Origin of the sequence: Micromonospora sp. 067-2 (assembly GCF_046549295.1) — a bacterium.
In the GTDB taxonomy this organism is placed as follows: Bacteria; Actinomycetota; Actinomycetes; order Mycobacteriales; family Micromonosporaceae; genus Micromonospora.
Genome location: NZ_JAJPWB010000004.1, coordinates 1 through 115,343 on the forward strand (window position 1 = coordinate 1; position 115,343 = coordinate 115,343).

Annotated in this window: 97 protein-coding genes, 1 tRNA gene and 3 pseudogenes; 39 read left to right on the forward strand and 62 right to left on the reverse strand. The window is 71.9% G+C overall.

All coding sequences use genetic code 11. The features are described from left to right. Positions 1-405: 405 nt before the first annotated feature. The 4 genes from uvrC to rsgA form a co-directional block, all read right to left on the reverse strand. Positions 406-2,394, reverse strand: coding sequence for an excinuclease ABC subunit UvrC (gene uvrC / locus ACLJN9_RS09800; protein ID WP_410810824.1), 1,989 nt, complete (start codon positions 2,392-2,394; stop codon positions 406-408). 157 nt (positions 2,395-2,551) lie between these two features. After that, on the reverse strand, positions 2,552-3,046 hold the full coding sequence (locus tag ACLJN9_RS09805) for a Rieske (2Fe-2S) protein (RefSeq protein WP_410810825.1): 495 nt from the start codon (positions 3,044-3,046) through the stop codon (positions 2,552-2,554). 165 nt (positions 3,047-3,211) lie between these two features. Further along, positions 3,212-6,160, reverse strand: coding sequence for an excinuclease ABC subunit UvrA (gene uvrA / locus ACLJN9_RS09810; RefSeq protein WP_410810826.1), 2,949 nt, complete (start codon positions 6,158-6,160; stop codon positions 3,212-3,214). A gap of 201 nt (positions 6,161-6,361) precedes the next feature. Then, on the reverse strand, positions 6,362-7,432 hold the full coding sequence (gene rsgA, locus ACLJN9_RS09815) for a ribosome small subunit-dependent GTPase A (protein ID WP_410810827.1): 1,071 nt from the start codon (positions 7,430-7,432) through the stop codon (positions 6,362-6,364). A gap of 281 nt (positions 7,433-7,713) precedes the next feature. Between rsgA and ACLJN9_RS09820 the strand changes: the two genes are divergently transcribed. After that, entirely contained in the window at positions 7,714-8,367 is a 654-nt protein-coding gene (locus tag ACLJN9_RS09820; protein ID WP_410810828.1) for an MBL fold metallo-hydrolase, read from the forward strand. A gap of 88 nt (positions 8,368-8,455) precedes the next feature. On the opposite strand, the gene ACLJN9_RS09825 is transcribed toward ACLJN9_RS09820, so the two are convergent. Further along, positions 8,456-9,076 carry a DedA family protein gene (locus ACLJN9_RS09825; protein ID WP_410810829.1) on the reverse strand — a complete coding sequence of 207 codons (621 nt, stop codon included), beginning with the start codon at positions 9,074-9,076 and terminating at the stop codon, positions 8,456-8,458. Between the two features lie 101 nt (positions 9,077-9,177). Beyond that, positions 9,178-9,864: a class I SAM-dependent methyltransferase gene (locus tag ACLJN9_RS09830; RefSeq protein ID WP_410810830.1), complete on the reverse strand. Its 687-nt coding sequence runs from the start codon at positions 9,862-9,864 to the stop codon at positions 9,178-9,180. A 192-nt stretch (positions 9,865-10,056) separates the two neighbouring features. On the opposite strand from ACLJN9_RS09830, the gene ACLJN9_RS09835 reads away from it, so the two are divergent. After that, positions 10,057-10,260 carry a cold-shock protein gene (locus ACLJN9_RS09835; RefSeq protein WP_229400095.1) on the forward strand — a complete coding sequence of 68 codons (204 nt, stop codon included), beginning with the start codon at positions 10,057-10,059 and terminating at the stop codon, positions 10,258-10,260. A gap of 48 nt (positions 10,261-10,308) precedes the next feature. On the opposite strand, the gene ACLJN9_RS09840 is transcribed toward ACLJN9_RS09835, so the two are convergent. The 5 genes from ACLJN9_RS09840 to ACLJN9_RS09860 form a co-directional block, all read right to left on the reverse strand. Continuing rightward, a complete protein-coding gene (locus ACLJN9_RS09840) occupies positions 10,309-11,589 on the reverse strand; it encodes an MFS transporter (RefSeq protein ID WP_410810831.1) in 1,281 nt (426 codons plus the stop codon). Continuing rightward, entirely contained in the window at positions 11,586-12,161 is a 576-nt protein-coding gene (locus ACLJN9_RS09845; RefSeq protein WP_410810832.1) for an ArsR/SmtB family transcription factor, read from the reverse strand. The genes ACLJN9_RS09840 and ACLJN9_RS09845 overlap by 4 nt, the downstream gene beginning before the upstream one ends. A 105-nt stretch (positions 12,162-12,266) precedes the next feature. Next, the gene (locus ACLJN9_RS09850; RefSeq protein ID WP_410810833.1) at positions 12,267-13,142 is read right to left on the reverse strand and encodes a hypothetical protein; all 876 of its coding nucleotides are present in this window, start codon (positions 13,140-13,142) and stop codon (positions 12,267-12,269) included. Positions 13,143-13,286: 144 nt separating this feature from the next. Continuing rightward, a complete protein-coding gene (locus ACLJN9_RS09855) occupies positions 13,287-14,993 on the reverse strand; it encodes a CocE/NonD family hydrolase (RefSeq protein WP_410810834.1) in 1,707 nt (568 codons plus the stop codon). 3 nt (positions 14,994-14,996) lie between these two features. Further along, positions 14,997-15,512 carry a MarR family winged helix-turn-helix transcriptional regulator gene (locus ACLJN9_RS09860; protein ID WP_410811430.1) on the reverse strand — a complete coding sequence of 172 codons (516 nt, stop codon included), beginning with the start codon at positions 15,510-15,512 and terminating at the stop codon, positions 14,997-14,999. A 124-nt stretch (positions 15,513-15,636) separates the two neighbouring features. Between ACLJN9_RS09860 and ACLJN9_RS09865 the strand changes: the two genes are divergently transcribed. Next, on the forward strand, positions 15,637-17,763 hold the full coding sequence (locus ACLJN9_RS09865) for an MMPL family transporter (RefSeq protein ID WP_410810835.1): 2,127 nt from the start codon (positions 15,637-15,639) through the stop codon (positions 17,761-17,763). 59 nt (positions 17,764-17,822) lie between these two features. Here the strand turns inward: ACLJN9_RS09865 and ACLJN9_RS09870 are convergent, their stop codons facing one another. Together ACLJN9_RS09870 and ACLJN9_RS09875 are read right to left on the reverse strand one after the other, a co-directional pair. After that, positions 17,823-18,707 (reverse strand): transglycosylase SLT domain-containing protein, encoded by an 885-nt coding sequence (locus ACLJN9_RS09870; RefSeq protein ID WP_410810836.1) that lies wholly within the window; start codon positions 18,705-18,707, stop codon positions 17,823-17,825. 33 nt (positions 18,708-18,740) lie between these two features. Further along, positions 18,741-20,174, reverse strand: a complete 1,434-nt coding sequence (locus tag ACLJN9_RS09875; RefSeq protein WP_410810837.1) for a DedA family protein — start codon at positions 20,172-20,174, stop codon at positions 18,741-18,743. Between the two features lie 133 nt (positions 20,175-20,307). On the opposite strand from ACLJN9_RS09875, the gene typA reads away from it, so the two are divergent. Next, on the forward strand, positions 20,308-22,176 hold the full coding sequence (typA, locus tag ACLJN9_RS09880; RefSeq protein ID WP_410810838.1) for a translational GTPase TypA: 1,869 nt from the start codon (positions 20,308-20,310) through the stop codon (positions 22,174-22,176). 112 nt (positions 22,177-22,288) lie between these two features. Then, the gene (locus tag ACLJN9_RS09885; RefSeq protein WP_410810839.1) at positions 22,289-23,149 is read left to right on the forward strand and encodes a serine hydrolase; all 861 of its coding nucleotides are present in this window, start codon (positions 22,289-22,291) and stop codon (positions 23,147-23,149) included. A gap of 38 nt (positions 23,150-23,187) precedes the next feature. On the opposite strand, the gene ACLJN9_RS09890 is transcribed toward ACLJN9_RS09885, so the two are convergent. Continuing rightward, a complete protein-coding gene (locus tag ACLJN9_RS09890; RefSeq protein ID WP_410810840.1) occupies positions 23,188-23,985 on the reverse strand; it encodes a tyrosine-protein phosphatase in 798 nt (265 codons plus the stop codon). Between the two features lie 44 nt (positions 23,986-24,029). Here ACLJN9_RS09890 and ACLJN9_RS09895 point away from each other — a divergent pair, with 44 nt between their 5' ends. Together ACLJN9_RS09895 and ACLJN9_RS09900 are read left to right on the forward strand one after the other, a co-directional pair. Beyond that, on the forward strand, positions 24,030-25,127 hold the full coding sequence (locus ACLJN9_RS09895) for a mandelate racemase/muconate lactonizing enzyme family protein (RefSeq protein WP_410810841.1): 1,098 nt from the start codon (positions 24,030-24,032) through the stop codon (positions 25,125-25,127). Positions 25,128-25,187: 60 nt separating this feature from the next. After that, complete coding sequence (locus ACLJN9_RS09900; protein ID WP_410810842.1) at positions 25,188-26,105, forward strand: NlpC/P60 family protein; 918 nt, start codon at positions 25,188-25,190, stop codon at positions 26,103-26,105. A gap of 37 nt (positions 26,106-26,142) precedes the next feature. Here ACLJN9_RS09900 and ACLJN9_RS09905 read toward each other — a convergent pair whose 3' ends face one another. Further along, positions 26,143-27,141, reverse strand: a complete 999-nt coding sequence (locus ACLJN9_RS09905) for a TerC family protein (protein ID WP_410811431.1) — start codon at positions 27,139-27,141, stop codon at positions 26,143-26,145. Positions 27,142-27,536: 395 nt separating this feature from the next. Between ACLJN9_RS09905 and ACLJN9_RS09910 the strand changes: the two genes are divergently transcribed. The 3 genes from ACLJN9_RS09910 to ACLJN9_RS09920 are packed head-to-tail and all read left to right on the forward strand — an operon-like array spanning position 27,537 to position 29,789. After that, positions 27,537-28,364: an SDR family NAD(P)-dependent oxidoreductase gene (locus ACLJN9_RS09910; RefSeq protein WP_410810843.1), complete on the forward strand. Its 828-nt coding sequence runs from the start codon at positions 27,537-27,539 to the stop codon at positions 28,362-28,364. Further along, entirely contained in the window at positions 28,361-29,200 is an 840-nt protein-coding gene (locus ACLJN9_RS09915) for an SDR family NAD(P)-dependent oxidoreductase (RefSeq protein ID WP_410810844.1), read from the forward strand. Before ACLJN9_RS09910 ends, ACLJN9_RS09915 begins: the two co-directional genes overlap by 4 nt. Further along, positions 29,190-29,789, forward strand: a complete 600-nt coding sequence (locus ACLJN9_RS09920) for a TetR family transcriptional regulator (protein WP_410810845.1) — start codon at positions 29,190-29,192, stop codon at positions 29,787-29,789. The genes ACLJN9_RS09915 and ACLJN9_RS09920 overlap by 11 nt, the downstream gene beginning before the upstream one ends. On the opposite strand, the pseudogene ACLJN9_RS09925 reads toward ACLJN9_RS09920, so the two are convergent. Further along, positions 29,786-30,058, reverse strand: a pseudogene (locus ACLJN9_RS09925) (transcriptional regulator); the annotation flags it as partial. The gene ACLJN9_RS09920 and the pseudogene ACLJN9_RS09925 sit on opposite strands and share 4 nt — an antisense overlap. Before the next feature lie 128 nt (positions 30,059-30,186). Between ACLJN9_RS09925 and ACLJN9_RS09930 the strand changes: the two are divergent. Next, a complete protein-coding gene (locus ACLJN9_RS09930) occupies positions 30,187-30,480 on the forward strand; it encodes an antibiotic biosynthesis monooxygenase family protein (RefSeq protein WP_410810846.1) in 294 nt (97 codons plus the stop codon). Positions 30,481-30,590: 110 nt separating this feature from the next. Here the strand turns inward: ACLJN9_RS09930 and ACLJN9_RS09935 are convergent, their stop codons facing one another. Both ACLJN9_RS09935 and uvrB read right to left on the reverse strand, forming a co-directional pair. Continuing rightward, on the reverse strand, positions 30,591-31,451 hold the full coding sequence (locus ACLJN9_RS09935) for a helix-turn-helix domain-containing protein (protein WP_410810847.1): 861 nt from the start codon (positions 31,449-31,451) through the stop codon (positions 30,591-30,593). 138 nt (positions 31,452-31,589) lie between these two features. Further along, entirely contained in the window at positions 31,590-33,698 is a 2,109-nt protein-coding gene (gene uvrB, locus ACLJN9_RS09940) for an excinuclease ABC subunit UvrB (RefSeq protein WP_410810848.1), read from the reverse strand. A 299-nt stretch (positions 33,699-33,997) separates the two neighbouring features. Here uvrB and ACLJN9_RS09945 point away from each other — a divergent pair, with 299 nt between their 5' ends. Next, the gene (locus ACLJN9_RS09945; RefSeq protein WP_410810849.1) at positions 33,998-35,647 is read left to right on the forward strand and encodes a hypothetical protein; all 1,650 of its coding nucleotides are present in this window, start codon (positions 33,998-34,000) and stop codon (positions 35,645-35,647) included. An 18-nt stretch (positions 35,648-35,665) separates the two neighbouring features. On the opposite strand, the gene coaE is transcribed toward ACLJN9_RS09945, so the two are convergent. Further along, positions 35,666-36,847, reverse strand: a complete 1,182-nt coding sequence (coaE, locus tag ACLJN9_RS09950; protein ID WP_410810850.1) for a dephospho-CoA kinase — start codon at positions 36,845-36,847, stop codon at positions 35,666-35,668. A gap of 442 nt (positions 36,848-37,289) precedes the next feature. Further along, positions 37,290-38,792, reverse strand: coding sequence for a 30S ribosomal protein S1 (gene rpsA, locus ACLJN9_RS09955; RefSeq protein ID WP_410810851.1), 1,503 nt, complete (start codon positions 38,790-38,792; stop codon positions 37,290-37,292). Positions 38,793-39,192: 400 nt separating this feature from the next. Between rpsA and ACLJN9_RS09960 the strand changes: the two genes are divergently transcribed. From ACLJN9_RS09960 to ACLJN9_RS09975, 4 genes are read left to right on the forward strand one after another with little or no spacing between them, the layout of a single operon-like run. After that, entirely contained in the window at positions 39,193-39,999 is an 807-nt protein-coding gene (locus ACLJN9_RS09960) for a class I SAM-dependent methyltransferase (protein ID WP_410810852.1), read from the forward strand. 59 nt (positions 40,000-40,058) lie between these two features. Next, a complete protein-coding gene (locus tag ACLJN9_RS09965) occupies positions 40,059-40,661 on the forward strand; it encodes a Uma2 family endonuclease (RefSeq protein ID WP_410810853.1) in 603 nt (200 codons plus the stop codon). A gap of 37 nt (positions 40,662-40,698) precedes the next feature. Continuing rightward, entirely contained in the window at positions 40,699-40,917 is a 219-nt protein-coding gene (locus ACLJN9_RS09970) for a DUF2945 domain-containing protein (protein ID WP_410810854.1), read from the forward strand. Then, positions 40,904-41,275, forward strand: coding sequence for a DUF3140 domain-containing protein (locus tag ACLJN9_RS09975; RefSeq protein WP_410810855.1), 372 nt, complete (start codon positions 40,904-40,906; stop codon positions 41,273-41,275). The genes ACLJN9_RS09970 and ACLJN9_RS09975 overlap by 14 nt, the downstream gene beginning before the upstream one ends. A gap of 52 nt (positions 41,276-41,327) precedes the next feature. On the opposite strand, the gene polA is transcribed toward ACLJN9_RS09975, so the two are convergent. From polA to ACLJN9_RS10015, 8 genes are all read right to left on the reverse strand, one after another. Further along, positions 41,328-44,027, reverse strand: a complete 2,700-nt coding sequence (gene polA, locus ACLJN9_RS09980) for a DNA polymerase I (protein WP_410810856.1) — start codon at positions 44,025-44,027, stop codon at positions 41,328-41,330. 133 nt (positions 44,028-44,160) lie between these two features. Further along, positions 44,161-44,871 (reverse strand): ABC transporter ATP-binding protein, encoded by a 711-nt coding sequence (locus ACLJN9_RS09985; protein ID WP_410810857.1) that lies wholly within the window; start codon positions 44,869-44,871, stop codon positions 44,161-44,163. Further along, the gene (locus ACLJN9_RS09990; protein ID WP_410810858.1) at positions 44,861-45,781 is read right to left on the reverse strand and encodes an ABC transporter ATP-binding protein; all 921 of its coding nucleotides are present in this window, start codon (positions 45,779-45,781) and stop codon (positions 44,861-44,863) included. The genes ACLJN9_RS09985 and ACLJN9_RS09990 overlap by 11 nt, the downstream gene beginning before the upstream one ends. Beyond that, complete coding sequence (locus ACLJN9_RS09995) at positions 45,774-46,964, reverse strand: branched-chain amino acid ABC transporter permease (RefSeq protein ID WP_410810859.1); 1,191 nt, start codon at positions 46,962-46,964, stop codon at positions 45,774-45,776. Before ACLJN9_RS09995 ends, ACLJN9_RS09990 begins: the two co-directional genes overlap by 8 nt. Continuing rightward, on the reverse strand, positions 46,961-47,911 hold the full coding sequence (locus ACLJN9_RS10000; RefSeq protein WP_410810860.1) for a branched-chain amino acid ABC transporter permease: 951 nt from the start codon (positions 47,909-47,911) through the stop codon (positions 46,961-46,963). Before ACLJN9_RS10000 ends, ACLJN9_RS09995 begins: the two co-directional genes overlap by 4 nt. Positions 47,912-48,021: 110 nt before the next feature. After that, entirely contained in the window at positions 48,022-49,188 is a 1,167-nt protein-coding gene (locus ACLJN9_RS10005; RefSeq protein ID WP_410810861.1) for a branched-chain amino acid ABC transporter substrate-binding protein, read from the reverse strand. Between the two features lie 205 nt (positions 49,189-49,393). Next, positions 49,394-50,599, reverse strand: coding sequence for a hypothetical protein (locus ACLJN9_RS10010; protein WP_410810862.1), 1,206 nt, complete (start codon positions 50,597-50,599; stop codon positions 49,394-49,396). A 39-nt stretch (positions 50,600-50,638) separates the two neighbouring features. Continuing rightward, positions 50,639-51,259 (reverse strand): ANTAR domain-containing response regulator, encoded by a 621-nt coding sequence (locus ACLJN9_RS10015; protein ID WP_089019813.1) that lies wholly within the window; start codon positions 51,257-51,259, stop codon positions 50,639-50,641. A gap of 97 nt (positions 51,260-51,356) precedes the next feature. On the opposite strand from ACLJN9_RS10015, the gene ACLJN9_RS10020 reads away from it, so the two are divergent. The 3 genes from ACLJN9_RS10020 (at position 51,357) to ACLJN9_RS10030 (ending at position 53,144) form a co-directional block, all read left to right on the forward strand. After that, positions 51,357-51,434, forward strand: a tRNA-Leu gene (locus ACLJN9_RS10020). Between the two features lie 15 nt (positions 51,435-51,449). After that, positions 51,450-52,217, forward strand: a complete 768-nt coding sequence (locus ACLJN9_RS10025; RefSeq protein ID WP_410810863.1) for a transcriptional regulator — start codon at positions 51,450-51,452, stop codon at positions 52,215-52,217. 276 nt (positions 52,218-52,493) lie between these two features. Next, positions 52,494-53,144: an NAD-dependent epimerase/dehydratase family protein gene (locus ACLJN9_RS10030; RefSeq protein WP_410810864.1), complete on the forward strand. Its 651-nt coding sequence runs from the start codon at positions 52,494-52,496 to the stop codon at positions 53,142-53,144. A 47-nt stretch (positions 53,145-53,191) separates the two neighbouring features. Here ACLJN9_RS10030 and ACLJN9_RS10035 read toward each other — a convergent pair whose 3' ends face one another. After that, positions 53,192-54,370 carry a trans-sulfuration enzyme family protein gene (locus ACLJN9_RS10035; protein WP_410810865.1) on the reverse strand — a complete coding sequence of 393 codons (1,179 nt, stop codon included), beginning with the start codon at positions 54,368-54,370 and terminating at the stop codon, positions 53,192-53,194. An 83-nt stretch (positions 54,371-54,453) separates the two neighbouring features. On the opposite strand from ACLJN9_RS10035, the gene ACLJN9_RS10040 reads away from it, so the two are divergent. Both ACLJN9_RS10040 and ACLJN9_RS10045 read left to right on the forward strand, forming a co-directional pair. Then, positions 54,454-54,933, forward strand: a complete 480-nt coding sequence (locus ACLJN9_RS10040; protein ID WP_410810866.1) for an Lrp/AsnC family transcriptional regulator — start codon at positions 54,454-54,456, stop codon at positions 54,931-54,933. 120 nt (positions 54,934-55,053) lie between these two features. Then, on the forward strand, positions 55,054-56,049 hold the full coding sequence (locus tag ACLJN9_RS10045; RefSeq protein WP_410810867.1) for an LLM class flavin-dependent oxidoreductase: 996 nt from the start codon (positions 55,054-55,056) through the stop codon (positions 56,047-56,049). 200 nt (positions 56,050-56,249) lie between these two features. Here the strand turns inward: ACLJN9_RS10045 and ACLJN9_RS10050 are convergent, their stop codons facing one another. Then, positions 56,250-58,508: a cellulose binding domain-containing protein gene (locus ACLJN9_RS10050; RefSeq protein WP_410810868.1), complete on the reverse strand. Its 2,259-nt coding sequence runs from the start codon at positions 58,506-58,508 to the stop codon at positions 56,250-56,252. Positions 58,509-58,737: 229 nt separating this feature from the next. Here ACLJN9_RS10050 and ACLJN9_RS10055 point away from each other — a divergent pair, with 229 nt between their 5' ends. Then, positions 58,738-60,195 carry a pyridoxal-dependent decarboxylase gene (locus ACLJN9_RS10055; RefSeq protein WP_410810869.1) on the forward strand — a complete coding sequence of 486 codons (1,458 nt, stop codon included), beginning with the start codon at positions 58,738-58,740 and terminating at the stop codon, positions 60,193-60,195. A 16-nt stretch (positions 60,196-60,211) separates the two neighbouring features. Here ACLJN9_RS10055 and ACLJN9_RS10060 read toward each other — a convergent pair whose 3' ends face one another. Next, the gene (locus tag ACLJN9_RS10060; RefSeq protein ID WP_410810870.1) at positions 60,212-60,676 is read right to left on the reverse strand and encodes an RrF2 family transcriptional regulator; all 465 of its coding nucleotides are present in this window, start codon (positions 60,674-60,676) and stop codon (positions 60,212-60,214) included. Between the two features lie 271 nt (positions 60,677-60,947). Here ACLJN9_RS10060 and ACLJN9_RS10065 point away from each other — a divergent pair, with 271 nt between their 5' ends. Further along, a complete protein-coding gene (locus ACLJN9_RS10065; protein ID WP_410811432.1) occupies positions 60,948-61,616 on the forward strand; it encodes a YceI family protein in 669 nt (222 codons plus the stop codon). A 48-nt stretch (positions 61,617-61,664) separates the two neighbouring features. On the opposite strand, the gene ACLJN9_RS10070 is transcribed toward ACLJN9_RS10065, so the two are convergent. The 3 genes from ACLJN9_RS10070 to ACLJN9_RS10080 all read right to left on the reverse strand — a co-directional run bounded on the left by ACLJN9_RS10070 (position 61,665) and on the right by ACLJN9_RS10080 (position 64,665). After that, entirely contained in the window at positions 61,665-62,549 is an 885-nt protein-coding gene (locus ACLJN9_RS10070) for an acyl-CoA thioesterase (RefSeq protein ID WP_410810871.1), read from the reverse strand. Next, positions 62,546-63,994, reverse strand: coding sequence for a pyruvate kinase (gene pyk, locus ACLJN9_RS10075; protein ID WP_410810872.1), 1,449 nt, complete (start codon positions 63,992-63,994; stop codon positions 62,546-62,548). The genes ACLJN9_RS10070 and pyk overlap by 4 nt, the downstream gene beginning before the upstream one ends. Positions 63,995-64,299: 305 nt before the next feature. Beyond that, a complete protein-coding gene (locus ACLJN9_RS10080) occupies positions 64,300-64,665 on the reverse strand; it encodes a YciI family protein (protein ID WP_410810873.1) in 366 nt (121 codons plus the stop codon). A 216-nt stretch (positions 64,666-64,881) separates the two neighbouring features. Between ACLJN9_RS10080 and ACLJN9_RS10085 the strand changes: the two genes are divergently transcribed. Next, positions 64,882-65,754, forward strand: coding sequence for an aldo/keto reductase (locus ACLJN9_RS10085; protein ID WP_410810874.1), 873 nt, complete (start codon positions 64,882-64,884; stop codon positions 65,752-65,754). A 53-nt stretch (positions 65,755-65,807) separates the two neighbouring features. Here the strand turns inward: ACLJN9_RS10085 and ACLJN9_RS10090 are convergent. Continuing rightward, positions 65,808-66,587: pseudogene (locus ACLJN9_RS10090) on the reverse strand (esterase/lipase family protein). Between the two features lie 234 nt (positions 66,588-66,821). Between ACLJN9_RS10090 and ACLJN9_RS10095 the strand changes: the two are divergent. Continuing rightward, complete coding sequence (locus ACLJN9_RS10095; RefSeq protein WP_410810875.1) at positions 66,822-68,183, forward strand: pentapeptide repeat-containing protein; 1,362 nt, start codon at positions 66,822-66,824, stop codon at positions 68,181-68,183. A gap of 4 nt (positions 68,184-68,187) precedes the next feature. Here the strand turns inward: ACLJN9_RS10095 and ACLJN9_RS10100 are convergent, their stop codons facing one another. Further along, on the reverse strand, positions 68,188-68,769 hold the full coding sequence (locus tag ACLJN9_RS10100; RefSeq protein WP_410810876.1) for a TetR/AcrR family transcriptional regulator: 582 nt from the start codon (positions 68,767-68,769) through the stop codon (positions 68,188-68,190). A gap of 215 nt (positions 68,770-68,984) precedes the next feature. Between ACLJN9_RS10100 and ACLJN9_RS10105 the strand changes: the two genes are divergently transcribed. Continuing rightward, a complete protein-coding gene (locus tag ACLJN9_RS10105) occupies positions 68,985-70,451 on the forward strand; it encodes an MFS transporter (protein ID WP_410810877.1) in 1,467 nt (488 codons plus the stop codon). A gap of 103 nt (positions 70,452-70,554) precedes the next feature. Beyond that, positions 70,555-71,547, forward strand: coding sequence for an SEC-C domain-containing protein (locus ACLJN9_RS10110; RefSeq protein ID WP_410810878.1), 993 nt, complete (start codon positions 70,555-70,557; stop codon positions 71,545-71,547). A 58-nt stretch (positions 71,548-71,605) separates the two neighbouring features. On the opposite strand, the gene ACLJN9_RS10115 is transcribed toward ACLJN9_RS10110, so the two are convergent. Further along, the gene (locus ACLJN9_RS10115) at positions 71,606-72,220 is read right to left on the reverse strand and encodes a TetR family transcriptional regulator (protein WP_410810879.1); all 615 of its coding nucleotides are present in this window, start codon (positions 72,218-72,220) and stop codon (positions 71,606-71,608) included. 96 nt (positions 72,221-72,316) lie between these two features. On the opposite strand from ACLJN9_RS10115, the gene ACLJN9_RS10120 reads away from it, so the two are divergent. Continuing rightward, positions 72,317-73,291, forward strand: coding sequence for an aldo/keto reductase (locus ACLJN9_RS10120; RefSeq protein ID WP_410810880.1), 975 nt, complete (start codon positions 72,317-72,319; stop codon positions 73,289-73,291). 109 nt (positions 73,292-73,400) lie between these two features. Here the strand turns inward: ACLJN9_RS10120 and ACLJN9_RS10125 are convergent, their stop codons facing one another. Beyond that, positions 73,401-73,991: a TetR/AcrR family transcriptional regulator gene (locus ACLJN9_RS10125; RefSeq protein WP_410810881.1), complete on the reverse strand. Its 591-nt coding sequence runs from the start codon at positions 73,989-73,991 to the stop codon at positions 73,401-73,403. 106 nt (positions 73,992-74,097) lie between these two features. On the opposite strand from ACLJN9_RS10125, the gene ACLJN9_RS10130 reads away from it, so the two are divergent. Together ACLJN9_RS10130 and ACLJN9_RS10135 are read left to right on the forward strand one after the other, a co-directional pair. After that, positions 74,098-75,120: an aldo/keto reductase gene (locus ACLJN9_RS10130; RefSeq protein ID WP_410810882.1), complete on the forward strand. Its 1,023-nt coding sequence runs from the start codon at positions 74,098-74,100 to the stop codon at positions 75,118-75,120. Positions 75,121-75,244: 124 nt separating this feature from the next. Then, positions 75,245-76,456 (forward strand): MFS transporter, encoded by a 1,212-nt coding sequence (locus ACLJN9_RS10135; RefSeq protein WP_410810883.1) that lies wholly within the window; start codon positions 75,245-75,247, stop codon positions 76,454-76,456. Positions 76,457-76,538: 82 nt separating this feature from the next. Here the strand turns inward: ACLJN9_RS10135 and ACLJN9_RS10140 are convergent, their stop codons facing one another. Further along, complete coding sequence (locus ACLJN9_RS10140; RefSeq protein ID WP_410810884.1) at positions 76,539-77,156, reverse strand: TetR/AcrR family transcriptional regulator; 618 nt, start codon at positions 77,154-77,156, stop codon at positions 76,539-76,541. Positions 77,157-77,284: 128 nt separating this feature from the next. Here ACLJN9_RS10140 and ACLJN9_RS10145 point away from each other — a divergent pair, with 128 nt between their 5' ends. Further along, a complete protein-coding gene (locus tag ACLJN9_RS10145; RefSeq protein WP_410810885.1) occupies positions 77,285-78,037 on the forward strand; it encodes an SDR family NAD(P)-dependent oxidoreductase in 753 nt (250 codons plus the stop codon). Between the two features lie 78 nt (positions 78,038-78,115). On the opposite strand, the gene ACLJN9_RS10150 is transcribed toward ACLJN9_RS10145, so the two are convergent. From ACLJN9_RS10150 to ACLJN9_RS10190, 9 genes are all read right to left on the reverse strand, one after another. After that, positions 78,116-78,748, reverse strand: coding sequence for a TMEM175 family protein (locus tag ACLJN9_RS10150; protein WP_410810887.1), 633 nt, complete (start codon positions 78,746-78,748; stop codon positions 78,116-78,118). Positions 78,749-79,015: 267 nt separating this feature from the next. Then, positions 79,016-79,597, reverse strand: a complete 582-nt coding sequence (locus tag ACLJN9_RS10155) for a TetR/AcrR family transcriptional regulator (protein WP_410810888.1) — start codon at positions 79,595-79,597, stop codon at positions 79,016-79,018. After that, the gene (locus ACLJN9_RS10160) at positions 79,590-80,426 is read right to left on the reverse strand and encodes an alpha/beta fold hydrolase (protein ID WP_410810889.1); all 837 of its coding nucleotides are present in this window, start codon (positions 80,424-80,426) and stop codon (positions 79,590-79,592) included. Before ACLJN9_RS10160 ends, ACLJN9_RS10155 begins: the two co-directional genes overlap by 8 nt. Before the next feature lie 356 nt (positions 80,427-80,782). Next, entirely contained in the window at positions 80,783-81,046 is a 264-nt protein-coding gene (locus ACLJN9_RS10165) for a DUF6244 family protein (protein ID WP_410810890.1), read from the reverse strand. A gap of 428 nt (positions 81,047-81,474) precedes the next feature. Next, positions 81,475-82,032, reverse strand: coding sequence for a hypothetical protein (locus tag ACLJN9_RS10170; protein WP_410810891.1), 558 nt, complete (start codon positions 82,030-82,032; stop codon positions 81,475-81,477). A 12-nt stretch (positions 82,033-82,044) separates the two neighbouring features. Further along, a complete protein-coding gene (locus ACLJN9_RS10175) occupies positions 82,045-82,935 on the reverse strand; it encodes a hypothetical protein (RefSeq protein ID WP_410810893.1) in 891 nt (296 codons plus the stop codon). 2 nt (positions 82,936-82,937) lie between these two features. Further along, a complete protein-coding gene (locus ACLJN9_RS10180) occupies positions 82,938-85,469 on the reverse strand; it encodes an FtsK/SpoIIIE domain-containing protein (protein ID WP_410810895.1) in 2,532 nt (843 codons plus the stop codon). An 84-nt stretch (positions 85,470-85,553) separates the two neighbouring features. Then, complete coding sequence (locus ACLJN9_RS10185; RefSeq protein WP_410810896.1) at positions 85,554-88,247, reverse strand: hypothetical protein; 2,694 nt, start codon at positions 88,245-88,247, stop codon at positions 85,554-85,556. A gap of 143 nt (positions 88,248-88,390) precedes the next feature. Next, a complete protein-coding gene (locus ACLJN9_RS10190; protein ID WP_410810897.1) occupies positions 88,391-89,188 on the reverse strand; it encodes an SGNH/GDSL hydrolase family protein in 798 nt (265 codons plus the stop codon). Between the two features lie 194 nt (positions 89,189-89,382). Here ACLJN9_RS10190 and ACLJN9_RS10195 point away from each other — a divergent pair, with 194 nt between their 5' ends. After that, positions 89,383-90,912 carry a M1 family metallopeptidase gene (locus ACLJN9_RS10195; RefSeq protein WP_410810898.1) on the forward strand — a complete coding sequence of 510 codons (1,530 nt, stop codon included), beginning with the start codon at positions 89,383-89,385 and terminating at the stop codon, positions 90,910-90,912. Between the two features lie 112 nt (positions 90,913-91,024). On the opposite strand, the gene ACLJN9_RS10200 is transcribed toward ACLJN9_RS10195, so the two are convergent. The 3 genes from ACLJN9_RS10200 to gltB form a co-directional block, all read right to left on the reverse strand. After that, positions 91,025-91,561: a hypothetical protein gene (locus ACLJN9_RS10200; protein ID WP_410810899.1), complete on the reverse strand. Its 537-nt coding sequence runs from the start codon at positions 91,559-91,561 to the stop codon at positions 91,025-91,027. Positions 91,562-91,695: 134 nt separating this feature from the next. Next, positions 91,696-93,240, reverse strand: coding sequence for a glutamate synthase subunit beta (locus ACLJN9_RS10205; protein ID WP_410810900.1), 1,545 nt, complete (start codon positions 93,238-93,240; stop codon positions 91,696-91,698). Then, a complete protein-coding gene (gene gltB / locus ACLJN9_RS10210) occupies positions 93,233-97,936 on the reverse strand; it encodes a glutamate synthase large subunit (RefSeq protein WP_410810901.1) in 4,704 nt (1,567 codons plus the stop codon). Before gltB ends, ACLJN9_RS10205 begins: the two co-directional genes overlap by 8 nt. A gap of 144 nt (positions 97,937-98,080) precedes the next feature. Between gltB and ACLJN9_RS10215 the strand changes: the two genes are divergently transcribed. Further along, entirely contained in the window at positions 98,081-98,926 is an 846-nt protein-coding gene (locus ACLJN9_RS10215; RefSeq protein WP_410810902.1) for a GNAT family N-acetyltransferase, read from the forward strand. A 38-nt stretch (positions 98,927-98,964) separates the two neighbouring features. On the opposite strand, the gene ACLJN9_RS10220 is transcribed toward ACLJN9_RS10215, so the two are convergent. Both ACLJN9_RS10220 and lgt read right to left on the reverse strand, forming a co-directional pair. After that, positions 98,965-100,149 (reverse strand): FAD-dependent oxidoreductase, encoded by a 1,185-nt coding sequence (locus ACLJN9_RS10220; RefSeq protein ID WP_410810903.1) that lies wholly within the window; start codon positions 100,147-100,149, stop codon positions 98,965-98,967. 15 nt (positions 100,150-100,164) lie between these two features. Further along, on the reverse strand, positions 100,165-101,349 hold the full coding sequence (gene lgt, locus ACLJN9_RS10225; protein WP_410810904.1) for a prolipoprotein diacylglyceryl transferase: 1,185 nt from the start codon (positions 101,347-101,349) through the stop codon (positions 100,165-100,167). Positions 101,350-101,450: 101 nt separating this feature from the next. Here lgt and ACLJN9_RS10230 point away from each other — a divergent pair, with 101 nt between their 5' ends. Next, complete coding sequence (locus ACLJN9_RS10230) at positions 101,451-102,050, forward strand: NUDIX hydrolase (RefSeq protein WP_410810905.1); 600 nt, start codon at positions 101,451-101,453, stop codon at positions 102,048-102,050. A 174-nt stretch (positions 102,051-102,224) separates the two neighbouring features. Here the strand turns inward: ACLJN9_RS10230 and trpA are convergent, their stop codons facing one another. Genes trpA through trpC form a run of 3 tightly spaced genes read right to left on the reverse strand, consistent with a single transcriptional unit; the run spans position 102,225 to position 105,108 of the window. Then, positions 102,225-103,028: a tryptophan synthase subunit alpha gene (gene trpA, locus ACLJN9_RS10235; RefSeq protein WP_410810906.1), complete on the reverse strand. Its 804-nt coding sequence runs from the start codon at positions 103,026-103,028 to the stop codon at positions 102,225-102,227. 1 nt (position 103,029) lies between these two features. Further along, complete coding sequence (gene trpB / locus ACLJN9_RS10240; protein ID WP_410810907.1) at positions 103,030-104,268, reverse strand: tryptophan synthase subunit beta; 1,239 nt, start codon at positions 104,266-104,268, stop codon at positions 103,030-103,032. 36 nt (positions 104,269-104,304) lie between these two features. Next, positions 104,305-105,108: an indole-3-glycerol phosphate synthase TrpC gene (gene trpC / locus ACLJN9_RS10245; protein WP_410811433.1), complete on the reverse strand. Its 804-nt coding sequence runs from the start codon at positions 105,106-105,108 to the stop codon at positions 104,305-104,307. 484 nt (positions 105,109-105,592) lie between these two features. Between trpC and ACLJN9_RS10250 the strand changes: the two genes are divergently transcribed. Beyond that, positions 105,593-105,859, forward strand: a complete 267-nt coding sequence (locus ACLJN9_RS10250) for a hypothetical protein (protein ID WP_410810909.1) — start codon at positions 105,593-105,595, stop codon at positions 105,857-105,859. A 78-nt stretch (positions 105,860-105,937) separates the two neighbouring features. On the opposite strand, the gene ACLJN9_RS10255 is transcribed toward ACLJN9_RS10250, so the two are convergent. The 4 genes and pseudogenes from ACLJN9_RS10255 to ACLJN9_RS10270 all read right to left on the reverse strand — a co-directional run. Beyond that, complete coding sequence (locus tag ACLJN9_RS10255) at positions 105,938-106,501, reverse strand: Trp biosynthesis-associated membrane protein (protein WP_410810910.1); 564 nt, start codon at positions 106,499-106,501, stop codon at positions 105,938-105,940. 235 nt (positions 106,502-106,736) lie between these two features. Continuing rightward, entirely contained in the window at positions 106,737-108,290 is a 1,554-nt protein-coding gene (locus ACLJN9_RS10260; RefSeq protein WP_410810911.1) for an anthranilate synthase component I, read from the reverse strand. 58 nt (positions 108,291-108,348) lie between these two features. After that, positions 108,349-108,774, reverse strand: a complete 426-nt coding sequence (hisI, locus tag ACLJN9_RS10265) for a phosphoribosyl-AMP cyclohydrolase (RefSeq protein WP_410811434.1) — start codon at positions 108,772-108,774, stop codon at positions 108,349-108,351. A gap of 180 nt (positions 108,775-108,954) precedes the next feature. Then, positions 108,955-109,641, reverse strand: a pseudogene (locus ACLJN9_RS10270) (phosphoribosyl-AMP cyclohydrolase); the annotation flags it as partial. A 175-nt stretch (positions 109,642-109,816) separates the two neighbouring features. Here ACLJN9_RS10270 and ACLJN9_RS10275 point away from each other — a divergent pair. The 4 genes from ACLJN9_RS10275 (at position 109,817) to ACLJN9_RS10290 (ending at position 112,534) form a co-directional block, all read left to right on the forward strand. Continuing rightward, on the forward strand, positions 109,817-110,566 hold the full coding sequence (locus ACLJN9_RS10275; RefSeq protein ID WP_410810912.1) for an ABC transporter ATP-binding protein: 750 nt from the start codon (positions 109,817-109,819) through the stop codon (positions 110,564-110,566). Further along, a complete protein-coding gene (locus ACLJN9_RS10280; protein ID WP_410810913.1) occupies positions 110,563-111,318 on the forward strand; it encodes an ABC transporter permease in 756 nt (251 codons plus the stop codon). Before ACLJN9_RS10275 ends, ACLJN9_RS10280 begins: the two co-directional genes overlap by 4 nt. 25 nt (positions 111,319-111,343) lie before the next feature. Further along, entirely contained in the window at positions 111,344-111,940 is a 597-nt protein-coding gene (locus tag ACLJN9_RS10285; RefSeq protein ID WP_410810914.1) for a TetR family transcriptional regulator, read from the forward strand. A 186-nt stretch (positions 111,941-112,126) separates the two neighbouring features. Then, positions 112,127-112,534 (forward strand): hypothetical protein, encoded by a 408-nt coding sequence (locus tag ACLJN9_RS10290; protein WP_410810915.1) that lies wholly within the window; start codon positions 112,127-112,129, stop codon positions 112,532-112,534. Between the two features lie 64 nt (positions 112,535-112,598). Here ACLJN9_RS10290 and ACLJN9_RS10295 read toward each other — a convergent pair whose 3' ends face one another. Both ACLJN9_RS10295 and ACLJN9_RS10300 read right to left on the reverse strand, forming a co-directional pair. After that, complete coding sequence (locus ACLJN9_RS10295) at positions 112,599-113,348, reverse strand: DUF2470 domain-containing protein (protein WP_410810916.1); 750 nt, start codon at positions 113,346-113,348, stop codon at positions 112,599-112,601. A 99-nt stretch (positions 113,349-113,447) separates the two neighbouring features. Further along, positions 113,448-115,220, reverse strand: coding sequence for an ABC transporter ATP-binding protein (locus tag ACLJN9_RS10300; RefSeq protein WP_410810917.1), 1,773 nt, complete (start codon positions 115,218-115,220; stop codon positions 113,448-113,450). Positions 115,221-115,343 lie beyond the last annotated feature (123 nt).

Genomic DNA, 115,343 nt, shown 5'->3' on the forward strand with positions numbered 1-115,343 from the left:
GTGCGGGAAGCTGTCGCGAGAACGCCGGCGATCCATGCGACCTGCTCAGGCGTTCCGGGGGATGTAACCCAGGCGGCCCGGCCGGTGTTCCCGGCGGCTGCCCCGCACCAGGGCTCCGAGGCCACGGCGCGCTGCCAGGTATAACGACCCCGCCCGGCCCACGATTCCACCCCCACGGTGACGCCGACCACGGGACATCCCTATCGAAACCGGACACCCATCCCCTGACCACCATCACCGAAACAGTCATACCGGACGCCACCGCCGGGGACGCCACCGGCGCGCCATCCCGAGATCGCGCTCGATCCAGGAAACAGGCCCCACCCCACGGCGACCAGACCACTACAACCTGGATCGAGCACGATCGTGGGCGGCGCGACCGACCACCGAGAGGCGAGGGCGGCGTCAGGGACCTGGCGTCGCCTCGACGCCGTTGTCGACCCTCGTGTCCTTGTCGAGCGCGGCAAGGATCGCCTCGGCGGTACGCCGGCCCACCCCGGGCACCTCGGTGATCTCCTCGACGGTGGCGGCGGAGAGCCGCTTGAGTGAGCCGAAATGTCGCAGCAGCGCCTTGCGTCGTACCTCCCCCAGGCCGGGAACGTGGTCCAGCGCCGACTCGGTCATCCGCTTCGAGCGCCGCTGCCGGTGGAAGGTGATGGCGAAGCGGTGCGCCTCGTCGCGGATCCGTTGCAGCAGGTAGAGCCCCTCTGAGGTGCGCGGCAGGATGACCGGGAACTCGTCGGCAGGAAGCCAGACCTCCTCCAGCCGCTTGGCCAGCCCGCACAGCGCCACGTCGTCGATGCCCAGATCGGCGAGGGCCTGGGCGGCCGCCGCGACCTGCGGCGCGCCGCCGTCCACGACCACCAACTGGGGCGGGTACGCGAACTTGCGCGGCCGGCCGGTGGTGGGGTCGACGAGGGTGCCGATCTGTGGCTCCTGAGCGTCGCCCGGGGCCTGGGCGTCGTCGGCCGATTCCACTCCCACCTCGCCCGTCTCGGAACGCGCGTCCAGGTAGCGGGCGAAGCGGCGGCGCAGCACCTCAGACATCGCGGAGAGGTCGTCGGTGGCGCCCCGGACGATGAACCGCCGGTACTCGCTCTTGCGGGGCAGCCCATCCTCGAACACCACCATGCTGGCCACCACGTCGGTGCCCTGGATCTGGGAGATGTCGAAGCATTCGATGCGCAGCGGCGAGGTGCGCATCGCCAGCGCCTCGCTGATCTCGTCCAGTGCCTTGCCCCGGGTGGTCAGGTCACCGGAGCGCTTGAGCTTGTGCCGGGCCAGCGCGTCCTTGGCGTTGCGTTCCACCGTCTCCATCAGCGAACGCTTGTCGCCGCGCTGCGGCACTCGCAACGACACCCGGCTGCCCCGGTGGGTGGAGAGCCAGTCGGCCAGTGCGTCGGCGTCCGTGGGCAGTTCGGGGACGAGCAGTTCCCGGGGGACGTCGGCCTCGCCGTGCTCGCCGCCGTACACCTGGGTGCAGAAATGGTGCACGAGGTCGCCGGTGCTCAACTCCTCGGTCTTCTCCACCACCCAGCCGCGCTGGCCGCGGATCCGGCCGTCGCGGACGTGGAAGACCTGCACGGCGGCCTCGAGCGGGTCGTCGGCGAACGCGACCACGTCGGCGTCGGTGCCGTCGCCGAGCACCACGGCCTGCTTCTCCATGGCTCGGCGCAACGCGGCCACGTCGTCGCGCAGCCGGGCGGCCCGCTCGAACTCCAACTGCTCGCTCGCCTCGGTCATCTCGCGTTCGATCTTGCGGACCATGGTGTCGGTGCTTCCGGCCATGAAGTCGCAGAAGCCGTCGACGATCACTCGGTGCTCGTCGGCGGAGACGGTGCCGACGCAGGGCGCCGAGCACTTACCGATGTAGCCGAGCAGGCAGGGGCGGCCGACCTGACCGGCCCGCTTGAACACCCCGGCGGAGCACGTGCGGGCGGGAAACACCCGCAGCAGCAGGTCGAGGGTCTCCCGGATGGCCCAGGCGTGGGAGTACGGCCCGAAGTAGCGCACCCCCTTGCGTTTCGCGCCGCGCATCACCTGCAACCGCGGGTACGCCTCGTCGAGGGTGACGGCCAGGTAGGGGTAGGACTTGTCGTCGCGGTAGCGGACGTTGAACCGGGGGTCGTACTGCTTGATCCAGGTGAACTCCTGCTGGAGTGCCTCGACCTCGGTGCCGACGGTGATCCAGTCCACGGACTCGGCGCTGGTGACCATCTGCCGGGTGCGCTCGTGCAGGTTCCACACGTCGCCGAAGTAGGAGTTGAGCCGGCTGCGCAGGTTTTTCGCCTTGCCGACGTAGATCACCCGACCGGTGCCGTCGCGGAATCGGTAGACCCCCGGTGACTCCGGGATGGTGCCGGGTGCGGGACGGTAGGTCGAGGGGTCAGCCACGCCGCCAAGCCTAGTCCGGCCCTCCGACAGCACCCTGGTCCGGCACCCTCAAGCAAGATCCACTCGATGTCCGGGAAGTCGGCTTGAGCCCACGTGGGTGGGACACCCCGACTTCCCGGAGCGGGAGTCGATCAAGATCCTGAGCCGTGCTGACCGGTCAGGCCAGCGAGATCTGGTCGCCGGTGACCTTGACGTTCTTCGGCGGCAGCGGCTTGGTGGCCGGGCCGGCCTTCACCGAGCCGTCCTCGATCGAGAACTTGCTGCCGTGGCAGGTGCAGTTGATGGTGCCGCCGTCGACGTTCGACACGGGGCAGTTCTGGTGCGTACAGATCGGGCTGAAGCCCTTGAACTGACCGGCGGTGGGCTGGGTGATCACCACGCCCTCGGCGGCCAGGACCTTGCCGCCGCCGACCGGAATGTCGGTGGTGGTGGCCAGCGACTGGGCGCCCTGCCGGTCGCCGCCGCCTGCGTCGCCGCTGCTGGGCACCGCCGGGCCGCCGCTGATCGGGCTGGTGGGGGCACCGCTGCCGCTGCTGTTGTCGTCGCTGCCGCAGGCAGCCAGGACGACGGCCGCGCCGACCGCCCCGACACCGGTGAGCAGGGTGCGACGGGTCTGCGTACCCGAACCGGTCAGCGCCTGATCGTCACTCATGCCTCGCCTCTCTCTGGGCTGCTGCGCCGGTTCCCGATCAGCCGGCCACACTCGTCAACACGGGCAACTGTGCCGGATGGTTCACGGCGGCATGGCCTCGACCCGGGAAATGACAGACGCCGGCGGTGCCCGATCGGGCACCGCCGGCGTCGGGTCTGGTCCGACTCAGCCCGCGGTGGCCGGGACCTTGCGCGGTGCCCGGGTGGCCTTGGCGACACCGTTGGCCTGGGCGGCACGCTTGGTGGCCGCCGCCGCGCCCTTGGCGTCGCCGTCGAGCGTGAGCACCTGCCGCAGGAACTGGCCGGTGTGGCTCTCGCGCACCTCGGCGACCTCCTCCGGGGTGCCGGTCGCGAGAACCAGGCCGCCCCGATGGCCACCCTCCGGCCCCATGTCGATCAGCCAGTCGGCCGTCTTGATCACGTCGAGGTTGTGCTCGATGGTGATCACCGTGTTGCCCTTGTCGACCAGCCCTTCCAACACCATCAGCAGCTTGCGGATGTCCTCGAAGTGCAGGCCGGTGGTCGGCTCGTCCAGCACGTAGACCGTCCGCCCGGTCGAGCGCTTCTGCAACTCGGAAGCGAGCTTGACCCGCTGCGCCTCACCGCCGGAGAGGGTCGGGGCGGGCTGCCCGAGGCGGACGTAGCCGAGGCCGACGTCGACAAGCGTCTTGAGATGCCGGTGGATGGCCGGGATGGCGGAGAAGAACTCGGCAGCCTCCTCGATCGGCATCTCCAGCACGTCCGAGACGGTCTTGCCCTTGTAGTGCACCTCCAGGGTCTCCCGGTTGTACCGGGCGCCCTTGCAGACCTCGCACGGGACGTACACGTCGGGGAGGAAATTCATCTCGATCTTGATGGTGCCGTCACCGGAGCACGCCTCACAGCGGCCGCCCTTGACGTTGAACGAGAACCGGCCCGGACCGTACCCGCGCACCTTGGCCTCGGTGGTCTCGGCGAAGAGCTTGCGGACGTGGTCCCAGACCCCGGTGTAGGTGGCCGGGTTGGAGCGCGGGGTCCGGCCGATCGGCGACTGGTCCACACCGACGACCTTGTCAACGTGCTCGAGACCGCCGACCCGGGTGTGCCGGCCCGGCACCAGCCGGGCGCCGTTGATCTGGTTGGCCAGCACCGCGTACAGGATGTCGTTGACCAGCGTCGACTTGCCCGACCCGCTGACCCCGGTGACCGCGATCAGCTGGCCCAGCGGGAAGGGGACGGTCAGGTTGCGCAGGTTGTGCTCGCGCGCACCGTGCACCACCAGCTCGCGGTCCTTGGTCCGCGGACGTCGCTTGGGTGGAGTGGGGATCGACCGGCGCCCGGACAGGTACGCCCCGGTGAGCGAGTCCGGGTTGTCGAGCAGTGCCGGAACCGAGCCGCTGTGCACGATCGTGCCGCCGTGCTCACCCGCGCCGGGCCCGATGTCGACGATCCAGTCGGCGGTACGGATCGTGTCCTCGTCGTGCTCCACGACGATCAGCGTGTTGCCCAGCCCGCGCAGCCGGATCAGGGTCTCGATCAGCCGGTGGTTGTCGCGCTGGTGCAGCCCGATCGACGGCTCGTCGAGGACGTAGAGCACACCCACCAGGCCGGAGCCGATCTGGGTGGCCAGCCGGATCCGCTGCGCCTCACCGCCGGACAGGGTGCCGGCGGGCCGGTCCAGGGAGAGGTAGTCCAGGCCGACGTCGAGCAGGAACCGCAGCCGGGCGTTGATCTCCTTGAGCACGCGCTCCGCGATCATCTTCTGCCGGTCGGTCAACTCGATGCCGGCGAGCAGCTCGGCGCACTCCCCCACGGACAGGTTGCAGACCTCGGCGATGCTCTTGCCGGCCAGGGTGACGGCGAGCACCTCGGGCTTGAGCCGGGCGCCACCGCACGCCGCGCACGGCACGTCGCGCATGTAGCCCTCGTACTTGTCGCGGGACCACTCGGACTCGGTGTCGGAGTGCCGGCGCTCGATCCACTGCACCACGCCCTCGAACCCGGTGTAGTAGGAGCGCTCGCGGCCGTACTTGTTCCGGTAGCGCACGTGCACCTGGTCGTCGGAGCCGTGCAGGATCGTCTTCTGCGCCCGCGCCGGCAGCGCCCGCCACGGCGTGTCGACGTCGAAGTGCTGGGCCTCGCCGAGCGCCTCCAGGAGGCGCAGGAAGTATTCCAGGTTGTGCCCGGTGGCCCAGGGCTGGATGGCCCCCTCGCGCAGGCTGCGCTCCGGGTCGGGCACCAGCAGCTCCGGGTCGACCTCCTTCTTGGTGCCCAGGCCGGTGCACTCCGGGCAGGCGCCGTACGGCGCGTTGAAGGAGAAGACCCGGGGCTCGAGGTCCTCGATGGCGAGCGGGTGGTCGTTGGGGCAGGCCAGGTGCTCGGAGTAGCGGCGCTCCCGGTCCGGGTCGTCCTCCGCGAGGTCGACGAAGTCGAGCAGCACCAGGCCGCTGGACAGGCCCAGGGCGGCCTCGACCGAGTCGGTCAGCCGCTGCTTGGCGCTCGGCTTGACGGTGAGCCGGTCGATCACCACCTCGATGGTGTGCTTCTCCTGCTTCTTGAGCTTGGGCGGCTCGGTCAGCGGGTGCACCACGCCGTCGACCCGGGCCCGGGCGTAGCCCTTGGCCTGCAGCTCGGAGAAGAGGTCGACGTACTCGCCCTTGCGGCCGCGGATGACCGGCGCGAGCACCATGAACTTGGTGCCCTCGGTCATGGCCAGCACCCGGTCGACGATCTGCTGCGGGCTCTGCCGGGAGATCCGCTCGCCACAGACCGGGCAGTGCGGCTCACCGATGCGGGCGTACAGCAGACGCAGGTAGTCGTAGACCTCGGTGATGGTGCCGACGGTCGAGCGCGGGTTGCGCGAGGTCGACTTCTGGTCGATCGAGACGGCCGGGCTCAGCCCCTCGATGAAGTCGACGTCGGGCTTGTCCATCTGGCCGAGGAACTGCCGGGCGTACGAGGAGAGCGACTCCACGTAGCGCCGCTGCCCCTCGGCGAAGATCGTGTCGAAGGCCAGGCTCGACTTGCCCGACCCGGACAGCCCGGTGAACACGATGAGTGCGTCCCGGGGCAGGTCGAGACTGACGTCACGCAGATTGTGCTCGCGCGCGCCACGGATGATCAGTCGGTCGGCCACGGTACGTGTACTCCCGGGTGAAGATGAAGCGGAGGGTTCGTCCCGCTCTGGGGTCTTTCAGAGCGGTCGTACGAGCGCGGAAAATGCGCCTCGGCAACTCTAGCCCCGAGGTACGACAGTTTCCCGCGCCCGCACATTCCCCCAGCTCAACCCGGGTGGTCGAGGCCGCCGCCGGGACCACGCCGACCAGTACCGGGCCGGTCAGAAGCCGCCGGGCGACGGCGGTCGGGCCGCACGTCGCCGTGCCGAGCGCCAGCCACCGCGCCGCTGCGCGGCCAGCCGCGCCTCCCGCCGTCCACCCTCCTGCGCCACCTCCCGCTGAAGCCGCCGCCAGCTCTCCCACCGACGGGCGGAGAGCTCCCCGGTGAGCAGCGCCTCCCCGACCGCGCACGCAGGCTCGCCATCGTGCCCGCAGTCGGCGTACCGGCAGCCCTCGGCGAGCCCGACGATGTCGGCGAACGCCCGGTCGAGCCCAGCGACGCCGTCCAGCAGGCCGACCGCCCGTACACCGGGCGTGTCGATCACGGCACCGCCACCCGGGATCGGCACCAGGGCCCGCCAGGTGGTGGTGTGCCGGCCCTTGCCGTCGACCCGGCGGATCCCCTGGGTCGGCATCATCACGGCGCCGGCGAGGGCGTTGACCAGGCTCGACTTGCCGGCGCCGGACGGCCCGAGCAGCCCGAGCGTGCGGCCCGGCGCCACCTCGGCGCGCAGCGGATCCAGCCCGACGCCGCGCTCGGCGCTGACCGGCAGCACCGGCACTCCGGGCGCGACCGCGGCGAGCTGCCGGGCCAGCGCGACCGGGTCGGCCGCGAGGTCGGCCTTGGTCAGCACGACCAGCGGCCGGGCCCCGGACTCGTGGGCCAGCGCGAGCAGCCGCTCGATCCGGCCGACGTCCGGCTCCGGGTGCACCGGCTCCACGACGGCGGCCGCGTCGAGGTTGGCGGCCAGCACCTGGCCGCTGGCGTCCTTTCCGGCGGTACGGCGGATCAGCGCTGCCCGCCGGGGCAGCACCACCTCCACGGTGGTGCGGCCGTCCGGCCAGCGCGCGAGCAGCACCCAGTCCCCGGCGCAGGGCAGCGCGGACAGGTCCCGGGCGGCCGCGGCGAGCACCGCCCCGCCCAGACTCGCCCGGACCGGACCGGCCGCGGCGAGAACCGTGCAGACCCCCCGGTCCACCCGGGCCACCCGGCCGGGTCGGTGCTCGCCGTAGCGCGCGGCGTACGCCGCCCACTCGGCGTCCCAGCCGAGGGCGGTCAGATCGATCGTCATGGCATCCTCATCGGTGTCGAAATGTCGTGGTGGTGGAACACGCGTGCCACGGTCGGCATGACCACCACCTCCCTCCGACGTCGCGGTGCCACGTATGCGCCGACGGTAGGGCGCGAACCGACGCGCCGAAAGCGATTTCCCCGGCGACGGCGCGACGGCGGACCGCTAGGGTCGACGGGTGACCACCGCGGCCTCCTTCGACGCCGCGGACCTGGCGGCCACGTCGCTGCTGCCGGACGGCCGGTCCCTGCCCACTCCCCCGGAATGGATCTGAACACCTCATGACATACAGCGGAGACGTCACGCACGGCGGCGCGCCGGCGGTGCGGGAGCTGGACGGGCTCACCATCAGCAAGCTGTCGGTCGGCCCGATGGACAACAACGCCTACCTGCTGCGCTGCACGACCACCGGCGAGCAGGTGCTGATCGACGCCGCCAACGAGGCACCCCGGCTGCTGGAGCTGGTCGGCGACGGCGGGCTCACCGCCGTGGTGACCACCCACCAGCACATGGACCACTGGGTGGCGTTGGAGGAGGTGGTGGCCAAGACCGGCGCCCGCACCCTGGTGCACGCCGACGACGCCGCCGGGCTGCCGATCGAGGCGGAGTCGCTGGCCGACGGTGACAGTGTGCCGGTCGGCGACTGCGCGCTGGAGGTCATCCACATCACGGGGCACACCCCGGGCTCGATCGCGCTGCTCTACCGCGACCCGACCGGGATTCCGCACCTGTTCACCGGTGACAGTCTGTTTCCCGGCGGCGTCGGCAACACCGACCAGGACCCGGAGCGCTTCGCCGCGCTCATCGACGACGTCGAGCGGAAGATCTTCGATCGGCTACCGGACGAGACCTGGTTCTATCCGGGGCACGGCAAGGACAGCACCCTCGGCGCGGAGCGCCCGGCCCTGCCGCAGTGGCGCGCCCGCGGCTGGTGACCCGCGCGGGGCCGGCCCCCCGGCCGGCCCCGCACCACCCACCCGACCGCGCCGGCGCACCCCCCACCCGACGGTCGGGCCGACCCGGTCAGTGCGTTGACGCCCCGGTGACCGCGCGCAGTCGACGCCGGGTGCCCAGCAGCACCACGGCCGCGAGCGCCAGCCCGACACCCATGGTGACCAGCAGCGGGCTCGACTCCCCCGGCAGCAGCCCGGCCAGCGACCGGGACGCGGTGCCCAGCGCGAGGTAGAGACCGGCCCAGGCCGCCGCGCCGAGCGCCGCGCAGCCCAGGAACCGCCGGTACGACATACGCAGCCCGCCCGCCGCCAGTGGCAGCAGCGCGTTGAACACCGGCAGGAACGGCGCGACCATCATCATCCGACCGCCACCGCTGCGCAGGAGTCCCTCCGCCGCCGTCCAGCGCGCCTCCCCGATCCAACCCCCGACCCGGCTGCCCCGCAGCCGCTCGGAGTACCTGCGGCCGACCAGGAAGCTCAGCGACCAGCCGGCCAGGCAGCCGATCAGCACCGCGGTGAAGGTGGCCAGCCCGGTCGCCGGGCGGCCCACCCCGACCGCGGCCAGGATCGCCACGTCGCCGGGGATCAGGACACCCAGCAGCGGTACGGCGTCGAAGAGCATGACCAACCCGAGCGCACCCATCAGCAGCAGGATGGGCAGTTCTCCGACCTCGGCCAGCCATTGCGTCATGCCCCGTACGCTATGGCCGGCCTCCCGCCCCGGACATCCGGTCGCATCCCCCAGCGGCCCCTGGTTTCCGCCTCGGGGTCGCCCCTGAGGCCGGCCCTGGCTCAGCCGGGTCGCAGCACCTGCACCCAGCGCAGCGACGAGTCGACCGACGGTTCCGTCGTGGGCACCGGATAGTCCGCCAGCACCGTCAGCCGGTCCGCCGGCAGGTGCCCCCGGTCGGGATCGCCGACCAGCACCTCGGCGCCACCGGCGGCGGCCCGTTGCAGGAACGGCAGCATCCGGTCGGCGAGCGCGCGGCTGTAGAAGGCGTCGCCGGCGAGGACCACCTCCACCTCGGCGTCACCGCCGCTGTCGAGCAGGTCACGTCCGGTGGCGTCGACGGCGACCCCGTTGGCCCGCGCGTTGATGGTGACGGCCGCCACGGCGTACGGATCGATGTCGTTGGCGACCACCTGCGCCGCGCCGGCCAGCGCCGCGGCGATGGCCACCAGGCCGGACCCGGCGGCGAGGTCGAGCACCCGGCGGCCGGCGACCAGCTCGGGATTGTCCAGCAGGTGTCGGGCCAGGGCCTGACCTCCGGCCCAGGCGGACGCCCAGTAGGGCGGCGCCAGAGCGTGTCCGGCGGCGGCCTCCATGCGCGCCCACCAGACGATAGCGTCCTCTGCCAGGTGCAACCGCACCTCGGGGACGAACGGGGTGGGCATCAGCCGGAGCCGGTCGAGGCCGCCGCCGGGCGCGTCGATCTCGCGCTCCAACTCGGACAGCGCGGTGGCTGCGGCACTCTTCATCGGCGCAAGCATGCCCCAACGGAGGGTTGCGGGGGCGGGTTTCGCGTGGCGCACGTAGAGTTCACCCGACTTCACCGAAGTGCCTACGGCACTTCGGCCGGCGGATCCGGGTTTTGCCCGTTACTGTCGGACAGGTACGGGCGATCATCGGCCACACGCCGAGGGTCAGCCGCTTTGAACAGGGAGAGATGCATGGCAACCGGCACGGTTAAGTGGTTCAACTCGGAAAAGGGCTTTGGCTTCATCGAGCAGGACGGTGGAGGGCCGGACGTGTTCGTCCACTACTCCGCCATCGCTTCGAGCGGCTACCGGGAGCTCAACGAGGGCCAGAAGGTCGAGTTCGAGGTGACCCAGGGGCAGAAGGGTCCGCAGGCGGACAACGTCCGCCCGATTTAGCTCCGTGCCGGTGGCGGCGGCCGGTTGACGGCCGCCGCCGCAGCGCACTCAAGACGCCGCCGGGGCGGCGGGCAGGTCCCGCCGCCGCCGGAGCGGCCCCATCAGCAGGATCAACGGGGTGAACGCCAACCAGGCGGTCATCACCCCGATGGCTGTTCCGACGCCATACTGCGCGCCGAGGGCACCAGCCAGCACGGCCGCCAGCGGAATGGTGCCGTAGTTGAGCAGGTGCATGCTCACCGTCACCCGGCCGAGCAGGTGGTGCGGGGTGTACGTCTGCCGGAAGCTGCCCTTGACGACATTGCCGACGGCCACACCGAAGCCGATCAGCACCCCGCCGACGGCCGGCCAGACCAGCCCGACACCGGGCGCGGCCAGCGGGATGAGCAGCGCGGGCGGGCCGGTGAGGGTCGCGGCGAGCAGCAGGGCCCGCGCGGTGCCGCAGCGTCGTGCCAGCGCGGTGGCGAGCAACGCACCGACGATCCCACCGACGCTCATCACCGCGATCAGGGCGCCGACCGGCCCCGGTTCGAGCCGTAGCTCCCGGACCAGGAAGACCACGAGGACGGCCTGGTAGCCGGTCAGCCCGATGTTGCTGGCCGCACCGAAGACCGTCAGCACCCGCAGGTACGGGTCGCGGACGACGAAACGAAGCCCCTCGGCGATGTCCCGGCGGAGCGACCTGGAACGGCCTGCCCGCCGCACCGGCAGCTCGACGGTGCGGATCCGGAGCAGGCACGCCGCCGAGACGACGAAGGTGAGCGCGTCCAGCACCAGCGCGGCGACCGCCCCGGTGACCTGGGCGATCAGGCCCGCGAGGCCCGGCCCGACGACGTAGCTCGCGGTCTGGGTGGCCTGCAACTTCGCGTTGCCCTCCGGTAGCTGCTCAGGTCGCAGCACGATCGGCAGGTACACCTGGTCGGCGGTCTCGAAGAAGACCCGCGCGGTGCCGGCGCCCAGCGCGACCAGCAGCAGCTGCCAGACGGTGAGCCGGTCCAGTGCGGCGGCCAGCGGCACGCTGAGGAAGGCCAGCGCGCAGAACAGGTCGCAGACCACCATCACCGGTCGGCGCGGCAGGCGGTCGACCCACGCGCCGGCCGGCAGGCCGATCAGCAGCCAGGGCAGCCAGGCCGCAGCGGTGAGCATCGCGACCTGGAAGGTGCCGGCGTCGAGCACGGCCACCGCGACCAGCGGCAGCGCGACGGTGGTGACGTTGCTGCCGATGCCGCTGACGGTCTGGCCGGCCCAGAGCAGCCGGAAGTCCCGGTGCCGCAGCAACCCTCCGCGCGGCGGGGCCGGGCGCGGGTCCGTGCGGGTGGCCGCGGTCACGGCCTGGCCGGAACGCCGTGGACGAACAGGAAGACCGGTTGCCGGTCGCGGCCGTCGTCGGGCACCTGACGATCGGCCCAGCGGTCCAGCAGGCCGACTATCTCGTGGCTCAGCTCGGCCAGCTCCTCGGGGGTGAGGTGCAGCCACTTGTCGGTGGAGAAGGGGCTGTCGTCCCAGACGGCCCGTGTCGACTCGTCGGTGGCGTGCCAGGCACGGGCCAGGGCAACGTGTCGATCCAGGTTGAGCGAGGTGGCGGCGTCGGCGACCGCCCGGGCCGCCGGGTCGGCGTCGAAGTCGCTGTCCGACCACCGCACCCCCCGGTCGACCAGCCGCCACCACCGCTCACGCCGGTCCCGGGCCAGGTCGGGGGCCTCGGTGACCAGCTCACCGGCGGCGAGCACCCTGAGGTGGTGGCTGACGTTCGCCGGGGCCTGGTCGGTGCGTTCGGCGAGCATGCCGACGGTCGCGGGCCCGTGCACCTTGAGCACGTCCATCAGGCGGCGGCGCAGCGGGTGGGCCATGGCGGCGAGCACTCGCGAGTCGGTGACCTGGCGTACGTCCGGATTCTTCATGCCACCGACCCTGCCATACGCAACGACCATTGCGCAACGACTATTGCGCAACAGGCCTCGCGGATCTGCTGGCCGCACCAGCCGGCCGACGAGGCCGGCTGGGGGTCAGGCGACCAGTCGACGAGCCAGCTCGTCGGCGACCTGCCTGGCCAGGGTGGGCGGGATGGCTGCGGCGATCTTCTCCGGGGTCAACCCGGCCAGCACGCCCTGGATGATCGCCGGCTCGTCGGTGAAGTCGCGACCGGAGAGCGCGGTCAACGCGGCCTGCAGGGCGCTCACCTGCGCGGCGAGCGACTTCAGCGTGGGATGCGTCGGTGCGTAGTTCGCGACGGTGGCGTCCTCGCCCAACGCCATCCGGGTGTAGATCTCGCCGATCGGGTTGCGGCCGTCCAGCACCGTCAGGTTCTGGTGGACGGTCGCCAGCCAGGCGTGTTCTTCGGGGGTCATGTCGTTCTCCTCCAGGAATCCGATGGAGCTGAGGTAGCGGCTGAACAACGGCCGCTGGTCGCGGCCCGCCTTGACGGCGTCACGGAAGAAGCTGAAGTGGGTGTGCCAGCGGTGCGAGCTGTCCCCGGTGCTCCGCCTGCCGAGCCGGTCCCACCGCTTCACTGTCGTACCGTCCGGGCTGTAGATGATCTCGCGGATGTCCCGGGTGTCGGCCGCGTTCGCGGCGCACTGGGCCACGCACCAGAGCGAGAAGCTGGGCAGGGTGTGCGTCCGGCCGGCGGAGCGCACCTCGAAGCCGCCGACGTCCAGCGCCGCCGCGTCGAGGGTCAGGCCGGCCCGGTCCCGGGGCGACTCCACCACCGAGTAGTCGTTCGTGACCACCCGGTCCGATCCGCAGTGGTAGCCGCCCCGGTGCGCCGGATCGCCGACGATGCCGACCTCCCCCGGGTCCAGGTCGTCCGGCCCGGGAGCGTTGTCGAGGTGGGTCAGCAGGAGAGTGCGGACGGCCAACAGGTTCGCTGGGGCCCGGGTCATGGGGTCCCCCCTTCCACGGGGTGGGGACCGGGCACGACGTCACACCGCGTACGCGGGTGCGGGGCTGAGAACGCGCCCGGTCTACTGGTGCACGGCGCCGGGCGTTGACTCAACGATAGCCCGCAATTTAGATGAATGCCCAGCTCAGAGGCGGTTAGTTCGAATTGGAGACTGCGCGCAGCCAGAGTGGACGATCGGCAGCACCAGCGCCGAGGCGTACGCCGGCTCGTGCAGAACCTGCCGCCATCCGGCACGCAGCGTCACCGCCGTACCGAGGGGCTCCCCGGTGCCGGGGTTACGTGCCCAGCGCGGGTGGGCACCACCGGTCACCTGCACCCGCAGACGGTGTCCGGCGCCGAACCGGTAGGCCGTCGGCCACAGCGGCACCGGGACCCGACGCACCCCGGCCGGGTCGGCCGCGAACCGGTCGGGTGTGACCCGGACCAGACCGTCACACACGTTCCACGATCGACCGTGACGGTCCACGTCGCACAGCCGGACGAACACGTCCAGGTACGGCAGCTCACTGCGAACGTGGATCTCGGCGCGTACCGGGCCGATCACCTCGACCGCCCCGGGCAGCGGAGCACTGGTGTATGTCAGCACGTCGGGGCGAGCCTCGACACTCCGGTTGTCGACCGGGCCGGCCCGCTGCGCGACGAGCAGTGGGCCACCCGACGACGGGGTGGGGTCGGCCGGGTCGTACCGGAACTCGTCCGGCGCCGAGGGGGCCGGCGGGTGCGCGGCCAGCTCGCCACCCGGATGCAGGTACCAGGCGGCGTCGACCGCCGGCGGTGGCCAGTCCGGCAGGTCCCGCCAGCCGCCGCCGGCACCGCTCACGTACAGCCGGACCGGGGCCGACGCGGACCGGCCGACGCGGGCTGCCCGCCCGCCGGCGGGGCCCGGTCCGGTCAGGTGCTCGTCGAGCCAGGCCAGCCCCTCGCGCAGGGCGGCCACGAACAGGCCGGGGCTGCCGTGCGTCCACGGGCCGATCACCAGGCGTGGCCGGGCGCCGACGGCGCGCAGTGTGGCATGGTCGTCGAGTTGGGCGGGCAGGAAGATGTCGTGCCACCCGGTGACCATGACCACCGGCGCCCGCACCCGGGCAACCCGGTCGGCGAAGACCCTGGTCCGCCAGTACGCGGCGTCCGGCGTGTGGTGGCGCAGCCACTCCTGGAAGAACGGGATGGTCACCCCGGTGGCCACCCGGTCGGCTTCGGCCAGCGGCAGGTGCTCCAGCGCGGCGGCCAGCCGGGGCTGCCCACGCTTGAGCTCCCACTGCCTGGCCAACCACGGCACGGTCTGCGCGTGCAGCAGCTCCGCCCAGGTCAGCACCGTGTCCAGGGCGAAGGACTCCCCCGCGTACGTCGAATCCCGGGTCGCCGAGGCGGTCACGACCGCGACCATCGCCCGCAGGTCCTCGTCGGCGTCGGCGGCCAGCGCCCACTGCGCGAAGCCCTGGTAGCTGACCCCGAACATGCCGAGCGCGCCGGACCACCAGGGTTGGCGACGCAGCCAGTCGAGGGTGTCCAGCCCGTCGTCACGCTCGTGCACCAGCGGGGCGAACGTCCCACCGGAGCCGCCGGTGCCCCGGCAGGACTGAATGATCGTGTGCTTTCCGCGCGCCGCGAGCAGCCGGCCGAGCAGCCGCAGCGGCCCGCCCCGACCGTACGGGGTGCGGATCAGCACGGTGGGCGCGTCGCGGACCGCCGGGGCGTAGTGGTCGGTGCGCAACACCACGCCGTCGCGGACCCGGACGGCAATGTCGCGCGTGACCCGCACCGGGCTTGGGCGGATCGCGGGCAGCCGCAGCGCGGCGCCGGCGAGCCGGGCGACGAGCCGGTGCCGCACCGGTCAGCTCGTCGAGCGGCGGGGCGACTCGGGCCGTTCGGCGCGCATCGAGTCGCGGTGGGCGCGCAACGACTCGCTCATCTCCGTCATGAACCGGCGCACCACCTCCAGCTCGTCGTCGTCGAAGTGGGCCATCACCGAGTCGGTGCGGGTGCCCAGCGGTTGGAAGAACCGCATGGCCAGGGCGGCCCCCTGGTCGGCGTAGTGCAGCAGCACCTTGCGCCGGTCGACGGTGTCCCGGTCCCGGCGGATGTGGCCGGCTCGCTCCAGCCGGTCGATGAGGGCGGTGACCGAGCCGGAGGAGAGGTTGAGCTGCTCGCCGAGGCGGCCGGGCGTGATCGGGTCGCCGAGCAGTTCGGCGTCCATCACGGCGATCAACGCCTGCAGGTCGGTCGGGTTGAGCCCGTGCAGGTTGGCGAAGGCGTGGCCGACCCGTTGGGCGTCCCCCGAGTAGCGCCGCAGGTGGTTGGTGATCTCCGCGACCAGCTGCTCGCGGCGCGTGTCGCGTCGCCGGTACATGCCGTGAGTCGCCACGTCGAGCCGCTTCTCTCCATCGTCGGTCCCCCGGCTTGCAGCATAGAACAACCGTCGATAATCTCGCTTATCAAGATACTTTACGACCGAAGGACCTTGAGGTCAGCTGATGTCCGTCTTCACCAGAGTCGCCCGCGGCCGGTTGGCCGCCTGGCTCACCGTCGCCACCGCGATCGTCGTCGGCGCTGCGGTCTTCGGGCTGCCCCGGCCGGACAACCCGGCCCCGGTCTCCGCCAGCGGCCTGTCCGCGCAGTGGCAGTCGACCCAGGTGCAGCGTCTGCAGGACCAGCTCCCGTCCAGCGAGGTGCAGCCGGCGATCGTGGTCGTCACCCGCGCCGACGGTGCTGCGCTGGACGAGGCCGACCGGGGCGCCGTCGCCGCCCGCTCCGCCGACCTGAGGCGCTTCGCGGTGGGTCAGCAGATCAGCCCCGCCCAGATCTCGCCGGACGGCACGGTGGCGCTCGTCGCCGTGCCGCTGAGCACCGCCGGCGGTCAGGACCAGGTCGTCGACACGATCACCAAGCTCCGCGACGCGCTGCGGGACCTGCCCGGCGGGCTCACCGTCGCGGTGACCGGCGCCCCCGCGTTCACCGCCGACCTCTCCTCGGTGTTCGACGGCGCCGACGTCACCCTGCTCGCGGTGACCGCCGCCGTGGTCGCCCTGCTGCTGCTGATCACCTACCGCAGCCCGTTCCTGTGGATCGTGCCGCTGGTCGTCGTCGCGGCGACCGAGCAACTCACCCTGCGCGCGGTGGACACGATCGTGCCGGCCGTCGGGATCAACCTCCAGGAGGGCGCGGTCACCGGCATCGCCAGCGTCCTGGTCTTCGGCGCCGCCACCGACTACGCCCTGCTGATCATCGCCCGCTACCGGGAGGAACTGCGCCGCGAGGAGGATCGGTTCGCGGCGATGCGCGCCGCGCTACGCCGGACGGCCGAGCCCATCCTGGCCAGCGGCGGCACCGTGGTGCTCGGCGTACTCACCCTGCTGCTCAGCGAGGAGGAGACGAACCGGGCGCTGGCCGTGGCCTGCGCCACCGGAGTGGTGTTCGCCATGCTCTCGGCCCTGTTCGTGCTGCCCGCCGTGCTGGTGCTCGCCGGCCGTGGCCTGTTCTGGCCGTTCGTGCCCCGGGTCGGTGGCCCGGTCCGCGAGGGCCGGCTCTGGGGTCGGCTGGGCGCGGCCGTGGAACGCCGCCCGGCGCCGGTGGCGGTGCTCGCCTCGCTGCTGCTCGTCGGCCTGGCCCTGGGCGGGCTCGGAATCCGCACCGGCCTGTCCGAGACCGAACAGTTCCGGGCCGAGCCCGAGGCGGTGACCGGAGCGCAGACCCTGGCCCGGGCGTTCCCCGCCGGCACCACCCAGCCGGTGGCCGTGCTCACCAGGCCGGATGCGGTACGGGCGGTCGTCGACGCCGCCACCGCCGTGCCGGGGGTCGCCTCGGCCCGTCCCGGTGACGCCGGGCCGGGCGTCGCCCAGGTCGACGTGGTGCTGGACGACGAACCCGGCACCGGCGCCTCCGACCGGACGATCGAGGCGCTGCGGAACGCGGTCGCCGCGGTTCCCGGCTCCGCACCCCCCGCGGCCGATGGCGCCGACGCTCCGTCCGGTGCGATCGTCGGCGGCACCGTGGCGGCCACCTACGACTCGGAGAAGGCCAACGAGCGGGACCTGCGGCTGATCCTGCCGATCATCCTGTTACTGGTCGGCGCGGTGCTCGTCCTGCTGCTGCGGGGCCTGCTGGCACCGGTGCTGCTGGTGCTCACCGTGATCGCGTCGTTCTTCGCCAGCCTCGGTGCGGCGTGGCTGCTCTTCGACCACGTGCTGGGCTTCCCCGCCCTGGACAGCGGCGTGCTGCTGATCGCCTTCGTGTTCCTGGTGGCACTCGGCGTGGACTACAACATCTTCCTGGTCACCAGGGCGCGGGAGGACGCCCGCGGCGCCGGCACCCGGGACGGGATGCTCTCCGCGCTGCGGGTCACCGGCGGGGTGATCACGAGTGCCGGCGTGCTGCTCGCCGCGGTCTTCGCCGTCCTCGGCGTGCTGCCGCTGATCACGCTGACCCAGATCGGCATCATCGTCTGCATCGGCGTCCTGCTGGACACCCTGCTGGTCCGTACGGTCCTGGTCCCGGCACTGGCGTTCCTGCTCGGTGACCGCTTCTGGTGGCCCGGTCGGATCACCCGTGATGCCGTGGCGGACACCGCGGTGCCGCAGGAGCAGGTGGCCGCCCGCGACTGACGCGGCACCGCGCGCGGCGGGGCTCTGGGGACATCCGCCCAGGGCCCCGTCGACGCCGGTCAGTACGACAGGCAGACGCACTCGGTCATCAGCGCCCGCACGTTGCGCACGTACGACGGGTTGGGGATGGCCAACGGCTTGCCCTCCCGCGCCACCGCGCCGTGCCCGAAGTTGTACGCGGCGATGACCGCGTTGAGCAGGCAGGAGTTCAACTCGGCGCTGCACAGGGAAGCGTCCAGCCGGTAGTCGGACTCGAAGTACATGTCGCCGATGTACTTGGTCAGCCAGGCCAGGTAGTTGGCGCCCAGATACGCGTTGTCGCGGTAGTCGTCGATCGTGTAGCTCTGGTCGAATCGCTGGTTCATCCAGGTCGCGGTGCCCGACATCACCTGCATGAGGCCCACGCCGCCGTCGCAGGCGTAGATGTTGGACTGCCAACCGCTCTCCTGCCACGCGGTGGCCTTGACCAGGTCGAGCGGGATCATGATGTCCGGCGCGGAGGTCGGCCAGTACGAGCGGGCGGCAGCGTCGGCCAGCGCCGCCTTCACCTCGGCCCGGGTCGCCTGCTTGCCCTTGTAGCTCGGCTTACAGGAACTCGGTGCCGGCTTCGGCGGGGCTGGCGGGACCTTGGTCTCCGTGGGCGGCTTGGCCACCGGGCGCGGCTTCGGCGCCGCGCCAGCCGTACGGGTCGGCTTCTTCGTCGGCTTCGGGGTTGGGGACGCGCTGTGGCTCGGCGTCGCGCGCACCGACGGCGTGGCGCTCACCGAAGGGCCCGGCTCGGCGGTGACCTCGCTGGTGGGGACGTCCGTCGGCACCTCGCTGACCGCGACCGGCGCGGCCAGGTCCGCGGGCGTGTCGCCCTCACCACCGCAGCCGACCAGTGTGTTCGCCAGCAGCAGCCCGACGAGCACCGCAGCGCCCACCCGACCGGTCCGTCGATGCATTCCGTGCCTCCCCCGTGTGACCATCGCCGCACCCTAGCAAGGTTCGGCCGGACGGCGAGGCCCCTGCGGCGGCGGTCGGGCCGGGTCCGCCGACTGCTCCCGATCCCCCGTCGCCCGATCCCCCAGTGCCCGGTCCCGGGTCGCCCAGGCGACGATGAACACCACCGTCCAGAGCACCCCGAGCAGCACGGCCGCCGCCGTTCCGCTGGCCGTGTCCAGCCCGAGGTAGAGCCGCGCGCCGCCGACCCCGAGGACGCCGGCGGCAGCGGCCGTCCAGGCGGCCACCGCCACCGGCCACCGGGTGCCCCGCGACACCAGCCAGGCCAGGGTGCACAGGCTCGCCGCGACCACCGCGTTCTGGGTCGCGAACGGCACCGACTCGCCGCCGCCGGGGCCTGCGCCCGGCGAGCCGGTCAGCTCGGCCACCACGGCCAGCACCAGCAGCGGCACGAACGCGCCCACCGTGCCGACCACGCTCAGCAGGTCGGCACGCCAGGGACGGTTCCGCCACGCCAGCAACGCCGCCACCAGTGCCACCAGAACGATCAGCACCCACCCGCGTACCACCGACACCAGGGTGGTGGTGGCATCGGCGGCGTCCGGGGTCCGCCGGCCGGCGAACCAGTCCGCGATCGCGCCGTCCAGCATGGCCAGCCCGCTGTTGCGTACGCCGACGGCGAGCAGGCCGGCGATGGCGAGCCCGGCCGCGAAGAGCAGCAGCAGTCCGGCGGCGAGGTTGAGAAGCAGTGTCCAGGCCGGCCCGATCCGCATGGCCACCAGGAAGAACAGCACTCCGTAGCGGGCGCTGAGCCAGCGCACCGGGGGCAGCGCGCCCGCCCGGAAGAGCAGCGCCCGTACCGGGTCGGGGTTTCGGCCCAGCCACCGGCCGGCGAGAACCACCCCCAGCAGACCGGCCAGCAGCACCAGTGCCGCGCCGGTGGCCCGACCGAGCAACCCGGAGAGCGTGTCGTACGACTCACCGGCGAGGTGCCCGAGCAGCACCGACCCGGCCACCCAGGTCACCACGCCGGCCAGGTTCCACGGCGCGAACCGCCGGTAGGGCATGCCGGCCGCCCCGGCCAGCCGGGGCACCAGGGTGCGGGCGAAAGCCACCCAGCGCGCGGCGAACACGCCACGCCCGCCGAGCCGGGCGAGCATGGCGTCCGCTCGACTCCACCGCGCGGGCCCGACCCGGTGACCGAGCCCGGCACGCAGCCGTGGGCCGTACCGCCGGCCGGCGCGGAACGCCAACCCGTCGCCCAGGACCGCCGCGACGATCATCGCGAGCAACGCCGGGCCCAGCCGCAAGGTACCGTTGTAGGTGAGGAAGCCGACGAGCAGCAGGGTAGCCTCACCCGGCACCAGCAGGCCGAAGATCACCGCGGTCTCGCCCGCCACGATCAGCGCGGCGACCAGGTAGATCCACAGCGTGGGCAGACCCTGCACCCAGGTCAGCAGGTCGTGCACTCAGGCCCCCGGGACACGGGAGTCAGCATGCCAGCCGGGGGAACGACCCGGACAGCAGTTTCACCAGAGATCAGGGGCACCTGGGGGTGACCCCGACGCAGCCTGCGCGAGCGCAGGCGGAAGGATAGAGGGTATGCAGCTTCGCACCGACCTCCGCAACGTCGCCATCATCGCTCACGTCGACCACGGCAAGACCACCCTGGTCGACGCCATGCTGCGGCAGGCTGGCGCGTACGGCGCCCGGGGTGAGACGACCGAGCGGGTGATGGACTCGGGGGACCTGGAACGGGAGAAGGGCATCACCATCCTGGCCAAGAACACCGGCGTGCGGTACCTGCCGGCGGATGGCTCCGACCCGGTCACCATCAACATCATCGACACCCCCGGCCACGCCGACTTCGGTGGCGAGGTGGAGCGCGGCCTGACCATGGTCGACGGAGTGGTGCTCCTGGTCGACGCGAGTGAGGGCCCGCTGCCGCAGACCCGCTTCGTGCTGCGCAAGGCGCTGCGGGCGCGACTCCCGATCATCCTGGTGATCAACAAGGTGGACCGGCCCGACGCCCGGATCAAGGAGGTCGTGGACGACACCTACGAGCTCTTCCTCGACCTGGACGCCGACGAGGAGCAGATCGACTTCCCGATCGTCTACGCCTGCGCCCGCGACGGCATCGCCTCGCTGACCCAGCCCGCCGACGGCTCGGTGCCGGAGGACAGCACCTCGCTGGAGCCGCTGTTCCGCACCCTGCTGGACACCATCCCGCCGCCCGCGTACGACGACGGCGCGCCGCTGCAGGCGCACGTCACCAACCTCGACGCCTCGCCGTTCCTCGGCCGGCTGGCGCTGTGCCGGGTCCGCCAGGGCACGATCAACAAGGGCCAGACCGTGGCCTGGTGCCGCACCGACGGCAGCACCCAGCGGGTCCGCATCTCCGAGATGCTGATGACCGAGGGCCTGGAGCGCAAGCCGGCCGACTCGGCCGGTCCGGGCGACATCATCGCGGTCGCCGGCATCTCCGAGATCATGATCGGTGAGACGCTGGCCGACGCGGAGAACCCGGTCCCGCTGCCGCTGATCACGGTCGACGAGCCGGCCATCTCGATGACCATCGGCACCAACACCTCGCCGCTGGTCGGCCGGGTCAAGGGGTCCAAGGTCACCGCGCGCATGGTCAAGGACCGGCTGGACAAGGAGCTGATCGGCAACGTCTCGCTGCGGGTGCTGCCCACCGAGCGGCCGGACGCCTGGGAGGTGCAGGGCCGCGGTGAGCTGGCGCTGGCCATCCTGGTCGAGCAGATGCGCCGGGAGAGCTACGAGCTGACCGTCGGCAAGCCTCAGGTGGTCACCCGGGAGATCGACGGCAAGGTCTGCGAGCCGGTCGAGCGGCTGACCATCGACGCGCCGGAGGAGTACCTGGGCGCGATCACCCAGTTGCTGGCCACCCGCAAGGGCCGGATGGAGCAGCTGGTCAACCACGGCACCGGCTGGATCCGGATGGAGTGGCTGGTTCCGGCCCGGGGTCTGATCGGCTTCCGTACCGAGTTCCTCACCGACACCCGGGGCACCGGCATCCTGCACCACGTCTTCGAGTCCTACGAGCCGTGGTTCGGCGAGCTGCGTACCCGCAACAACGGCTCGCTGGTGGCCGACCGCACCGGTGCGGTCACCGCCTTCGCGATGATCAACCTGCAGGAGCGCGGGCAGCTCTTCGTCGATCCGACCACCGAGGTGTACGAGGGCATGATCGTCGGGGAGAACTCCCGCTCCGACGACATGGACGTCAACATCACCAAGGAGAAGAAGCTCACCAACATGCGGGCGTCCAGCTCGGACGAGACCGAGAAGCTGATCCCGCCGCGCAAGCTGTCACTGGAGCAGGCCCTCGAGTTCTGCCGCGAGGACGAGTGCGTCGAGGTCACCCCGACCTCGGTGCGCATCCGCAAGGTGGTGCTCGACCAGCAGCAGCGCGGTCGGGCCGCCGCCCGCCGCAAGCACGCCGGCTGACCCACCAGCACCCGGCACCGGGCGCGTCGACCGCTTGCGGTCGGCGCGCCCGTCCGCTTTCGGTAGGGGTACACCGCGGTCGGTGCGCCGATGATCCGTTACCGTTCCCGACATGACCTGGGATGATCTCGACGTCCACCTGGACACGGTGCCCGGAACCGTCTCGGCGTACGTGGGTCGGCTCGACGCGTCGCCGACCTGGACCCGACACTCCGACGCCACGCACTACGCGGCCAGCACCATGAAGGCCGCGGTGCTCGCCGCGCTGCACCGCGCCGCCGAGGCCGGCACGCTGGACCTGGACACCCCGGTCCCCGTGGTCAACGAGTTCGACTCGGCGCAGCCCGGCGCCCCCCGATTCTCCTGCGCCCAGCACTACGACAACGACGACGCCGTCTGGGAGCGCGTCGGTGGCACGGCGCCTCTGCGCTGGCTCGCGGACCGGATGATCGTGCGGTCCAGCAACCTGGCCACCAATCTGGTCATCGGGTACGTCGGACTGCCGGCGGTGGCCGAGGTGTGGGCGCTGGCCGGGGCTCGGCACAGCGTCACCGGCCGGGGCATCGAGGACTTCGCCGCCCGCGAGGCCGGCATCACCAATCTCGTGACGGCCGCCGACCTGGCCGCTCTGCTCGGCGGGCTGGCCACCGGGGTGTCCACCCCCGGCCGGCTCGCGTCCCCGGCCGGCTGTGCGGCCATGCTGGACGTGCTGCTCGCGCAGGAGCACCGCGAGGACCTGGCCGCCGGCCTACCCGAGGGCACCCGGATCGCGCACAAGAACGGGTGGGTGCGCGGCGTCCGGCACGGCGCCGGAGTGGTGCTGCCCGACGACGCGCCGCCGTACCTGATCGCTGTCTGCACCACCACCGATCTGGCCGACGGCGGGCCGAGCGGTGACGAGGTCGAGGACGACGCCTGCCGGCTGATCGCCCACATCTCGGCGCAGGTCTGGGCCGCCCGCCACCAGCTCTGACCAGCCCTCCCGCCGGAACGCGGAGCCCGCCGCACCGCTCACTCCAGCAGCTGCGCCCGTAGGGCCGTGAGCACCCCGTCGTCCAGCCCGAGCCCGTCGCGCAGGTAGCCGTCGAACGAGCCGTGCACCCGGCGTACCTCCTGGTAGCCGGCGTCCAGGTACTCCGGGCGGGCCTGCAGCACCGGCAGCACCGCGTCGACGTCCAGGTTGGGCTGTCGCCGCCGCATCGCCTCGACGATGACCGCGCGCAGGCTGTCGGTCAGCGGGTTGTTGCGCAGGTACTCGGCGCGGATGCTGGCCTCGTCCACCCCGAGCGCGGTCAGCAGGATGACGGTGAGCCAGCCGGTGCGGTCCTTGCCGGCGGAGCAGTGGTAGAGCAGCGGGAGGTTCTCCGCCCCCGCGGCCAGCCGCACCGCCGAGGCGAAGCCGACGCGTGCCGCCCTTCCGGTCACGAACCACCGGTAGATCTCCGCCATCGCCTCCGCCGTGCCCTGCCGGGCAAGCTCCGCGTAGGCGTCCAGGTCATGGCCGAGCAGGACCGCCGAGACGTAGGTGAAGACCGGGTGCTCCGCGTCGTGCACGGGCAGGTGCACGACCCTGGGCTCGCCGACCAGCCGGTCCGCCGGGGCCACCGTGATCTCCGCGCCGTCGCGTAGGTCGACCACGCAGGCCGGCGCGAGCTTCGCGAGCACCGGCAGGTCCTCGTCGGTGAGGCGACCCAACGCCGGGGTACGGATCAGCGCTCCGGCGCGTACCCGTCGACCGTCGGCGCCGGTCAGGCCGCCCAGGTCACGCGCGTTCGGCGCACCCACCATCGCCCAGTCCCGCCCGATCATCCGCTCTCCCCTCCCACCGCGTGCCTGCGTATAGGGTGCCCCACATGACGATCTCGGCGGTACGCACCCACCGGGTTTCCGCCCCCTTACACACCCCGTTCGTCACCGCGCTGCGCCGGACCACCACAGTGGACACCCTGGTCGTCGAACTGATCGACTCCGACGGTCGGTCCGGCTTCGGCGAGGCGCCGCAGGTCTGGCAGGTCACCGGCGCATCGGTGGGCGGTGCTCAGGCCTGCGTACGGGAACTGCTCGGACCTCTGCTCACCGGGCGTGACCCCGACGACCTGGTGACCCGCTGCGCCGAGGTGCAGCGGGCGGTGGTCGGCAACGAGGCGGCGAAGGCGGCGGTGGACGTCGCCCTGCACGATCTGGCCGCCCGTCGGCTGGGCGTACCCCTGGTGCGGCTGTTGGGCGGCACCACGCTGCGGGTGCCCACGGACGTCACGCTGGCCGCCGGTGACGCGGTGGACCTGGCGGCGGCCGCGCGGCAGCGGCGGGCCGACGGTTTCGACGTGCTCAAGCTGAAGGTCGGCACCGACGCGGCCGGCGACCTGGACCGGGTGCGGGCGGTGCGGGCGGCGGTCGGCGCCGGGGTCCGCATCCGGCTCGACGCCAACCAGGGCTGGACGCCCCGGGAGGCGGTCCGGGTGATCCGCGGCATCGAGGACGCGGGGCTCGACGTCGAGCTGGTCGAGCAGCCGGTGGCCCGCTGGGACCTGGACGGGATGGCCTGGGTCAGCGACCGCGTGTCCGTGCCGATCCTGGCCGACGAGGCGGTCTTCGGAGTCCGCGACCTGGTGGAGGTGATCCGCCGCCGGGCCGCGGACCTGGTGAACGTCAAGCTCGCCAAGTGCGGCGGGCTGCACCCGGCGCGCACCCTGCTGGAACTGGCCGCCGCGCATGGCCTCGGCACGGTTGTCGGGTCGATGATGGAGAGCCAGGTCGGCATCGGGGCGGCCGCCAGCCTGGTCGCCGCGTACGGCACCACGGCCGTTGCCGATCTGGACGCCGCGTGGTGGCTGGCCTGGTCGCCGGTGCAGGGTGGGATCCGCTACGAGGGGGCGACGGTGGTGCTGCCGGACGCCCCCGGCCTGGGCATCTCCGGTCTGGCTGAAGTAAAATTTCAGGCTCGCAGTTGATGACTGTTGGTTTCTTTCATATGGTTTCTCGGGGACGGCCGACACGAGCTGGGGGTTGACGTGGAGCTGCGACCGGGCCGCGAGGCCGTCGTCCGAGTCGCCGTGGCGACACTCTGGTCGTCCCCCGAGGCTGTCCGGGCCGTCGACCGGCCGGCGCTCAGCGCGTGCACCGACATTCCGGCCTGGGTCTCCGGTCTGGACACCGACCAGCAGGTCGGCGACTGCGTGCTGAGCCAACTGCTGCTGGGTGAGCGGGTGTTTCTCAGCGAACTGCGCCCGGACGGGTGGGCGCGGGTGGTGGCCGTCGAGCAGCCGGCCGCGAAGCTGGACCCGCGCGGCTACCCGGGCTGGCTACCCGCCGACCAACTGGCCCCGGTGGACCCGACCGTCGCCGGAAACCCGCTCGTGGTGGACGCCACGGTCGTCGACCTGCGCGCCACGCCGGACGGGCCGGTGGTGCTGCCCGGCGTGGTCGTCGGCACCCGTCTCGTTCCGGCCGGCCCGACACGCGAGGGCTGGCAGCCGGTGCACGTCCCCGGTCACGCCGCGCCCCTCTGGCTGCCCGACGGCCAACTGGCACCGGCACCGTCCGAGCAGCCCACCGCCGTCGCCGCGCTGGCGGTGGCGCAGCGGCTCCTGCACGTCTCCTACGTCTGGGGCGGGCTCTCCGCCCACGGCATCGACTGCTCCGGGCTGGTGCACCTGGCCTGGCGGCGGTTCGGCGTGCTGCTGCCCCGCGACGCCGACGATCAGGCGGTGGCGACCACTCCCCTGCCGTTCGGCGCGGAACGACCCGGCGACCTCTACTTCTTCGCCCGCCCCGGTCGGAAGATCCACCACATCGGGATCGTCACCGCCGCCCCGGGCGACCACGGGACCCGGCGGATGCTGCACGCCTGCTACCGACGACGGCGGGTGGTGGAGGAGCCGCTGCCGGCCGAGCGCACGGCCACCCTGGTCGGTGTGCACCGGGTCTGACCGGCCGGGCGCGTTCCCGCACCCGGCCGGTGGAGGCTCAGCGCCGTGTCCCGGCCAACTCGCGGCGTCGGTCCCGAGCGGACTTCATGAGGCTGGCGATCGTGGCGACCAGCAGGGTGCCGAGGATGACCAGTAGGGACAGCCAGATCGGGATGTGCGGCGCCCAGCCCACGTGCTCCCCGCCGTTGATGAACGGCAGGTTGTTGTCGGCCAGCGCCTCCAGCATCAGCTTGACCCCGATGAAGCCGAGCACGACGGCCAGCCCGTAGCTCAGGTAGATCAGCCGATCCAGCAGGCCCCCGAGCAGGAAGTAGAGCTGGCGCAGGCCCATCAGCGCGAAGACGTTCGCGGTGAAGACCAGGTACGGCTCCTGGGTGATGCCGAAGATCGCGGGAATCGAGTCCAGGGCGAAGATCAGGTCGGTGGTGCCGATCGCGATCATGACGATCAGCATCGGGGTGAAGAGCCGCTTGCCGGCCGAGTGCGTGGTCAGCCTCGCGCCGTCGTAGTCCTTCGAGATCGGCAACGCCTTGCGGCTCCACCGGATCAGCAGGTTCTCGGAGAACTCGTCCTCGTTCGGCTCACCCTGCCGGGCCAGGTTGACCGCCGTGTAGATCAGGAACGCGCCGAAGATGTAGAAGACCCAGGAGAACTGCGAGATCAGGGCGGCGCCGGCGGCGATGAACCCACCGCGCATCACCAACGCCAGCACGATCCCGACCAGCAGCACCTTCTGCTGGTACTGCCGGGGCACCCCGAAGCGGGCCATGATGATCACGAAGACGAAGAGGTTGTCCACCGAGAGGCTGTACTCGGTGAGCCAGCCGGTGTAGAACTGCCCGGCCGAGCTGGCCCCGGCGGTCAGCCAGACACCGACGCCGAAGAGCAGGGCCAGACCGACATAGAAGGCGACCCAGAGGCTCGATTCGCGCACACTGGGCTCGTGCGGACGCCGACCAATGATCAACAGGTCGACGAGCAGCACCGCAGTCAGTGCGACGAGAGTCCCCGCCCACACCAATCCGGACACGTCCAACGTCCATTCCTCCGGCAGACACGCGGCGTCGGCCACACCGTACGCCCTGGCGGGGTCCGGCGTGCCGCTGACGCTCACTCTGGTGGCTGTCGGAGGTCTCTTCCGCCGCCGCCCGCGAACGGAACGGCGACCGACGGCGCCGGGTCGGGACGCCGGTAACCGGCGGCCGACCGTGCTGACGACTCCGTCGCGAGGGAATACTCCCCTCCTCGGTAATCATTGTTGCCCACCACGCGCCGTGATCACACCCCGGGTGTCCGGTGGTGCTGGCCACCCGCCCGGCGGGAATAGCCGTCCGGCACTCCCTGCCGCAGTGCCGGTCGGTCCGCCGGCAATGCGGAGGATCTGTCGAGCTACGATGTAAGTATCTTGTTACTTATTAGGAGAGGTCGACCATGCAACGGGTGTTCTTGATAACCGGCAGTTCCCGCGGGCTGGGGCGAGAGTTGGCACGTGCCGCGCTCGCCGCCGGAAACCTGGTGGTCGCCACGGCCCGCGACTCAACCGCCGTGCAGGACCTTGCCGACGCTCATCCGGACACCGCCCGGGCGATCACCCTGGACGTCACCGACCCGCAGGCCGCCGAGGCGGCGGTGCAGGTCGCGGTCCGCGACTTCGGCCGGCTGGACGTCCTGATCAACAACGCCGGATATGCGAACGTGGCCAGCATCGAGGACACCAGCCTCGCCGACTTCCGGGCGCAGGTCGAGACCAACCTCTGGGGAGCGGTCAACGTCACCAAGGCGGCCCTGCCGGTGCTCCGCCAGCAGCGCGGTGGTCACGTCGTCCAACTCTCGTCGGTCAGCGGTCGACTGGCACCGGCAGCCGGGCTGGGCGCGTACGTCACGGCGAAGTTCGCCCTGGAAGGTTTCTCCGAGGCGCTCGCCGTCGAGGTCGCGCCCTTCGGTGTGCGCGTGAGCATTGTCGAGCCGGGCGCGATGGCGACGACCCTCGCAACCTCGATGACGTTGCCCGAGCCCGAAGCCCACTACGCCGAGGCGCTGGCTCCGATGCTCAACCTCTACGGCGGCCCGCAGGCCGGCCAGTACGGCACCGATCCCGCTCGGGCCGCCGCGCTGATCCCGGGTCTGCTCGATCTACCCGAGCCGCCACTGTGGTTCCCACTCTCCGCCGACGCCCTCCACTACATTCGGGCCGGCGAGCAGCGCAAGCTCGCCGAGTTGGACCGCTGGGCCGACCTGAGCCGGTCGGTGAACGCATGAGCGCGGTCGAGGCCGGCATCATTCCGATCTCCGACTTCGCCGGTCGGACGGCGGTGGTCACCGGAGCGGGATCGGGTATCGGCCGGGCACTCGTACGCGCCTTGAGCCGGGCGGGCGCGAACGTCGTCCTGGCCGACCGGCACGGCGAGGCGATCACGGCGGTGGCCGAGGAGATCCGCGCCTCCGGCGGACGGGCGTTGCCCGTGCCCACCGACGTGGCGGATCCAGCGGCGGTGGACGCCCTCGCCGAGGCTGCCTACGCGGAGTTCGGTGCCGTGCACGTCCTGTGCAACAACGCCGGCACCTCGACGGTCGGTTACAGCTGGCAGACACCCCTGTCGGACTGGGACCTCGCTCTCGGCGTCAACCTGATGGGCGTGGTGCACGGCATCCGCTCATTCGTTCCGCGCATGATCGACGGTGGAGACCCCGGCCACGTGGTCAACACCGCTTCGATGGCAGGTCTGATGCCGGTGCCGATGAAGGCTCCGTACACCGCCTCCAAGCACGCGGTGGTCGGCCTCTCCCAGGTGCTGCTCGCGGAGTTGCGGGCCAGCGGCACTCCCATCGGCGTGTCGGTGGTCTGCCCCGGGGCCGTCGCGACCTCGATCCTCGAGGAGGAGCGCGCCCGATACGCCGGAGCACCAATCGCGTCGGCCGCCCAGGATGTGCTCGACCAGCTGAAGGACACAGTCGACAACGGGATAGCCCCCGACACCGCCGCGGACATCATTCTCGGCGCGATCCGCGCTGGCCGCTTCTGGTCGTTTCCCAACGCACACGACTACTTCGGCCTGCTGGACCAGCAGCACGACGCGATGCTCCATGGCAGCTGAGACGGGTCCCGCGCGTCCGGCGCGCGACGCGGCGAGGACCCGGCGACGGATCCTCGCCGCGGCCACCGACGAGTTCGCCGCGTTCGGTCTCGCCGGTGGGCGTACCGCGCGCATCGCCGAAGCCGCGGCGGCGAACCAGCGCATGCTCTACGCGTACTTCGGCAACAAGGACGGCCTGTTCGACGCGGTCATCGAGCACCACGTGCTGCAGGCGCAGGACAGCGTCGGCTTCGACGCCACCGACCTGCCCGGCTACGCCGTGGAGGTCTTCGACTTCTACCGCGGGCACCCGCACCTGGTCCGGCTGGCCCTGTGGCAGACCCTCGAACGACCCGACCTGATGCGGACGCTACCGCTGGTCGTGCGGGCGATGCGGGACAAGGCCGAGGCCGTCGCCGAGGCCCAGACGGCCGGTCTCGTCAGCACTGTCCTTCCCGCCGACCGCCTCCTGGACACCGTGCTGACGCTGGCGCACGGCAGCATCACCGCCGCCGGAAACGCCGCCGACTGGACCGACACGCAACGCGAGGACCTGCACGCCGCCGTGCTCCGCCTGGTCACTCCCCCGGCCCGACTGACGGGAGGCTAGCGCGCGTCGGGCGCGGCGATCGGGTCGGTGAGCGACCAGCCGGCCGCGAGCAGCGCGTCGCAGGCCGCCACCGCCCGGCCCAGCCGCTCGGCGTGCGGTCCGGTCAGCTCCACCATCGGAACACCGCATCCGGCCAACTCGGTGCGGAACCGCTCGGTCATCCAACTCCGCAGGTGCTCACCGCCGCGCAGCCCGTCGTCGGCGAAGGGCACGTTCCGGTGGTCGGTCAGCAGGTACAACGCCGGCCGGCGGGCTGCGGCCCGGACCTGCGGCGACGCGGTGCCGAGGTAGCGCTCCTCCCAGACGGCGGTGGCCCGCGCGTCCGTGTCGGGTTACCTCGGGCGCCGGAACAGACCCTGGGCCGCAGCAGGCTTCTCCACCGTGGGAGGCTTCCGGCATGGTGCTCGAGGTCGCGTTGATCGACGTTCTGCCCGGACACGAGGACGAGTTCGCCGCCGCGTACTCCCAGGGCCACCCGGTGCTCGCCGGGACACCCGGCTGCCGGTCGGTGCGGATGACCCGGGGCATCGAGTCGCCGAGCCGGTTCGTCCTGCTGGTCGAATGGGACTCGGTCGAGGCGCACAACGAGAACTTCCGGGCTACCGAACGGTTCGAGCAGTGGCGCGCGCTGATCGGGCCGCACTTCGCCGGGCCGCCGCTGGTCGAGCACTTCGTCGACGTACCGGCCTGAGGGCAGCTGTCGTACCCCACGGTTAGCGTGCCCACCGCACGCGCCGGCCGCCGGTCCCGACGGGCTCGGGGGCGCCGGGCCTGGTGGCCGCGCGGCGCGCAGCCCCAGCCTCACTCCCCGACGCGGCGGGCCAGCGCGGTCACCGTCTCCTCCGGTGACAACGCCGCGGCCAGCAGCGCCTCGGTCATCCGCTCGTACCGGTCGACGTCGAGCGCCGTGGCCAACCGCACGTCGGTGGTCAACGCCTCCAGCATCACCGTCCGCGGGTCCGCCGGGTCGGGAAAGGCATAGCAGGAGTACGGGGTGAGCGGGTGCAGCCCGCCATCGGCCGCTCCGCCGCGGGGCAACAGTCGGACCGTCACGTGGGCCAGGCCGGTCAGGGCGACCAGGTGGCGCAGCTGTTCACGCCAGACCGGGATCGGCAGGTCGCCCGGGTCGCAGGCCGTCTCGGCGAGCACCGCCGTGTAGCGCGGCGGGTCGCTCCGGCGCAGCACCTCCTGTCGCAGCGTCCGGGCACGCACCTCGGCCTCGACATCGATCTCCGGTGTGAACAGGCCGCCGGCGGCGACCCGGACCCGGGCGTACGCCGGCGTCTGGAGCAGCCCCGGCACGACCGCCGGCTGGTACTCGACGATGTGAGCGGCACCCGTCTCCAGCTCGGCGTACGTGCGCTGCCGCTCGCTCATCTCGCCCAGGGTCCTCCACCAACCACGACTGGTGGCCGCGTCCCGGGCGATCACGATCAGCGCGTCGCGGGCCGGCGACGGCACCTGGTAGACGTCGAGGAGATCCAGCACGTCGGCGAGGTCCGGTCGACTCTGGCCCAGCTCGATGCGGGACAGTTTCGACGTCGAGGCCCAGCCCAACCGTTCGCAGACCTGCTCCAGGGTCAGCGCCTCGCGCCGACGGAGCTGACGCAGCTCGGCACCGAGCCGCACACGTCGAATGACAGGACTCGTTGGCAACGGCATCCCCGCCTCCCCATCGAGGGAGAGTACGCAGAATCGGTCACCCAGTGCAATAGCGCGCTCGCGCACCGCAACCGGTCGGCAGCCTTCGCGCGTGCTGACCGGCCGCGCCCAACGGTCGCGGCCGGTCGGAAGCTGTCGCTACTTCACGCCGGCGGCGTCCATGCCGCGCAGTTCCTTCTTCAGGTCGGAGACCTCGTCGCGGATCCGGGCCGCCAACTCGAACTGCAACTCGCGGGCGGCGCCCAACATCTGGTCGTTGAGCTCCTGGATGAGCTGGGCCAGGTCGGCGCGGGCCATCCCCTCCCGGGAGGGGGTGGTGGCAGACCCCCGACTGCGGCTGCGGGTCTCCTTGACCGGCGCCTTACCGCGGGAGAGCTGGCGCACCGCACCGCCGACCCGGGAGTTCTCGGTGTCCTCCGCCTCGCGGTAGATGTCGTCCAGGATGTCGTGGATCTTCTTGCGAAGCGGCTCCGGGCTGATCCCGTGCGCCTCGTTGTGCGCGATCTGCTTGGCACGACGCCGATCAGTCTCGTCGATGGCGTTCGCCATCGACGGAGTGATCTTGTCGGCGTACATGTGCACCTGACCGGAGACGTTACGGGCGGCCCGCCCGATGGTCTGGATCAGCGACCGGCCGCTGCGCAGGAAGCCCTCCTTGTCAGCGTCGAGGATCGCCACCAACGACACCTCGGGCAGGTCCAGACCTTCGCGGAGCAGGTTGATGCCGACCAGCACGTCGTAGTCGCCCTTGCGCAGCTCGCTCAGCAGCTCGACCCGGCGCAGCGTGTCGACCTCCGAGTGGAGGTAGCGCACCCGGATGCCGTTCTCGAGGAGATAGTCGGACAGGTCCTCGGCCATCTTCTTGGTCAGCGTGGTGACCAGCACCCGCTCGTCCCGGTCGGTGCGCAGCTTGATCTCGTGCATCAGGTCGTCGATCTGGCCCTTGGTCGGCTTGATCACGACCTCCGGGTCGACCAGACCGGTGGGCCGGATGACCTGCTCGACGAACTCGCCCTGGGCCTGCTCCATCTCCCACGTGCCGGGGGTCGCGGACAGGTAGACCATCTGGCCGACCCGCTCGAGGAACTCGTCGAAGCGCAGCGGTCGGTTGTCGGCCGCGCTGGGCAGCCGGAAGCCGTGGTCGATGAGCATCCGCTTGCGGGACGCGTCGCCCTCGTACATGCCGCCGATCTGCGGGATCGTCACGTGCGACTCGTCGACGACGGTGAGGAAGTCGTCCGGGAAGTAGTCGAGCAGGGCGTGCGGCGGGCTGCCGGGCTGCCGCCCGTCCATGTGCATCGAGTAGTTCTCGATGCCGGAGCAGAAGCCCACCTGCCGCATCATCTCGATGTCGTAGGTGGTGCGCATCCGCAGTCGCTGCGCCTCCAGCAGCTTGCCCTGCCGCTCCAGCTCGGCGAGCCGCTCGGCCAGCTCGGCCTCGATGTCACGGATCGCCCGCTCCATCCGCTCCGGGCCGGCCGCGTAGTGGGTGGCCGGGAAGATCACCAGCTGGTCGACCTCGCGGACCACGTCACCGGTCAACGGGTTGAGGTAGTAGAGCTTCTCCACCTCGTCGCCGAACAGCTCGATGCGGACCGCCAACTCCTCGTACGCCGGGATGATCTCGAGCGTGTCGCCGCGGACCCGGAAGGTGCCCCGCTGGAAGGCCATGTCGTTGCGGGTGTAGCGGATGTCGACCAGACGGCGCAGCAGCTGGTCGCGGTCGAGCTCCTGGCCGACCTGCACCCGGACCGCCCGGTCGAGGTATTCCTCCGGGGTGCCCAGGCCGTAGATCGCCGACACCGTGGCCACCACGATCACGTCGCGCCGGGTCAGCAGGGACATCGTCGCCGAGTGCCGCAGCCGCTCGACCTCCTCGTTGATCGAGGAGTCCTTCTCGATGTAGGTGTCGGTCTGCGGGATGTACGCCTCGGGCTGGTAGTAGTCGTAGTACGAGACGAAGTATTCGACCGCGTTGTCCGGCAGCAGCTCGCTGAACTCCTTGGCCAGCTGCGCGCAGAGCGTCTTGTTCGGTGCGAGCACCAGGGTCGGGCGCTGCAGCCGCTCGACCAGCCACGCGGTGGTGGCGCTCTTGCCGGTGCCGGTCGCTCCGAGCAGCACGGTGTTGCGGTCGCCGCGCCGAACCCGACGCTCGAGGTCGTCGATGGCGGCCGGCTGGTCGCCGGCCGGCTGGAAGTCACTGACGACCTGGAAGCGGCCGTCGAGCCGTGGGATGTCGAGCGCCATGACGTCAACGGTACGCCGGAGGTCCGACAGGAACGGCCGTCACGACGGGTACGTGATCAGCTTCAATATTCCCATTGTGTGGCGCATGTCACCGCGGCTAGGCTCTCGTCGTAGGCCGCTCGCGGCGGCCGACCGGGCCGGTGGCCAGGCCGTCATTTCGGCCGGCCGCCCCCGGCACAGCGGTCGCAGCACCCGGCGCGTCCGGCGTGCGCACCCGTGTGGTCGCGCTCGAGGCGCAGACCGGCCGCCGCGAGCGCCCCTGCTCGTCACCCCGGTGCCACCCCACCCGTTTCACATCCGTGGACACCTCTGCGAACCCGGCGCCCGACACCGACACCGGGAGCACGTCCCCGCCCGACGGCACCGACACGAGCCGGCCGGGCACCTGGTCAGCTGACCGGTCCACCACCGGCCGCCACCGCACCGGCCCGGCCGCCACCGCCGACGTCACCGACACCAGCCGCCCCGGCAGCAGCGTCGACCCGGCCGTCGACAACGCCGGACCGGCCCCGGCCAGCCGCCGACGGCGGACGGTCCTGATGCTGCTCGGGCTGACCGCGGCGACGTCCGCGACGGGACTGGTGATCGGGCTGCTGAGTTGGGCCCCCGACCCGCCCGAGCCGGCCCGGCCGCTGACCACGGCCGAGGGCGAGCGCTTGGCCGCGATGCGGGTCACCAACCTGCGGGACCTGCGCGCCGGGGTCCGTGTCACGCTCGGTGCCGAAGCCACCCGGACCGAACTCGTCGGCTGGGTGGACTGGTCGCGGACGCTGCTCTACCTCGATGTGGGTGGTCCGGGCGCGGGCACCGAGCGTGGGCTGCTGCAGAGCGCCGGCCACGTGCTGGTGATCCGGCCGGACCCGACGGCGGTGCCCACTCCCGCCGCGCCACCGCTGGTGCCTCCGACGGACCGGTGGCGGCTGCACCGACTGGCGCCGGGCGCGAGCCTGGCACCCGTGCTCGACCTGCTGCGCGGCCTCGCCGCCGACCGTCCGGACCCAGCCCCGGCGCTGCGGGACAGCGGTGCCCGCTGGATCGCCCGGGACACCGTGGCGGCCGGGCCGGTGGACATCTTCGAGGCGCCGCTACCCGCCGGGACATCCCCCGCAGGCAGCACGCCGGGCAGCACGGGAAACAGCCACCCGGACCGGCCGCCCCGCTACTGGCTCGACCAGGAGTCGCGGCTGCACAAGCTGGTGGTCGGGCTGCCCGGTGTCGGCCCGGTCACGGTGACACTCAACCGGGCCGACCGGCCGACGCTGCGCCCGGTGGACGCGCTCGGCGGCCGTCCCGGCCAGCCCCGCGCACTCACCGACGCCGAGCAGAACCGGCTGGACCGGCTGCCGACCCGTCTGCGCGCCCAGGGCGGTGCCGCGCTGACGCTGACGACGCCGACGGGCACCGACACCAACCTGCGCGGCACCGGCTGGTTGAGCTGGGCCGCCCGCACCGCGTACCTGTCCGTCGCCGACCTGGGCGTACCGGATCGCCGGACCCTGCTCTGGCGGGACAGCACCGGCCTGGCCCGGGCGGACGTGCCGGCAACCGCCGGTGGCGGCACCGCGGAGGCGCCCGGAGGGCCGCCGCTGCCACCGCCGGTGGGAGGGTGGCGGTTCACCCGGTCCGGAACGGACGACCTGAGCCTGCTGGTCGGCGCCGCGGTCGCCGCCACCGGTCCGTCCACCCAGCGCGGTGCGGCCGTACGGGTACGGGAGGACGTCATCGGTGGGCGGACAGTGGACGTGATCGAGTTGCGCACCGCCGACGCGCGGCTGCGCCACTGGATCGACCGGGGCGGGTCGCTGCGGCGGCTGGAGCTGTACACGAGTTCCGGCGCGTGGGCGCAGCTGGACCTCGATCCCGCCGCGGTGCCCCGGCTCGCCCCGGCGCCCCGCGCGCCGACAGCCGCCCGACCGGTCGGCGGGACCCGGCGTCCCGGCACACCCTGACTCGCCGGGCCGGGCTCCTCAGGGCCGCCAGCCGGTCTGCGCGGCCCACCGCTCGGCCCGCAGGTACTCCTCGTCGAACCATGGATCACGGGTCGTACCTGGTCCCTCGACGTCCGGCGCCGCGTCGACCAGCTCCCGCTTGAGCAGCAGATAGGCGGCGCGCCGGTCCGGGTCGGCGCGGAGGTGGTCGCGCAGCAGCAGCGCGTACCGCCAGCCCGGCGAGTCGGCCGCTCGCACGTGTAGGCGTACCGGGCGGGCCGGGTCGGCGCTGCCGTGCAGCCGCTTTCCCCACCGGCCGCTGCCGGCCGGGCGTGGATCGTCCCACCAGTGCCCCGGCACCCTCGGGAACCCGGCATTCGCCAGCCGATCCGCCAGGGTCCCGTCGGCGTCGCCGAGGCCGGGAACGGCCACCTGCACGTCGATGACGTCCTCGGCGGCGAGACCGGGCACCGCAGTCGAGCCGATGTGGTCGAGCCGCAGGTCGGCCGGGGCGAGCGCGTGCCGGATCCGGGCGGCCAGCCGGGCGTACTGCTCGGGCCAGCTCGGGTCGGTCTCGGCCAGGTCGACCCGGGCCGGCGGAGCCACCCGCCGCTCCCGCAGGTTGCTCTCGTAGGGCACCAGTCGCTCGCGCCAGAGCCTGTCGACGGCGGCGTGCAGCTCCGCGAGGCTCGCGTCGTTGGTCAACACCACGTCCGCCGCCGCGCGACGACGCGCGTCGTCGGCCTGCGCGGCGATCCGCCGCTCGGCCTCCGCGCGATCCATCCCACGATCGCGCGCCAGCCGGTCCAGTCGGGTCGTCACGGCCGTGCGCACCACGACCACCAGGTGGTACGTGGGCGCCAGACCCACCTCGACCAGCAGCGGTACGTCATTGACGACGATCGCGTCCGGTGCCGCCGCAGCCATCAGTTCGGCGGTACGGGCACGGACCCGGGGATGGGTGATCGCCTCGAGCCGCCGGCGGGCGGTCTCGTCGGCGAACACCACCGCGCCCAGTGCGGCGCGGTCCAGCGCGCCGTCGGCGTCCAGCACCCGCCCGGAGAAGGTGGCGACGATCTCGGCCAGGCCATCGGTGCCCGGTGCGACGACCTCCCGGGCAACCTGGTCGGCGTCGACCAGCACCGCACCCCGTTCGACCAGCCGCGCGGCCACCGCGCTCTTGCCCGACCCGATACCGCCGGTCAATCCCACCCTCAGCACCGGACCAGTCAACCGGATCACGAGCGTCGCCGCCAAACCGCCCCAAGCTCGCCCCCACGCCGCCCCGCCCCGCGCCACCCCCGCGCCACCCCGCGCCACCCGGCCACGCGGGCCCGCCCCGCGCCCTCCCGCGCCGCCCCGCGCCCTCCCGCGCCGCCCCCGCGCCCTCCCGCGCCCTCCCGCGCCGCGCCGGCCCGGCCCGGCCCAGCCCCGGCCCGGCCCCGGCCCGGCCGCATGATCACGCTCGATCCTGGTTGTAGTGCCGTCTCGGTAACCGCAACCCCACTACTTCCTGGATCGAGCGCGATCTTGAACGCGGCGCAGCCTTCCGCGCGGGCGCAACCGTCCGCGACGACTCACCGGCCAACTGCGGGTACGGCGAGGGCCCCGCCCCCGGCGATCGGAGAGATCGCGGGGACGGGGCCCTTCGTCGTTCAGCGGGTCACTTACCGCCGGCGAGCTTCTCCCGCAGTGCGGCGAGCGCCTCGTCGGTGGCCAGGGTGCCGGCCGGCTCCTCGGCCTGCCGGCTCGGAGCCGGGCTGCTGGACGAGGAGGTGGTGCCACCAGCGGCGGCCGGGACGACCGGAGTCGGGTTGGCAGCGGCCTCGGCGTCGGCGGCCCGAGAGGTCTGCACCTGCTTGGTGTGGGCCTCCCAGCGGACACGAGCCTCGGCGTACTGGTTCTCCCAGGTCTCGCGCTGCTTGTCGTACCCCTCGAGCCACTCGCCCGTCTCCGGGTCGAAGCCCTCGGGGTAGATGTAGTTGCCCTCGGTGTCGTACGTCGCTGCCATGCCGTAGAGGGTGGGGTCGAAGTGCTCCTCGCCCTCGACGAAGCCCTCGTTGGCCTGCTTGAGCGACAGCGAGATCCGGCGGCGCTCAAGGTCGATGTCGATGACCTTGACCATGACCTCGGAGCCGACCTGGACGACCTGCTCCGGGATCTCCACGTGGCGCTCGGCCAGCTCGGAGATGTGGACCAGGCCCTCGATGCCGTCGTCCACGCGGACGAACGCACCGAACGGAACCAGCTTGGTGACCTTACCCGGCACGATCTGCTGGATCGCGTGGGTGCGGGCGAACTGCCGCCACGGGTCCTCCTGCGTCGCCTTCAGCGACAGCGAGACGCGCTCGCGGTCCAGGTCGACGTCCAGGACCTCGACCTCGACCTCCTGGCCCACCTCAACGACCTCGGACGGGTGGTCGATGTGCTTCCAGGACAGCTCGGAGACGTGCACCAGACCGTCGACGCCGCCGAGGTCGACGAACGCGCCGAAGTTGACGATCGAGGACACGACGCCCTTGCGGACCTGGCCCTTCTGCAGCTTGTTGAGGAACTCGGTGCGCACCTCGGACTGCGTCTGCTCCAGCCAGGCCCGGCGGGACAGGACCACGTTGTTGCGGTTCTTGTCCAGCTCGATGATCTTGGCTTCGAGCTCCCGCCCGACGTACGGCTGCAGGTCGCGCACACGCCGCATCTCGACCAGGGACGCCGGCAGGAAGCCGCGAAGCCCGATGTCGAGGATGAGACCACCCTTGACCACCTCGATGACCGAGCCGCGGACGACGCCGTCCTCGTCCTTGATCTTCTCGATCGTGCCCCAGGCCCGCTCGTACTGTGCCCGCTTCTTGGAGAGGATCAGACGACCCTCCTTGTCCTCCTTCTGGAGGACCAGGGCCTCGATGTGGTCACCGACCGTCACAACCTCGGCGGGGTCCACGTCGTGCTTGATCGACAACTCACGAGAGGGGATGACACCCTCGGTCTTGTAGCCGATGTCGAGCAGGACCTCGTCCCGATCGACCTTGACGACGGTGCCTTCGACAATGTCGCCGTCGTTGAAGTACTTGATGGTCTCGTCGATCGCGGCGAGGAAAGCCTCCTCGGAACCGAGATCGTCGTGGGTGACCCGGGTGGCGCTCGAGGGGGCCTCGATGCTGCTCGTCATGTGGGCGGTTGCTCCGGTCGGATGGGTTGTCACAGCAGGCTGGTGTCGCAGTGACCTGTTCGCGCCAGCGGATCCGTCGTCGGGCACACCGAACGATCACAGTGAGATCATGATGTAGCTCCGTCGACCGCGCACCTGCTCCCTGCCGAGACACACGATCCGCGAGCGCATCGTCTAGCCTACCGTGCGCATTACCACAGCGTGCAAGGCCTCCCGGCTTCTCACCGTGCGATGACCTGCGAAAGTCGAACAATCGCGTGGAAAACCGCCCCGGCTGTCTCGTGTGTCACATCAGCCCCACCGGCACCACGGCCCCCTGTCCCGGCGGCAGGGACGACGGGGCCGGCGGGTCGGCCCGGCCCACCGCCCACCCGAGCCCGGCGGGGCCTAGCGTGAGCGCGTGGATGACGACAGCCGGGTGACCCGGCGCCGGGTGGGTGACGCCGAAGCCCGGCGGGCCAACCGCGGCTGGTGGGACACCGACGCCGACGACTACCAGGCCGAGCACGGCGCGTTCCTCGGCGACGTCGACTTCCTCTGGTGCCCCGAGGGGCTGCGCGAGGCCGACGCCAGGCTGCTCGGTGACCTGTCGGAACGGCGGGTGCTGGAGGTGGGCTGTGGCGCCGCTGCCGCCGCCCGCTGGCTGTCCACACAGGGTGCCCGGCCGGTCGCCTTCGACCTGTCCGCCGGCATGTTGCGGCACGCGGCGCAAGCCGCGACACGCACCGGGGTACGCGTACCGCTGGTGCAGGCCGACGCGCTGGCTCTGCCGTTCGCCGACCGGTCGTTCGACCTCGCCTGCACCGCGTTCGGCGCGATCCCGTTCGTGGACGACTCGGCGACCCTGTTCGCCGAGGTGCACCGGGTGCTGCGCCCCGGCGGCCGGTGGGTGTTCTCGGTGACCCACCCGATGCGGTGGATCTTCCTCGACGATCCGGGCGAGGGCGGACTGACCGCGGTGCACTCGTACTTCGACCGCTCCCCCTACGTCGAGCAGGACTCCTCCGGCGTGGCCACCTACGTCGAACAGCACCGCACCCTCGGCGACCGGATCCGCGAGCTGGTCGGAGCCGGGTTCCGGCTGCTGGACCTGGTGGAGCCGGAGTGGCCGGCCGGGCACGAGGGGATCTGGGGGCAGTGGAGCCCTCTACGCGGGCGGCTCTTCCCCGGCACCGCCATCTTCGTCACCGAGAAGCCCTTCGGTTGACGGGCTCGTCGCACTCGCGGTGCGGCCTGCATCGCATCGATCGGCGGCAGGCTCGCCTGATGAGCGCCGAGCCCGTCCCGACATCGCCTGGCCCCTGGTGTCCGGATCCGACGCGGCAGCAGCGTGCCGACTACACGCTCGAGGACCTGCTCGGCCTGCCGGACGACGCCCCCCGCGTCGAACTCGTCGACGGCGTAATCCAGGTGACACCCTCCCCCACCCTGGGCCACCAGGACATCTCACTCCTGCTCTCCCGTTGGCTGCTACAGCACGCCCCCTCCGATCTGCGGGTCGCCCAGGCAGTTGGAGTCGGGCTCAGCTTCACTACCAGCCGCCAACCGGACGTACTGCTGCGCCGATCCGGACTGGCCGCGAATCGGTCGCTTCTGCGGCCCGAGGACGTAATTCTGGCAGTGGAGATCGTCTCGCCGGGAACCCGCCGCACCGATCGAATCGCCAAGCCGGGCGAGTACGCCGCGGCGGCCATCCCGTTCTACTGGCGGATCGAGCAGAATCCGGTGCACCTGTACGCGTACCGCATCGGTGACCGGGTCGGTCCCGGCGGTGAGCGGCAATATGAGCTGATCACCGAGAGCGCCGACGTGATCGAGCTGACCGAGCCCTTCGAGCTGAAGCTGCCGATCGCCGAGATCACTCCGTAGCCCGTTTCGCCCCGGCGGTGCCGGGTAGCCGAACACCATGGCCGAGCAGAGGTTCCACAAGGGCGACCACGTCTCCTGGTCGAGCCACGGCAGCCGGGCGTACGGCGTGGTACAGGGCGAAATCACCGAGCGGACGCGGATTCGCGGGCGGGCGGTGAACGCCTCCGCCGACGACCCTCAGTACCGGGTCCGCAGTGACGGAACGGACCGTGAGGTGGCCCATCGACCGGAGGCGTTGCGTCATGAGCAAGAATGACGACGGCAGGGACACCTACCGGGAGTTCACCGACGCGGTCAACATGAAGCCTCGCGAGCTGTCCACCTGGTTGGAGAGCGACGAGTCGAAGCGGGTCGGCTGGCACAAGGGCGGCCAGTCCGGCGGCGGCGAGTCGGTCGGCCACGAGATGGGTCGACGGATCATCGACCTGCTCCGCCGCAAACGGGCCGACCTGTCCGATGGCGACTACAAGCACATGCGCAAGGTGATCGGCTACGTGCACCGGCACATGGCTCAGCGTCCCACCGGCGACGTCCGCGACACCAAGTGGCGCTGGTCCCTCATGAACTGGGGCCACGACCCCCTCAAGGCCGCCCCGCGCAGGGATCGAGCCTGACCGTCCGGAGCGGGGGTGGGCTCCCACCCGGAACCCCACCGCAACGAGAGGATCAGTGGTCGGCGCTGTTCCAGTCCCGGCCCTCGCCGACCGACACCTCGAGCGGCACCGACAGCGGGTACGCCTCGCCCATCTCCCGCCGTACCAGCGCCTCCAGCGCCTCCCGCTCACCCGGGGCGACCTCGAAGACCAGTTCGTCGTGCACCTGCAGCAGCATCCGGGAGCCCAGCTGAGCCTCGCGCAGCGCGGTGTCGACGTGCAGCATCGCCACCTTGATGATGTCGGCGGCAGAACCCTGGATCGGGGCGTTGAGCGCCATCCGCTCGGCGATGTCCCGGCGCTGCCGGTTGTCGCTGACCAGGTCGGGCAGGTAGCGGCGGCGACCCAGGATGGTCGAGGTGTAGCCGTCCTGGCGGGCCCGGGCGACAACCTGGTGCAGGTAGTCGCGCACCCCGCCGAAGCCGGCGAAGTAGTTCTCCATCAGCCCGCGTGCCTCTTCGGTGCCGATGCCGAGCTGCTGGGACAGCCCGAACGCGCTCAGCCCGTACGCCAGGCCGTAGTTCATTGCCTTGATCTTGCGGCGCTGGTCGGCGGTGACCGCGTCGAGCGCCACCTCGAAGACCGACGAGGCGGTGGCGGCGTGGAAGTCGGCGCCGGAGTTGAAGGCATCGATGAGCGCGTCGTCGGAGGAGAGGTGCGCCATGATGCGCATCTCGATCTGGCTGTAGTCGGCGGTGAGCAGGCACTCGTAACCCTCACCGACCACGAAGGCACGGCGGATGCGCCGCCCCTCCTCGGTGCGGATCGGGATGTTCTGCAGGTTGGGCTCGGTGGAGGAGAGCCGCCCGGTGGCCGCGACCGTCTGGTTGAACGTGGTGTGGATGCGACCGTCGTCGGAGACGGACTTGAGCAGCCCGTCGACGGTCGACTTGAGCTTGGCCACGTCCCGGTGACGCAGCAGGTGGGCCAGCACCGGGTGCGGGGTCTGCGCGTAGAGCCACTGCAGGGCGTCGGCGTCGGTGGTGTAGCCGGTCTTGATCTTCTTGGTCTTCGGCAGGCCCAACTCGGTGAAGAGGATCTCCTGCAGCTGCTTGGGTGACCCGAGGTTGAACTCCCGGCCCACCGCCTCGTACGCGCCCTGGGCGGCGGCCTTCACCTCGGCGGCGAAGTGCGCCTCCAGCTCGGACAGATAGTGCGTGTCGGCGGCGATGCCGATGCGCTCCACGCCCGCCAGCACCCGCATCAGCGGCAACTCCACCCCGGCCATCAGCCGGGCGGACTGCTCGCCGTCGCGGGACAACTCGGCGTCGATGGCGTCGGCCAGGTCGAGGGTGGCCCGGGCCTGGAGCATGAGGTTCTGCTCGGCCACGCCCTCGTCGCCCAGCCCGTCGAGGGTGAGCTGGCCGCTCTCCGGAACGTCGACCCGCAGCTCCCGGTGCAGGTAGCGCAACGCCAGGTCGGTCAGGTCGTAGGAGCGCTGGTCCGGGCGGGCCAGGTAGGCGGCGATCTGGGTGTCGCGGACGATGCCGGCCAACTCCCAACCGTGCGCGGAGCAGGCCAGCACGGCCGGCTTGCTGTCGTGCAGCACCTTGGGCCGCTGCGCGTCGGCCAGCCAGCCGGCCAGCGCGCCCTCGTCGGTCGGGTCGAGTCGCGCCGGATCCACCCAGGCCGCCGCGCCGCCGGAGGTGGCCAGTGCCAGGCCGGTGATCGATGCGGTGTGCCGGCGGTTGGGGCCGGTGTCGAGCTTCGCCGCCATGCCGACCGGGGTGCCGGTCGCGGTGTGCGCGGTCAGCCAGGCGGCGAGGGCACCTGGCTCGGTGAGCATCTCGCCGGTGAGGTCGAAGCCCGACTCGGCCTCCGGCTCGACGGCTTCCAGGTACTGGTAGAGCCGGTCCCGCAGGATGCGGAACTCGAGGGTGTCGAAGACCTGGTGCACCGCCTCCCGGTCCCAACCGGCCCACCGCGCGTCCTCGGGTCGCAGCGGCAGCTCAAGGTCGGAGACCAGGCAGTTGATCTCGTAGTTGCGGATGACGTCGGCGAGCCGTTCGCGCAGGCTGTCGCCGGCCTTGCCCTTGATCTCGTCGGCGCGGGCGACCACGCCCTCGACACCGCCGTACGTGGTGATCCACTTGGCGGCGGTCTTCGGGCCGACACCGGGGACGCCGGGCAGGTTGTCGCTGGTCTCGCCGACCAACGCGGCCAGGTCCCGGTAGCGCTCCGGACCGACGCCGTACTTCGCCTCGATCGCCGCCGGGTCCATCCGGGCCAGGTCGGAGACCCCCTTGCGCGGGTACAGCACGGTGACCTGGTCGCCGACCAACTGGAAAGCGTCCCGGTCACCGGTGCTGATCAGCACCGTCATGCCCTGGTCGCGGGCCTGGCAGGCCAGGGTGGCGATCACGTCGTCGGCCTCGTAGCCCGCCATCTCCACCACCGGGATCTGCAGCGCGGCCAGAACCTCCTTGACCAGGCTGACCTGGCCCTTGAAGTCGGTCGGGGTCTCGCTGCGGCCGGCCTTGTACTCGGCGTACCGGTCGGTGCGGAAGGAGTGCCGGGAGACGTCGAAGGCGACGACGATGTGGGTGGGCTGCTCGTCGCGCAGCACGTTGATCAGCATCGAGGTGAAGCCGTAGACCGCGTTGGTGGGCTGACCCGTCGTGGTGGAGAAGTTTTCCACCGGCAGGGCGAAGAACGCCCGATATGCCAGGGAGTGTCCGTCGACGAGGAGCAGGCGCGGAGTCGTAGCTGTCACGGCAGCGACTCTAGTCCGTCGCACCGACATCCCTGGGTGGCGGCACGGTGCGACCACGCCGGAACGGACAACCGGCCCGGTACGCCGGCGGCCGACCACCCCGCGAGGGATGGCCGGCCGCCGGACGGGTGGCTCAGGCCACGCCGAGGTACGCCTCCTTGACCGCCGGGTCGTGCAGGAGTTCCTGGCCGGTGCCCTCCTTGACGATCCGGCCGGTCTCCAGCACGTACCCACGGTGCGCCCGGGAGAGCGCCTGCTGGGCGTTCTGCTCGACCAGCAGGATGGTGGTGCCCTGCTCGTTGATCCGGGTGATGATCTCGAAGATCTGCTGGATCAGCTTGGGGGCCAACCCCATCGACGGCTCGTCCAGCAGGAGCAGCTTCGGACGGGTCATCAGCGCCCGGCCGACCGCGAGCATCTGCTGCTCGCCACCGGAGAGCGTGCCGCCTGCCTGCTTGCGGCGCTCGGCGAGCCGCGGGAACAGGTCGAAGACCATGGCGAGGTCATTGGTGATGTCGGCCCTGTCCCGGCGGGTGTAGGCCCCCATCTCCAGGTTCTCCAGCACGGTCATGCCGGGGAAGACGCCGCGACCCTCGGGCGACTGCCCGATGCCCCGGATCACCCGCAGGTCGGCGCGGAGCCGACTGATGTCGGTGCCCGCGAACCGGATGCTGCCGGCGGAGATGGCGTGCAGCCCCGAGATCGCCTTCATGGTGGTGGTCTTACCGGCGCCGTTCGCGCCAATCAGCGCCACGATCTCGCCCTCGTCCACGTGCAGGCTGATGCCGTGCAGCGCCTCGATGCGGCCGTAGAGCAGCTTCAGACTGTCGATCTCAAGCAGCATCCTCGACACCTCCCAGGTAGGCGGCGATCACCTTCGGGTCGTTGCGCACGTCGGCGGGTGACCCTTCGGCGATCTTCTGCCCGAACTCCAGCACCACCAACCGGTCCACCACGCCCATGACCAGCCGCATGTCGTGCTCGATCAGCAGGACGGTGACCCCCGAGTCGCGGATCTTGCGGATCAGCTGCAGCAGGGCGACCTTCTCGGCCGGGTTGAAGCCGGCGGCCGGCTCGTCGAGGCAGAGCAGGGTGGGATCGGTGGCCAGGGCCCGCGCGATCTCCAGTCGACGCTGGTCACCGTAGGACAGGTTGCGGGCGAGGTCGCCCGCCCGGCCCTGGATGCCGACGAAGTCCAGCAGTTCCTGCGCCTTCTCCCGGCCCTGCCGCTCCTCGCGCCAGTGCCGCGGCAGCCGGAGCAACGCGCTCGGGACGCTGGTCCTGTGGTTGGCGTCCGCGCCGACCTGGACGTTCTCCAGCGCCGTCATCTCCGGGAACAGCCGGATGTTCTGGAAGGTACGCGCGATGCCCAGCTTGGTGATCTGGAACCGCTTACGGCCGCTGACCGTCTGGCCCTGGAACCGGATCTGGCCGGTGGTCGGGGCGTACACGCCCGTCATCGCGTTGAAGCAGGTGGTTTTGCCCGCGCCGTTCGGGCCGATCAGCCCGAGGATCTCACCCTGGTAGAGGGTGAAGTTGACGTCGTTGAGGGCCACCACGCCGCCGAAGCGCAGCGTGACGTGGTCGACCTCCAGCAACGGCGTACGGCCGTCGGTCGGGGGGGTCGGTTCGCCGACCTGATCGTCCGGCGTCGAGGAGGTCTCCGGCGGGCTACCCACCGTCGTCCGCGCGTCGATCGCCATGTCGCGCTCGCTCGTGACGTCGCGCGCACTGCCCATCCGTGGCTCACTCAACGACAGCCACCTCCTTCTGCCGGTCCTTGAGCTCGGCGGCACGCCGCCGGTTCGGCCAGAGACCCTGCGGGCGGAAGATCATCACGATGATCAGCAAGACCCCGAAGATGAAGTACCGCAGCGACGTCGGGCTGACGTCGTATTCGGTGCCGCCAACCACCACCTGCTCCGGCAGGCCGAACACGTCACCCACCGACCGCAGCCACTCCGGAACGTAGATGACCAGGAAGCCACCGAGGAGTGCGCCACCGATGCTGCCCGCACCACCGAGCAGGACCGCCGCCAGCACCAGGATCGAATTCTCCAACGAGAACGTCGAGGAGTTGACGAAGTTCGCCTGACCGGCCCAGAGCGAGCCGGACAGACCGCCGACCGCGGCACCGATCGCGAACGCCCACAGCTTGAAGCGGAAGGTCGGCACGCCCATCAGCTCCGCGGCGTCCTCGTCCTCGCGGATCGCCACCCACGCCCGCCCGACCCGGCTGTTGGCCAGGTTACGGATCAGGAAGACGGCAATGATGATCACGGTGAGCAGCAGCCAGTAGTAGGGCTTGAACTCGAACTGGAAGATGGCCGACCCGTCCGGGTACTTGCCCGGCGGGTGCCCCACCTGCGGGATACCGCGGTCGCCGTTGAGGATCCAGTCCTGGTTCTTGGCGATGATCCGGATCATCTCGGCGAAGCCGAGCGTCACGATCGCCAGGTAGTCGCCGCGCAGTCGCAGCGTCGGCGCACCCAGCAGCACCCCGGAGAGCAGGGCCAGGGAGATGGCGATGGGCACCGTGACCAACCAGGGCCACGGGCTCTCGAGCCAGTTGTACTCGGTGATGAGCTTGCTCTCCGGCGACGTCAGCAACGCCACAGTGTACGCGCCGACCGCGAAGAAGCCGAAGAAGCCGAGGTCCAGCAGACCCGCGTAGCCGACCACCACGTTGAGGCCGAGGGCCAGCAGCGCGATCCAGGCGCAGTAGAACAGCACTGCGGCCATGTCGTTTCGCGTCGTGTAGAGCGGAATCCACACACCGGGGATGTTGAGGTACTCGTAGAACCACTTGTTCGGCAGCACGTAGAGGAAGGCAATGAAGGCCAACAGACCGGTGATACGGGCGGACTTCGGCAGCCCGTCGATCCTCCGTCCGACGGCGCCCGAGGCGGAATGCCAGCGTTCTCGCAGAGCGGTCATGCTCGCGCCCTCCCCAACGACTCACCCAGCAGACCGGTCGGCCGGAACATCAGCAGGACGATCAGCACGACGAAGGCGATGAGATCGCGCCACTGTGAGCCGAAGAGCGCCGATCCGTAGTTCTCCACCAGGCCGAGCAACAGACCACCGATGGCGGCGCCCCGCAGGTTGCCGATGCCGCCCAGGACCGCGGCGGAGAACGCCTTGAGCCCGAGCAGGAAGCCGATGTTGTACCGAGTGTTCCCGCTCTTCATGTCGCTGAAGACCGCGGCGACGCCGGCCATCAGGCCGCCCAGCACGAACACGAGCGCGATCACACGGCTCTTGTTGACGCCCATCAGCGCGGCGGTGTTCGCGTCCTGCGCGACCGCGCGGATGCCCTTGCCGAACCGGGTCTTGTTCACGAACCAGTCGAGCCCGATCATCATCAGCACGGCCACGGTCAGCGTCAGCAGCTGCACCGGGGTGATGGTCCAGCCGCCGATGCTGATCACCGTCTTGGTGGGCAGCAGGGCGGGCGAGCCGATCTGGCGACGCTGGGTCAGCGCCCCCATGAGCTCCATCAGGGCGTACGAGGCACCGATAGCGGTGATCAGGAAGGCCAGCGGCGGCGCGTTGCGCCGACGCAGCGGACGGTAGGCGGTAACCTCGATCAGCAGCGCGACACTGCCGCTGAGCAGCGCGGCTGCAACGATCGCAAGAGCAATGAGGAGTAGCGCCTTCGGCACCGAGGGGGCGCCGCTGTTGCTGTCGAGCCCGAACACCGCCCAGGTCCAGATGGCACCGAACGTGCCGATCATGAAGACCTCGGAGTGCGCAAAGTTGATCAGGCGGAGTACGCCGTAAACGAGGGTGTAGCCGAGGGCGATGAGCGCGTAGATCGCACCCTGCACCAACCCGGTTGTGGTCAGTTCCGGGAAGCCCCGGACGAGTTCTGCAAAGTCCACCGATGCTCCGAAGGGTGTTGCGTCGAGCCGGTGCGGCCAGGGTTGAACCCCGACCGCACCGGAACAACTCTTTTCGTCACGCCCTCAAACCTGTGTGACCCCCGACGGGATCAGGCCTTCGGGATCTCCAGCTCGGGAGCCCACGCACCGGCGGTCGCCTTGAAGGCCCACACCTTGACCTGCGTCGGGTCCAGCTCGCCGTTGGCCTCCCACTTGTAGGTCACGCCCGAGGCGGAACCGGCCTTGTTGTAGGAGGAGAGGAACGCCAGGACGTCGGCGCGGCTGGTCTTGCCGGCCTTGATCGCCTCGAGGTAGATGTTCGCGAGGTCGAACGACACGTCCGCGTACACGCCCGGGTCGACGCTGTACTTGGCCTTGAAGTCGGTCACGAAGGTGCCCTTGGCCGCGGTGGCCGGGCCACACGGGCAGGTGGAGATGGTGCCCTCGACGTCCTTCTGGCCGGTCACCGACAGCATGTTGGCGTCGTTGATGCCGTCGCCACCGATGAAGGTGCCCGTCCAGCCAGCGGCGCGCAGCTGCTTGAGGAACGGCGCCGCCTCCTCGGTGTAGCCACCGTAGAACAGGACGGGAGCGCCGCTGGTCTTCACCTTGGAGATCTGCGCGCCGAACTCCTGCGCGTTGTCGACCACCTTGTCGGTGCCGACGACGACCGAGCCGAGGCCCTTCTTGACCTCGTCGGCCAGGCCCGCGCCGTACGCCGACTGGTCGTCGATGACGAACGCCTTCGGCGCCTTGATCACGTTCTTGATGTAGCTGGCGACGGCCGGCCCCTGGGAGAAGTCGTTACCCACGCCGCGGTGGAAGACCTTCCAGTTCTTGGTCGAGAGGCTCGGCCGGGTGGCCGAGGGGGAGATGGTGGCGAGGCCCGCGGTGTCGAAGATCGGGAGCCCGACCTCGCTCTCACCGGAGAACGCCGGGCCGATCAGACCGATGATCTTCGCGTCGGCGGCGGCGCTGGTCGCCAGACCACCGGCAAGGTCGGCCTTACCCTGCGAGTCGAACGCCTGCACGCTGACCTTGCAGTCCGCGTTCGCCGCGTTGTACTTCTCCACGGCGAGATCCGCGCCCTGCTTCATCGGGGTCACCAGACCGGCGTCAGCGCCGGAGAGCGCCCCGAAGAAACCGATCTTCAGGTCGCACGCCTTGCTGGCGGAACCGCCCGACGTGCCCTCATCCTGCTTACATGCGCTGGCGCCGCCGGCAATGAGCGTCGCGATGGCGACGCTGCCGAGGACGCGCACGAAGTTTTGCCTCAAGGCTGGAACCCTCCTCCGTCCAGAAGTCCGGTGCCGCCTGGCGAAGAGCCGAGGCGGCAACGGACCGGACCGTTCACCCGGTCTGGGGCGGGACGTTATCCCAAAGGCACTACTCACCGTAAGGTGTCGTAGGCGGCATTGACTCAACCGTTACCCGCGACGGCGCAACTCGCGTTTCAACGTCACATCTCACCCAGCCGGCGTCTCATCTGGTGGTCGGCAGGGGTGCGGACCACAGCGCGGCGGCCGCTCCCCCGTCGACGGCGACCACCATCCGAGCATCGAGCACGGCAATCGTCGCCGACGTGTCCCCACCAGCGGGAGTGTCCACCGGCAGGGCCACCGACGCCCAGCTGCCGCCGCCGTCGACCGACTGCCACAGCTGGTGGTCACGGGCCCCCACCGTCATCGCCAGCAGGTCGCCACCAGCACCGGCCACCGCCTCCACCCCGGCCACCGCCCCGGTGCCCGTCGCGCCGAACCCTCCGACCGCCCGCCACCCACCCGCGGTCGCCGTGCTGGCGGACCCGGCCCGGGTCTCGAGCGCCCACGCCTGGAAGGCGCTGCCCCGTACCCCCAGGGCGTACACGACCGACCCGACCCGCAGCAGACGCTGCACGATCTCGTCCTGATCCGTCGCGGGCAGCGCCACGCGCGTCCACACCAGGGCGTCCTCGGAGAACCAGACGAACGGGTCGCGGTCGGCTCGACCCGCCGGCCGTCCCGCGCCGCCCACCAACCAGCCGTCGGACGCCGCCAGCGCGTCGGTGGCGAGCGTCGTGAGATCAGGTTCGCTGGCGAGCGCGGGTGCCTTGTCGACGAGCTGGAAGTCGGCGGCGTCCGGCGAGTTCCAGACCGAGGCCCCACCGGTTCGGGCGCCCGCGATCAACCAGCCGTCGCCGCCGCCCGCGATGCGGCTCACGCTGACCGCGTCCGGCCCGCCGTACAGCTCGAACTCCGCCCGCACCTCGGTCAGGCCGCCGTCGGCATCCTGCCGCCAGGTGCGTACCCGGGGGTTGCCGTGCGCGCCGCCGGCCCTGGCCCCGATGACGGCGATCCGCCCCTCGTGGCAGCCCACGGCGTAGAGGATCGCCCGCTCGCCGTAGTAACTGATCGGATGCAGCGGCAGCGGGACCCAGCCGAGGCCGTCGACGCTGCGCCACGCGGCCGGTCGGGTCGCCCCGTCGGGCCCGCCGACAGCGCCGACCACATACCACCGCCCCGCGCAGGCGGCCGCGTCGCGCACCATGAGCCGACCCGGGGCGCCCGGCGGCGCCGGCAGGTCGACTGCCTGCCACTGCGGCCGGACCGGCTCGGGAGGACCCTCATCCCGGGCGGAACGGCAGCCGGCGAGCAGCGCGACGACAACCCCGAACACCGCGATCCACCGCCGGACGGACACACGGGTCATGCTATCGATCCGGCGTCGACAGTGGAGCCCGCGGAGTCGTCAGACGGTCGGCTGCGCCACCTCGCCGCCGGCGGTCTCGGCGAGGATCCGCTCGGCGACCTCCTTCATGGTCATCCGGTGGTCCATCGCCGTGCGCTGGATCCACTTGAACGCCTGCGGCTCGGTCATCCCGTACGTCGTCATCAGCGCGCCCTTTGCGCGCTCCACCGTCTTGCGGATCTCCAGGCGGTCGGTCAGGCCGGCGACCTCCGCCTCCAGGGCCGCGACCTCCGAGTAGCGCGACAGCGCGATCTCCACCGCCGGGACCAGGTCGCTCTTCTGGAAGGGCTTCACCAGGTACGCCATCGCGCCCGCCGCCCTGGCCCGCTCCACCAGGTCACGCTGGCTGAACGCGGTCAGGATGATCACCGGGGCGATTCGAGCGCCGGCGATCCGCTCCGCGGCGGCCAGCCCATCCATGATCGGCATCTTGATGTCGAGGATGACGAGATCGGGCTTCAACTCCTCGGCGAGGCGAACGGCGGTCTCGCCGTCACCGGCCTCCCCCACCACCTCGTAACCCTCTTCGACCAGCATCTCGGCGAGGTCCAGCCGGATCAGCGCCTCGTCCTCGGCGATCAACACGCGCCTGCGCTCAGCATCCGTCGGCGTCTCGGCCACCAGCCCTACCCCCACCAGTCATAACCTGACACCCGCCCAGCCGGGTGTCACCACCGTCAGCGTAGTGGGTATCCTGTCAGGGCCGAATCAGGGAAGCGCCCTCGTAGCCCAACTGGCAGCAGGCAATGGTCTCAAACTCCATACAGTGTGGGTTCGAATCCCACCGAGGGCACCACAACTTGTCGTACGGATGTTCGAGAATGTTCTCGTGCATCCACCCGAGATCCGCGTCCGTGCACGGCGACTCTTCCAGGCCGGCGACACGGTTGCCGACACCGCTCGTGCGGTCGGCCTGCCTTATCGGACTGTTTGGCACTGGTGTAACGACCGGCCGGAGGTTAAGCAGCAGGGCACGCAACTACGGTGCTTCCGCTGCCGCGAGGGTGTCGACAGTCCGACAGACCCCGGCGCTTACGCCTACCTGCTCGGGCTCTACCTCGGCGACGGCCACTTGGTGACAACGGCGCGCGTGCCGGTGTTGCGAATCTACTGCTCCGAGGCATGGCCAGGGCTGATCGAAGCGTGCGACGACGCCATGCGGGCCGTGCTCGCCACGAAGGTGCAACGGGTGCAGAAGCAGGGCTGCGTCGGCGTGCAGAGTTACGGCAAGCACTGGCCATGCCTGCTCCCTCAGCATGGACCCGGCAGGAAGCACGAACGCCCGATCGTCCTCGCCGACTGGCAGCGGGACATTGTCCAACACCACCCGGGCTCCTTCCTGCGCGGCCTGTTCCACTCCGACGGTTGTCGGTTCGCCAACCGCGTGACAGTGCGGGGCAAGGAGTACGTCTACCCCCGCTACATGTTCTCGAACAGGTCCGGCGACATCATGGAGCTATGCCAGTGGGCGCTCGATCTACTGGGGATCCCATGGCGGATGAACCTGCCGTGGTCGCTGTCGGTGGCGCGGCGGAACGCCGTCATCGCACTGGATCGGCACGTCGGTCCGAAGTCCTGACCGTCGTCGAGCGGCCACCACTGTGGAGGTGAACCATCCCCGGGTCCGCATCCACCGACTCAAGCTGTCGCCGTCGAAAGCTTGCCAGGGCCGCGCAGACCATGATCAATCGCGACCGGAGGCGGGATCCGCTGAGGGCTGGGGTTGATCGACACCGGACCGGTGATGTGGAGGTGTGTGGGTCGGTGGGTCACCCGGTATCGCCGATACTGTGTCGATCAAGCCGGAGCGGCAGCGCTGAGGGACACCAGGGCGACTGGACAGGGGTGGGAACAGATGCGGGTGGTCATCTTCGGCGCGACCGGCATGGTCGGTCAGGGCGTGCTGCGGGAGTGCCTGCTCGCCGACGACGTGCGGGAGGTGCTGACGATCGGCCGGAAGCCGACCGGGCAGCGGCATCCGAAGCTGCGTGAGCTGACGGTCGCCGATGTCGGCGACCTGGACGCGGTCCGCGCCGACCTGACCGGTGTCGACGCCTGCTTCTACTGCCTGGGCGTCTCCTCGGTGGGCCTCGACGAGGCCGCCTACACCAGGATCAGCTACGACTACCCGCTGGCGGCGGCGCGGCTGCTGGCCGAGGTGAGCCCGAGCGTGACGTTCGTCTACGTCTCCGGCGTCGGCACCGACTCCACCGAACGGGGCCGGGTGATGTGGGCGCGCGTCAAGGGTCGTACCGAGAACGCGGTCCTCGACCTTCTGCCCAACGGCTACGCGGCCCGGCCGGGATTCATCCAGCCGATGCACGGCATCACGTCGCGGACGCGCTGGTACCGGGTGCTCTACGCGGTGACCGGCCCGCTGTTCCCGCTGGTGAGCCGGCTCTTCCCGAACCAGGTGACCCGCACCGACCGACTTGGCGCGGCGATGCTGCGGGTCGCCCGGGAGGGTTCGCCGCGTCGGGTGTTGGCGGGCCGCGACCTGACCTGAGCCGCTGGCCCGAGCCCGCCGGCCGCGACCTGACCTGCTCAGGCCGGTCAGTCGAGCGCGGCGAGCGCGTGGGCGAGGTCGGCGCGCAGGTCCTCGGCATCCTCCAGCCCGACCGAGAGGCGCAGCAGGCCGCCGTCGGGCTTCGCGTCGCCCTCGACCGGGCGGTGGGTGAGCGAGGCGGGGTGTTGGATCAGGGTGTCCACGCCGCCGAGGGACACCGCGTGGGTGATCAGCCGGCAGGCGCCGGCGACGGCCGCCGCGGCGGGTGCGCCGCCGCGTACCTCGAAGGCGAGCAGGCTTCCGGGGCCGGCCATCTGCCGGCCGACCAGCGCCGCCGGGTCGTGCACCGATGGGTGGTGCACCCGGTGTACGGCGGGGTGGCTGGCGAGCCAGCCGGCGAGCTTCTCGGCGTTGGCCTGCTGGGCGCGGACCCGCAACGGCAGGGTCTGCAGCCCGCGGTGCAGGAGGTAGCCGCCGAGCGGGTGCAGGATCGCGCCGGTGACCGCGCGGACCTGGCGCAGTCGGGCGCCCCAGTCGGCGTCGCAGGCGACGACGCCGGCGAGCACGTCGCCGTGCCCGCCGATGCTCTTGGTGGCGCTGTGCAGCACGAGGGTGGCGCCGTGCCGCGCCGGTTGTTGCAGCACGGGGGTCGCGACGGTGTTGTCGACCAGCAGCGGTACGTCGCCCGCCGCGGTGGCGAGGGCGGCGATGTCCACCAGGTCGAGGGTCGGGTTGGCAGGCGTCTCGACGATCACCAGCGCGGTGTCCGGGCGGACGGCGGCGGCGACCTCGTCGGGGCGGGCCCAGCTGACGGTGGTGCCGAGCAGGCCGGTGGCCAGCACGTGGTCGGTGCCCCCGTAGAGGGGCCGGACGGCGACGACGTGTCGGCGACCGTCACGCCCGGCGGCGAGCAGCGCCGCGGTGAGGGCGGCCATGCCGCTGGCGAAGGCGACGGCCTGCGCGGTGCCCTCCAGCTCGGCGAGCGCGGTCTCGAAGCGGGCCACGGTGGGGTTCCACAGCCGCTGGTAGACCGAGCTGCCGCCGGCCGGGCGCAGGCCGCCGGTGGCGAGCTGCTCGTAGGCGCTTCCACCGTCGTCGACCGAGGGCAGCGGGTTGGTGGTGGAGAGATCGATCGGCGGTACGTGCACGCCGAGCGTCCGCAGGTCGTCGCGGCCGGCGTGCACGGCCCGGGTGTCCACCGTCGTCATGCGGTCAGCGTCGAACATCTGCCGGCAGTGAAGCAATGGAATGGAAGATAATTCTGTCTAATGCGCTGGCTCCAATGTTGGATTCGGGCGAGGATAGCGGAATGCCCCCTGAGCCGAACGATGTGCGGCCGCACCCAGCCCTGGACGAGGTGGATCGCGCGATCCTCACCGAGTTGGCCGCGGACGGCCGACTGCCGAACAACGCCCTCGCCGAACGGGTGGGAGTGGCGCCGTCGACCTGCCTGACCCGTACGCGAGCACTGCGCGAACGCGGGGCGATCCGCGGTTTCCACGCCGAGGTGGATCCGGCCGCGCTCGGCCTGCCGTTGCAGGCGCTGGTGTCGGTACGCCTGACCGCGCACGAACGGGCCGCCGTCGACGCGTTTCGCGCCCGGTCGGTACGGCTGCCCGGGGTGGTGTCGGTGTTCCACGTCGCCGGCGCGGAGGACTACGTGCTGCACGTGCGGGCGGCCTCCGGCGACGCGCTGCGCGACTTCGTACTGGACCATCTCGCCGTCGATCCGGTGGTCCAACACACCCAGACCAGCCTGATCTTCGAGCAGGCCCGCGGGATGGGCTGAACAGGCCCGCGGGATGGGTTGAGCAGCGGCCCGGCGGCCGGTGACATGGCCGACGAATGCCGGTCGCAAGGAACAAAACGGCCCGGCGACGGGTTGGCTCAGCGTGTGATCACCGTACCGATGTCTGTTCTTGATCTTGCCCCGGTCGCCAAGGGCACCACCGCCGGAGCGGCCCTGGAGGCCACCACCGAGCTGGCCCGCCGCACCGAGGAGTTGGGCTATCACCGGTTCTGGGTGGCCGAGCACCACAACATGCCGGCGATCGCCAGCTCAGCGCCCGCGGTGCTGCTCGCCCACCTGGCCGCCAACACCTCGACGATCCGACTGGGCTCGGGCGGGGTGATGCTGCCCAACCACGCGCCACTGGTGGTGGCCGAGCAGTTCGGCACCCTGGAGGCGCTGCACCCCGGCCGGATCGACCTCGGCATCGGCCGGGCGCCGGGCACCGACCAGGTGACCGCGCTGGCCCTGCGCCGCACCATGGAGGGCCTCTCGGCCGAGGGCTTCCCGCAGGAACTGGCCGACCTGATGAACTACTTCAGCGGCGAGCGGCCCGGGCAGATCATCGCCACCCCGGGGCGTGGCGAGCAGCCCGCCGTCTGGCTGCTCGGCTCCAGTGGCTTCAGCGCCCAACTCGCCGGCCTGCTCGGCCTGCCGTTCTCGTTCGCGCACCACTTCAGCTCGGCCAACACGCTGCCGGCGCTCGCGCTCTACCGGCAGCACTTCCGGCCGTCGCAGTGGCTGGACAAGCCGTACGCCATGGTGGCGGTCAACGCCGTCTGTGCCGAGACCGACGAGCGCGCCGAGTGGCTGGCCGGGCCGAGCGCCCTGTCGTTCCTGAAGCTGCGCTCCGGTCGGCCGGAACCGCTGTCCACGCCCGAGGAGGCGGCGGCGTACCCGTACACCGAGATCGAGCGGGAGTTCGTGCTGCAGCGCCGCGACGGTCAGGCGCTGGGTTCGCCGGAGACGGTCCGCCGACAGTTGAGCGACCTGCAGGAACGCACCGGCGCGGACGAGCTGATGCTGACCGCGCTCGTCTACGACGTGCGGGACCGGGTGCGCTCGTACGAGCTGATCGCCGAGCAGGTGGCGGGCGGCCTGCGCCGGGACGCCTGAAACACGATCTTCATGTCAGCGTCACCGCCGCGACCCGGACGGTGCCTAACGTATGTACCGGTGGTGGTACGGCATTCCCGGTCGGGACGGGTCGGGGATGCCGCGGTGTGGCGCACCGGGCCGGAGTTGAGCGGATTCCGCGGCTACGGCCCGGTGCCTGCCACCGTGGGCGACCCCTCTCGGGGCCGCCCAGGCTCAGGTCAACGCAGGTAGATGTTCGGGGTGGGCGGGGTGGCCATCCCGTTGCCGATGAAGAACCCCGGGTGCGGCGGCTGGTTGTAGGCGGTGTTCTGCCAGGCGATCGCGGTCCGATACTGCGGATCGTGCATCAGCGTGTAGATCCGGGTGCTGCTCGGCGTGGGCGTGCTGTAGATGCGCAGTGCCCGGCTGTCGCTGGTTCGCCAGATCACCTCCTCGCGCCAGTCGCCGAGGATGTCACCGGACAGCGCCGGCGTGGACTTGGTGCCGTTGTTCGACGCCACCCCGCTGCCGGTGAGCAGGCGGGTGTCGCCGCTCGTGCCGTACTTGTCGACGTGGGTGCCGTCGAGCAGCTCGCGCACCGGGTCGCCGTCCCACCAGGCGAGGAAGTTGGCCGACGACGGCTTGCGGCCGAGGCTCTGCCCCCTGGTGTTCTGCAGGCTGGAGACCGCCGCGGACCACGACTCCGCGCCGGGGCTACCCGCCCAGATGTCCGCGGAGACACCCCGGCCGTTGTCACCGGCGGCAGGTGTGGACCAGAGGATCTGACCGGTACGGGCGTCGGCGAACCAGGAGCTGGGCTTGCTGCCGTCCTCGTCGACCTTGAACACCTCGAGGCCGGCGCGGCTCGGGTCGAGGTCGCCGACGTGCAGGGCGTCGCCGTGCCCGTTGCCCGTCGAGTAGAGCAACCGGCCGTTGTCGTCGATGGTCGCGGCGCCGTAGACGATCTCCTGACGGCCGTCCCTGTCGACGTCTGCCACCGATAGCTGGTGGTTGCCCTGCCCGGCGGCCGCGCCGTTGCCCGAGGCGTTGGAGTCGAACGTCCAGCGCTTGCGCAACGTGCCGTCGCGGAAGTCCCAGGCGGCGATCACCGCGCGGGTGTAGTAGCCCCGAGCCATGATCAGCGACGGTCGCTGACCGTCCAGGTAGGCGGTACCGGCCAGGAACCGGTCCACCCGGTTGCCGTACGAGTCACCCCAGGAGGAGACCGTGCCGCGTGGCGGGTCGTAGGTGACGGTGGAGAGCACCGCGCCGGTGCGCCCGTCGAACATGGTCAGGAACTCCGGACCGGTGAGCACGTAGCCGCTGGAGTTGCGGTAGTCGGCCGACGAGGAACCGATCACCTGGCCGGTGCCCGAGCGGGTGCCGTCGGCGGTCTTCATGGCCACCTCGGCGCGGCCGTCGCCGTCGTAGTCGTACACCTGGAACTGGGTGTAGTGGGCGCCGGCGCGGATGTTGCGGCCCAGGTCGATGCGCCACAACCGGGTGCCGGTGAGGGTGTACGCGTCGACGTAGACGTTGCCGGTGTAGCCGGCCTGGGAGTTGTCCTTGCTGTTGGACGGGTCCCACTTGAGCACGATCTCGTAGTCGCCGTCGCCGTCCAGGTCGCCGACGGAGGCGTCGCTGGCGCTGTAGCTGTAGCTCTCCCCGCTCGGGGTGGTGCCGCCGGCCGGAATCTGCAACGGCACGTCGAGGTAACCGGCGCCGAACTGGAGCGCCGGCGCCGACGCGGCCTGCTCGGCCCCGCCCACGACCGCGCGAACGGTGTACGCCGAACCCGCCGCCGCGCCGCTGTCCAGGTAGTTGGTCGCCCCGGTGATCGGGCTGGAGTTGACCCGGGTGGAGCCCCGGTAGAGGTTGAACGACACGCCGGAGGTCTCGGTGCCCAGCAGGCGCCAGGAGACCAGGTTGCCGCTACCGGAGCGGACGCTGATCAGCCCCCGGTCCAGGTCCTCCATTTGCAGCGTGCCGCCCGCCGGCGGTGGTGGCGCCGTGGTGGGGGGCGGCGTGGTGGGCGGTGGGGTGCTCGGTGGCGGTGTGGTGGTGGGCGGGGTGGTCGGCGCGGCGCCGGTGCAGGTGGTGCCGTTGAGCGCGAAGCTGGTCGGCGCCGGGTTGCTGCCGTTCCACGAGGCGTTGAAGCCGAACGCGGCGCTGCCGTTGGTGGGGATCGCGGCGTTGTAGTCGACGTTGCGTGCGCTGACCTGGTTGCCGGACTGGGTGACCGTGGCGTTCCACGCCTGGGTGACCTGCTGACCGGCGGCGTACGACCAGGTCAGGGTCCATCCGTTGACCGGGTCGCCGAGGTTGGTGACGGTGACGTTGGTGCCGAAGCCGCCCTGCCACTGGTTGGTGACCTGGTAGTCGACGCGGCAGCCGGCGGCGGCGGCGGCCGAGGCGACGACGGTACCGAAGGTGCCCAGTGCGAGGGCGGCCGCCGCGGTACCGGCGAGCAGGATTGTCCGATGTCTGGACGGGTGCATGTAACTGCCTCCGGGGATCGGGGTGATCGCAGCGGTCCACCGGTCCTGCCCGGGAAGCACGGTGGACGGTCCGCCGTCGGGGCGACGGCCTGCGGTCAAATCGGGTGAAACGATTCACGAATCCGGCTCGAAGGCATCGTATGGCAAGCGCTTTCCAAAACGCAACATCGATGACCGACACTGGAAACAATTGCCTCGGCGGCCGCTCAGTCCCTTGCACCCACGCGTGATGCCTGATCAACTCGTGCGGGTGAGCGCCCCGCACATGACCCCCGACGAGTTCCGCCAGGCCGGTCACGCCCTGGTGGACTGGATCGCCGACTACTGGGCGACGCTGGAACAGCGGCCCGTCACCTCGGCCGACCCGCCGGGCACCGTGGCAGCCGCCCTGCCGGCTACGCCGCCCGCCGTCGGCGAGCCGGTCGACGCGATCCTCGGCGACCTGGACACGATCGTGGTACCCGGGCTGACCCACTGGCAGCACCCCGGCTTCTTCGGCTACTTCCCGGCCAACACCTCCGGCCCGAGCGTGCTCGGTGACCTGGTCAGCTCCGGCCTCGGTGTACAGGGCATGCTCTGGGCCACCAGCCCGGCCTGCACGGAGCTGGAGACGGTCATGATGGACTGGCTGGCTCAGCTGCTGGATTTGCCGCAGCGGTTCCGCTCGACCGGAACCGGCGGTGGGGTCATCCAGGACTCGGCCTCCTCGGCGACGCTGGTGGCCACCCTGGCCGCGCTGCACCGGGCCAGCGACGGCCGGTGGCGTGACGCCGGCATCGATCGGCGCTACCGCGCCTACACCTCCACCCACGGGCACTCCTCCATCGAGAAGGCCGCACGGATCGCCGGGTTGGGCACCGACGGGGTCCGCGCCATCGAGGTCTTCCCGGACACCCAGGCACTCCGGCCGGCCGCACTGCGCGCGGCTATCGAAGCCGACCTGGCCGCGGGCAACGTGCCCGCCATCGTGGTGGCCACCATCGGCACGACCTCCACCACCGCCGTCGACCCGCTGCCGGCGATCGGCGCGATCTGCGCCGAGTACGGGGTCTGGCTGCACGTGGACGCCGCGTACGCGGGGGCCGCCGCCGTCTGCCCCGAGCTGCGCTGGTCGCACGAGGGTCTGGAGTACGCCGACTCGTACTGCTTCGACCCGCACAAGTGGCTGCTCACCGGCTTCGACTGCGACGCGTTCTGGGTGGCCGACCGCGGTGAGCTGGTCGAGGCGCTCACCGTTCTGCCGGAGTTCCTCCGCAACGCCGCGAGCGACTCCGGCACGGTGATCGACTACCGGGACTGGCAGGTCCCGCTGGGCCGCCGTTTCCGGGCGCTGAAGCTGTGGTTCGTGCTGCGCTGGTACGGCGCCGAGGGGCTGCGGGCACACATCCGTACCGGGGTGGCGCTGGCCGACCGGTTCGCCGACCGGATCCAGGCCGACGACCGGTTCGAGCTGACGGCGGCGCACCCGTTCTCGCTGGTCTGCTTCCGGCTGCGCGCCGACGACGACGCCAACGCCGAGCTGCTGGCCCGGGTGAACCGCACCGGGCGGGTGCACCTCACGCACACGCGGGTGGCCGGCCGGTACACACTGCGGCTGGCGGTCGGCTCGCCGCAGACCACCGAGCGGCACGTCGACGAGGCCTGGGCACTACTGGGCGACACGGCCGCCGCCCTGCTCACGCCCTGACGCCAACCCCGCGTGGTCAGATCCAGGCGCGCGGGTCGGCGACCAGCTCGGTGATCCGTTGCGGCAGCGTGCCCGCGGCCACCTCGGCGACGCTGACCGACTCCAGGATCTCCCGTTCGTTGGCCCGCAGCGCGATCCAGACCTCCTGGAGCGCGCGGGCCGGGCCGTGGTAGCCGAGCTGCTCCGGACGCTGCCCGCGTACGTTGGCGAGCGGTCCGTCGATCACCCGGATCACGTCGGCCAGCGAGATCTCCTCGGCCGGGCGGGCGAGCCAGTAGCCGCCCTCCGGGCCGCGCTGGGCGTGCACGATGCCGCCCCGGCGCAGCTGCAACAGGATGCTCTCCAGGAACTTCGGCGGAATCTCCTGCGCGCGGGCGATCTGGTCTGCCGTGACCGGCCGACCCCGTCCGGGGCCACTGGCGGTTGCGGCAAGCTCGGCGGCCGCGCGGAGGGCGTAGTCGACCCGGGCGGAGAGGCGCATGCCGGCAAGGTTAGCCCGCTGCTCGGCCAGCCGGACGGCCGCCCCTCGGCCGATCGGCCACGCATCGACGAGAACCCGGTTTTGTCCCAACCAATGCCGAGGGCGCCGAGGAATGCAGATGTGGCGTCACGAACCACAGTTAGGTGGCGGCCGAACACCGGCTCCGGAGCGTCCTTATGCTGGGCGGCAAGTACGACTGTCTGACCGTTTACGCGAGCTCCGACAGAATATTGATAAACACCCGTGCGCAGCTCGGGGGGAAGGCAACACGATGACCGATATCGCGACACGCACCTGGGATGGAATGACCATCCCGGCAGCCGGCACCTATCGTCTCGATCAGGCGCACAAGCGGATCGGTTTCCTGTCCCGGCACATGATGGTGAGCCCGGTCCGTGGTGAGTTTGCCGAGGCGTCTGCGGAGATCTCGATGGCGGAGGATCCCCTGCTCTCGTCGGTGACCGCGACCATCGAGGCAGCGAGCATCAGCACGGGCAGCGCCGACCGGGACACCCACCTGACGAGTGCCGACTTCCTCGACGTGCAGCGCTATCCCACCCTCGAATATCGAAGCACGGGCATCAGGTGGACGGGCAACGAAGACCCGATCTTCACGTGGGCCCGGCTGCGGAACCATCGACTCGGGGCGCGAGGCAGAAGTCACAATGTCCCGCCCCAGCCCGAGCCCACTCCCGGACGATTCGTGCTCACGGGTGAATTGACGGTGAAGGGGATCACCCGGGCCGTCGACCTTCAGGTGACCTTCGGTGGTGCCCGTCGTGATCCGTACGGGCAGGACATCTTCGGATTCAGCGCGACGGCGGAGATCAACCGCGAGGACTACGGTCTGATCTGGAACGTCGTGCTCGACAGTGGCGGAGTTCTGGTCGGCAGGACGGTGCAGATCGACATCGCCGGCGAGGCCATCCGTCAGCCATGACGGATGGCCACCCGACCGGTCAGCCGTGCCGGGCCGGGGCCGGCAGCCTCACTCGCCGACGCGGCGGAGCAGGCCCTCCTGGACGGCGCTGGCGATCTGCCGGCCGTCGGTGGTGAACATCCGGCCGGTGGCCAGCCCCCGCGCTCCGGACGCCGACGGGCTCCAGCAGTCGTAGAGGAACCACTCGTCGGCGCGGAACGGCCGGTGGAACCAGAGGGCGTGGTCGAGGCTCGCGCCGACCACGCCGCCGGGGCCCCACACCTCACCGTGCACGGAGAGCACCGAGTCCAGCAGGGTGAGGTCCGAGGCGTAGGTGAGCGCGCACGCGTGCAGCAGCGGGTCGTCCGGCAACTTGCCGTCGATGCGCATCCAGACCCGCTGCTGCGGGTCGGCGGGCCGGTCCCCGGGACGGACCCAACCGGGCTCGCCGACGTAGCGGACGTCTATCGGACGCGGGATCTGACCCCAGATGCCCAGCCGCTCCGGATAGCGGGAGAGCCGGTCGCTCATCGTCGGCACGTCCTGCGGCGCGGGCACGTCCGGCGGAGCCGGCGCCTGGTGGTCCAACCCCTCCTCGGCGCGCTGGAAGGACGCCGACATGAAGAAGATCGGCTTGCCGTGCTGGAGCGCGACCGCGCGGCGGACCGAGAAGGACCGGCCGTCGCGGATGTTCTCCACCTGGTACTCGATCGGCTCGGCCGGGTCGCCGGGACGCACGAAGTAGCCGTGCAGGGAGTGCACGAACCGCTCCGGATCGACCGTACGGCCGGCGGCGACCAGGGCCTGGCCGGCGACCTGGCCGCCGTACACCCGCTGCGGGCCGACCCGGGGGCTCATCCCCCGGAAGGTCATCTCCCCGGTCGGGTCGAGGTCCAGCACCTCCAGCAGCTGATCCACCGCCGCCTGGCCGACCGCGACCCGGCCGTCGCTCACTGCAGCGCTCGCGCCGACGCCGCGTCGACCAGCGAACCGAGCTGGTGTACGCGCAGCGTGTTGGTCGAGCCGGGGGTGCCGGGCGGGCTGCCCGCCACGATCACCACGTAGTCACCGGGGTTGGCCCGGTTGAGGCCGAGCAGCGCCTGGTCGACCTGGCGGAACATGTCGTCGGTGTGCTGCACGAACGGCATGAGGAAGGTCTCCACGCCCCAGGTCAGGGCGAGCTGGTCGCGCACCTCGGGCACCGGGGTGAAGGCCAGCAGCGGCAGGTCGCAGTGCAGCCGGGACAGCCGCCGGACGGTGTCACCGGTCTGCGAGAAGGCGACCAGCGCCTTGGCGTTGATGGCCCGGGCGATCGACGAGGCGGCCACGGTGAGCGCGCCACCGTGGGTGCGCGGGTCGTGCTGCAACCGCGGCACGCCGATCGAGCCGGACTCGGTGGTCGTCACGATCTTGGCCATGGTGCTGACGGTGAGCACCGGGTACTTGCCGACGCTGGTCTCGCCGGAGAGCATCACCGCGTCCGCGCCGTCGAGCACCGCGTTGGCCACGTCGGAGGCCTCCGCCCGGGTGGGGCGGGAATTCTCGATCATGGAGTCGAGCATCTGGGTGGCCACGATGACGGGCTTCGCGTTCTCCCGGCAGAGCTGCACGGCCCGCTTCTGCACGAGCGGAACCTCGTCCAGCGGCATCTCGACACCGAGGTCGCCACGGGCGACCATGACGCCGTCGAAGGCCAGCACGATGGCCTCGAGGTGCTCCACCGCCTCCGGCTTCTCGACCTTGGCCAACACCGGCCGGAACACGCCCTCCTCGGCCATGATGCCGTGCACGAGCTTGATGTCCTCGGCCGAGCGGACGAAGGAGAGGGCGACCAGGTCGACACCGAGGCTCAGGGAGAAGCGCAGGTCCTCGGCGTCCTTGTCCGACATGGCGGGCACGCTGACCGCCACGTTGGGCAGCGAGACGCCCTTGTTGTTGGAGACCGGCCCGCCCTCGGTGACCAGGCAGCGGATGTCGTTGCCGGTGACGTCGGAGACCTCGACGGCGACCCGGCCGTCGTCGATCAGCAGCCGGTCACCGGGCTTCACCTCGTGCGGCAGCTTCCGGTAGGTGCAGGAGACCCGCTCCTTGGTGCCGACGATGTCGTCGCCGGTGATCACGACCGAGTCGCCGGTGCGCCACTCGTGCGGGCCGTCGGCGAACCGGCCGAGCCGGATCTTGGGGCCCTGCAGGTCGGCGAGGACGGCCACCGGCTTGCCGGACGCCTCGGATGCCTCCCGGACCAGTCGGTAGACCGCCTCGTGGTCGGCGTGGCTGCCGTGGCTGAAGTTGAGCCTGGCCACGTTCATACCGGCCTCGACGAGGCCCCGGATGCGCTCCGGGGACGAGGTGGCGGGACCAAGGGTGCAGACGATCTTAACGCGGCGTGTCACGCCCATCAGGCTAGTCTCTCCTTCAGGTCGGACTCGGGGCCGACCCCTTGCAGGCAGCGGAACATCTGTCCAACGACGCGCGGTGCGCATCGGGCCGGCGGGTGCGAACCGCACCGGGAAACTTGTGGCGACGGGCATCGGCGACCGCGCGCCGGGAATCGTACGCCTTCTCCGGCGCCCACCCTCGGGGTGCTCCCGCCGGCCGCTGGATCGCAATGTCCCACCGTCGGCAGAGTTGGTGGGCGCGACCGTAGCACCGGCGGGTTGCCGACCGCCGTCACCATCGCGACAGGCGCCGCTGGCTCGATCGGTCAGCTCTGGGTCTTGACCAGCGGAAACTCCAATGACCCAGCCGGGCAGAGGAACGTCAGCACGTCCAGCCGGTAGAGCCCGGCCTGTACCGCCGGGTCGGCCTCCAGCACGCTGCGCACATCCTCGACGCTGCCGGTGCGGGCCAACCCGAAGCCGATCGGCGGCTCCGGGTTGCTGGTCGTCCCGTCGATGGAGCCGGCGACCAGGATGATTCCGCGTCGCTGCAACGCCTGCATGTGGTCGGTGTGCTCGGCCTGCAAGCGCTGCACGGTCTCGGGAGGCAGGACCCGTCCGGCCGCGCCGGGATAGATCACGACGCACTCGTACGTGTCGAGCGCGAAGTCGACAGGCGGCACTCCCGCCATGGGTGCTCCCTCCGCCGTCGGCCGGGGAGAAGGCGCCGGCCGGGCTACCCGAGCCGGCGTCACCGGCACGGGCCCAGCGTCGCACGCCGGCGGCGGTCGCACCGGTCGCTCCGGACAATCCCGCACGGGCAGCGGTATGGACGATCGGTTTCCGGGGGATGATCACGTGGTGGTGGATGTTTCCACCGCCGCGACGACACGATTGGGGATCCGCGTATGGCGACCGACATCGGCAAGCAGCCCGCGAAGGCTTCGGGGACGTACCGGATCGGGGGTGACGTCACCGTCAACCGGCTCGGTTACGGGGCGATGCAGATCACCGGGCCGGGCGTCTGGGGCGACCCGAAGGACCCGGCCGAGGCGCTCCGGGTGCTGCGCCGGGCGGTGGAGCTGGGCGTGACGTTCATCGACACCGCCGACTCGTACGGGCCGTTCGTCTCCGAGCTGCTGATCCGCGAGGCTCTGCACCCGTACGCCGACGACCTGGTCATCGCGACCAAGGGCGGTTTCACCCGGGGCGGCCCGGGTGTCTGGCGTGCGGTGGGCCGCCCGGAGTATCTGCGCCAGCAGTGTGAGCTGAGCCTGCGGCACCTCGGCCTGGACTCCATCCCGCTCTACCAGCTGCACCGGATCGACTCGCAGGTGCCGCTCGCCGACCAGCTGGGCGAGCTGGCGCTGTTGCGGCAGGAGGGCAAGATCCGGCACATCGGCCTGTCCGAGGTGAGCGTCGCGCAGATCGAGGAGTCCCGCTCGATCACCTCGATCGCCTCGGTGCAGAACCTGTACAACCTCGCGAACCGCGGTGCCGAGGACGTACTCGAGTACTGCGAGAGCAACGACCTCGCGTTCATCCCGTGGTACCCGATCGCCACCGGTGAGCTGGCCCGCCCGGGCGGGCCGCTGGACGCGATCTCCAACGCGCACGGTGCGACGCCCGCGCAACTCGCGCTGGCCTGGCTGCTGCGCCGGTCGCCGGTGATGCTGCCGATCCCCGGTACGTCCTCGGTGGCGCACCTGGAGGAGAACGTGGCCGCGGGCGACGTGCGGCTCACCGACGACGAGTTCGAGGCGTTGTCCGAGGCGAGCTGACCCGACCGGGTGGGCGCGGGTGGTCCCGGCCGGGACCACCCGCGCGGACCGGGTCAGAGCGCGAGGCAGTTGGGTCGCACCGGGCCGTCGACCAGGGCCTCGCGCACGATGGTGTACGCCGTGCCGTCGAGCACCAGGCCGAGGTGCCCGACCACCCGCAGCGGGCAGTACGCCTGGATCAGCACGTTGGTCGCACCGTCGTTGACGGCGGCGTTTCCGGTCGGCCGGACCAGCTCGTCCTGGATCGTGCGGATGGTGGTGTAGCGCACCGCGCCCGGGGTGTCGTCGCCGGCGTTGAGGTCGGCGAGGAAGGCCGAACCAATGGTCATCTGCTGGCAGGCCACGATGCCGGCGCAGCTGCCGAGGCCGAGGAACGCCACGATGTTCGCGACGTAGGTGCCGTACTGCGGCGAGCCCAGGCTCACGTACCGACCGATGGTGGCGGTGCCGCCGAGCCGTTTCAGGTAGTAGCGGGCGACCAGGCCGCCCTCGGAGTGGGCGACGACGTCCACGGTGGCCGCTCCGGTGCTGGCGCGCACCTGCCCGACGTAGGTGGCGAACGCGCGGGCAGAGGCGGGGATGTCCCCGAGGCCCAGCTGAGGCAGTTCTTAGACGAAGGTCCGGTAGCCGTCGGCACGAAGCCGGGCGGCGATCGGTTCGTACGCGACGGCGACTCCGCTGAGCCCGCCGACCACGATGACCGGATTCGCCGCCGCGGCGGCGGCAACGGGAGTGGCCACGGGAGTGGTGGGAGCGGCGGTCGCCGTGGCGGTGGACGCGAGCAGGGCGGCGGTGGCCAGGGACAGGACGAGGGCGGTCTTTCGGAGCAGCATGGCTGCACCTCCGGGGGGAGGCACCCGGCGAGCCGGGCAGGTGGGTGAGGTGTCCGGTCGACCGTGCGACGATGATGCCCGCAACAATTTAGAAACGTCAATGACTTGTTACGTGCCGGTAACCCGTTGTTCCGCCGGGGGCGCAAACCGGCATTCCGTCGCACTCCACATCGGATGTTCTGGCGGCCGTCCGCACTCCCCCGGCCTCCCGCCGGCGGATGGCATGCTGTGGCCGTGGCCGCCGACGAACCTCCCGAGCGCCAACTGCGGGTGATGCCCTGGTGGCTGGTCCTGTTCGGCCTGCTGCTCGCCGCAGCCCTGGGTTGGCTGGTGCTGGACCTGCTGCTCACCGAGGCCGACCGGGCCACCCAGCCGGACACCCGCGCCACGCTGCGCATCGACGCGATCCGCACCGGCCTGACCGTGGTCGCCGGCACCGGCGGCGGTCTGGCGTTGCTGCTGGCCGCCCGTCGACAGTGGATCGCCGAACGCGCGCAGCGGCACCAGGAGGGCGTGGCCGCCCGGGACCAGGCGCACCGGGACCGGGTGCAGGGGCACACCGAGTCGGTTGCCGAGGCCGCGCAGCGGCACCAGGATCGGCAGTCCGTGGCGGCCGAACACGACGCGGCCGAGCGCCGGCTGACCGAGCTCTACACCCGCGCGGTCGAACTGCTCGGCAACGACAGCGCGGCGGTACGCCTCGGCGGGCTGCACGCGCTGGAACGACTCGGGCAGGACAATCCGGCGCAGCGGTCGACGATCGCGGCGGTGCTCTGCGCGTACCTGCGGATGGCGGCGCCGGACGACGAGCCGCGCGAGACGGAGGTCCGCCGCACCGCGCAGCGGGTGCTCACCCGGCACCTGCGCGCGGACGACGACTCGACCTACTGGCCGAAGGTCGTGCTGGACCTGACCGGCGCACGGCTGGTCGACTTCGATGCCGCCGGGTGCACGCTCGTCGACGCGGACTTCACCGGGTCGGTGTTCACCGGCGTGACCAGCTTCGCCGACGTGACCGCGCGGGGACGCCTCGCCCTCGGATCGGCGGTCTTCGACGACGTGACCTTCGACGATCTCTCCGCCGACGCGGAGGTCGTGCTGGACGGCGCCCGCCTCGGCGGCCTGGCGAGCTTCGAGGGCGTCGACTTCGGCGGTGGCCTGTCGTGCCGACGGTCCAGCCTCGCCGGCCCCACATCATTCCGCCGGGCAACCTTCGATCGGTCGACCAGCTTCGACGCGACCCGGTTCGAGGACTCCACCGTGTTCGAGGGGACCGTCTTCCACAGCGGCCTGTCGATGGAGCACACCGAGTTCGGCGGCCCGGCCAGCTTCCGCGCTGCCCGGTTCGCGGACATGGCCCTGTTCCGCTGGACGATGTTCGGCGCGGAGGCGCTGTTCGAGCGGGCCGAGTTCACCGACGCCGCGAACTTCGGCCGGGCCCGGTTCCACACCCTGGCCAGCTTCGACGACGCTCAGTTCAGCCGGCAGCCGCAGGTCGACCAGGCCAGGGCGGCGGTCGGGTCCAACCACGTCTGGCCGGCGGGGACGGTGGTCGAACGGCTCGACGACGAGTGGCTGCTGCTCGTCGACCGTTGAGCGTTCAGCGCGTGGTAGCCGCGGGCCGCAGGCCGTCGAGGGCGACGCCGAGCACCCGGTCACGCTGGTCGGTCGACGGAAACTGGGCCATGGTGAGGCCGCTGATCAGGCGCACCACGTCGTCGAAGCTGATGTCGGCACGGACCACCCCGGCCGCCTGGGCGCGGTGCATCATCGGCTCGCCGGCGACGTAGATCTCCGTCCGGCAACTCCGGAAGATCTCCGAGTCGCGCAGCAACTCCTCGGCGAGCGCCCGCTTGGTGGCCACGTACGCGACGAACCGGTGCAGCCACGCGACGAGGGAATCCCACGGGGGCAGCTCGGCCAGGTCGGCGGCCGACCCGCTCAGTGCCCGGACCTCTTCGACGTAGACGGCCTCGAACAGCTCGCGACGGTTGGCGAAGTTGCGGTAGAGGGTGCCGATGCCGACGCCGGCGCGGCGGGCCACGTCCTCCAGCGAAGCGGACGCGCCGTTGTCGGCGAATGCCTCGCGGGCGGCGACCACCAGCGCGTCGTAGTTGCGGCGCGCGTCGGCTCGCTTGGGTCGGCGGGTGAAGACCTCGGGCACCTGCCCCGTGCTGGTCATGACGTGCGTCACCTCATCCTGGTTGCATCCGGAGGCAAGCCTCCGCTAGCTTAGTGGAGGCACCCCTCCGGAATGACCGGAGCCTTGCCTCCGGTTAGCTTACCTCGGGACCGCTCGATCCGCCCGGCCGCCCATCGCCCGGACCCGACAGCCTGCCCGCCGCACACGACGGGCGACAAACCTCCTTCCGTACGCAATCCAGGGAGTCTCCTCTCGTGGCAGTGACCTCCCGACGCGGCTCGCGTCGGCTCACCTTCTCCGTGCTGGCCGCCGGCGCCGGGTTCTTCGCGATGCTGCAGTCGCTGATCACCCCCGTGCTGCCGACGATCCAGCACGACCTGCACACCTCCCAGAACACCGTCACCTGGGTGCTGACCGCCTACCTGCTGTCGGCGTCGATCTTCACGCCGATCCTCGGCCGGGTCGGCGACATGGTCGGCAAGGAACGGATGCTCGTCGTCTCGCTCGCCGCGCTCGCCCTCGGCTGCCTGCTGGCCGCCATCGCGCCGAACATCGGCGTGCTGATCATCGCCCGGGTCGTCCAGGGCGTCGGCGGCGCGGTGTTCCCGCTGTCGTTCGGCGTCATCCGCGACGAGTTCCCCGCCGCGCGGGTCGGCTCCGCCGTCGCCGCCATCTCGGCGATCGTCGCCGTCGGCGGCGGGCTGGGCGTCGTGCTCGCCGGCCCGATCGTGGCCGCGCTGGACTACCGCTGGCTGTTCTGGATCCCCATGGTCGTGGTCGGGCTGACCGCCGTCGCCGCGTACCTGTTCGTGCCGGAGTCGCCGGTGCGTACCCCCGGGCGGATCGACTGGCGTGCCACCCTGCTGCTCTCCGGCTGGCTCGTTGCGCTGCTGCTGCCGATCAGCAAGGGCGCGGCCTGGGGTTGGACGTCCGGCCGGGTGCTCGGTCTGCTCGCGCTCGCCGTGGTGCTGCTCGTCGGCTGGCTGGTCGCCGAGGTGCGCTCGCCCAACCCGCTCATCGACATGCGGATGATGCGCCTGCCCGGCGTCTGGACCACCAACCTCGTCGCCCTGCTCTACGGCGCGTCGATGTTCTCCGTGTACGCGTTCCTCCCGCAGTTCGTGCAGACCCCGACCGCCGCCGGCTACGGCTTCGGCGCCAGCATCAGCCAGGCCGGCCTGCTCATGCTGCCGATGCTCGTCGCGATGTTCGTCGCCGGCCTGATCGCCGGCCGACTCCAGTCCGTCTTCAGCGCCAAGGCGCAACTCGCCACCGGCGCCACCTTCAACGTGGCCGCCTCCGCGATGCTGGCCGCCGCGCACGACACCCGCTGGGAGATCGGCGTCGCCGGCGGCCTGGTCGGTCTCGGGATCGGGCTGGCCTTCGCCTCGATGGCCAACCTGATCGTGGGCAGCGTGCCCGCCAGCCAGACCGGCGTGGCGACCGGCATGAACGCCAACATCCGCACCATCGGCGGCGCGATCGGCGCCGCCGTGGTCAGCGGCGTGATCACCGCCCATCCGCAGGCAAACGGACTGCCCCGGGAGGCCGGCTTCACGATGGGGTTTCTGGTCCTCACCGCGATCGCCCTGGCGGCCGCGCTCGCGGCCCTGGCCGTCCCGTCCGCCCGGCGGGCGGCGTCCGGTCGCCGGCCGTCCACCGCGACGATCCTCGAATCCGAGCTAGCCGGCGAGTTCGCCACCATCCCGGCGACCCGCTGACGTGGAGCCCGGGGTGGTCACGCCGCCCCGGGCTCCGCCGTCCGCGCCAGATCCGGGAGTACGCTGGCCGCTCCCGCCCACCGCCTGTCACCGGGATGCGCCCATGCCGACGCCCGAACCACTGACCGCCGACCGGATCGACGAGATCGGCACCATGGGACTCACGAGCCCGGACCCGGCCGCGCTGGTCGCCGAACTGGTCGGCGCCGTCGACGAGGGCAGGGTCGCCGACCCCGACGACACCGGGTACGCGCTGCTGGTCGCCGCGGACATCCTCGATCGGGCGGGAGATCTGGCCGACGCGCTCGCGCTGGCCACCCGCGCCGTCGCCGAGCAGCCCGACGAGAACGCCTACGCCCGATCGGTACGCGGCGGGCTGCTGCTGCGGCTCGGCCGCGAGGACGAGGGCCTGGCCGAGCTGACCGAGCTGCGCCCGCTGCTGCAGACCCACCCCGACGCCACCTACCTGATCGACGAGCTTGTCGAATCCGGCCGCCCCGAGACGGCACTCGAGTGGCTCACCGGAGCGCTCGACGCGATCCTGCAACGGAGCCGGAGCCACCAGCACGAGTCCGAGGACGCGCAGGACGAGGCCGCCGCGATGATCTACGGTCTGGCCCAGCGGCGGCACAACCTCCGCGAGGAGATGGGCCTGCCGCACGACGACCACGACAACCTGGCCGACCGGCTGCGCGCTGCCAGCGACCACGCCCTCGGCGCGCTCGACGACGGCCCGGCGACGCTGCTGTTCTGGCCGCGGGTGGAGTTCGACGCCCTGCTGGCCCGCTGGCCGGCGCTGGCCGACAGCTACCCGACCGATTGGGACGAGCATCGCGCCCAGATCGAGGGCGCGCTGGCCAACGCCAGCGGGCTGGGCGCCGCCGGCCTGGGCGTGGTCGCCGGCACCGTCGCGGGGCTGGCCTCCTTCGCCGAGCAGGCGGGCAGCGACCCCACCGACGAGGAAACCCTCGACGAGTACGCGGACAGCCTCGACGAGGCCGGTCCGGTGGCCTGGCCGCCGGGCCGCAACGACGCCTGCTGGTGCGGCTCGGGTGCCAAGTACAAGAAGTGCTGCCTGCCACGTACGCGCGGCTGACGTGTGCGCGGTGCTGCCTGCTGCGCTTGCGCGGCTGACGTGTGCGCGCTCGCGCTGACTACCGCTCGACCGGCTGCCCGGTCACCGCGTCCACCGCCGCGTCGAGAAGGGCGCCGATGTCGTCGGCGCCACCGCTGTCGATCCACTGGTTGAGCGCCACGTCCAGGCAGATGAGCGCGGCGGAGACGATCGCGCGGGCGCGCAGATCAGCGCGGGGGGTGTCGTCGGCCAGGCGCGCGACGATCTCGGGCACCAGCAGTTCGGTCCAGAGCAGCTGCTTCTCCAGATGCCGTGCCCGCAGGGAGGCGGTGGTGAGCAGGACGGCCGACGCGCGCAGCGCGAACACCGGATCCGCCCGGATCTCGTCGACCAGTGTGCCGAGAGCGTGCCGGATCGCCACCCAGGGCGGCTCGATCGACGGTCGCGCCTGCAACGCCGCGCGCAGCGCCGCGCCATGCTCGGCCTGGTCGCCGACGACTACGTCCTCCTTGGTCGGGAAGTACCGGAAGAAGCTCCGGCTGGAGATCCCGGCTGCGGCCGCTATCTGGTCGACGGTCGTCTCGTCGAACCCGCGTTCGCTGAAGAGCCGCATCGCCTGAGCAGCGATCTGGGCCTGGACGGCCCGGCGGGTGACCGCCCGCAGGTTGCTGCCGACCGCGCCGGAAGGACTCATGCGCCGATCATACGACGCCACGAGTGGCAGTGACTGCCACAAGCGGCGTAGGCTGACAACTACCATCGGAAGTTTTCACGCAAGGAGTGAGCAGCCATGCAACAGCGACGACTCGGCCGGCAGGGACTGTCCGTCTCCGCGCTCGGCTACGGCGCGATGGGCATCTCCCTCGCCTACGGGCCGGGTGACGCCCAGGAGGGCATCGCCACCATCCGCAAGGCGTACGACCTCGGGGTGACCTTCTTCGACACCGCCGAGCTCTACGGCCAGGGGGAGAACGAACGGATCGTCGGTGAGGCGGTTGCCGGCTTCCGCGACGAGATCGTGATCGCCACCAAGTTCGGGTTCGACTTCAGCGGCACCCGACCCAGCGGCGTCGACAGCCGCCCGGAGCACATCCGCGAGGTCGTGGAGAACAGCCTGCGATACCTCAGGACCGACCACATCGACGTGCTCTACCAGCACCGCGTCGACCCGGACGTCCCGATCGAGGACGTCGCCGGCACCGTCAAGGAGTTCATCGACGCGGGCAAGGTCCGCTACTTCGGGTTGAGCGAGGCCGGCGAGAAGACCATCCGGCGGGCCCACGCCGTGCAGCCGGTCTCCGTGCTGCAGACCGAATACTCGCTGTTCGAGCGAGAGGTCGAGGTGCTCTTCCCGCTGCTGCGCGAGCTCGGCATCGGATTCGTGCCGTACTCGCCGCTGGGCCGTGGCTTCCTCACCGGCCAGGCGAAGCCCGGTGCGCAGTACGACCCGACGGACATGCGGCAGTCCGACCCGCGCTACCAGCCCGGCAACTTCGAGAAGAACCAGGAGGCGACCCGGCAGCTCGGCGACCTCGCGGCCGGCAAGGGCGCCACGGTCGCCCAACTGGCGCTGGCCTGGCTACTCGCCCAGGGCGAGGACATCGTGCCGATCCCGGGCACCCGCAGCGCGACCCGACTGGCGGAGAACGTCGGTGGCGCCGACCTCGTCCTCACCGAGGCCGACCTCAACCGGATCAGGGGGATCCTGCCGACCGGTGGCTTCGGTGCCCGGTACATCGAGGAGTACATGCCGACCTGGGTCTGAGCCCGACAGCGAGGTGGCGGATGATCCGCTCGCACCGCAACGACGCCCGGGGTGGTCCGCCGCCCCGGGCGTCCGCGTGCCGGCGGCCCCACCAGCCCCTGCCTCGAACTCAGTCGCGTTCGACCAGCCCCGCGATGAGCAGCCCGACGAGGCGACGCGCGTCGTAGAGGGGATCGTTGTCGGCACCGATGCAGAGATTGCCGACGCCACGCATCAGTTCGTAGGCGGTCAAGCCCTCGCGGACCTGCCCGGCCTCGGCTGCGGCATCGAGCAGGTGGGCACACACCGGCACCAGTCGGTCGAGGAAGTAGGCGTGCAACGTGCCGAAGCCGGCATCGTCGGACCGCAGCACGCCGGCGAGCCCGCGCTTGGTGACCAGGAAGTCGACGAACAGGTCGATCCACCGGCCCAGCGCGGCGTGCGGGCTCGCGCTGCTCGCCAGCAGGGCCGGACCGGCAGCGGCGCAGGCGTCGACCTGGTGTCGGTAGACGGCAATGATCAGATCCGCTCGCGTCGGAAAGTGTCGGTAGATCGTGCCCGTCCCGACGCCGGCTCTGGCCGCGATGTCGCGTACCGGCGCTTCGACGCCCGATGCCACGAAGGCCGCGGCGGCCGCGTCGAGCAACGTCTTCTCGTTGCGGACGGCGTCTGCCCGCCGGCGCTGCGGTGCGCGCCCACCGTCCCCCTCACCATCGGTCACGGCCTGTTCCCTCCGTCACTGGACTAGGCAAACGGAACGTCGTTCCGTATGGTTAACGGAGCAACGTTCCGTTTATTGATGATGCCACAGCCTGGAGGAACACCCCATGCAGTACCGCAGCCTGGGCCGCACCGGCGTGCAGGTCAGCTCCCTCGTGCTCGGCGCGATGAACTTCGGCACGATCGGGCGCACCACCCAGGACGAGGCCACCGCCATCGTCGACGCCGCCCTCGACGCCGGAATCAACCTCATCGACACCGCCGACATCTACAGCGGCGGCGAGTCCGAGCAGATGGTCGGCAGGGCCATCGCCGGCCGGCGCGACGACATCGTGCTGGCCACCAAGGCCAACAACCCGATGGGCGACACGCCCAACCACCGGGGCAGCTCCCGCCGGTGGCTGGTCACCGAGTTGGACAACAGCCTGCGCCGCCTCGGTGTCGACCACGTCGACCTCTACCAGATCCACCGGTGGGACCCGAACACCAGCGACGAGGAGACCCTGTCGGCTCTGACCGACCTGCAGCGCGCCGGAAAGATCCGCTACTTCGGCTCCTCGACGTTCCCGGCCTACCGGATCGTGCAGGCCCAGTGGGCCGCTCGGGACGGCCATCTGGGCCGCTACGTCACCGAACAGCCCAGCTATTCCATCCTGCAGCGCGGCATCGAGACCCACGTCCTGCCCGTGACCGAGCAGTACGGCCTCGGCGTGTTGGCGTGGAGCCCACTGGCCTCGGGCTGGCTGTCGGGCGCGATCCGGCAGGGCCGGGAGATCGCCACCAACCGATCGGCGTTCATGCCGCAGCGCTTCGACACCACCATCCCCGCCAACCAGGCCCGGCTGGACGCGGTCGAGCAGCTGGCCACGGTGGCCGACGAGGCCGGCCTGACGATGATCCAGCTCGCGCTGGGCTTCGTCACCGCGCACCCGGCGGTCACGAGCGCGATCATCGGACCCCGCACACCGGAGCACCTGCGCTCGCAGCTCGCCGCCGCGGACACCGTTCTCACGGCCGACGTACTCGACGCGATCGACGCGATCGTCGCGCCCGGCGTCGACCTCGCCGCCCACGAGAAGTTCGACACGCCGCCCGCCCTGCTCGACCCGTTCCTGCGGCGCCGTCGCTGAACGGCCCTGGCCGCGCTGGCCGCGCTGGGTCGCTGGCCGGTGATAGCGTCCGGCGCAGAATCGGGAACGGCACGCGTCCGGTGGCTGGGTAGGCGCGTCTCTTCGCTGTGCGTGGAGATGCGTCATGTCGTACCGGGAATTGTTCCGAGGGTCGAGCGGCGCCCTGCTCATGCTGGGTTTCCTGGCCCGCCTGCCCTACGCGATGGCCCCGCTGGCCACGCTGATGCTCGTCCACTCCGCGACCGGGAGCTACGGCTTCGCCGGCGCCGCCGCAGCCGCGCAGAGCCTCGCCGTCGGGGTCGGGGGCCCGGTCGTGGGCCGGCTCGCCGAGCGGTTCGGGCTCCGCCGGCTCGGCGCGTACGCCGCCGGGGTGAACGTGGCGGCGATCGCCGCGCTCATCGCCGCCACCCAGGCCCGGCGCGAGGTCATGGTCGTCGCGGCGGTCCTCGTCGGGCTGACCCAACCCCAGGTCGGGCCGCTGCTGCGCGTGCACTGGTCCAACCTGGCGGCGACCCGCCCGGCCGGGTCGGGCCTGCTGAGCACCGCGCTGTCCTACGAGGCGACCGTGGACGAGGCCAGCTTCGTGGTCGGCCCGGCCGTCGTCGGTCTGCTGGCGGCCGTTCCGGCACCGGTGCCGGCGTCCGCGCCGCTGGTGGCCGGCGCGCTCCTGCTCACCGTGGCGGCCGTGCCGCTCGCCACGCGCTACGCCGAGCCGCCGGCCCGCCGTCCAGACCAACCGAGCGCGACGGTACGGCTGCCGATCCGGCCGCTGTCCACGATGGTCCTGGCCATGGCCCTGCTGGGAGCGATCTTCGGCGTGGTGCAGACGGGCGTCACGGTGTACGCCACCGACGCGGGCAGGCCGGTGGCGGCGGGGCTGCTCTACGCCGGGCTGGGCCTGGGCAGCGCGCTCGCCGGCTTCGCGTACGCCTGGCTGCCCCGCGGATTCACCCTCCCGGCCCGGTACCGTCTCTTCACGGTCGGCGTGGTTCTGGGCATGAGTATGCTGGCCGTCGGCGACATCCTGGTGCCGCTGCCCGTGGCTGTGGTGCTGGCCGGCGCGACCATCGCCCCTCACATGATCAACGTGTACACGCTCACGGAACGGCTGGCGCCCGGGCGCGTCGCCGCCGCGATGACGGTCGTCTGCGCTGGCGGTCCGGTCGGGACGGCCGCCGGTCAGACCGCCGCCGGGTTGTTGGCCGACGGCCACGGGTACCGGGCGGCGATCGTTCTCGGGCCGCTGCTCGCCGCCGCGGCGCTGCTGCTGGCGTGGTTGCCTCCGACCGCGCACACAGCAGCTGGATTCGATGGGGTCAGGCGGGACATCGGATGACGGGCAGGTAGGCGCCGTAGGCCTTGCCCTCGGCGGTCGGCACAGAGGCGTCATGTTCCTGTTCCACGACACGCGGACGTTGCTAGCCCCTGCGGCGAGTGCGGTACGCCTCGGTGAGCGGTAGCCCTTCGAACGCCTGTTCGGCGGCGGCGTCGAGCGTGTCCTGGCCGATGCCGCCCTTGGCCATGACGTCCATTCCCCGGTTCAGAGACAGGATCATGCAGGCGATGGCGCAGCCGTTGGCATCAGCGTCCAGGTCGCCGTGTCGCTGAGCGGCGGCGACACACTCGGTCAGAATCCGCTGCTGCTCGGAGAAGACGCCGAGGATCACCTCGTGGGCCGCGGCGTCGTGGTCAGCCACCTCGAGCGCGAACTTCCCGGCCATGCAACCGAAGCGCTCGTCGTCGCGGAGCACGAACCCGGCACCTGACAACATCCAGGTGTGGAGCCGATCGATCGCCGTGTCGTCCGGGCCGTCGAGCTCCCCCTGCGTCTGGATGAGGGCCTGCCGGACGTACTCGCGAAGGGCCTTCATGAACACGGCGTGCTTGTCGCCGAACGAGGCGTAGAGGCTTCCCCTGCCGAGGCCGGTGGCTGCTGAGATGTCGTCGAGGCTCGCGCCGGTGTAACCGCTCGCCCGAAACACACGGACGGCGGCGTCGAGGACGGTCTGCTCGTCGAAGCTGCGCGGTCGGGCCATGGCGCAAGGGTAGCGCGTTTTTGTCCGTGTAGTACAGAACACAGTTTTCATTCTTGGCGATCCAGTACAGAACCGAGCTAGGTTTTTGTCGAGGCAGTACAGAACTCGCCACGACAGAGGAGTACCCCATGAGCAGGACGCTCGACGGCAAGATCGCACTCGTTACCGGCGGCAGCACCGGCATCGGCCTGGCCTCCGCCAAGCGGCTCGTGAACGAGGGCGCGTACGTCTTCGTCACCGGCCGCCGCGCCGAGGAGTTGGACAAGGCCGCAGCCGAGATCGGGCACAACGTCCGGGCGGTCACTGGCGACATCGCAAACCTGGACGATCTGGATCGGCTCTACGCCACCATCCGGGACGAGCAGGGTCGGCTCGACATCGTCGTCGCCAACGCCGGCACGGTCGAGGTCCGGCCGACGGCACAGGCCGACCCCGAGCACTTCGACAAGATCTTCAACACCAACGCCCGGGGTACGTACTTCACCGTGCAGAAGGCCCTGCCGCTGCTCGATCGGGGCGGCAGCATCGTCCTGGTCTCGTCCGGCATGAACGTCAAGGGCTTCCCCGCCTACGGTGTGTACGCCGCCACCAAGGCCGCGATCCGATCCCTCGGCCGCACCTTCGCCGCTGAACTCAAGGACCAGGGCATCCGGGTGAACGTGCTGAGCCCAGGCGTCATCGAAACGCCGATCATGGGCAGCCAGTTCGCCACCCCGACGGAACTGGAGGCCGGCCTTGCGATGTTCACGTCGATCATCCCGCTCGGCCGCCTCGGCCGGCCCGAGGAGATGGCCGACGCCGTCTACTACCTGGCCTCCGACCAGAGCAGCTACGTCACCGGTTTCGACCTGGTCGCCGACGGCGGCGTCGTCGAACTCTGACCTCGGAGCACGCGGGGGGTGGCGCTCTTCGCCACTCCTCGCGTCGTGTGCCACGTGGATACCGTCGTGGCCCGTTCGCTAGCGATTCTCGCCGTCGAGAGGGATTGGTTCGAGCGCGGGTAGCGGCAGCCAGAAGACCGGGATCATCAGAGCGAAGATGACAAGCCCGAGCGCGGGAAAGAACGCGCCGACAGCCACGCCGAGGAGCGTCAGCAGCGGTCCGGACAGAAACCGCCTGCTCACGAGCCGTCCTGCTGAGGGGCTCACCCGCTCGTCCAGCAGCCTCGGCGCACGCAACGCGTACCGCCAGATCGCGTTGAAGAAGATCGTGCCCACTCCGAAGGTGCCACCGAAGAACAACACGGCAAGCGACTCACCTGCCCCTTGGCGGAAGGCAGCGGCGAGGACGGACGCCGCGAACGGCACGAACGCCACATCCATCAGCAGCCCGGTGTTGAGGAGTAGCAACCCTCGGTCCGCCGCGACGATCTGGTCGAACATGACGTGGTGGTTGGCCCAGATCGATGCGATCAGGAGGAAGCTCAGCACGTACGCCAGGAACGAGGGCCACAGCTCGACGAGATCGCGCCCCAGGTGGGCGGTGTCGTCGGGCGGATGGATCTCCAGCACCAGGAGCGTGATGGAGATGGCGAAGACCGCGTCGCTGAAGAAGATCGTCCGGGCGGGATCCCTGCGAGCGCTCCCCTGCAACGCTGCCTCGTCCGCCGGCCCGGTGCGTCGCCGGAAGCGCCACCTCCCTGTCACAGGTGCAGCAGGCCGACCGACACGGCGCGGCGTCGCCGGTCACCGACAGCCACGCAGGAGCGCATTCTCGCGACGGGACAAAACACCATGAGCAGAGCCTAAACGCCCTGATCCGGGCTGTTGCTGACACACTCCCGCGTTCAGCTATCCGTGGGCTCGCCGCACGCGACGACGGAGCATCCTCGATGGTGCGAGCCCGCGAGACGCCACGTGTCAGCGGGAGAGGGCGCCGGTGGTGGCCTGTAGGCCGTGATCGATGAAGTCGATCATCCAGGTGAAGCTGTCGTCGATGTCCGTGTCGATCTGGAACCCGCCGGCCGCTTCGAGGGTCGAGAACCCGTGCAGGATGCTGCGGAGCATCCGCAGGGCGTGGATCTCCTGTCCGGCATCCAGCCGGTATCCGCGCAGCATGGCCGCCCAGGACACGAGCACCCGCTCTGCGGCCGGGGTGAGCGGGTCGTCGGGCCCGGTCGGGTGGGCGGCGTTGCCTGCCGCGTACCGGCCGGGGTGTTCCCGCACGTACACCCGCATCGCCTGCGCACCGGCGGCGAGGGCGTCGCTGCCCGCCCGGCCCTGGGTCGCGTCGCGGATGGCATCACCGAGCTCGGTCATGGCCAGGACGGCAATCCGGTGGGCGAGGTCGGCCTGGCTCGCGACGTGCCTGTAGAGCGACGGTGTCCGGACTCCGAGCCGTTCGGCGAGCAGACCCATACTGAGGTGATCGAAGCCGATCTCGTCGACCAGATCGGCGCCGGCCTCGGTGACCGAAGCCGGGGTGAGCCGTGACCTAGGCATTGCTCTGCGTCTTGGCCAGGAAGGGCAGCGTCAGCGCGAGGACCTGATCGGGCGTCTGGACGTGCGGGTAGTGACCGGCACCCTCGATGACGACCAGCTCGCCGAGACCCTGCGGCAGCTCGGCGATGATCCTCTCGCCCTCGGCGCGCGGGTCGGCCCAGTCGGGGTCGAGGCTGCCTTCGATGATCAGGACCGGGCAGGTGACGTTGGGCAGTTGTGCGCCGGCGTCGCCAGGGTTGGCCTTGCACATCGCCTGCAGGGCCTGCATCCGGCCGGGCTCGCTCAGCTTGGCCTCGATGCGCCCGAGCTCCGCGTCCCAGTCGGCGGGCTTGGTGGGGATCGCCACGTCGAGGTACTTCTTCCAACTCGCCAGGCTTCCCCGGAACATGACCTGCCCCAGCTGGGTGTATCCGGTCCGGAAGCGCTTCACCCGCAGCAGGCCGCCGATGTCGATCGACTGTTTACGGGTGAACGGCGCCAACTCCACGACCCCGGTGATCAGATCAGGCGCGGTCGCGGCCGTGATGGTCGCTGCGCCTCCGCTGATCGACTGTCCGATGATCACGGCCGGGCCGCCGAGGTGGCGCACGACCGCGACCAGGTCGCCCGCGATGTCGGTACGGCTGTAGCCGTCCCAGCCGAGGCTGGAGTCTCCGCAGCCCCGGATGTCGACGTTGGCGACCCGGTATCCGGCGGCGGCCAGGGCCGGGACCAGGAAGCGGTAGGAGTGTCGGCTGTCGCCGATGCCGTGCGCGAGGACGACGAGCGGGCCCTGCCCGGTCACGTCGTAGGCGAGAGTGTTGCCGGCGATCGTCAGGTACTCGGTCATGACATCCTCCATCAGCTTGCTAACCGCGTTAGGTTCTCGCTAACGACATTAGCCTAGCGGTCACTGATCTACCAACGGAGGCTCTTCCGGTCACGGCTCGGCACGGATCGTCGCCGCGATCATGCAGCCGCACCGACACGTTGACGGCCACGCCGGGCCTGTGGGCCGGAACGCCTCGGCGGCACCGACACGCCTGCGCCGAGTGGACGGCGGAGCCTCAGGGGTGTTCTCGGCTTCGAGCCGCGCGTCGCCCAACCCCGATTCGGGTAGCGCCGGCTCCCGCCCCGGAAACACGGGTCGCAAGGTGACGTCGACTACCACGGGTGGTTACTGGATCTTGCTACCACCGCCCGTGGTCAGTTACCCAACGCGCGGACCTTGGCGATCGTCTCCTGGACCTGCTGCTTGGCGGGCTCGCCGCCCTGGGCGGCCTGCGCGAGCGCCTGCCGGTAGGCATCGATCATCCCGATCAGTGGGCCGGCGGCCACGCCCTGCAGGGCACCCGCGACCATCGACCTCGCCTCGGCGGCATCCTGCGCTGCCGCTGCCGTCTTGGCCCGTGCCTCGTCCAGCTTCTGTGAAGCCGCCGCCAGCCTTGCGATCATCTCCGCCGCGCTCACACGCCCTCCCCCAGGCAGCCCGATGCGTCACGGCCACGCCCACCGCACCGGCAGTGACCACGAGGGAGCCTACGAGATCGACACGGTGCGCAGCCACCCCGTCACGACAACGATTATCGGCTGCTACCACTCGGCCGCGCCCAGCGCGTGGACGCCTTCAACAGCGCGGGGCGAGCAGCAACTACCCGCGGAGCGAATGCGGGACCCGCTCGTAGAAAGGTCGTGGGTATAGGAAGCAAGATCACCACCGAACACCACACCGCCCGAGAGTCCGTGTTCAGTACGTAGCTGCAAGATGGACGGTAGCTCCGGCCGGAAAGCTCAATTCCACGGCGGATCTCAGCACGAGAGCGTGAGCGGCCGCAGATCTTGGACACTTACCGTTCCGCGATAACGGGAAGTGTCCAAGATCTAGCGGTCGGACCGCCTCACACGTTGATACCAACGGTCGGCGGCGAAAACGCGCAGCCCGTGGACGCCCTGCACCCACCCCTGGGCTCGCAGCACCAGAATGGCTTGCGGGACTGACGACGCGCACACCGGAGCACTCTTCGCGCCCGACTCAGGATGAGCAGGGAGCGACGATGGTGACCGATCCTTACGCGGCGCTGCGCGCCCTGCTGGCCGGGCGGCTGCGCGGCCACGAACGGCGGCTGCGGCGGTTCGCCGAGCCGGACTGGCGGCGGTACGCGGACCTGCTCGCCGGGGCTCTGCTGGTGGCGGTGCGGCGGCGGTTCGTCGCCGGGCAGGAGCGCGCGCCGGTGATCCGGTTCGTGGCGTCCGCCCGGGAACGCTACGACGCCACCGGGCTCGACGTCGACCCGGCGCTGGCCGAGGCGCTGGTCTGGGCGGCGCTCGGCGAACGACCAGCGGCGCCCGACGACGCGGCGGCGATCGTCGCGCGGACGGTCCTGCTGCTCGGCCTGCTGGAGGACGAGGGCCTCACCGAGGCGGACCGCGACGAGATCCTCGCGGCCGCCGCCCACGCCGCCGGCGACTCAGCGCAGGCTGCGAAACAGCAGCAGGTAGCCGCAGTAGCCGGCCGGGACCAGCAGGAAGCAGATCAGGAAACCCAGCGGCAGGTAGCGCGGCGGGGTGCCGGCGACCATGGCGGGCCTCCCCCACCGGCCGAGCACCAGGTACCCACCGAAGAACGCCAGCGCGGGCAGCCCCGCGCAGATCCACGCACCGAGGGTGAAGCCGTCGACCAGACCGACCCCGGAGGCGAGGACCAGGGTCAGCATGAGCACCCCGGCCGCGACCGCACAGCCGGCGTAGACGGCCACCGCCCGCGCCAACGGTGACCACGTCGGCAGCAGCGCCGGCCGCTGGGCCAGCAGCTCCGCCTGCTGCCCGTGCCGGTCGGCCTCGTCGGCCAGCCGCCGGGCCAGCTCCAACTCCACCGCCGGGTCCGCCGCAGCCGCGCGCTGCGCCGGCACCCCGGCGCCCGTCGGGCTCACCGCCGTCGGCAGCGCCAGCCGCGCCGCCCCCGCCGGCAGTTGGGGGTACGCCCCGACACCCGCCCGCCCCGACACGCCGGCTGCGCCGCCGGACACGCCGTCCCCCGATCCGGGCCCGGCAGCGGGGTGCCCCGACCCGGCCGAGCCCCCCGCCTGCCCCGACCAGGCCGAGCCCTCAGCCGGCCCCGACCCGGTGGCGGCGCCCGGCTGCCCGGGGCCGGTGGCAGGGGCGGTAGGGGGTTGGTCGATGCCGATGGCGCGGCCGAGTTGGTCGAGGCGGTGCCCCTGCGCGGTCAGTCGCTGGTGCAGGTAGTCGACGGCGGCGTGCAGGTCACGGCGGCGTTCGGACTCGGCCGCGGCGTCGCGTTCACCTGCTCGGCGCTGCTCGGCGAGTTGTCGGGCCAGCGCCGCGTACTCCTCGAAGGACACCGTCAGTGCTCCCCGTCCGGCTCGTGCTCATCGCGGGCGAACGGCACGATCAGCCGGATGCGCTGGTCGTGCCGGTCGATCAGCAGCGCCCGGTCGGCGCGCGGCGTGTAGGCCAGGTCGTGCATGCCGAGGTGCAGGGCCAGCTCGGTGCCGGGCACGTTGAGCGCGACGAGGCAGGCGATGTCGTCGCGGTTCTGCGTGCCGCCGAGGTCGTCGGCGAGCCGGCGCAGGCCGCGCCACCAGCCGAGCAGGTGCACCCCCTGGGCGGGGCCCTGGCGCAGCAGGGTGCGCAGGTCGTCGAGGCCGGAGCGGAAGGTGACCGGGTCGGCCGCTCCGAGCACCGGCGCGGCGGCGTCCATCCCGAACACCACCAGGTACTCGCGCCCGGCGGGCTCGGCGGCCAGCGTGGCGATGCGGTCGCGCAGCCCTGCGGCGTCGACGCGCTGCACCGGGTGGCCGGCGGCGCGCAGCGCGGTTTCGGTCTCGTCGGCGACCGGGTCGGCGGCGGTGACCAAGCAGGCCAGCAGGAACCGGGCGTCCCCGGCGACGTGCTGGCGGGCCAGGCTCAGCGCCGCGGCGCGCAGCACGTCCGCGCCGCCCGGTGTCGTGCCCACCACGGCGAGGTGCCGACCGGGGGTGGTGTCCATGAGGAACAGCGCGGTGGTGCCGTGCACGTCGACCGTCCGGCCGACCAGGGCCATCGGCCGTCGACCACCCGGGCGCAGCCCGGCGAAGGTGGGGTCGTCCTCGACCCGCGCCGCCGCGTACCCCTTGAAGACCGCCGGTGCGCGCGAACCCGGCGGGCGTGCCTGCCACAGCTCGTGGCGCAGCGCGGCGAGGTCGGCGGAGGCGGCGTGCGCGTCGGGGAAACGCACGACGGTGTCGGCGCCGACCGCGCCGGCGGCGGTGTTGACCACGGCGGAGCCGATCGGCAGGGCCGCTGCGGCGTCGTTGAGGGCGTCGAGCACCCCGCCGCCGCCGGGCAGCGCCACCCGCAGGGCGAACTGCCCGAAGATCGCCTCGGCCCGGCCGTAGAGGGCCTCGATGCCCGTCATGCTCTGGCTTGCCAACACCAGGTGTACGCCGTAGGAGCGGCCCTTGCGGGCCAGCTCCTCGAGCAGGTCGACGGCCTCGCGGGCCAGCGCGTCGTTGCCGGCGAGCAGGACGTGGAACTCGTCGATGACCGCCACGATGCGGGGCAACGGGTTGTCCCGGGGCAGGTCGGCGAGCTTCGTGACGCCGTGCCGCTTGAGGGCGGTGGCCCGGCGTTGCGCCTCCCGGCGCAGCTCGCGGAGAACGGCGAGGCCGTACTCGCGGTCGGACTCGATGCCGACGGCACGGGCGTGCGGCAGCCAGGACGGATCCCGACCGGTGGGCACGAACTCGGTGAAGCTCACGCCCTCCTTGAAGTCGAGCAGGTAGAGCTGCAGGTCGGCCGGGGAGTAGCGGGCGGCCAACCCGTAGAGGACGTCGAGGAGGAAGACCGTCTTGCCGGCGCCGGTGCGCCCGCCGACCAGCCAGTGCGGGGTGGCGTCATCGAAGGCGACGGCCAGCGGGGCGCGGCCGGCGCGCCCGATCACCGTCCGCAGACCGTTGCCGGCGGACTCGGCCCAACGACGCTCGGGCAGCAACTCGGCGAAGTGCACCGCGTCGGTGCGGCGGGCGGCGTCACCCAGGTGCTCGGCGAGGGCGCGCACCGAGGCCGGCGGCGGGTCGCCGTCGAGCAGCACCGGCGCGGCGAGACCGCTGCCGTCGGCGCTGAACGGAACGCCGGGCGGGTCGCCGACGTGCGCGTACCCCTCGTCCAGCCGGATCGCGGTGGTGCCACCCAGCGGCGGGGAGGTCTCCCCGGGCAGCCGGGACGGGTGGCCGGCGAGCAGCACGCAGACGGCGGCGGCCGGGCCGGCGTGGGTGAGCGCGGCGAGCCGGGCCAGCTCGCGCGGCGGCGGGGCGGCGGTGGCGACCACCACCAGCAGCTGTCGTGTGCCGGGCTCGGCGTGTTGCGCGGCGCGGGCGTGCCGCTCGGCGGCGTCCAGCAGCGCGACCACCTCGGCCTCGCCGGTCGCCGGCGCGTCGAGCACCCCGGCGTCGAGCAGCGGGCGCAGCGGGCCGAAGGTCGCCCCCAGCGCGGCGGTGTCGATGCCGGTGACCCGGACCTGCCCGGCCGGGGCGGTGGCGACCAGGCGCAGCACCAGCGCCCGCAGCAGACCGGCGACCCGAGGATCCCGGGCGTCGGTGTCCAGCGCCAGATGGTGACCACCGCCGAGCGGCACCAGCACCGGAAAGCCGCCGTCGGCAGTGGATGCCTCACCGACCCGGACCGGGGCCGGCGCGTCGGTCAACGGTGTGGCACCGGGGGTGGGGGTGGCCAGGGCGCCGCCGACGCGTGCCAGCCGGGCCACCAGCTCGTCGGCGCCGACCGGCGTGACGGGGACCGGTGCCGTGCCGAGCGCACCCCGGGCGGTGTCGAGGTGTGCCCGGGCCGCCCGGTGGGAGCTGACCGCCTGCCCGTACGCCGACGCGAGCCTGCCCACCCTCTGCCCCCAACGCCAACGGCCGCCTGGTCCCAGGAACCCTAACGGACACCGGTGACAACCGGACAGTCCTGCGTGGACGTGTCACACCCGACCACACGCCGCCGGGCCGGGCCGGTCGGCCACCCCGCAGCGGAACACCTCCACCGGCGCCGTCGCCACGTCGGGCACCTGCTCCACCCGCATCAGGGCCAGCCGCTTGTCGACCGGCTCCCCCGAGTCGGGAGTGAACTGGATCAGCCCGGCCACCCCCGGGTAGCCGTTGCCGGCGTTCTGCCGGAGCACCTCGGCGTGCACGCCGACCGGGTTGACCGAGGTCGGCTCCCAGCGCTGGCGCGGGTCGGCGTGGTGCAGCCGGGCGGCGAGGCTCTCCACCGCGCGGACCATCATCATGGACGCGTCGTAGGCGAGGCTGACCCGTTCACCGACCGGCTGACCGGTCTCCGGACGGCAGCGCGGCGGGTCGAGCAGGTCGTCGGCCTGGATCCAGGCCAGGAAACTCGCCCGGGCGTCGTCGCGCCGGCCCTGGGCCGCGCGCAGCGCCTCGCAGGTGGCCAGGGCGGCCTTGGAGACGTACGTGACCGGCAGGTTGCCGGGCGCGGCGGCCCGCAGCCCGGGGTTGGCCATGTAGCGGTTCGCCGAGTCGTCGGCGACCAGGTGTCGGGGCGGGTCGTCGCCGCACTCCCGCAACGCCCGCAGGAACCCGTCGAACTCCGACCACCGGCCGGCGTAGAAGAGCAGGCCGGAGTATCCGCACTCGGTGGTCAGCCGCTGCCCGGTACGCCACTCGTCGAGGCGCTTGACCCGGGCACCGAACCGCTGCCGGAGCCCGTCGACGAGGGTGCCCACGTACAGGTCCTCGGTGAGCGAGCTGCCCTCCAGCGTCGTGTAGTAGATGTGCGCCTCATCGACCTTCAACACCTGCTGGGCGTACGCGTCGACCATCTTCACCTGGTCCGCGTTGGGCGCGGAGATCTGCAGGTAGAGCCGGGAGTTGGCGTCCATCCGGTCGGCCGACAGGGTGGGGGCCAGCACCGGAAGCCCGACCTGGTTCAGCTCGCGCAGTGCGCGGGCGGTGCTGGTGCGGCTCTCCACCAGCCCGACCACCCCGAGGATCGTGGGATCGTCGCGGGCCAGCTCGGCCAGCATCGCCACGGCCCGATCGGCGTAGCGCATCTGCCGGCCGCCGTTGGCCACCACGATCCGCAGCAGCGCCGCGCCGTCGGCGCCCGCCGACTCCTTGAGCAGCGCGTGCTGGGCAGTGGCCATGCCCTCCAGTTCCTCCCGCTCGGAGACGTACGACTCCTCGTCGGCGCGGGTCCGGTTGCCGGTCAGGGTGCCCAGGTAGACCAGGGTGAGGAAGGGCCGACGCCGGTCGCTGCGCTGCCAGACCTCCTCGGCGGCGCGGTTCTGGGCGAAGATGCGCCGCTGGATGGTCCGCAGCCGCTCCTGGCCGGGGTCGTTGTTGAACACCTGTGCCGCGCTGTCGCTGTAGCCGATGCACTCGCCGCCGACCTTCACGACGGAAATCTCGCCGCCGGTGAGCGGGGGGTGGCAACCCGGCCCCCACCGGCTGCCCACCCACGCGCCACCCGCGGCCAGCAGCACCAGGCACAGCGCCGCCGGCAGGAAGCGCCGCGACCACCAGGGCGGGTCGGGCGCGGAGAACGGTCGCACGCCGCCCCTCGACGGCGGACCCGTGTCGGTGTCGTCGGGGCGCAGCGCCACGAGCCACGCGCCGGTGCGGCGCAGCCGCCGCATCTCCGGCAGCGCCTCGGCCCACTCGCCGTACGCCTCCTCCGCGTCGGTCAACGGGTGCGGCTCGGGCAGTTCCGGCGGGGGTCGCCCGCCGGCCACGACGATCAGCAGCGGGTCGTTGCGGCCGGTCTCGGTGCGGACGTCGCCGACCAGGCGGACCAGTTCCCCGCCGACGTTGCCCGGGGCCACGTGGTCGAGCAGCAGCGCCGGGTACGCGGTGCGCCGCCAGTCCGACGGGCGCCACGGCCGACGCCGGTACGCCTGCCGCAGGTCCTCCAGAAACGCGTGCAGCAGCAGTTTGTTGACCTGGTCGGGCTGCTCGCCGTCGCGCCAGCCGGCGGTGAGCCGCTCGGCGAAGCCGAGGAAGGTGACCGACTGCCGGGGCGCCAGATACTGCTGGCGCATGAACCAGTTGTAGTGCCGTCCGAGCACCGGCACCCGGCCGGAGACGGCGGCCCGGAAGACCACCCCCGGCACGGCGCGGCGGACCAGCCAGAGCAGCACCTGCGAGACGATGCTGACCGCGTCGCCACCGGCGGGCACCGGCTCGGCCGTACGCGGGCCCCGGCGGTCGCGCAGCCGGCGTACCAGGGCGGCTCGGCTGTCGTCGGCCTCCGTGCCGAGACTGAGGCTCTGGTGCATCAGCCAGTCGGCGAGGGGGTAGTGCCGGAAGCGCAGCCGGGCGGCGCCGAACGCCTCCAGGGAGAGCTGACGGTGCAGCTCACGCAGCAGCGCCGGCACGTCCCCGGCACCCGGCGGCGCGTCGGCGTCCAGCACGCCGTGCGGCACCCGCCGTCGGGGGCCCTGGCCGAGGAATCGGCGCAGCGGCACCATGAGATCCGGGGTGTCGGAGCGGACCAGCCAGATCAGCGGCAGTCGGCGGTCACCGCGGCGGGGTCGCCGCAGCAGCCGCGCGAGCAACGCGAAGAACTCCAGCCCACCGGCCGGCAGCAGGTCCCGACCGCCGGTCGACTGTCTCTGGCCGATCAACTCCCGCTTGTGGACCTCCGACCGTCGCACGCGTCACCTCCGATTCCACTCAGTGTGACGCACCGCGCACAACGACGGAGGCCGGCCGGCGGCCGGGCGCCCACAGGGGACGCTCGACCGCCGGCCGGTTCGGGTAGGACGGCGCGGACCGCCTCAGCTCGTCCCAGCTGACCTCAGCCGGTGACCGCGTTCAGCGCCGGCAGGTAGCCGTAGCGGTAGCCGTCGGCGTCCGGGTGGTACGCCTCGACGATGCCGCTGACGTCGTTGATCCAGGGGTCGCCGGCGCAGACGCCGTGCCCGGCGAAGTAGGGCCGGGTGTCGGCGAAGGTCGCGCCGGCCGCGTTGGCCCGGCCGGCGGTGACCGAGGCGAGCACGTCGGCGGCCTCGTTGAGGATGGTGCGCTTGTAGGTGCTCATCGCCAACCAGCCGCAGGAGGTCGTCTCGAACAGTCGCGGGTAACCGAGGACGATGAGCCGGGCGTTCGGTGCCCGGTCGCGGATGGCGGCGTAGGTGGCGTCGAGCCGGCCGGGCAGTGTCGTGGTGGCGAAGGTCTTGGCGGTGTTGACGGCGTTGGTGCAGGACGAGGTGCTGCCGAACCGGCAGCTGGTGATCACGTCGGCGAAGCCGGCGTCGTTGCCGCCGATGGTGATGGTCACCAGGGTGGTGCTGGCGCTGAGGGCACTGACCTGGCTGTTGAGCACGTCGGCGGTGACCGCGCCACCGCAGGCCGGGAACCGGAAGCTGGTCACGCCGTGGGCGGCCGCCCAGAGCGGGGCGTACGACTTCTGGCTGCGCAGGCAGGTGGACCAGTCGTACGGGCCGGCGCCGACACCGGAGGAGTACGAGTCGCCGAGCGCGACGTAGTTGACGGCGGCGGCCTGGGCGGTGCCGGGGACGAGCACGGCCCCGAGGGCGGCGGAGCAGAGGGCGACCAGCGCGGCAAGGGCGCGGGCCAGCGGGCGGTGGGGCATGACGGACCTCCACAGGACAGGGGTGGTGGGATCCTGTGACCGCGCGCGTGGCCAGGGGTTGTTACTAGTCGGTAATAGTATCGAAACAGATAGATCAAAGGAATAGCTCGACCTGGACGCGCGGCGGGTCGGCGACGTTCACAGTTGTCGATTAGGTTTGCGGTGCGAACACCCCGATGGAGGGAGTCCACCTCGTGCGACGAGTCCTCACGGCGGCCACCGCCGCCCTGACCCTCACCACCGCCGGCACCATGCTCGCCGGCACCCCTGGCCAGGCCGCCCCGACGGGCTGGGGCCGGCCCACCGTCACGGTCGCCCCGCAACCCGGCGCGCCCGGCCTGGGCGACAGCTACTTCCCCGACTACGGCAACGGCGGCTACGACGTCTCGCACTACGACGTCCGGCTCCGCTACGACCCGGCCACCGACCGACTCACCGGCACCACCACCATCCTCGCCACCGCCACACAGGACCTCTCCCGGTTCAACCTCGACTTCCTGCTCGACGTCGAGTCCGTACGGGTCAACGGCTGGGTGGCGAGCACCAGCACCGAGGGCACACACGAACTGGTGGTCACCCCGGCCCGTACGGTGACCCGGGGCCAGCAGCTCACCATCGTGGTGCGCTACGACGGCATCCCGTCGGAGACCCTGGTCGGTGGCTACACCGGCTGGACGCGCACCGACGACGGGGCCCTCGCGGTCAACGAGCCCGAGGCGGCGTGGTGGTGGTTCCCGAGCAACGACCACCCACTGGACAAGGCCACCTTCGACATCTCCGTGTCGGTGCCCACCGGTGTCGAGGTGATCAGCAACGGTGTGCAGCCCCGGCCGCCGCTGGCCGAGGCCGGCAACCGCACCCGGTGGATCTGGCGGACCACCTCACCCACCGCCACCTACCTGGCCTTTGTGGCCATCGGCCAGTACGACATCGTCACCGACACCACGCCGGGCGGCCAGCCGGTGATCAACGCGTACAGCACCTCGCTGGGCGCGCTCGGGCCGGCCGCGCGGGCCAGCATCGAGCGGACCGCCGAGATCGTCGACTGGGAGAGCGGGATCTTCGGCCCGTACCCGTTCGAGGCGCGGGGCGGCGTGGCCGGGCCGGTCGACGGCATCGGCTTCGCGCTGGAGACGCAGACCCGACCGGTGTACGGCCCGGGCTTCTGGCGGCGCGGCGCCAACACGTACGTGGTGGTGCACGAGAACGGCCACCAGTGGTTCGGCGACTCGGTCTCGGTGGCCGACTGGCGCAACATCTGGCTCAACGAGGGTTTCGCCTCGTACGCCGAGTGGCTCTGGTCGGAGGAGCAGGGCGAGGGCACCGCCCAGGAGGTGTTCGACTTCACCTACGCCAGCTACCCGGCGGACTCGGGTTTCTGGCAGGTGCTGCCCGGTGACCCGGGCGCCAGCCGGGTCTTCGACGACGCCGTCTACGACCGGGGCGCCATGACGCTGCACCAGCTGCGGCTGGCGGTCGGCGACGACGCGTTCTTCGAGATCCTGCCGGCCTGGACCGCCGAGCACCGCTATGGCAACGGCACCATCGAGCAGTTCCAGGCCCTCGCGGAGCGGATCTCCGGACTGGACCTGGACGAGCTGTTCACCACCTGGCTCTTCACCGCCGGCCGGCCCGACGTGGCCTCGGCCGCGCGCAAGGCCGCACCGCCGACCGAGCCGAAGTCCTGGGCCAAGATCCGTGAGGCCCACGAACTGTTGCACTGAGCACCGACACGAGCCGGGAGGCCCGCTGCCCATGGGTGGCGGGCCTCCCGTCGTCGGCGCTGCCGCCCGCGCTGACGCTTCCGCCCGGACGGGCCGACTCAGCTCGCGCGATTCAGCTCGCCTGCGCGGGGAGGCGAGACGCCTGGCCCGCGCCGGTCGCCTCGGCCGCGTTCGTCTCGACGGCACGGATGTGCCGGTAGGCGAACCAGAGCGGCGGGAACGCCCCCACGGCGAAGGAGATGTCGATCAGCGTCCAGAACCACGGGATCTCCCGGATCGGGCCGCAGATCAGCGCCAGCGGGATGATGCCCGCGCAGGCGATCATGCCGACCTGCACCACCCAGACGTTGCGCACCGGGTCACGAACGGGCCCCCAGAAGGCCACCGCGAGCACCAGGTGGGCGAACGCCAACCAGTCGGTGCCGTAGAGCAGGAACGGGTAGTCCGCGCCGGCGGTGACCAGACCGGTGTGGACCCGCTCGATCCAGTCGACCAGTGCCGGCAGTTGGCCGGCGAGCGGATCCAGCGCCCGCAGCAGCCAGCGCACCTCGATCTCGAGCGGGAACGCGGTGGCTCCGCTCAGGAACAGCCCAACCAGTACGACCCACAGCCACCGGCGGGCCCGCCGCAGGCGCTCTTCGACGTCCATGACCGCAGCGTAACGATGATCTTCGCATCGTTCTGTCCGGTGGGACGACCACGCCGGGTGACCGCTGTCTCAGTTGGACGCCGAGCGGCCGGCGGGCCACCCGAGGCGGCCCGCCGTGAACCGTGTCCGTCCGATCAGCGAGCGGCGAGAGGTTGCCGAGCCGGGTCCACCGGCGCGGGCAGCGCGCCCACCCCGCCCAGATAGCCGTGGATGGCCGCAGCCGCCGCACGCCCCTCGGCGATGGCCCAGACGATCAGGGACGCGCCCCGGTGCATGTCACCGGCGACGAACACTCCGTCGGCGTCGGCCTGCCAGTCGTCGCGGGCGTCGACGGCGCCCCGAGGATTCCGGGTCACGCCGAACTGCGCCAGCAGCGGCTGCTCCTCGGTGCCCTCGAAACCGATCGCCAGCAGCACCAGGTCCGCCGGGATCTCCCGCTCCGAACCGGGCAGCACGGTGACCGTCCGCCGGCCGTCGCGCTTCTCCACCGTCACCTCGGCGATCCGCACCGCTCGTACCTGCCCGGTGCCGTCGTCGACGAACTCCTGCACCGCCACGGCGAAGACCCGCTCGCCGCCCTCCTCGTGCGCCGGGTAACTGCGCAGCACCCACGGCCAGGTCGGCCACGGGTCCCGGGCCTCGTCGCGCTCCTGCGGCGGCTGCGGGTACAGGTCGAGCTGGTGGACGCCGGCCGCGCCCTGCCGGTGCGCCACGCCGAGGCAGTCGGCCGCGGTGTCACCACCTCCGATGATCACGACGTGCTTACCGGCCGCGTCGATCGGTGTGCCGTCCGGCAGCACGGCACGAGCCGCCCGGCCCTCGCCGGTCGTCGTGACGCCGGGCTGGTCGGCGGCCGCGGCGGCGACCGCGCGGTTCGCCGCGACCAGATGCGACATCGCCTGGTGTACGCCCCGCAGCGCCCGACCCGGAGTCTCCGGGCTGTCCCGGCCCTGCAACGCGCCGCAGGCCAGCAACACCGCGTCATGCTCGGCGCGCACCTGCTCGGCGGTGACGTCCACCCCGACGTTCACCCCGGTGCGGAAGCGCACCCCCTCGGCGGTCAACTGCGCCAGCCGGGCGTCGATGTGGCGCTTCTCCAACTTGAAGTCGGGGATTCCGTACCGGAGCAGGCCGCCGATCGCGTCGTCACGCTCGTACACCGTCACCGCGTGACCGGCGCGGACCAACTGCTGGGCGGCGGCCAGGCCGGCCGGCCCGGAACCGATCACGGCGACCGACCGGCCGGACGGCGCCGGCACCGGACGGGGAGCGAAGCCCCGTGCCGCCGCCGCGTCGGCGATCTCCACCTCGATCTGCTTGATCGTCACAGGCTGGCCGCCGGCGATGCCCAGCACGCAGGCCGCCTCGCAGGGCGCCGGGCAGAGCCGGCCGGTGAACTCCGGGAAGTTGTTGGTGGCGTGCAACGACTCCACCGCGGCGTCCCAGTTGCCGGTACGGACCAGGTCGTTCCAGTCCGGGATGCGGTTGCCCAGCGGGCAGCCGGCCGTGTCGCTGTGGCAGAACGGGATGCCGCAGTCCATACAGCGGGTGGCCTGCTCGCGGATGAGCTCCTCGCCGGCCGACGGGTACACCTCACGCCAGTCGCTGATCCGCACCGACACCGGACGGCGCGCCGGCAGTCGCCGGTCGTAGCGCAGGAAACCGTTCGGGTCAGGCACGAGCCACCTCCTGGGCAGCCGCCCGCGGGGCGGGCGGCAGCGGCGCGGCCGGCACGCTGAGTGCGCTCATCACCGCGTCGTCGACGTCGCGGCCGGCGGCTTCGGCGGCTCGCATGATCTCCATGACCCGGCGGTAGTCGCGGGGCACCACCGCGGTGAACTCGGCCAGCGCGTCGGGCCACCGCTTGAGCAGCTCCTCGGCGACCGCCGACCCGGTCTCGGCCACGTGCCGCTGGACCAACTCGTGCAGCAGCGTCTGCTCCTGCTCGCCCAGCGGCGCGAGGTCCACCAGCTCCGCGTTGACCCGAGCCCGGTCCACCTGGTGCACGAACGCCGTGCCGCCGGACATCCCGGCGGCGAAGTTGCGGCCGGTCGCGCCGAGCACCACCACCGTCCCACCGGTCATGTACTCGCAACCGTGGTCACCCACACCCTCGACCACGGCGACCGCGCCGGAGTTGCGCACCGCGAACCGCTCCCCCACCCGACCGCGCAGGAAGACCTCGCCGGCGGTGGCGCCGTACAGGATGGTGTTGCCGGCGATGATCTGGTCCTCGGCCCGCTGCCCCGGCTCGGCGTCGGCGTCGAGGAACGGCGCGGCGGCGTCCGGACGGACGACGATCCGCCCGCCGGACAGGCCCTTGCCCACGTAGTCGTTGGCGTCGCCGTGCAGCCGCAGGGTCACCCCGCGCGGCAGGAACGCGCCGAACGACTGCCCCGCGGTGCCGTGCAGCACGAACTCGATGGTGTCGTCGGGCAGACCGCCGCCGCCGTAGCGGCGGGTCACCTCGCCGCCGAGCATCGCGCCGACGCTGCGGTGCTCGTTGCGCACCGCCACTTCGACCCGCACCGGCGCCGCATCGGAGAGCGCCGGACGGGCCAGCGCGATCAGCTCGTTGTCCAGGGCGTGCTCCAGGCCGTGATCCTGCGCGCGCACCCCCCGCCGGGCGGCGCCGGCGGGCAGCTCCGGCAGATGGAGTACGGGGGCCAGGTCGAGCCCGGACGCCTTCCAGTGCGCCACCGCCGGGGCGACGTCGAGCAGCTCGGTCTGCCCGATCGCCTCCTCGATCGAGGAGAAGCCCAGCTCGGCCAGGTATCCCCGGACCTCCTCGGCGAGGAACAGGAAGAAGTTCTCCACGAACTCCGGGCGGCCGGTGAACCGCTCCCGCAGCACCGGGTTCTGGGTGGCGATGCCCACCGGGCAGGTGTCCAGGTGACAGACCCGCATCATCACGCAACCGGCGACGATCAGCGGCGCGGTCGCGAAGCCGAACTCCTCCGCGCCGAGCAACGCCGCGACCAGCACGTCCCGGCCGGTCTTGAGCTGGCCGTCGACCTGCACGGTGACCCGGTCGCGCAGCTTGTTGAGCAGCAGCGTCTGCTGCGCCTCGGCAAGCCCCAGCTCCCACGGGGTGCCGGCGTGCTTGAGCGAGTTCATCGGGGAGGCGCCCGTGCCGCCGTCGTGACCGGAGATCAGGATGACGTCGGCCTTGAGCTTGGCGACGCCCGCCGCCACGGTGCCCACGCCGACCTCGCTGACCAGCTTGACGTGCACCCGGGCGGCCGGGTTGACGCACTTCAGGTCGTGCACCAGCTGGGCGAGGTCCTCGATGGAGTAGATGTCGTGGTGCGGCGGCGGGGAGATCAGGCCGACGCCCGGGGTGGCGTGCCGGGTCCGGGCGATCCACGGCCAGACCTTGTTGCCGGGCAGTTGACCACCCTCGCCCGGCTTGGCACCCTGGGCCATCTTGATCTGGATGTCGTCGGCGTTGACCAGGTATTCGCTGGTGACACCGAACCGGCCGCTGGCGATCTGCTTGACCGCGGAACGGCGGGCCGGGTCGTGCAATCGCTCGACGTCCTCGCCGCCCTCGCCGGTGTTGGACTTGCCGCCGAGCCGGTTCATCGCGATGGCGAGCGTCTCGTGCGCCTCCGCGGAGATCGACCCGTACGACATGGCGCCGGTGGCGAACCGCTTGACGATCTCGGTGGCCGGCTCGACGTCCTCGATCGGCACCGCCGGACGGACCCCGGTCCGTAGGGTGAACAGCCCGCGCAGCGAGCCGGCCTGCGCGGCGAGCGCGTCGACCTTCGCCGTGTACTGCCGGAAGACGTCGTACTGCCGGCTGCGGGTGGCGTGCTGGAGTAGGAAGACCGTCTCCGGGTTGAACAGGTGCAGCTCACCCTCGCGGCGCCACTGGTACTCGCCGCCGACCTCCAGCCGGTCGGACGCGGGGGTGCCCGCCGGCGGCCACGCCAGCGCGTGCCGGGCGGCGACCTCGGTGTGCACGCCGGCCAGCCCCACCCCGCCGATCCGGCTGGGGGTGCCCCGGAAGTAGCGCTCGACCAGCCTGCTGTCCAGGCCGACCGCCTCGAAGACCTGCGCACCGCAGTACGACGAGACCGTCGAGATGCCCATCTTCGACATGATCTTCAGAACGCCCTTGCCGAGCGCCTTGGCGTAGTTCCGCACGGCGGCCGCCGGCTGCACGCCCGCCAGGGTGCCCGTGGAGATCATGTCCTCCACCGACTCGAAGGCCAGGTACGGGTTGACCGCCGCCGCGCCGTAGCCGATCAGCACCGCCGCGTGGTGCACCTCGCGGCAGTCGCCGGACTCCACGATCAGCGCTGCCCGGGTACGGGTCTGCTCGCGCACCAGGTGCTGGTGCACGGCGGCGGTGAGCAGCAGGGACGGGATCGGTGCCAGGTCGGCGGTGGAGTCCCGGTCGGAGAGCACCAGGATGCGGACGCCGTCCTCGATCGCCTCGGAGACGTGCCGACAGATCTCGGTGAGCCGCGCCTTGAGCCCGGCGGCGCCCTCCCGGATGCGGTACAGCCCGGACACCCGGACCGCCTTGAAGCCGGGCAGATCGCCGTCCTCGTCGATGGAGAGGATCTTCGCCAGCTCGTCGTTGTCGATCACCGGGTGCGGCAGCACGATCTGCCGACAGCTCGCCGCGCCCGGATCGAGCAGGTTGCCCTCCGGCCCGATGGTCGACGCCAGGCTGGTCACCAGCTCCTCACGGATCGCGTCCAGTGGAGGGTTGGTGACCTGGGCGAAGAGCTGGTGGAAGTAGTCGTAGAGCAGCCGTGGCCGGGTGGACAACGGCGAGATCGGAGTGTCCGTGCCCATCGAGCCGAGCGGCTCGGCGCCGGTACGGGCCATCGGCGCGAGCAGGATCTTCAGCTCCTCCTCGGTGTAGCCGAAGGTCTGCTGGCGACGGCGGACCGAGTCGTGGGTGTAGACGGTGTGCTCACGGGCGGGCAGGTCGTCCAGCTCGATGAGCCCAGCGTGCAGCCACTCGCCGTACGGCCGCGCGGCCGCCAACTCGGACTTGACCTCCTCGTCGTGCACGATCCGGCCGGCGACGGTGTCGACCAGGAACATCCTGCCCGGCTGGAGCCGGCCCTTGGCGACCACCCGGGCCGGGTCGAGGTCGAGCACGCCCGCCTCGGAACCGAGCACCACGAGGCCGTCGTCGGTCTGCCACCAGCGCCCCGGGCGGAGCCCGTTGCGGTCCAGTACCGCACCGACGACCTCGCCGTCGGTGAAGGCCACCGACGCCGGCCCGTCCCACGGCTCCATGAGGCTGGCGTGGAAGCGGTAGAAGGCTCGCTTGTCCGGCTGCATGCCGGGGTCGTTCTCCCACGCCTCGGGGATCATCATGAGCACCGCGTGCGGCAGGCTCCGCCCGGCCAGGTGCAGCAGCTCCAGGACCTCGTCGAAGTTCGCCGAGTCGGAGGCGCCGGGGGTGCAGACCGGAAAGACACGCCGGATGTTGCCCGGCACGTTCGGCGAGCGCAGGAGCGCCTCGCGGGCCTGCATCCAGTTGCGGTTGCCACGGATCGTGTTGATCTCGCCGTTGTGGGCGATGAACCGGTACGGATGGGCGAGGGGCCAGGACGGGAACGTGTTGGTGGAGAACCGGGAGTGCACCAGCGCGATCGCGCTGTCCACCCGCTCGTCGCGCAGGTCCGGATAGAACGCGGGCAGCTGGTCGGGGGTGAGCATCCCCTTGTAGACCATCGTGCGGCTGGACAACGACGGGAAGTATGCCGGCACACCCCGCTCGGCGGTCTCCCGCTCGGCCTGCTTGCGCAGGCAGAACGCCACCCGGTCCAGCTCGACACCGCTCAGCGCGGAACCGGCCGGGCCGTCAGGTGCGTCGGTGAGCCGGTGCGCGGCCAGGAAGAGCTGCCGCACCCGGGGCATCGCCGCCAGGGCGGTCTCGCCGAGCCCGTCCGGGTCGGTCGGCACGTCCCGCCAGCCGAGCAGGTCAGCCCCCTCGACCAGCGCGTACTTCTCCACGACCCGGCGGGCGCGGGCCTCGGCGGCGTCGTCGTCGGGCAGGAAGACCAGGCCGGTGGCGTACTCGCCGACCGGAGGCAGCGCGACGCCGGCCACCGCACGCAGGAACGCGTCCGGAACCTGGATCATGATGCCCGCGCCGTCGCCGGTGTTGGGCTCCGCGCCGCGGGCACCCCGGTGGTCCAGCCGGCAGAGCGCGCCGAGCCCGTTGGCGACCACCGAGTGCGAGCGTCGACCGTGCAGGTCCGCCACGAAGGCCACCCCGCAGGCGTCGTGCTCCTGGGCCGGGTCGTAGAGGCCCTGGGCGGGCGGGCGGGGGCCGGGCGTCGGGGACGCTGGCGGGCTGTGCGGGTACGGCTGTGCGTTGTGCGGGTACGACTGAGCCACCGGGCCTCCTGTCGTCACTCAGGTTGGTTCGTGGTGGGGACGACGTCGGCCCGTGGGTCTATTGAGTCTACGTTAGGGCGAGGGGCGCAAGGCCACTCAAGATTGATCACACCGTCCAGAGTTTGGGACGTGTAGTCTCGCGCGGTGGATGCGCTGAACAACGACACCTTTGCCCGGTTGGAACGCTTCTACGACGCGGTGCCACGCGGCGTCGCCGGTGTCGAGGAGTACGGCGGGCTGGTGCTGTTCGTCCGCGACGGCGCCGGGTGGCCGTTCTACGCCCGCCCCCGGATCGACGCCACCGAGCCGCCGTCACTGGCCGACGTGACCTCGGTCCGTGAACGGCAGCGTGAGCTGGGCCTGCCGGAGGCCTTCGAGTGGGTGCACGAGACCACCCCCGAGTTGCTGGCGGTGGCCCGCTCGGCGGGGCTGAACGTGCTGGAGGCGCCGCTGATGGTGCTCGACCCGGCCGCGCTGCCCGACCCGGCGACGCTGTCCGACGTACCGGTGCGGGTGCTGTCGGCGGACTCACCCGACTTCGGGGCCGACGTGGCCGGTCGCCGGGCCGTGGCCGCCGTGTCGTTCTCCGCCGCCGGTACCGCGCGTGGCGACGCCGGCCCGGCCGAGCGGGACGCCTCGGTCACCGAGGTGGAGCAGGCCGCGCTGGAGGAGGAGCGGGCCCGGACCGCCGACGGCTCGCGGATCTCCGCACTGGCCGGTACGCCGACCGAGGGCGCGCTGGCCAGCGGCATGGCGATGCGGGTGGGCGACGTCGCCGAGATCGCCGGGGTGGCCACCCTGCCGGCCGCTCGCCGGCGCGGACTGGGCGCCGCCCTCACCGCCACCCTGGCCCGGGAGCTACGCGCCGCCGGCACCGACCTCATCTTCCTCTCCGCGGGCAGTGAGGACATCGCCCGGGTGTACCTGCGGGCCGGCTTCCGCCGCATCGGCACCGCCTGCATCGCCGAACCCACGGCTCTCATCCCCTAAGCCGTCACCGGCCAACCGCCGGGCGGCACGCGCGCCGGTCAGGCTGGCGGGCGCCACTGGGCGGCCGAGGCGGCGGCGCTGGAGAGCAGCCGCGAGTTGATCGTGCCGAGTGCGGCGTCCCGCGCGCGCAACGCCAGCCGGCCCCGGGTCTGCAGGACCGCCGACATCCGCCGGGTCTGGCGGACCACGGTCGCCGCGCGGGGCCGGCGCACCCGGTCGTACGCCTGCACGGCGTCGGGCAGCCGGGTCTCGCGCAGCAGCGAGGCCAGCGTGGCGGCGTCCTCGAAGGCGAGGCACGCGCCCTGGCCGAGATGCGGCGGCATGGCGTGCGCCGCGTCGCCGAGCAGCACCACTCCGCCCGGCCCCACCGGAAAGCCGTACGAGCGGGGTAGTGGACGCAGCTCACGGACCTCCTGCTGAACGAGGTCGGTCGGGTCGGTGGCGTCGAGGAGCGCACCGATCGGGTCCGGCCAGCCGGCGTACCAGCGGCGCAGGAGGGCGAGCTGCACCTCCGGCGGTTCGGGGCGTGGCGCGCCAGCGGCGGTGGCCACCCAGTAGATGCCTCCCCGGGTGGAGCCGCCCGACGAACCGCGCTCGCCCAGCGAGGCGGCCACGAACCGGTAGCCCGCGCCGAGCACCTCCCCGGCGGCCGGCTGGTCGGGTAACTGGGGCGCGCGGTACCAGGGAATGACCGCCCGCCACGCGGCGCAACCGGAGCTGACCACACCCGATTCGGGGGCGAGCTGGCGGCGGATGCCGCTGTCCGTGCCGTCGGCGGCCACCACCAGGTCGGCCTCGATGGTGTGCTGTCCGTCGCTGACCGCCGGGCGCTGGCCCGGATCGACCCGGACGTGCCGCACGGTCACCCCGGTGCGCAACTCGACCCGGTCGCCGAGCCCGGCGATCAGCGCGTCGTGCAGGTCCTCACGGTGCACCACCACCGGCATCCGGTCGGCCGGGGCGGGCCGGGGCTGCACCAGCCACTGGCCGTCCGGGCGGCGCACCCCGCCATCGGGCAGCGGAGTGGCGATCGCGGCCAGACCGGGCCCGAGGCCGAGGGCCTGCAACGCGCGGACGCCGTTGGGCCACAGCACCACGGCGGTCGGCTCGGGGCGGACCCGCTCGGCGCGTTCCAGCAGGGTGACCTGCCAACCGGAGCGGGCCAGCGCGCCGGTCACCGCGAGGCCACCGACTCCGGCGCCGACCACCACCGCGCTTCGCATCGGTGCCGCCCCCGCTCAGCTGTCCCGGTCGGCGGGGCGGACGCCGGCAGCGTCCGCCCGGTCCTCGCGAGGCTCCGGCGTGACGTCCCCATCCCGGTTGTCCGCCGACGGGCTGTCGGCCGGCGCCTGCCCGCCGAGCGGCTCGTCGTCCTCCGGCCGGGCGTCGTCGTCGACCGGCTCGGGCGGCAGCACGCCGCTGTCCCGCCAGGCCTGGTACTGCTCCTCGCTGACCGCGCGGTAGCCCTCCGGTGCGGCGGTCTTCGCGCCCGCCTCCCGCTCGGAGAGGTCGACCTGGGACAGGTCGGACGAGGTGGGCGGGACCGGCGTCGCTGCCGCGCCGAGCGGGATCAGGTACTCCCGGGGGCCGCGGACCCGCACGAAGTAGATCAACGCGCCGAGGAAGACGAGGGCCGCGGTCCAGACGTTGAGGCGTACGCCGAAGATGTGGTTCGCCTCGTCGGTGCGCAACAGCTCGATCCAGAACCGGCCGACGGTGTAGCCCATCACGTAGAGGGCGAACGCCCGGCCCCGACCCAGCTTCAGCCGCCGGTCGAGGACGAGGACCAGCGCGACCACACCGAGGTTCCACAGCGCCTCGTAGAGGAAGGTCGGTTGGTAGAGACCCGGTTCGAGGATCGGTTGGCCGGCGTCGTCGCGCAGCGCATGGCCCGGATTGTCCGGATCCATCCGGTGGATCTGCAGACCCCACGGCAGCGTGGTCCGGCCACCGTACAGCTCGTTGTTGAACCAGTTGCCGAACCGGCCGACCGCCTGGGCCAACGCCAGCCCGGGGGCCACCGCGTCGGCCACCACGCCGAACGGGATGCCCAGCTGTCGGGCCGCGATCAGGGCGCCGACCGCACCACCGGCGACGGCGCCCCAGATGCCGAGGCCGCCCTCCCAGATGGCGAACGCCTTGAGCGGGTCGCCACCGGCGCCGAAATACTTCTCCGGCGAGGTGACCACGTGGTAGATCCGGGCGCCGACGATGCCGGCGGGCACCGCCCAGACGGCGATGTCGAGCACCGCGCCGGGCGCGACGCCGCGCTGGCGCAGCCGGCGCTCGGTCACCCAGCAGGCCAGCACGATGCCGAGGATGATGCACAGCGCGTACGCCCGGATCGGCACCGGCCCGAGCTGCCAGACCGCGGTGCTGGGACTGGGCAGGGCCGCCTGGGGGGACAGCGAGGCGAAGGTCACGGGTGCACACGCTACCGCTGTACACCCCCGTAGCGGCACCCCGGGCCAGTCCCCGCACATGCCGGTGACTTCTGGTTTGCGCCGCCGTACGCTCTTTGTCCATGAGCGCGCTCACCTGGGCGGTCGCCGCGGTCGTCACCGACGACACCGGCCGGGTGCTGCTCTGCCGGCAGGGCCGGGGCGAGCGCCGGTACGCGCTACCCGGCGGCAGGCTGCGCCCAGCCGAGAGCCCGGTCCGTGCGGCCCTGCGGGACATCCGCGCCGAGACCGGCTGGGAGATCGAACTGGTCGACCTGGTCGGCGTCTACCACCTGACCAGCCCCATGGCGAGCGCGCTGGCCGGGCGTGCCGGGCCACTGCCGGACGTCCTGGTGCACGTGTTCCGGGCCCGCGCGGCCGGGCTCCGGCCGAGTGCGGAGCCGCCGCCGGGTTGCCGGCTGTCCTGGCACGACCCCGCCGCGCTGCCCGCGGCGGTAACTCCGCTCACCCGGGCCGCCGTCACCGACGCCGTGGCCGGCCGCTCGGGGGTGCTGCGCGACGCCCCGTCGACACCCGGGCCGCCCGACGAGGCCGGGCGACCGGGGGTGCTGCGCGACGCCCCGTCGACGCCCGGGCCGCCCGACGAGGCCGGGCGACCGGGGGTGGGCCAACCGCCGGAGCAACGCGGCGAAGCGGCGGCGGGCTCGCCGTACCGCCCCTGATCCCGCGACCACCTCCCGCCCGCCGGGCGCCGCCGCCCGCCGGACCACGCCGCAGTCCGGGCCGCCGGTCGGCTCGCGCCCGTGTGAGCGTGATGCCTCTGAGTCATCTTGATGACTCAGAGGCATCACGCTGAAGAGTGCTACTGCCCACGTTCGCGTCAGAGCGCGCAGCGGTCAGCGCGTGGGGTTCCGGACGCCCTCGGCGAGTTCGGCGCTGAGGGCGCGCAGGGCGGCCAGCCCTTCGGCCTCGGTGGGGGCGTCGAGCAGGCAGCGCACGAGAGCACTGCCGACGATCACGCCGTCGGCGTACCCGGCGACGGTGGCGGCCTGCGCACCGGTGCCCACACCCAGACCGACACCGACCGGCAGGTCGGTGACCGACCGGACCCGGGAGACCAGCGTCGGCGCGGCGTCGGAGGTGCGCGCCCGAGCCCCGGTCACGCCCATCACGGCGGTGGCGTAGACGAAGCCCCGGCAGTGCCCGACGGTCATCGCCAACCGGGCGTCGGTCGACGACGGCGAGACCAGGAAGGTGCGGTCCAGCCCGTGTGCGTCCGAGGCGGCCAGCCACTCGTCCGCCTCGTCGGGGATGAGGTCCGGAGTGATCAGGCCGGTCCCGCCGGCGGCGGCGAGGTCACGGGCGAAGACGTCCACGCCGTACCGCTCGATCGGGCTCCAGTAGGTCATGGTGACGACCGGCACGCCGGTCGCCGCGACCGCCTCGATGATCCGCAACGCGTCCGCGGTGCGCACGCCGCCGGCCAACGCGATGTCGCTCGCCCTCTGGATGACGGGTCCGTCCATCACCGGGTCCGAGTAGGCGATCTCCACCTCGATGACGTCGACCCCGGCCTCGACCATGGCGGTCATCGCCGCGATGCTGCCCTCGACGGTCGGGAACCCGGCCGGCATGCAGCCGACCAGCAGTGCCCGTCCGTCGGCCCGGGCCTTGTCGAAGACCACCCCGATCCGGCTCATCTCACCGCTCCTTGTCGAGGATGCCGAAGTAGTCACCGGCGGTGTGCACGTCCTTGTCGCCCCGACCGGAGAGGTTCACCACGATGGTGGCTTCCCGGCCCAGCTCGGCGGCGAGCTTCGGAGCCAGCGCGACGGTGCCGGCGAGCGCGTGGGCGCTCTCGATCGCCGGGATGATCCCCTCGGTACGGCAGAGCAGCTCGAACCCGGCCATCGCCTCGTCGTCGGTGATCGGCGAGTAGATGGCCCGGCCCGTGTCGTGCAGCCAGGCGTGCTCGGGACCGACGCCCGGGTAGTCCAGGCCGGCGGAGATCGAGTGGGACTCCAGTGTCTGCCCGTCGGCATCCTGCAGCACGTAGGTGCGGCTGCCGTGCAGCACGCCGGCCGATCCGCCGGTGATGCTGGCCGCGTGGCGGCCGGTGGCAAGCCCGTCGCCGCCGGCCTCGAAGCCGTACAGCCGCACGTCCTCGTCACCCACGAACGCGTGGAAGATCCCCAGCGCGTTGGACCCGCCGCCGACACAGGCGGTGACCGCGTCCGGCAGCGCGCCGGTCAGGTCGAGACACTGCTGGCGGGCCTCGTCGCCGATGCCGCGGACGAGATCACGGACCAACGCCGGAAACGGGTGCGGCCCGGCGGCGGTGCCGATCAGGTAGTGCGTCTCGTCGACGTTGGCCACCCAGTCGCGCATCGCCTCGTTCATCGCGTCCTTCAGCGTGCGTGAGCCGCTGGTGACGGGGACGACGGTGGCGCCGAGCATCCGCATCCGGGCCACGTTGAGCGCCTGCCGCTCGGTGTCGACCTCACCCATGTAGACGACGCACTCCAGGTCGAACAGGGCGGCGGCGGTCGCGGTGGCCACGCCGTGCTGGCCCGCCCCGGTCTCCGCGATCACCCGGCTCTTGCCCATCCGCTTGGTGAGCAGCGCCTGGCCGAGCGCGTTGCGCACCTTGTGCGCGCCGGTGTGGTTGAGGTCCTCACGCTTGAGCAGCACCCGGGCGCCGACCTTCGCCGAGAACCGCCGGGCCTCGTAGAGCAGCGACGGCGTACCCGCGTAGTCGCGCAGCAGCGCGCCGAACTCGGCCCGGAAGGACTCGTCCGCCATCGCCGTACGCCATGCCCCGTCGAGCTCGTCGAGCGCGGCCACCAGGGCCTCGGGCACGAACCGACCGCCGAAGCGGCCGAAGTGGCCGGCGGAGTCGGGCTGCAGACCGGCCACCGGGGCCAGCGCGTCGGCGCTCATCGGAATTCCTCTCGGTGGGGCGTCACCGGCGCGGGGTCAGCGCACCGGCCGGGGCGTTGCCGGGTGGTTACCGGCGTTGACCAGCTCGGCGACCGCCTCGCGAGGGCTCTTCTGGGTGACCAGGCCCTCGCCGACGAGGACCGCGTCCGCGCCCGCGGAGGCGTACCGGATGAGGTCGTGCGGGCCGCGTACGCCGGATTCGGCGATCTTGACGACGCTGCTCGGCAGGCCGGGCGCGATCCGCTCGAACACCGACCGGTCGACCTCCAGGGTACGCAGGTCACGGGCGTTGACCCCGATCACCTGCGCGCCGGCCTCCAGTGCACGGTCGGCTTCCTCCTCGTCGTGCACCTCGACCAGAGCGGTCATGCCCAGCGACTCGATCCGCTCCAGCAGACCCATCAGCACGTTCTGCTCGAGGGCGGCGACGATCAACAGAACCAGGTCGGCGCCGTGCGCACGTGCCTCGTGCACCTGGTAGCTGGAAACCACGAAGTCCTTGCGCAGCACCGGCACGGTGACCGCGGCCCGGACGGCAGCCAGGTCGTCCAGTGAGCCGCCGAACCAGCGCCCCTCGGTGAGCACGCTGATCGCGCGCGCCCCGCCGGCCGCATAGTCGACGGCGAGGTCTGCCGGATCGGCGATCTCGGCCAGCCGGCCCTTCGACGGCGAGGAGCGCTTCACCTCGGCGATGACGGCCACGCCGGGCTTGCGCAGCGCCGCGTACGCGTCCAGCGGCGGCGGCGCCGCCGCGGCCAGTTCACGGATCCGCTCCAGCGGAACCTCTTCCTGGCGCCGGGCGACGTCCTCGCGCACGCCGGCCAGGATCTCGTCGAGCACGCTTACGGACGCAGCCTGACCGGCCTCGTCCCCCTCCGCGTGCGCATGCTCAGCAGTCACCAGCGGACTCCCCTCTCCGGGTGTCATGGGCCGATGCTAGGGGCAGCCGACCGAGGCCGGGAGCCGGGGGTATGGCGCGGCTCACGAAAAGGGCTGCGGCATAATGGCCGACTTGCCGTGCACGGGATGTCACGCAGCGCCACCTCCGGTGTCGACCGCCGCCGTACGACGGAGCGCGCCGACCGGATCGAAGCGGGCCGACCCATCGATCATGCCACCGGTCCGGGATCGGCGCTGAGCCACAGTTACCGCGGTCGATGCTGTGAGCAAGCTCAAGGCCGAACGGCCGGTGCCTGGTCGGGGCCGAGGCGGGACAGTTGACCGGGCGGTCACCCCGGCGAAACGTCAGCCGGCCAGCATCGTCCTCGGGCAGACTCGACGGTGCGCCTGCCCGACCGTCGCCAGTTTCTCGTGCGAGGTGACCATGAGCATTGAGACGATCCCGCCCATCGGGCTGACCACCATCTCGCGGACCGTCGCGTCGCTCGCCGTCGGGATGGTGCACACGCTGGAGCGTGCCGTGGTCGGCGAGGGACGGATGCGGACCGCGCGCGGCAACGCCTGGGAGGCGGTGTGCGCCGACCGGGCCCGCGCCGACCAGCGCGCCGAACTGGACCGCCTGGTGGCCGAACTGACCGCCGCCCGTGCCGCCGCCCGCGACCAGCAGCGGGAGCCTCAGCCGGTCGGCTGACGGCCAGCCAGTGCCGCGGCGCTCAGACCCACCGGCGGCCGGGTCGCCGGCCGTCGAGCCGGCAGGCCGACCGGCGCGTCAGCGGTCGGTCGGGTCCTCGCCCCGGTCCAGCGCGTCCCACGCCTCCGTGGTTCGCCGACCGGTGACCGGACCAGCCGGCGCCTGCGCACCCTCCGTGCTCGTCGACCGCCGCTCGTACCGGGCACCCATCGCCGGCCAACCACCACCGCGCAGCGCCGTCCAACCGCCACCCGCCACGGCAAGCAGGCCGCCGAGCAGGCAGAGCGCCGGCCACTGCCGGCTCACCACGCCGTCCAGGTCAGCGACCAGCCCGTACCCGCCGCCGGCCGCCACGGCCACCCCGAGCGCACCGAGCAGCACGCCGAGGAGTCGCCGCAGCCGACCCCGGGTGGCCAGCACCGCGCCGCCGCCGGCCAACGTGACCAGGGCCAGCGCCGGCAACCAGGGCAGCAGGGCCGCGCCGCTGCGGGCGTCGCGCACCGGCGGCAGCGGCGCCGGTCGGACCGTCAGCTCGACCGACCAGCTCCGGGTCGTCGCCCACAGCGCCAGGCCAGCGCCGACCAGGCAGAGCACCATGGCGTACGCCAACTGACGCCGCCCCGCGCTCCTCGCGTCGCTCACCGAGCTGACCTTCCGTTCGCGACTGCGGGGCTCCGCTGCGCTGCACTCCTCGCGCTCACCGGTGCCGACCTTTCGTTCGCGACTGCGGGGCTCCGCTGCGCTGCACTCCTCGCGCTCACCGGTGCCGACCTCTCGTTCGCGACTGCGGGGCTCCGCTGCGCTGCACTCCTCGCGCTCACCGGTGCCGACCTCTCGTTCGCGACTGCGGGGCTCCGCTGCGCTGCACTCCTCGCGCTCACCGGGCCGGCCGCAGCGTCTCGGCGGCGGCGATGGCGGCCAGCACGGCGGCGGCCTTGTTGCGGGTCTCCTGGTCCTCGGCGGCCGGGTCCGAGTCGGCGACCACCCCCGCGCCGGCCTGTACGTAGGCGCGGCCGTCGCGGATCAGAGCCGTCCGGATGGCGATCGCCATGTCCAGGTCGCCGCCGAAGCCGAAGTAGCCGACGGTGCCGCCGTAGAGGCCGCGGCGTACCGGCTCCAGCTCCTCGATGATCTCCATGGCGCGCACCTTGGGCGCACCGGAGAGCGTGCCGGCCGGGAAGGTCGCGGCGAGCGCGTCGAACGCGTTGCGGTCGTCCCGCAGCGTGCCGGTCACCGTGGAGACGATGTGCATCACGTGGCTGTACCGCTCGATGGTGGCGAACTCGGGCACCTCCACGCTGCCCGGCCGGCAGACCCGGCCCAGGTCGTTGCGGCCCAGGTCGACCAGCATGACGTGCTCGGCCCGCTCCTTCGGGTCCGCGAGCAGTTCGGCGGCGAGGCCCGCGTCGGCGGCCGCGGTGTCGCCGCGCGGCCGGGTGCCGGCGATCGGGTGCAGCAACGCGCGCCGTTCGCCGTTGGCGGCGGTGGTGACCTTCAGGTGCGCCTCGGGGGACGAGCCGACGATGTCGAACGAGTCGAAGCGCAGCAGGTACATGTACGGGCTGGGGTTGCTGGTGCGCAGCACCCGGTAGATGTCCAGCGGATCGGCATGGGTCGGCCGCTCGAAGCGCTGGGAGAGCACGATCTGGAAGCACTCGCCGGCGCGGATCGCCTCCTTGGCAGCCTCCACCGCCTTCGGGTAGCCACCGTCGGGGGTGCGGCAGTGCACCTCACCAGCCGGCGGACGCTCGACGGTGGAGATCATCGGCGGGATGGGCCGGGACAACGCGGAGGTCATCGCGTCCAGCCGACCCACCGCGTGGTGGTACGCGGCGGCGACCTGCGCGGCGCGGTCCGGGGCGTCCAGCGGCGGCAGCACCGCGTTGGCGACCAGGATCGCCGAGCCGTCGTAGTGGTCGAGCACCACGAGGTCGGTGGCGAGCATCATGCCCAGTTCGGGTACGCCGAGGTCGTCCTCGGTCAGCTCGGGCAGCCGTTCGAAGCGGCGGACCAGGTCGTAGCCGAGGTAGCCGACCATGCCCCCGGTCAGCGGCGGGAGACCGCTGGACGGGTCACCGACCGGGCCGGCCAGCGCCGCGACGGTCTCCCGCAGCACCCGCACCGGGTCACCGTCGGTTGGCAGCCCGGCGGGCGGTTGGCCGAGCCAGGTCGCCACGCCGTCGCGCTCGACGAGGGTGGCGCTGCTGCGTACCCCGATGAACGAGTAGCGCGACCAGGCCATACCGGCCGAGCCGACGCCCTGTTCGGCCGACTCCAGCAGGAAGGTGCCGGGCCCCCCGGCGAGCTTGCGGTAGACCCCCACCGGGGTCTCGGCGTCGGCCAGCAGCCGCCGGGTGACCGGCACCACCCGCCAGTGCGCGGCCAGCTCGGTGAAGGTTGCCGGGTCGGGGGTCACCGCGCCGTCGGTCATGGCTGAGCCTGCCTCTCGTTCGCGACTGCGGGGCTCCGCTGCGCTGCACTCCTCGCGCTCACCGGGCCCCCGTCACCGGAAGCTCGGTGAAGAAACAGGTCCGGTGCCCGGTGTGGCAGGCGGCGCCGACCTGGTCCACGCTCACCAGCAGGGCGTCCCCGTCGCAGTCCAGGGCGACGGAGCGGACGTACTGGTGGTGCCCGGAGGTGGCGCCCTTGACCCAGTATTCGCGCCGGCTGCGCGACCAGTAGGTGGCCCGGCCGGTGGTGAGGGTGCGGTGCAGCGCCTCGTCGTCCATCCAGGCGACCATCAGCACCTCGCCCGAGTCGTGCGCGCGGACCACGGCGGCGACCAGGCCGTCGGCGCCGCGGCGCAGCTGGGCCGCGATGGCCGGGTCGAGCCGGGACGGTCGGGCCGGCGCGGGCGCGGCCGGGCCGGTCGGTTCGCTGGGGACGCCGGTCGTCGGCGCGTCAGGTACGGGCACAGTGACCGATTGTCCCGCACGCGGCGCGGGCACCGGCGACGGCTCCCTGCGGGGGCGCGGCGGGTGGCCGGTGGGCCGGGCCAGTTGGGCCACGTAGCGGGCCAGCCGGCCGTCGACCAGGGCGTCGGCCAGGTCCGTGCCGGCCGTCTCGGCGATCAGGACGGCGTACGGGCGGATCAACGGCAGCGTGCCGGCGACCAGCCGAACGGCGGCGGCCCAGAGGTGTGCGGTGGGGGCCGGGCGCAGCCCGAGGCAGAGCAGCATGTCGTCCCGGTAGCCGGTTGGGGCGATCGGCAGCTCCAGGGCCGCCGCGAAGGCCGCCCGGCGGGAGGACACCCGCACCGACGGGTTGGCCGGGCGCAGCACCGAGGGGCAGAGCCGGGCCAGGTCGGCGGCGGCGAGCCGGACCCCGAGACGGTCGTTCGCGGCCCAGGCGGCGGCGGCCTTACCGAGCGTGGCGATCAGCTCCTCCAGCCGGGGCGGTTCGGCGGGCTGGCAGAGCACCGGCAGGTCGATGCGGGGCCGCCAGTGCGGGTCGGCCCAGAGCAGGCGCGCCGGCGCGCTGACCGGCAGCCCGAACGCCCAGTCGGCCGGCTCGCCGAGCCGGTGCACCCAGGAGCGGACGTCCCGGGCGGCTACCGAGACGTGGGTGAGCCGGCCGGCGGACTCGGCCAGGTAGGCCCGTCGGGCGGCGTACGGGGCGCCGCCGACCAGCACGTCGAGGTCGACGTCGCTGTGCGCGGTGGCGGCCCGCCGGGCGTGACTGCCGCGCAGCAGGATGCCGACGACCGGCCGCTCGGCGGCCTGCCGCAGGCGCGCGGCCCAGTCCTCGAGGAACCCGCTGTCCGGTAACGGAGGGTGACCCACCGCGCCATCGTGCCGTACGTCCGATCGGGGCGCAATGCCCGTTGCCGGACCTGGTGTCCGGTCCGGAGGCTACTGCCCGTTCTCAACCTCGGTGCACGGTGTTCGGCGTTGCGCCGCCATCGGTATCTCATCTACCGTTGAGTTCAACAGATGATGAGTTCGTGGGAGGTGCGCGATGGACGACGCGATAGCGGTCCGGGACCTGGTCGTCGACCGGGGCGGGAGACGGGTGCTCGACGGCATCAGCTGCGCCGTCGCGCGCGGCGCCGTCACCGGTCTGCTCGGCCCCAGCGGCAGTGGCAAGACGACGTTCATGCGCGCCGTGGTCGGGGTGCAGGTGGTCACCTCCGGCACCGTCACCGTGCTGGGCCAACCGGCCGGCTCGCCCGCGCTGCGGCGCCAGGTGGGCTACCTCACCCAGGCGCCGAGCGTCTATGCCGACCTGACCGTGCGGGAGAACGCCCGCTACTTCGCGGCACTGCACGGGCGGGGGCGCGCCGAGGCCGACAAGGCGATCAGCGACGTCGGGCTGACCCGGGCGGCCAGCCAACTGGTCGGCACCCTCTCCGGCGGCCAGCGCAGCCGGGCCTCACTTGCCTGCGCCCTGGTCGGTGAGCCGGAGCTGATCATCCTCGACGAGCCGACCGTCGGTCAGGACCCGGTGCTGCGGGCCGACCTGTGGGCCCGGTTCCACTCCATGGCGGCGGCCGGCACCACCCTGCTGGTGTCCAGCCACGTGATGGACGAGGCGGCCCGCTGCGACCGGCTGCTGCTGATCCGGGAGGGACGGTTGATCGCCGACGACAGCCCGGCCGCGATCCGCGCCGCAGCAGGCGTGGAGGACCTGGACGAGGCATTCCTGCGGCTGATCCGGGCCGGCGCGGCGAGCGCCGGGGCGGCACCGGAAACTGGGGGACGGTCGTGAACCCGCGGATCCTGGCGGCCACCACCGCCCGCATCCTGCGCCAGCTCCGGCACGACCGGCGCACCATCGCGCTGCTTCTCGTGGTGCCGTCCGCCCTGCTCACCCTGGTGTACTTCATGTACGCCGACCAGCCCACCCCGCCCGGTCAACCGTCGGTGTTCGACCGGATCGCGCTGGTGATGCTCGGCATCTTCCCCTTCGTGATCATGTTTCTGGTGACCAGCATCGCCATGCTCCGTGAGCGCACCTCCGGCACCCTGGAGCGGCTGCTCACCACCCCGCTGGGCAAGCTCGACCTGCTCTTCGGCTACGGCATCGCGTTCGGGCTGGCCGCCGCGGCACAGGCCGCGGTCGCCGCCGGAGTGGCGTACTGGATCTTCGACCTGGACACCGCCGGCAGCAGTGGGCTGGTGATCGGGATCGCGGTGATCGACGCGGTGCTCGGGGTCGCCCTGGGGCTGCTCTGCAGCGCCTTCGCCCGCACCGAATTCCAGGCAGTACAGTTCCTGCCGGTCGTGGTGGTTCCCCAACTGCTGCTCTGCGGGCTGTTCGTGGCCCGCGACCAGATGGCCGGCTGGCTCCAGGCGCTCAGTGACGCCTTTCCGCTGTCGTACGCCATCGAGGCGTTGCAGCAGGTCGGCGCCAACGCCGAGCCGACCGGCACGATGTGGCGGGACGTGGTGGTGGTGCTCGGCGCGGTGGTGCTGGCGCTGGTGCTCGCGGCGGCCACCCTGCGTCGGCGCAGCGGCTGACCGGCGGGCGAGACGAAAGGCGGCGATGGCGCGGCGGACCGGCCGGCGACCCGGCAACCCGGACACGCGGGAGTCGATCCTCGACGCTGCGCGGACAGCGTTCGCCCAGCGCGGCTTCCAGGCCGCGTCGATCCGTGCCATCGCCAGCGTCGCCGGGGTGGACCCGGCACTGGTCCACCACTATTTCGGCACCAAGGACCAGCTCTTCCTGGCCGCGATGAACTTCCCGGTCGACCCGGGGGAGGTGGTGCCGAAAGTGCTCGCGGGCGGCCAGGACGGCGTCGGCGAACGGTTGGTGCGCGCCTTCCTCGGCGTCTGGGACTCTCCCGCCGGCACCGCCGGGATCGCGCTGCTGCGCTCGGCGGTGAGCAACGAGTGGACCGCACGGCTGTTGCGCGAGTTCATCACCACGCAGGTGCTCCGCCGGGTGCTCGACCAGCTCGACGTCGATTTGGGCGAACTGCCGCTGCGCGGGTCGCTGGTCGCCACCCAGCTGATCGGATTGGCCATGATGCGACACGTGATCCGGCTGGAACCCGTGGCGTCCGCCGATCCGGAGACCCTGGTCGCCATGGTCGGCCCCACCGTCCAGCGGTACCTCACCGGACCTCTTCCGACGTAGGCGACCCACCCCGGGCCGGCGCGGCGCTCACTGTGGGCGGTGGTCTCTCCGCAGGGGATGGTGCGGGAACATCGGCGGCCCCGGGCGTCGCATCCGTGACAGAATCCGGATCATCGTCGTCGCGCAGTTGCGGGCCGTGACATGCCAGGTATCTGGCACCCTCCGACAACGTCAGGAATGCCGATCATGAGCCGATCGACCACACCCGTTCTGCGGGCTCTCGGACAGGCAGCCCTCGGCGCTCTTCTGCTGACCACCGGTACTGGTCACCTGACGACGAAGCGCCGCGAGTTCCGGGCGCAGGTGCCCTCCTGGCTGCCGGCCGACCCTGACAAGGTCGTGGTCGCGTCCGGCTTCGTGGAGATCGCGCTGGGGTCGGCACTGCTGGCGACATGGCGCCAGCCCGCCCGCCGGTTGCTCGGTACGGCGGTCGCCGGCTTCTTCGTCGGGGTGTTCCCCGGCAACATCGCCCAGTACGTCGAACGCCGCGACGGCTTCGGGCTGGACACCGACCGCAAGCGGGCGCTCCGTCTGCTCGGCCAGCCGGCGCTGGTGGCGTGGGCGCTCGCCGCGACCCGTGATCGACCCCGCTGACGGCATCTGCGGCCGGCGCACGGTCGGACGTCCCGGTCCGTGCTGGTCGAAGACGAGCGCGCGGTCAGTACGGCGGGTGGGCCTCGGCCGGGCGGCGCAGCGGCGGCAGCAGGCGGGCCAGCTCGACCGGATCGACCACCGGGCACGGAAAGGCCAGCCGGACCCGTCGCCGGGCGCCGGGCCGGCCGAGGGCGACCACCAGCCCGTAACGGTCGATGCGCACCACCCGGGGTGGACCGTCCGGCGTCTGCTCGGTCAGCCCGAGCTGCCGGCGCAGGTAGTCCGTCACCGGGGCGGCGTCGCGTTCGGCGAGGTCGGCCAGCAGCCGCGCCTCGACCGGGTGCACCGGGTCCGGCTCGGCCTCGGCGTACTCTCCCGGGTCGATCCGCTGAACGACGCCGGCGCGCTCCCAGCGCACCTCGACCACCTCGAAGCGGAACAGCCGGAAGCGGACGCCCAGGTCGAGCAGGTCGCCGGTCGGGTCCACCGCGGCGAAGTCGACGGCCGCGCCTCGGGCCTCGGTGCCGTGCAGTTCGGCGGCCCAGCCGGAGACCCAGGCCCGGCCCAGGCCCGGTGCGCCGGCGGCGGGCGGCAGGTCGAGTACGTCCAGCACCACCCCGACGTCGGCGCCCCCGGCGGCCGGCCGCAGCGCGGCGGCCAGGTGGCTGGCCACCGGAACCAGCAGCAGCACCCGGCCGTCCGGGTCTGTCACGTGTCGGGCGTGGTGCGGGCCCGGCCGATGGGCCAGGTGGACGAGGCCGGGCAGCCGGCCGGCGACGAGGGTACGAACGATCTCGGCGGGGCTGGGCCGCATCGGGCGACCTCCTTCAGAGGTTAGGCTTACCTAACCCGGAGCCTAGAGCACCCGGCCGGCGGCGTCCAGCCGTTCCGGCGCAGGTGGCCGGTGCTTCCCTCACCGGGTCTGCTCCAGCCAGGAGGCGTACAGCAGGCCGTAGATCGAGTCGGGGTCGCGGACCAGCTCGTCGTGCGGGCCGCGCTGCACGATCCGCCCCCGGTCCACCACGATCACCTCGTCGGCGGCCTGCGCGGTGGAGAGCCGGTGCGCGATGGCCAGGGTGGTCCGACCCCGGGTCACCGCGTCCAGGGCGCGTTGCAGCCGCACCTCGGTCGCCGGGTCGACCGCGCTGGTCGCCTCATCCAGCACCAGCAGGTCCGGATCGGCCACGTACGCGCGGGCCAGCGCCACCAACTGCCGCTCCCCCACGCTGAGCGCCTCCCCACGCTCACCGACCGGAGTGTCCAAACCGGCCGGCAGGCCGTCCAACCAGTCCGCCAGGCCCAACTCGCTGAAGGAGGCGGTGAGCTGCTCGTCGGTCAGATCCGGCCGGGCGAACCGGACGTTGTCCCCGACCGTCGCGTCGAACAGGAACCCGTCCTGCGGCACCATCACCACCCGCGACCGCAGCGAGTCGAACCGGACCTCCGACAGCGGAACCCCGGACAGCAGCACCGCACCCCCCGACGGATCCATCAGCCGGGTCAGCAGCTTCGCGAAGGTGGTCTTGCCGCTGCCGGTCTCGCCGACCACCGCCACCCGACTCTTCGCCGGGATGTCCAGGTCGATGTCCTGCAGCACCGGCGGGCCACCCGGATAGGCGAACCGCACCCCGGCGAACCGGATGTCCAACGGCCCGCCCGGCAACTCCCGCCCCTGCTCCCCCGGGTCGGCGACATCCGGGGCGACGTCCAACACGTCCAACACCCGCCGCCAGCCCGCTATCGCGTTCTGCGCCTCGTTGAGCACCTCGGTGGCGATCTGCACCGGCTGGATGAACAGCGTCACCAGGAACAGGAACGCGGTCAGCTGACCGATCGACAACGTGCCGTCGACCCCCAGCGTCACCCCGAGCACCACCACACCGGCCAACGCCACACCGGCGGCCAGCTCACCCACCGAACTGCCCACGATGCTGATCCGGATGGCCCGCTGCTGCGCCGCGCGTTGGCTGTCGATGGCGTCGTCCAGCCGGCGAGCGGTGCGGCCCGCGATGCCGTACGCACGGATCACCGGCGCGCCCACCACGCTCTCGCCGATGGCGCCGAGCAGCGTGCCGGTGCGCTCACGCACCGTCGCGTACGCCGAGCCGAGGCGGCGTTGCAGTTGCCGGATGATGAACACCGCCGGCAGGAAGGCCGCCAGCACCACCAGGGTCAACTGCCAGGAGTACGCCAGCATCACGGCCGTGGTGACCACCAGCTGGCCGAGGTTGACCAGCAGGATCACCCCACCCCACTGGAGGAACTGGGTGATCTGGTCGACGTCGCTGGTGACTCGGGAGACCAGCGAGCCACGACGCTCCGACTGCTGGTGCAGCATCGACAGGTCGTGGACGTGCCGGAACGCCCGGGTCCGCACGTTCGCCAACGCCGTCTCGCTGACGGTGAACAGTCGGCGCATCATCAGGTAGCCGCAGACCGTGGTGACCACGAGGATCGCCCCGGTGATCGCCACCACCGACCAGACCACGTCCAGGTTCAGGCCGCCGATGATGCCCCGGTCGATGCCCTGCTGCACGGCGACCGGCACGGCCACCCGGCCGACCATGTACACCAGCGCCAGGGCCAGGGTGCCGGCCAGCCCGGTCCGCAACTCCGGCGAGAGCGCCAACCCCCGACGCAGCGTCTGCCACGTCGTCTCCACCCGCTCGTCCGTCTCCGCGCTCACCGGGCTTGCCTTTCGTTCGCGACTGCGGGGCTCCGCTGCGCTGCACTCCTCGCGCTCACCGGGCTCGCCTTTCGTTCGCGACTGCGGGGCTCCGCTGCGCTGCACTCCTCGCGCTCACCGGGC

Coding starts and splice junctions, on each gene's coding strand:
- ACLJN9_RS09805 (WP_410810825.1), bottom strand. CDS start 3,046: ATGAGTGACGATCAGGCGCTGACCGGTTCGGGTACGCAGACCCGTCGC.
- rsgA (WP_410810827.1), bottom strand. CDS start 7,432: ATGACGATCGATCTGACCGCCCTCGGCTGGGACGCCGAGTGGGCGGCG.
- ACLJN9_RS09820 (WP_410810828.1), top strand. CDS start 7,714: ATGACATACAGCGGAGACGTCACGCACGGCGGCGCGCCGGCGGTGCGG.
- ACLJN9_RS09825 (WP_410810829.1), bottom strand. CDS start 9,076: ATGACGCAATGGCTGGCCGAGGTCGGAGAACTGCCCATCCTGCTGCTG.
- ACLJN9_RS09830 (WP_410810830.1), bottom strand. CDS start 9,864: ATGAAGAGTGCCGCAGCCACCGCGCTGTCCGAGTTGGAGCGCGAGATC.
- ACLJN9_RS09835 (WP_229400095.1), top strand. CDS start 10,057: ATGGCAACCGGCACGGTTAAGTGGTTCAACTCGGAAAAGGGCTTTGGC.
- ACLJN9_RS09845 (WP_410810832.1), bottom strand. CDS start 12,161: ATGAAGAATCCGGACGTACGCCAGGTCACCGACTCGCGAGTGCTCGCC.
- ACLJN9_RS09850 (WP_410810833.1), bottom strand. CDS start 13,142: ATGACCCGGGCCCCAGCGAACCTGTTGGCCGTCCGCACTCTCCTGCTG.
- ACLJN9_RS09860 (WP_410811430.1), bottom strand. CDS start 15,512: ATGTACCGGCGACGCGACACGCGCCGCGAGCAGCTGGTCGCGGAGATC.
- ACLJN9_RS09865 (WP_410810835.1), top strand. CDS start 15,637: ATGTCCGTCTTCACCAGAGTCGCCCGCGGCCGGTTGGCCGCCTGGCTC.
- ACLJN9_RS09870 (WP_410810836.1), bottom strand. CDS start 18,707: ATGCATCGACGGACCGGTCGGGTGGGCGCTGCGGTGCTCGTCGGGCTG.
- typA (WP_410810838.1), top strand. CDS start 20,308: ATGCAGCTTCGCACCGACCTCCGCAACGTCGCCATCATCGCTCACGTC.
- ACLJN9_RS09885 (WP_410810839.1), top strand. CDS start 22,289: ATGACCTGGGATGATCTCGACGTCCACCTGGACACGGTGCCCGGAACC.
- ACLJN9_RS09890 (WP_410810840.1), bottom strand. CDS start 23,985: ATGATCGGGCGGGACTGGGCGATGGTGGGTGCGCCGAACGCGCGTGAC.
- ACLJN9_RS09895 (WP_410810841.1), top strand. CDS start 24,030: ATGACGATCTCGGCGGTACGCACCCACCGGGTTTCCGCCCCCTTACAC.
- ACLJN9_RS09910 (WP_410810843.1), top strand. CDS start 27,537: ATGCAACGGGTGTTCTTGATAACCGGCAGTTCCCGCGGGCTGGGGCGA.
- ACLJN9_RS09915 (WP_410810844.1), top strand. CDS start 28,361: ATGAGCGCGGTCGAGGCCGGCATCATTCCGATCTCCGACTTCGCCGGT.
- ACLJN9_RS09920 (WP_410810845.1), top strand. CDS start 29,190: ATGGCAGCTGAGACGGGTCCCGCGCGTCCGGCGCGCGACGCGGCGAGG.
- ACLJN9_RS09930 (WP_410810846.1), top strand. CDS start 30,187: ATGGTGCTCGAGGTCGCGTTGATCGACGTTCTGCCCGGACACGAGGAC.
- ACLJN9_RS09935 (WP_410810847.1), bottom strand. CDS start 31,451: ATGCCGTTGCCAACGAGTCCTGTCATTCGACGTGTGCGGCTCGGTGCC.
- uvrB (WP_410810848.1), bottom strand. CDS start 33,698: ATGGCGCTCGACATCCCACGGCTCGACGGCCGCTTCCAGGTCGTCAGT.
- rpsA (WP_410810851.1), bottom strand. CDS start 38,792: ATGACGAGCAGCATCGAGGCCCCCTCGAGCGCCACCCGGGTCACCCAC.
- ACLJN9_RS09965 (WP_410810853.1), top strand. CDS start 40,059: ATGAGCGCCGAGCCCGTCCCGACATCGCCTGGCCCCTGGTGTCCGGAT.
- ACLJN9_RS09970 (WP_410810854.1), top strand. CDS start 40,699: ATGGCCGAGCAGAGGTTCCACAAGGGCGACCACGTCTCCTGGTCGAGC.
- ACLJN9_RS09975 (WP_410810855.1), top strand. CDS start 40,904: ATGAGCAAGAATGACGACGGCAGGGACACCTACCGGGAGTTCACCGAC.
- ACLJN9_RS09985 (WP_410810857.1), bottom strand. CDS start 44,871: ATGCTGCTTGAGATCGACAGTCTGAAGCTGCTCTACGGCCGCATCGAG.
- ACLJN9_RS09995 (WP_410810859.1), bottom strand. CDS start 46,964: ATGACCGCTCTGCGAGAACGCTGGCATTCCGCCTCGGGCGCCGTCGGA.
- ACLJN9_RS10010 (WP_410810862.1), bottom strand. CDS start 50,599: ATGACCCGTGTGTCCGTCCGGCGGTGGATCGCGGTGTTCGGGGTTGTC.
- ACLJN9_RS10025 (WP_410810863.1), top strand. CDS start 51,450: ATGTTCGAGAATGTTCTCGTGCATCCACCCGAGATCCGCGTCCGTGCA.
- ACLJN9_RS10030 (WP_410810864.1), top strand. CDS start 52,494: ATGCGGGTGGTCATCTTCGGCGCGACCGGCATGGTCGGTCAGGGCGTG.
- ACLJN9_RS10035 (WP_410810865.1), bottom strand. CDS start 54,370: ATGTTCGACGCTGACCGCATGACGACGGTGGACACCCGGGCCGTGCAC.
- ACLJN9_RS10040 (WP_410810866.1), top strand. CDS start 54,454: ATGCCCCCTGAGCCGAACGATGTGCGGCCGCACCCAGCCCTGGACGAG.
- ACLJN9_RS10045 (WP_410810867.1), top strand. CDS start 55,054: ATGTCTGTTCTTGATCTTGCCCCGGTCGCCAAGGGCACCACCGCCGGA.
- ACLJN9_RS10050 (WP_410810868.1), bottom strand. CDS start 58,508: ATGCACCCGTCCAGACATCGGACAATCCTGCTCGCCGGTACCGCGGCG.
- ACLJN9_RS10055 (WP_410810869.1), top strand. CDS start 58,738: ATGCCTGATCAACTCGTGCGGGTGAGCGCCCCGCACATGACCCCCGAC.
- ACLJN9_RS10060 (WP_410810870.1), bottom strand. CDS start 60,676: ATGCGCCTCTCCGCCCGGGTCGACTACGCCCTCCGCGCGGCCGCCGAG.
- ACLJN9_RS10065 (WP_410811432.1), top strand. CDS start 60,948: ATGACCGATATCGCGACACGCACCTGGGATGGAATGACCATCCCGGCA.
- pyk (WP_410810872.1), bottom strand. CDS start 63,994: ATGGGCGTGACACGCCGCGTTAAGATCGTCTGCACCCTTGGTCCCGCC.
- ACLJN9_RS10080 (WP_410810873.1), bottom strand. CDS start 64,665: ATGGCGGGAGTGCCGCCTGTCGACTTCGCGCTCGACACGTACGAGTGC.
- ACLJN9_RS10085 (WP_410810874.1), top strand. CDS start 64,882: ATGGCGACCGACATCGGCAAGCAGCCCGCGAAGGCTTCGGGGACGTAC.
- ACLJN9_RS10100 (WP_410810876.1), bottom strand. CDS start 68,769: ATGACCAGCACGGGGCAGGTGCCCGAGGTCTTCACCCGCCGACCCAAG.
- ACLJN9_RS10110 (WP_410810878.1), top strand. CDS start 70,555: ATGCCGACGCCCGAACCACTGACCGCCGACCGGATCGACGAGATCGGC.
- ACLJN9_RS10115 (WP_410810879.1), bottom strand. CDS start 72,220: ATGAGTCCTTCCGGCGCGGTCGGCAGCAACCTGCGGGCGGTCACCCGC.
- ACLJN9_RS10120 (WP_410810880.1), top strand. CDS start 72,317: ATGCAACAGCGACGACTCGGCCGGCAGGGACTGTCCGTCTCCGCGCTC.
- ACLJN9_RS10130 (WP_410810882.1), top strand. CDS start 74,098: ATGCAGTACCGCAGCCTGGGCCGCACCGGCGTGCAGGTCAGCTCCCTC.
- ACLJN9_RS10135 (WP_410810883.1), top strand. CDS start 75,245: ATGTCGTACCGGGAATTGTTCCGAGGGTCGAGCGGCGCCCTGCTCATG.
- ACLJN9_RS10140 (WP_410810884.1), bottom strand. CDS start 77,156: ATGGCCCGACCGCGCAGCTTCGACGAGCAGACCGTCCTCGACGCCGCC.
- ACLJN9_RS10145 (WP_410810885.1), top strand. CDS start 77,285: ATGAGCAGGACGCTCGACGGCAAGATCGCACTCGTTACCGGCGGCAGC.
- ACLJN9_RS10155 (WP_410810888.1), bottom strand. CDS start 79,597: ATGCCTAGGTCACGGCTCACCCCGGCTTCGGTCACCGAGGCCGGCGCC.
- ACLJN9_RS10160 (WP_410810889.1), bottom strand. CDS start 80,426: ATGACCGAGTACCTGACGATCGCCGGCAACACTCTCGCCTACGACGTG.
- ACLJN9_RS10190 (WP_410810897.1), bottom strand. CDS start 89,188: ATGCCCCACCGCCCGCTGGCCCGCGCCCTTGCCGCGCTGGTCGCCCTC.
- ACLJN9_RS10200 (WP_410810899.1), bottom strand. CDS start 91,561: ATGGACGTCGAAGAGCGCCTGCGGCGGGCCCGCCGGTGGCTGTGGGTC.
- ACLJN9_RS10220 (WP_410810903.1), bottom strand. CDS start 100,149: ATGCGAAGCGCGGTGGTGGTCGGCGCCGGAGTCGGTGGCCTCGCGGTG.
- ACLJN9_RS10230 (WP_410810905.1), top strand. CDS start 101,451: ATGAGCGCGCTCACCTGGGCGGTCGCCGCGGTCGTCACCGACGACACC.
- trpA (WP_410810906.1), bottom strand. CDS start 103,028: ATGAGCCGGATCGGGGTGGTCTTCGACAAGGCCCGGGCCGACGGACGG.
- trpB (WP_410810907.1), bottom strand. CDS start 104,268: ATGAGCGCCGACGCGCTGGCCCCGGTGGCCGGTCTGCAGCCCGACTCC.
- ACLJN9_RS10250 (WP_410810909.1), top strand. CDS start 105,593: ATGAGCATTGAGACGATCCCGCCCATCGGGCTGACCACCATCTCGCGG.
- ACLJN9_RS10260 (WP_410810911.1), bottom strand. CDS start 108,290: ATGACCGACGGCGCGGTGACCCCCGACCCGGCAACCTTCACCGAGCTG.
- ACLJN9_RS10275 (WP_410810912.1), top strand. CDS start 109,817: ATGGACGACGCGATAGCGGTCCGGGACCTGGTCGTCGACCGGGGCGGG.
- ACLJN9_RS10285 (WP_410810914.1), top strand. CDS start 111,344: ATGGCGCGGCGGACCGGCCGGCGACCCGGCAACCCGGACACGCGGGAG.
- ACLJN9_RS10290 (WP_410810915.1), top strand. CDS start 112,127: ATGAGCCGATCGACCACACCCGTTCTGCGGGCTCTCGGACAGGCAGCC.
- ACLJN9_RS10295 (WP_410810916.1), bottom strand. CDS start 113,348: ATGCGGCCCAGCCCCGCCGAGATCGTTCGTACCCTCGTCGCCGGCCGG.